We start from the raw sequence: 114798 nt of genomic DNA, 5'->3' as shown, positions 1-114798 counted from the left end.
ATACACCCTCAAAAAATAGCGTGGAACCGGGGCCAATTGTAGCCCAGGCCAGTGGCGTGCTTGAGCTTGCCCACTGCTGCGTTACCATGAGCGTTTTGTCTGCTTAGCAAAGGGGTGGGGATGAACGACAGGGGACAGGCCAGCGCCTGGTTACAGGCTTGGGCCCATTTGGTTCCGAATCCGGGCACGGTCCTGGATGTGGCCTGTGGCCGGGGGCGCAATGCCCGCTGGTTGGCCGAGCGCGGCAATACCGTGATTGGCGTGGATCGGGATCCGGAAGCCGTGGCAGCGACATCACCTTATGGGGAAATCATCCAGGCTGATATTGAAAACGGTCCCTGGCCTTTTGCCGGGCGCAAGTTCAATGCTCTGGTGGTGACCAAGTATCTGTGGCGTCCCTTGATGCCTACCTTGCTGGAAAGCCTGGAGCCGGGCGGGGTGCTGGTTTACGAAACCTTTGGGGTGGGCAACGAGCAGTACAACACGCCGCGTAACCCGGATTTTCTATTGCAAGCAGGGGAGTTGCTGCGTTGGTGTGCAGAGCTGGATATCGTGGCGTATGAGCATGGTTTCCGGGCTGATCCGGACCATATTGTTCAGCGCATTGTGGCGGTGCGCCCGCGTGAAGGTGGCTCTTTCAGCGATTACCGCCTTAACCCGCAGGACGGTGGTGGCAGTATCTGCGAATAAAGCGTGTTCAGTTTTGAGCCAAGTGCTGTGCTTGGCTCAACGAGGTATCCGATGTTGCTGGAGCGGGATTGTGCGTGCCGCATTTCGGCTTAAAACAGATAAGTGCGTGCCAGCATGGACAGGGCCACAACAACGGTCAGAATGCTGAAGCCTTGTTGCAAACGTAGGGGAGGGATATGAGGGGCCAGTTTTCGGCCTATTACCATTCCAACCATCGCTGCGGTCACAAATACCCAGCCGCTCACGGGAATCACCGCCCCGTGTGCCAGGCTCATGGCCGAGGCACTTAAGGAAATCAAGGCGATCAGCATCAGTGATGTGGCCACAATGCTGTGCATGGACAGGTCGCTGAAACGCTTTAAGGCAGGCACGATCAGAAAGCCGCCGCCCACGCCCAACATGCCTGAAAATAAACCCGCTACCGCTCCGATGGAGGCCAGGGTGGCTGTGCCCACTGGTGTCCAGCGCAGGCGGCCGGTTTCTGGATTCAGGCAACAGGGTGTATGGGTATGTACTGTGTCCGTAGGACGGCGCAGCATCTTGGTGGCAATCCACAGCATGATGACGACAAACAAGGTCACCAGTACTTTTTCCGGCAAGGCATGGCTGATGCGTACCCCCAAGGACGTCACCAAAGCGCCCGTGACGGCCATGAACATGGCCGCTCTATAGCGCACGATATGTTTGTATAAACCATCCAGTGCGCCCACCAGGGCGGCTGCACCCACCGCCAGCAAGGCCACAGGCGTGGCCGCCGTCATGGTGTAACCCATGCCCAGCACCAGAGCGGGCACGGCCAAAATGCCGCCCCCCGCGCCTGTCAGACCCAGCGACAGGCCAGTCAGAATTCCTAGAATAATTGCGAGTGCCATAAGCCAGATGGCGTGACCCCGGTGGGGATCACGCCTTTTTCAAAAAGCGTAGTAATGGCTTATTGTACTCTCCTAACTTCTTTTGGAAATTAGCTTATGTATAAAAGTAATTAACGGACAAGCTTTTTATGGTTTTGCGTTAGCCCGAGTTACGCAGGCCAGCTGCAATACCGTTGATTGTCAGGTGAATGACGTGCTGCTTGTTGACACCGCTGCGAGTCGGTTTGCTGGCTTTGTCACCTTGACGGCGATGGCGGCGCAGCAGCTCCACCTGCAAGTGGTTCAGCGGGTCAATGTAGGCAAAGCGTTCGGCTAGGGCATCTTGCAAGGCCTGATCGTGTGCCAGCAGCTCGTGGCCGGTAATTTCACGGAACAGTCGGTGTGTCAGCTCGAATTCGTTCCGGATTTGCGTGAAGATGCCTTCGCGTAGTTCCTCGTCTTCGACCAGGCCAGCGTATTTCAGGCCGATATCCAGATCGGTCTTGGCCAGTACCTGTTCCATATTGGACAGCAGGGTACGGAAGAAAGCCCAGTCACGCGCCATGGTTTGCAGTTGGGCCAAGCGTTTTTTGCGGTTCAGGCCGTCGTTGGGCAGCCCTGATTCCAGATAGCGGTTCAAGGCCGTGCCCATGCCGTACCAGCCTGGAATAGGCAGACGACATTGCGCCCAGGAAAAACTCCAGGGGATGGCACGCAGGTCTTCAATGCTTTGTGTCGCCTTGCGTGACGAGGGACGCGAGCCGATATTCAGGCCGGCAATTTCCTTGATAGGGGTGGACTGGAAGAAGTACTGGTCAAAGTTTGGCGTCCCGTAGACCAACTGGCGATAACTTTGGTGTGCCTGCTCGGACATCCAGGCCATGGCCTCACCGTAGGCTGCCAGGTGTTCGTCGTCATTGGGCGAGCCTTTGCGTGAACCCAGGCTGGCTTCCAGCGTGGCGGCGACAAATAGCTCCAGATGCCAGCGACCCACGTCCGCATCTTTGTAGCGGCCTTGAATCATCTCGCCTTGCTCGGTCAGACGAATCTGGCCGTTCACGGTGCCGGGAGGTTGCGCCAGAATGGCGTCGAAACTGGAACCACCGCCTCGGCCTACCGATCCGCCACGGCCATGGAACAGACGCAGACGTACTTTCCGGCGCGAGAACACCTGTGCAAACTCACGTTCAGCACGGTACAGCGTCCAGTTGGAGGTCAGATAGCCACCGTCCTTGTTACTGTCCGAGTAGCCCAGCATTACTTCCTGTACGCTGTTTTGGGCGTGACGCACACGCTGGCGGATTTCAGGCATGTCCAGCCATTCCTGCATGATTTGCGGGCCACGCTCCAAGTCAGGGATGGTCTCGAACAAGGGCACGACCATCAGACCTTGGTGCTCCGGCTCGTTGGAGTTGGGCACGATCAGGCCGGTTTCCTGTTGCAGCACCAGCACTTCCAGCAAGTCGCTAAGTGTTTCGGTGTGCGACACAATGGTTTGTTCCAGCGCGCGTGCACCAAAGCGGCGACGGCAGTCGGCGGCTTTGCGCAGAATAGACAGCTCTTTCTCGGTTTCTTCCGAGTAGCGATACCAGGGTGAAACCAGAGGGCGGTGGTGACGAAGCTCTGAGCGCAACAGGCTGATGCGGTCTTCTTCGGACAACTGCCGGTAATTGACGGGTTCGTCTTTGTACAGTGTGCCCGCCACACGGAACAACTCGTCCAGCACGCGCTCGTGTACGTCCGAGCTTTGGCGCAGATCCAAGGTAGCCAGATGGAAGCCAAAAACCTCTACGGCTTGAATCAATTCATTCAAGCGCAGGCCCGCAATGGCGCCACCTTTGTTCTCTGCCAGGGAATCGGCAATGATTTGCAGATCAGCCTTGAACTCTTGTGGGCTGGTGTAGGGCGGGGCGGTGTAAGTGGGGCGATCGGCCAGATCACGGCCCAGCAAGGTTTGCGCCGTGGCTGCCATACGGGCGTATAGATGAATAAAGCTGCGGCGATAAGGCTCGTCTACGCGGTGTGGCGAGGGGTCCTGGCTGCTGGCGGACAAGGCCGCCAGGTCTTTGCTGACGCGGTTCAATGCGTCCGATACGGAGATTTCCGTACCCAGCAAACGAATCTGCTCCAGGTAGTGTTGCAGCGCGCGTGTCGATTGACGCAGCACCGCTTGCTCAACCGTTTCTGGGCCTACATTGGGGTTGCCGTCGCGGTCACCGCCAATCCAACTGCCCATGCGCAAGAAGGCGGGCAAAGCGCGGGTTTTCTGATCCAGCAGGCTTTTCTTGCCGGGCTCCAGTAAACGGTCCAGGTCGTGGTAGAGCTGGGGAATTGTCGGCAGAAAAGTGGACCCGTAATAGGCCAGCGCATTGTCGATCTCGTCCATCACGGTTAGCTTGTGATCGCGCAGCATGCGGGTTTGCCACAGCAAGGACACCAGACCGGTCAGCTTTTCCTGGGTACGGGCCGATTGTGTGGCGCCGGCCTTGTGATCCAGACCGTTCAGCTCATCGGCAATGGCCATATGCACGGCCAACGTACTTTGACGCTGGACCTCGGTGGGGTGGGCCGTCAGTACCGGCATCACACATGCTTCTTGCAGATAACGACGAATTTTCTTGGCGCTCAGCCCTTGATCCATCAAGGTCTGGATGGCGTGTTGCAGGCTGCCCAGCAACTGCTCGGGGTCCTGCTCTTCGCGGCGACGGTTCTGGTCGCGGTCCTCGGCAATATTGGACAGGTGCAAAAAGTAGGCAAAGGCACGGGCCACCGAGCGGGCCTGCGCGTCGTTCAGCTTGGGAATATCTTTTTCCAGAATCCGTGCTTGCTGCGGATCGTGTTCACGTCTGAAACTGACAGCGGCCCGGCGCAGGGCTTCAATCAGCGTGAAGGTCGCCTTTCCCTCGCTATCACGAATCACCTCTCCCAGGGCCTTGCCCAAAAAGCGGATGTCCTGTCTGAGCAGGTTGGAAAGGTCAGGCACGGCCTGCGGCATAAGATATCTCCTGTGAACTAAGGGGTTTTGCAGCAAAGGATTCGGGGTGCCAGATCGGTAGCCGCCCGACGGTACGACGCCTGCCCGATCTTGACGCGCACAAAGCGCCTTGGGACGTTTATGATAGGTATCTTTACATAATTTTCCTGTTCAGAGAGTAGTCATGCCCCAATATCGCTCCCGTACCTCGACCCACGGTCGTAATATGGCCGGCGCGCGTGCCCTGTGGCGCGCCACCGGTATGAAAGACGAGGATTTCTCCAAACCGATCATTGCGGTGGTGAACTCCTTTACGCAATTCGTACCGGGTCACGTACACCTGAAAGACATGGGCCAACTGGTTGCCCGTCAAATTGAAGCGGTCGGCGGTGTGGCGAAAGAGTTCAACACCATTGCGGTGGACGACGGTATTGCGATGGGTCACGGCGGCATGCTGTATTCCCTGCCTTCGCGCGAACTGATCGCCGACTCGGTGGAATACATGGTCAATGCCCACTGTGCGGATGCCATGGTGTGTATCTCCAACTGCGACAAAATCACCCCCGGTATGTTGATGGCCGCCATGCGCCTGAACATTCCTGTGGTGTTTGTGTCGGGTGGGCCGATGGAAGCGGGCAAGGTCTACTCGCCAGACGGCAAAACCGTGGTGCAGAAGCTGGATCTGGTGGATGCCATGATTCAAGCCGCAGATCCTAACGTGACCGATGAGCAGGCTGAAGCGGTTGAGCGTAGCGCTTGCCCTACCTGTGGTTCCTGTTCGGGCATGTTTACTGCCAACTCCATGAACTGCCTGACCGAGGCGCTGGGCCTGTCCCTGCCCGGTAACGGCACCATTGTTGCCACCCACGCGCGTCGCCAAGGCTTGTTCGAGCGTGCTGGCAGCCTGATCGTGGATCTGGCCAAACGCTACTACGAGCAAGACGACGAATCCGTTCTGCCACGTAATATCGCCACCTTCCAGGCTTTTGAAAACGCCATGACCCTGGATGTGGCCATGGGCGGTTCTACCAACACCGTGCTGCACTTGCTGGCGGCAGCCCAGGAAGCCGGTGTGGAATTTACGATGGCCGATATCGACAAGATTTCGCGCCGTGTGCCTTGCCTGTGCAAAGTGGCCCCCGCTACCCCCGAATTTCACATGGAAGATGTGCACCGTGCGGGCGGTATCATGGCGATTCTGGCCGAGCTGGGCCGTGCCAATTTGCTGAACCTGGACGTGGGCAACGTACACAGTGGCACCCTGCGTGAAGCCATCAAGCGTTGGGACATCAAGGGTGACAACGTTAAAGCCATCAGTGACTTCTATCGCGCGGCCCCCGGCGGTATTCCGACTCAAGTGGCGTTCAGCCAGGATCGTTATTACCAGGATCTGGATAGCGACCGCGCCAAAGGCTGTATCCGTGACAAGGCCCATGCCTACTCGCAAGATGGCGGTCTGGCCGTGCTGTATGGCAACCTGGCCATCAACGGTTGTATCGTGAAAACTGCGGGTGTGGACGAAAGCATTCTGACCTTCACTGGCACGGCTCGCGTTTACGAAAGCCAGGATGATTCCGTGGCCGCTATTCTGGACGGCGTGGTCAAGGCGGGTGATGTGGTCATCATTCGCTACGAAGGCCCCAAAGGTGGCCCTGGTATGCAGGAAATGCTGTACCCCACCTCCTACCTGAAATCGATGGGGCTGGGCAAAAGCTCGGCGCTGTTTACCGATGGCCGTTTCTCTGGCGGTTCGTCAGGTCTGGTGATCGGCCATGCTTCGCCTGAAGCGGCTGAAGGGGGCAACATCGCCTTGGTGCAAGATGGCGACACCATCGAGATCGACATCCCCAACCGTCGTATCCACTTGGCGATCAGCGATGAAGAATTGGCGGCGCGCCGTGCGGAAATGGAATCACGTGGTTCCAAGGCCTGGAAGCCAGTGAACCGCGAGCGTGTTGTGTCCCAAGCCCTGAAAGCCTATGCCGCCTTGGCTACGTCGGCTGATCGTGGCGCCGTGCGCGACGTGTCACAGCTGGATCGCTAAGCACTAGCTCAGTTCGTCAAAACCCCATCTGCCTTTGGCAGGTGGGGTTTTTTTATGCCCGGAACAAACGTATCGGGTAAATACGAATATTCCATCCTTATCGTCCTGATAGAATCCGTTTTATTCAAAATGGGATCCCGTTTTGTTAATTTGGTTTTTTAAGGAGGACGTGATGAGTGAAATAGATCCAATTACCTTGGCTCCGATTCTTAATCCGGGAGGGATAGGTGGCCCTTTGACAGCGGCTCACCGGGAAATGATGGTCAAACATCGGGACGATCTGGACTGGGACAATCTGCGCTACGAAGGGCAGTTCACCAAGATGATGTTTCATCCCACCAAGGACGACCCCACCGTTCCCAACGCCGGGGTGGTGAAGTACCTGAAGGGGTCTGGCCACCCTTTGCACAGCCATTACTTTGCCCAGATCTGGTACATCCTAGCCGGCAAGTTCGAGATCAATGGTGTGGTGTATGGCGAAGGCACGATGGTGTTTCACCCCGATCCGCATTTTGAGCATGCGCTGACCACTTTGGAAGATGGCGAGATTCTGTACGTGCAGTACATGGGGCCAACGACCCGTCAACCGGCTATTTATGAAGGCCGCTTCAATATGAAAACCCGCCGTTCCCTAGAGGAAGAATCCAGAGCGGTGTAAGCGGTGCCGCTTGGATAGCGAGTCACAGGAAAGCTGCTCACGCCGGAATGCGTGGGCAGCATCAACAAGCAAAAAAAGCCCGATCAGGGCTGGCTTGGAAAACGAATAGAACTGAACAGAAATTCAATACCACAGGATGCAGGGGGACTAATAATGAAACGGATGACACAAGTGGGGATCGCGGTTCTGGTGATGCTGGGCGCGCTGAGCGCATGCGGCAAAGGTGGATCGGGCGACACGGCACACAATGACAGCAAGGGCCCACGAACGCTACAGCTTGCCCACGTTTCGGTAGAACAGAGCGAAGATATGTACCACTACTTGGCAACGAACTTTGCCAAGCGGGTGGAGGAGCAAACCAAGGGTGGAATCAAGGTGCAAGTGCTGGGCGGTGCCCAGTTGGGCGGCGAGCGCGATGTGGCCGAGGGGATGCAGTTGGGTACGGTTGACATGAGCCTGCTGGCCAGTTTCACACTAGGCTCCTTCGAGAAAAAAGCGATGGTGATAGACCTGCCTTATCTGTTCAAGGACTACCAGACTGCATTCAAAACCCTGGATTCCAGCTTCACGGATCCGATTGAGGCTGATCTGGAAAAATCGGGCTTGAAAATTCTGGGCTGGGGCCATGGCGGTTTCCGTAATCTGTACAACTCCAAGCAGGCCATCCGTAGCCTGTCGGATTTAAGCGGGATGAAAGTGCGTACGCCGGAAAGCCCCATTTATGTGGATACCTGGCGGGCCTTGGGTGTCAATGTCACTCCGATGGCGTATCCGGAGCTCTTTACCGGCCTACAACAAAAGACGATTGATGGCGCAGAGAACCCAACGGCGCTTTTTCATACCAGTCGCTTTTATGAGGCGGCTCCCTATTTGTCCAGAACAGAGCACGTCTATAACGCAATTCCCCTTGTGATTTCCGGACGGGTTTGGGATACCTTGTCTGCCGATGAAAAAACGATCTTTCAACAGGCGGCCACGCAAGCGGTGCAGGAGCAGCGCCAGTTCCTGATCCAGAGCGAAGCGCAGGTTGAGAAAAAACTGCTGGATGCGGGCGTGTTGATCAATGCGGATGTGGATAGGGCACAGTTTCGCAAAGCGGTTGCACCTATTTATGAAAAGTACAGAACGGTGATTGATCCCGATCTGGTTGCCCGTGCGCTGGCACTGTCTCAATAATCCTCGGCGGACATCCATCATGAAACACTCTTTGCTCGATTGGGCCGATAGAGTCAGTACCTGCCTGGATACGCTATGCAGAATTTTTGGAGCGGTGTTTTTGGGGCTGATTGTGCTGGCGGCTTCCGTGCAGGTAGCCGGGCGTTATTTTATGGGGTATTCGCCACCGTGGATTGAGGAAATCACGCGACACAGCTTTATCTGGATGATTATGCTGGGTACCGCGGTGCTGGTTAAAAGCAATGGTCATGCGGTAATTGACCTGCTGGTCATGCGCCTGAAGGGCAAAGCTCGCCGCGTTCACAACGGCATGGTGCAGATTGCTATTTTGGCGTGTGCGCTGGTCTTGCTGGTGCAGGGCGTGCAACTGATTACTATCGTTTATCAGCAACTGAGTCCTGCCCTGCGTATCTCCATGGCCTATGTGTATGCGGCCTTGCCAGTGGGCGGTGCCATCATCGCCGTGCAGTGTGTGAATGCCTTGCTGGACGGGTACCGGGACCGGCCTGCTTCCGCGTTGGAGGGCGTGTAAATGCAAGAAGCTCTCCTGCTCTTTAGCTTGATGTTCACGCTGTTCATCGCCGGTATTCCTATCGCTTTTGCTCTGCTGTTATGCAGCGTACTGTTCCTGCTCTTGACCGGCATGAGGCCGTTGATTGTTGTGCCGCAGCGCGTGATGGCGGGGCTGGATTCTTTTCCCCTGCTGGCGGTACCCCTGTTTATCCTGATGGGAAACCTGATGGAGAAAGCGGGCCTGTCCAAGCGTTTGATTGATTTGGTCGACATGCTGGTCGGGCGGGTGCATGGCGCATTGGGTTACGTGACGGTGATTGCTTGTGCCATGTTTGGTGCCTTGACCGGCTCGGCGCCGGCTACCGTGGCGGCGATTGGCGCCATCATGATGCCCGCGATGATCGCGCAGAGATATCCGGCTTCCTTGGCTGCCGGGATAACAGCCTCGTCCGGTGCCTTGGGCAATATCATTCCACCCAGCATTGCCTTGATTCTGTATGGCGCAACCGTCAATGTTTCTATTCCCAAGCTGTTTGTAGCCAATATTCTGCCTGGTTTGTTGATGGCCCTGGCTTTCATGCTGACTCATGCCCTGTTGACCAGAAAACTGAAGGTGCCCAAAACGGCTGCGCGCGTTTATACCCCACAAGAAATGGTGCTGGTTGCATTAAGGGCGATTCCGTCCTTGATGATGCCCGTGGTGATTTTGGGTGGCATTTATGGCGGTGTATTCACGCCAACCGAGGCCGCCGCCGTAGGTGTGGTGTTCAGTTTGGTGCTGGGGGTGTGTTATCGGCAGTTCACCCCTAGCACCTTGTGGCAGGCCATGAAAAGCTCGGTGGATACCGCGTCCATGGTCGGGATTATTCTGGGCGTAGCCGGCATTTTTGGCTGGATTCTGGCCTCGGCACGTATTCCCATGTTGATGGTGACGGAACTGACCCCGTTGCTGGACACGCAGTTTGTGTACTTGGCCTTGCTGGTGCTGTTCTTGCTGTTGGTCGGTTGTGTGATGGATGTGGCAGCCAGTATTGTCATTCTGGCTCCGATTCTGGTTCCTATTGGTATTGCATTGGGGGTAGATCCTATCCATTTGGGCGTGGTGTTCTGCGTCAATTTGGTGGTGGGTTTCTTTACGCCACCTTTTGGTTTGAATCTGTTCACAACGGTTTCTGTGTCGGGTCAGCCTTACGAAGTGGTGGTGCGAGGAGTCCTGCCCTTTGTGATCACGGCCATCATTGTTCTGCTCATTTTGGCGTATGTACCTGATATCTCTTTGGTGCTGGTTCGTTTGATGGAGGCTTCAGCATGATGTCTGGCTCGCAAACCTCTGAACCTATCGGCAAGCCGCAGAGCAGCGTGGATATGGCATTTTCAAGTCCTGTGGATTTGATCTACGCCAGCGTTGACGAACTGCACCGTCTGTACCAAAGCAAGCGGGTGTCTCCTGTGGACGTGGCACGGGCAACGCTGGATGCGGTTGACCGCTGGAATCCCATTGTGAATGCCTACTGTTATCTGGACCGGGCTTTGACTCTGCATGAAGCGGCCCAGTCCGAAGCGCGCTGGATGGCAGGGACGGCACGAGGCCCATTGGATGGCATACCCTACGGCGTTAAGGATTTGCTGTTGGTGCGTGGACTTCCTACAGGCTATGGCTCAAGCGCAGCACGGATCACCGATGCCGCCCAAGATGATGCACCAGCGGTGGCACGGATGCGTGAGGCCGGTGCCGTCCTGGTCGGAAAAACGACGACCTCGGAGTTTGGCTGGAAGGGGACGGCAGACAGCCCTTTAACGGGGGTCACGCGTAATATTTGGGATTTCAGTTTAACCAGTGGGGGGAGCAGCGGCGGTGCAGCCACGGCATTGGCTGCGGGTATGGGGACCTTGCAAATCGGCACTGACGGGGGGGGCTCCACCCGGATCCCCGCCAGCTTTTGTGGCGTCACCGGCATGAAAGCCACGTTTGGAGGCGTACCCGCCTGGCCTGCCGGACCGTTGCTGACTCTATCCAATGTCGGCCCTATGGCCCGATCTGTGGCGGACTTGAAAAGCCTGCTGGACGTCATGATGCAAGCCGATCCACGCGACTGGAATTCAGTGCCTTTGCCGCGTCATGTGCGGCCTTCTGCCGATACATTGCAGGGCCTGCGCATTGGCCTGCATTTGGATCAACAATGCAGTCCTGAGGTCAGGGTCATCATCCAGGCGGCGGCGGACAAGTTGCAAGAACAGGGGGCGCATATTGTTTTGACCGAGCTACCCCTGACCGGTGCGAAAGAGCTGATTACCGCACATTGGGAAGCCGGTACCGCCTGGCTGGTGAATCAGGTCGCTGCTGAGCAGCGCCCTTTGGTGGATAAAGGTTTGCGCCAGGTTGCCAGCAAGGGCGAGACGAATAGCTTGTCGGACTATTACCAGGCTTTGATAGGCAGACAGAAGCTGGGGGAGGCCATGCTTGGGCATTTTGCGCAGTTTGATCTGGTTTTGACGCCTACCGTTCCGATATTGCCTTTTGAAGCGGGCCGTGACGCTCCGGCCAACGCCGCTTCGCAAAATTGGCTGGATTGGAATCCCTATACCTATCCCTTTAATTTGACGCGGCAGCCCGCCATTTCCTTACCGGCTGGAATCAGCGCCTCTGGCCTGCCCGTGGGGCTGCAGTTGGTGGCGGGGCTGTATCAGGATGAATGGTTGGTAGACCTTGCCCAACGGGTCGAGGATTGCCTGCACGTGCGCAGGCTGCGGTTTTAACAATCGGGTGGTTTTGTCTGGGACATTGCCAAGCACCTTGATTGTGCGGTGTCACCTCTCCTTGCGGGTGACACCGTTTTTTTAGCGCTCTGGCAGCCAGTCCAGTACCAGATTCATGGTCTTGGCAACGTGTTCGGTCATCGCTTCTCGGGCGGCGGTGCCATTGCGATCGGCCAGCGCGGCGATGATAGCCTCGTGCTCCAGAATATTTTCTTCCATCAGGCGCGGCGGCATTTTGGAGGCGAAACTCAAGGCACTGGAGACGCTATCGTTTTGGAGCTCCTGAATCAGCTCGTGCAGGCGCTCGTTGTGACTGGTGATCGTAATCAGGTCATGAAAAGAGCGGTTGTGCTGCAACCATTCCGATCCTTCTTCACTGCGTACACGTGTTCGCAAGGTGCGGGCATAGTCGGATTGATGCTGCATCAAGACCTCCAGGTCCGAGTCCTTGATCCAGTCCACTGCCAGTTGCGCCGCCAAACCTTCCAGCTCGGCTCGAATCTGAAACGCTTCGCGGATTGATTTGGCAGAAGGGATAGCCACAATCGTGCGCCCGGTCTTGGTCAGTGACGTGACACGGCGCGCCTCCAGAAAGCGCAAGGCTTCCCGAACGGGGGTGCGGCTGGTCTGAAACTCCTCGGCAAGCTCGTATTGACTCAGGGAGTCGCCGGGCCGGTAGTGGCCGGACTGAATACGTCTAAGGATTTCGTCTGCGATTTCGGTTGAGGATCTCATCGGCAGGTAACAGGGCTTGTCTCAGTAAGGGCGAATTCGTTTTTCTTGATCGACGATTATATACAGAATCCATTTTTTATAAATAAGGATCCCATATCCCACAACTGTGCCCGTCCCTTACAATCGGATTATTGTTCACTTTGTGTAGAGAGCCTGCGCCATGACTGATGATCAACGCGCTTTGCAAGCCAGTATCCGTGTGGAATTGGACGTAAAGGATCATTTTGATGTTCAGCAAGAAATCGAACATCGCGTCCGCTTTTTAAGTGATTATCTGTTGCGTACTGGTTGCCGCAGCCTGGTTCTGGGGATTAGTGGTGGTGTGGACTCCCTGACAACCGGGTGTCTTGCGCAGCGAGCCGTCGAGCAGGCACGCGCGCAAGGTCATTCGGCGCAATTTATCGCGGTGCGTTTGCCTTATGGTGAACAGGCTGATGAGAAAGACGCCCAAGATGGCCTGAAGGTCATCAATCCTGACCAGATTTTGGTTGTTAACGTCAAGCCCGCCTCTGATGCCATGATGGACCAACTGCTGGCCAGCGGCCTGACGTTCCGCGACGCGGCGCAACAGGACTTCCTGATGGGCAACATCAAAGCTCGTCAGCGTATGGTGGCGCAGTATGCGATTGCAGGGGCGAATGGGGGCTTGGTGGTTGGCACCGACCACGCTGCTGAAGCCTTGATGGGTTTTTTCACCAAGTTCGGTGATGGCGCGGCTGATATTACCCCCTTGGCGGGCTTGAATAAACGACGCGTGCGCGCCCTGGCGACTGCAATGGGCGCATCCGACGCCCTGGTGTTCAAAGTTCCCACCGCTGATCTGGAAAGCCTGACTCCTTTGAAGCCTGACGAAGACGCTTTTGGTGTCAGCTACGATCAGATTGATGATTTCCTGGAGGGCAAGGTCATTGAGGATGAAGCCGCGCAGATCATCATCAAGACTTTCCGTGCTTCGGCCCATAAACGTGCGTTGCCGGTGGCGCCCTGACCATGAGCGCCAAACCTGCCGAGAGCAATGTCAAAACGGCGTTGCGCGTCATTGAGATCATCGAGCTGTTTGCACGCGAGACGCGGCCATTAGCGCTTTCTGAAATGGCTCGCTTGCTGGATGCGCCTGTGTCCAGTTGCCTGGCTTTGCTGCGTACCTTGTCTCGGCAGGGCTATATCTACGAGACGGGACGTCGGCAAGGTTATTACCCGACGGGCCGTTTGCTGGCGATGGCCCAGCGCATTTCTCAAGCAGACCCGATACTGGAAAAAGTCCGCCCCAGCCTGGAAGAATTGCGCGACACCACGCAGGAAACCGTGGTGTTCGGCAAGCTGGATTTGGATAAGAAAGTGGTCTATGTGGAGGTAATTTCTTCCCCGCACCCCATTCGCTATGTGGCGGTGGCTGGCACCCAGCGCCACGTGCATGCCAACTCCATTGGTAAAGCCTTGCTGTCCCAGATGACACCGCAAGAGCGTTCCCAGCTTTTGGGTGATGGGCCTTTGGAAGCCTTTACCAGCAAGACCTTGACCAGCCTGGACAGTTTGAATGCTGACCTGGAGACTGCCGCGCAGCGCGGCTGGTACGGCAATATGGGTGAGTCCATGTCCGATGTGGGCGGTATTGCCTGGCCGATACGGATCTCGGGCGGGGTGTATGCCATTTCGATTGCAGGTCCTGTTTATCGTATTGAACAGAACCTGCAAAGTTACGCGGAGCGCCTGCGTGTAGCCTGCCGTTTTATTGAAGAGGCCTAGCAGGCGGCTCAATAGGACTTGGGCAGTCCCAGCACTTTTTCCGCGATATAGCACATGATTAACTGCGGGCTGACGGGAGCCAGTCGTGGAATAAAGCTTTCACGCAGATAGCGTTCTACATGGTATTCCTTGGCATACCCCATGCCTCCCAGGGTTTGAATTGCAGTCTGACAGGACTGGAAACCGGCTTCGGCAGCCAGGTATTTGGCAGCGTTGGCGTACTCCCCGCAAGGCTTGCCTGCATCATACAAAGCCGCCGCCTTCAAAGTGACCAGATCGGCGGCTTCCAGTTGCATCCAGGCTTGAGCCAGCGGGTGTTGTATGCCTTGGTTCTGTCCGATTGGCCGCCCAAACACGTGCCGTTCTTTGGCATAGAGGGTGGCTTTTTCCAGAGCGGCTCTACCCAAGCCAATGGCCTCGGAGGCGATCAGAATCCGTTCAGGATTGAGCCCGTGCAACAAATAGCCAAAGCCTTTGCCTTCCTCGCCGATGCGGTCCTCGACAGGGATGCGCAGCCCGTCGATAAACAGCATGTTGGAGTCCACTGCATTGCGCCCCATCTTGTCGATATGACGCACTTCAATAGTGCTGCGATCCAGGTCTGTATAGAACAGCGATAAGCCATCCGTTGGTTTTTTGACTTCTGATAGTGGGGTCGTGCGGGCCAGTAGCAGGATTTTGTTGGCCACTTGTGCCGTGGAAATCCAGATTTTGCGCCCATGGACCTGATAGTGATCACCCTGCAAAACGGCACGGGTTTCCAGCTTGCTGGTATCCAGTCCGGAGTTGGGTTCGGTGACGCCAAAGCAAGCTTTGTCCTTGCCTTGTATTAAGGGCGGCAGAAAGCGGGCGCGTTGCTCGTCGTTACCAAACACCACGACCGGATTCAGGCCAAAGATATTCATATGCACGGCAGAGGCCCCCGAGAACCCGGCGCCTGTACGGGAGATGGTGTGCATCATCAAGGCCGCTTCCATCATGCCCAAGCCTGCCCCGCCGTATTGCTCTGGCATGGCAATGCCCAACCACCCCCCGTCTGCCAGGGCTTGATGAAAGTCATGGGGGTAGACGCCGTCCTGGTCGCGGGCCAGCCAGTATTCGTCATCAAACTGCTGGCAAACGGCCTCAATGGCCTGGACCAAGGCGCGTTGATCTTCGCTTAATTCGATATTCATACGATCTGTTCTCGGGATGAGGGGTGAACGCTGGCAAGCATGGCTTGTATGTCTTGTTCGCTGTAGCCCAGCTCTGCCAGAACCTGGGCGGTGTGTTCACCCAGACTGGGCGCATGGCGTCGAATGCTGAGCGGGGTGCGCGAATACTTGCCCAAGGGAGAGGGGGTGCAGATAGGCCCCTCGGTCGGGTGATCCATATGCTGTAGATGGTTGACCGCTTGTAGATGCTCGTCATCGATCAGTTGTTCGATGGAGTACAAGGGGGCAGCGGGGATGTCGACCTGGCGCAAGGCATGGAGCCAATACGCCGTGTCCTTTTGCTTGATCTGCGAGGCCACAAAATCATAGACCTCGCCAATATGCATGGCACGGGCCGAGTGCGAGCTGAAACGTGGGTCCTGTTGCAGTTCGGGTTGGCCGATCAGGGAAAAAAAGTTGGTCCAATGCTTGTCGTTATAGATCAACAGCACCAGAAAGCCGTCACTGGTTTGATAGGGCTTGCGCTCTTTGGCCAGCAGACGGGCATAGCCGGTGGAACCTAGTGCTGGCTTAAAAGAATGGCCGCCCAAGTGGTCACCCAATACAAAATGCGCCATTGCCTCGAACATGGGGATTTCAATGGCCTGGCCTTGGCCACTTTGGCGAGCCTCAATGACACCAGCCAGCACCGCTACGGCCACATGCAGACCCACGGTGCGGTCGCATAATGTCAAAGGCGTGTAGCGGGGGACATCACCAGATTGTTGCTGATAGAGATGGCCTAGTCCCGTCATGCCCTGGATCAAGTCATCGTAGGCGGGGCGCCCCGCGTAGGGGCCATCTTCCCCGAAGCCGTAGGCGCCGACATACACAATGGCTGGGTTGGCAGCGGCAACGCGCTCGTAATCCAGGCCCAGACGTGCCATGGCGGCCGGGCGTAGATTGTAGAGCAGCACATCCGATTCCTGGATCAGTTGCAGGCAGGCTTCTTGACCAGCTGGGGTTTTTAAATCCAGCACCACAGATCGTTTATTGCGGTTCAGGTGCAGAAACAAGGCCCCCATCGCCGCGTTGCGCATCGGGCCGACGGCCCGCATGGTGTCCCCGCTGGGGGACTCCACCTTGATCACGTCGGCCCCCAGATCCGCCAGGATCTGGGTGGCAAAGGGCCCCATCACTACCGAGCTGAGATCCAGAATGCGGATACCGCTTAATGGCCCTACATTGTCCTTCTTGTGTTCTGTCATAGCAGGTGCCTGGGCAACTATTGAGGGCCAAGTTTGGCGTCGGTAATTAATTTGCCCCACAGCGTGTATTGCTCTTGAACAAATTGTGCAAACTCTTCAGGCGGGCCACTGAAGGCATCGAACCCCAACTGAGCCAGTCGTTGGCGTACGGCGTCGTCCTGAATGACCTCATTAATGCTGCGGTTGAGCAATTGAACTCGTTCCGGGTCCATGCCTGCCGGACCGAAAAAACCATTCCAGGAGGTGATATCAAAGTCCGACAAACCAACCTCCTCCATCGCAGGCAGGTCAGGCAGCAAGGCGCTGCGCTTGGCCGTGGAGACGGCCAGGGCCTTGAGACGGCCGCTATTGATAAAAGGTAGCCCGGAGGTGACATCGGTAAACATGAAATCCACCTGACCGGCCACCAGATCGGTTAATGCTTGAGGTGTGCCTTTATAGGGAACGTGCAAGGCCTTCATGCCTGTCTGGAAATCCAAAGTGCCACCGGCCACGATACCGGTGCTATTGCCCGAGGCGTAGGTAATTTGGCCGGGGTTGTCCTTGGCATACTGCAGCATTTGTTCGACCGTGCTGTAAGGCCGATCAGGATTGGTGACCAGAATGAATGGCAGGTTGCCGCCACGAGCAATCGGGGTGAAGTCCTTTACCGGGTCGTAGGGGACGTTCTTCATTAACCACGGTGCGGCTGAATGCGAGGTATTGGTGGTGACAAACAAGGTGTAGCCATCGGGGGCGGCACGTTTGACATAGTTGGCCGCAATGGTGGCATTGGCACCGGGGCGGTTTTCCACAATGATGGTTTGCCCGACCCGTTTGCCAATCTCTTCTGCAAAAATTCGGCCTACGGCATCGGTGCCGGAGCCGGCCGGAAAGGGCACGATCAGAGTAATGGGGCGATCAGGGTATTGAGCCAAGGCATTGCCGGTTAGCAGCAGCATGGCCGCACTGCCGGCCAGAATAGTCTTGAGGCGTGCGGGTAGGGATAGCAAACGGTTTTTTTTCTTGAAAGTCATGGGTGTCTCCTTGTGGTGGATGGGCTTGGTACGGTGAGCCAAGCTGGCAAACGCGCCTGGGTCAGCGAATGACCCGGTCGGGATGCTCTTCGTAAGGGGGGGAGTAAATCACCAGCAGTCGGGCAGGCTCGTCACTGGTAACGGTAAAGACATGCTTTTTGTCGGGGGGCAGGTAGCAGCACTCGCCTGCTTTCATTTGGCCGCACTCACCATCAACTTCCACATCGGCCGTACCGCTGAGCAGATAGCAGACCTGCTCAATACCAGGGTGCGCGTGGGGTAGGGCGCCCTGATTTTTTTCAATGACACCCAACAGCACTTCTACATGCTTGGCACCTACATTGGCCTGGCTGATCAAACGACGATTCACCGTGCCCGTGTGGTTGGCCGGCGAGTAGGGCAGCACATCGTCCGGGCTAACAATCCAAGATGGTTTTTCCATGTTTTAATTTCCTGTGTGAGAAAAATATTTTACGTATGTGAAAAATTAAAAAAAACTGGGGTTTACCTGTGGGTGAGGTCAAAGCAGATCTGGACGGGGCACGCTAGCGGTATCCGCCAGCAGAAGGGCGTAAGATATAAACGCCCTGACCTGCCGAGTTCTGTTGAAATGGCAAGTAACAGGGGGCCAAACCAGAACACACGTTCAGGGTGGCCACGGTCTAGTGCCCTTCCCCGTTTTGTAGAGTGCTGGTTTTCTGGACTTAACAACTGGTCCGGCTTGCGCTTATAAACGGGTATTCCTGGGGCGATGATCATGCTATTGTCAAAAAACTTTCGGGCACCGACCCATGCCCACCCAATAGACACGAGGGTCTCCATCGTTTATGCAACCCGTCTTACCCGCATTTTTAATTGCCCGCTGGCTATTACTGCTTTTGCTGGCCGCAGGCGTTTACTTCTTGAAGGGATTTCTGGTCCCTGTTCTGGCTGCGCTGATCATAGGACTGGCCGGCTGGCCCCTTTATAAACGACTGGTCGTACGCTGCAATGGCCGCCATGCCCTGGCGGCCACACTGGCACTGCTTGTCGTGATCGTGGTGCTGGTGGTGCCTTTATCACTAGCCCTGTCCTTTGCCATTCAGGAAGCCAGCAGTTTCATCACCTGGGCGCTAGCCGCCAACCGATACGGCACACCCACCCCGGAGTGGATTAAGGCCATGCCCTTAGTGGGCGAACGCCTGACAGACTATTGGCAGCTTTATCTGGGTGAACCCCACGCGCTGGGCGAGCTGGTCGAGATGGTCAGCGGCCAGCATCTGGGCAATATCTACCGTATGGTCTTGTCTGCCACCGGCAACGTGTTTCACCTGCTGCTGACCGTGCTGTTCATGCTGATCACGCTGTTTTTCATCTTCAAGGATGGCGACCGCTTGCTGGTGCAATTGGACATTGTGGGCGAGCGAATCTTGCCAGGCCGCTGGCAGCGATTCTCCCGTGTCGTGCCGGCTACGGTTAACTCCACCGTCACCGGGATGGGCCTGATCGCCTTGGGCGAGGGCGTTGTTCTGGGGATTGCCTATTGGATTGCAGGTGTTCCATCGCCCGTCCTGCTGGGTGTGATTACCGGCTTCATGGCGCTGATCCCAGGTGGTGCCCCTCTGTCATTCACCATGGTGTCTTTGTATTTGATAGGCTCTGGTCACCTGGTTGCAGGCGTCAGCCTATTCCTGTGGGGCGCGATCGAGCTGTTCATCGTTGATAAAACCCTCCGACCACGACTGGTCGGCGGCCCGGTAAAACTGCCATTCCTTCCAACCTTCTTTGGCTTGGTGGGCGGCGTGCAAACAATGGGTATCGTAGGCTTGTTCATCGGCCCGGTCCTGATGGCCTTGCTGGTCGCCATCTGGCGCGAGTGGATTCGTAATGGACAGGCAGTAGCAGGGGACTAGCCCCTGTATACAGAGCAAGAAATGAAACAGGCCAGGGCAATGTACCTGGCCTGTTTTTTATTTGAGGTTCTGACTGGAGTAGGGTCAGTAATGAGCTGGTTTTCTGCCCACCTAAAACGGCCAGCTATTGCTTAAGCAGTTGTGACAAAACAGCCGGAAAAGGTGGTGTCAGGCAGGTTCTAGACGGTAATCTGTTCGAGCCCAGGCTAAATTTAAAAAAATTGCGGCAGCACTTGCCAAAACCCCCAGGAATCTGCGTATAATACTAATCTTTCCTTCCAAGCCTGGATTCCCAGGTTGCCATACCTAGCCCGGGTGGTGAAATTGGTAGACGCAGGGGACTCAAAATCCCCCGCCGCAAGGCGTGCCGGTTCGATTCCGGCCCCGGGCACCACTCAAAAATCCCTAGTGTTCATAAGTTCTAGCCCATAAACGGGGATAGAGATTCACTAGACGCGATTGATCACCCTGTTCCAACCGCACAGAGCTAAGACTCGCATGCGGCAATTCTCAAAATTCCAGAGTCAATACGCACGACGCGAGAGCCTTTCCATTTTGTGTGGAAGCCTTTGGTGATGCCTTAGATTTGATGAAGCTTCACATCCGTGCGATCGGCTTTAACCACGATCGGAGCGTTTCGGCCTAGGTACGAGTGGTGCTCTGGTCGAACTGTTCGATCAATGCCAGGAACTAGGCCATCCTCTTCTGGGCTCGCCTGCGCATCGGGCTCTTGAGCGCCAAGAAATTATTGAGCTGCCGCTTTGCGAAGTGCTGTATCCAAAGCACCGGCTCTTGAGCAAACTGCTGACTCAGGTTCTCTTTCTGTACCGCACTGAGCTCCTAATTAATAGCGACACATCAAGCTGAGCAGCCTACGACTCTTACGACTTCGGGAGCATAGCTCTGCGGCCCTGCCCAGACATGAGCTTTTTGGGCTTGTTTGATGGCCTAGATCACCAGTCCAGTGATCCCTAGAGTAGAGGTGATTGGGGACGTTGGCATTGCTTCCGTCAGATAAGTTCTTCGCAAAAACAAGTTTAGCGAATATCGAACGTCTCTCTTTTTATGATGAAGAGCCTATCCTTGTTGGGCTTGCCGTTACTTCAGCTTCACCATTGGCACCTCTGTTAGCCACAATTGCAATTCATATATCGAACCCGGTTCTTAGACTGCGTAGATGATCGTCCAGAGAGATTGAGTTTTTTTGGAATTGCATTAGTTTATATAAGGCCGAAATAGCTGAAAGTTGGGGCAGTTTATCGATTAGCAGAAAATTAAATAATTCTTAAGCTAAATGCTCTTGCCCGGTTCTATATAAAGCGCAAAAAAATTCCACTTATTGTAAGATGGCGTCACCTAAAGCACGGGAGACAACCATGGCTGAGATGGGTTCGCACGAAACGGAACTAACTAAAACGATATCCGGTACCGAACGCGCCCGACGTGTAGCGGCCGTGAATTACGCACGCGCATCAGTCGGCTTGGAGGGATTCTCGCTCAGTGCAGCAGATGAAGAACATGCTCAACAGTTTATCGACGGGGACATTGACCTCGAAGAATTTGTGTAACCGCGTAGTGCCTTGGCAAGCCAAAAAGCTTAGTCATGACGAAGAAAATATAGGTGGTTGAAGCTAGTGCAGGATAGGCTGTCGCCGGGTTCTGTATTACACAATCATTTAAAAACTCTCACGTGGGCGTCAACACGATCTTTAGCTAGTTTAAATAAGACCTTCAAGGACGAGAGGACCGGATGGAGCTTCATAGCGTCAAATTACGCCTTCAAGAGCACCTCAGCGATGGAATGGTTACGGTGGTTGGTTCCGGCCTCTCCTGCGCTGAGGGCCTTCCGGGGATGAGGGAACTAGCAAATTACTTGCTCACCAATATTGGTTCTAATTTAAAAGAAGATGATTCGACTGCGTGGAAAGAGATAGGGCGATTAATTTTGAGCAAAGGCTTGGAGGCGGCGCTCTTAGCGATGCCTCCAACACCTGCCCTCGAAACAGCCATTTCCTCTGCTACGGCAGAGCTAATATCTGAGCGTGAACGATCGGTTATATCTGAGGTATTTTCTGGAAAGCGGACACTGCGACTTACTCGACTGCTTTCGCACCTCGTTAAGCCGCCCTCTGGACTAACGATTGTCACTACAAATTATGACCGGTTAGTAGAAATCGCCGCAGAAGAGGCGGATCTTGGGGCTGATACGATGTTTACCGGACGCTTCGCCGGCCAGCTAAACGAAAATGAAAGCCGGATGAGCTTCTGTCGGGGAATCACTATGAAACCCCGGAGAGCGGCCTCTTTACAGTTCAGACACAGAGCTATCGTTTGCAAACCTCACGGAAGTCTTGACTGGTACGCAAGAAATGGGCGCCCGGTATTCTATGCCGGAGAATTAACTGGAGTCAGCCGCCTAATAATAACGCCAGGACACAATAAGTTTCGTAACGGCTACGAAAGCCCTTTTGATCACCATCGGTCCAAGGCAAACGAAGCAATTGACCGAGCAAGTCGATTCTTAGTCTTGGGGTACGGATTTAACGACGACCATTTAGAAACGCATTTGTCGCCCAGCATCAGGGCTGGCAAACCAACATTGATGCTGACGCATTCGTTATCTGCCGTGGCAAGAGATTTTGCATTCAAATTCCCGAGCGTTATTGCTCTTGAGCACGCCCAGAAATCTGGGGTCACCGGCACGAACGCCGTAATTGAACAGCAAGAGTTTTTCTTCCCAAATATTGCAATATGGGATGTTAATTCCTTTGTTACGGAGGTACTTGAACCATGACAGCCACACTCGCAGCACTACAATTTTCCGAAGCTGAGTTGCTTGGCCGAGTGTCTTCGGTCGATACAAGCCAAGTCGCCGTCGATGTATCTAACTCAGTGTTATTGACCAGAATAGGTATAGGTAACCTAATCGCAATTAAGGGTAGTACCGAGCGCGAATTCCTAATTGCAATTACAGAACGGGTCACACGCATCCTAAGCGATGCGCTACCTGACCAATTGCCTGCGGATGGCGAGGACTTACCACTAACCGCTGTACCTACCGATGCGGTAAGAGGCGCATTGATTGGGACTTTTCGCACCGTAGATGGGGAAAAGAAAAATACGTTCAAACGCGGCGCTGATAGTTTTCCACAGATTGATCGCGAGTGTTATGTCATAGAAGGTGCAAATCTTCAACGATTCATGGGCATACTTGGCGCCGACTACCCGCCGAACGAAAGACTAAAGCTGGGAGCTTTTGTTGCTGATAGAACCGCAGAGGCTATTGCCAGTGGCGATAAGTTTTTCCAAAGACATGCCGCGATTCTGGGAAGTACTGGTTCGGGAAAAAGTTATGCAGTGGCATTAATTCTCGAGCGGGCAGCCCAGCTCAAGTACCCTAATATCCTTGTGTTTGATATGCACGGAGAGTATGCACCGCTGTCGGATGAGAGTAAGGGCGGCTTTGCCAGCAGACTGCGCATTGCAGGCCCCGGGGACTTGGCTCAGCCAGCCGACGACGCATTGTTCCTTCCCTATTGGCTGTTGAATCGAGATGAGATGCTGTCAATGATTCTCGACCGTAGCGATCAAAATGCGCCCAATCAAGCTTCTAGATTCACGTCTCATGTACGCACTTTAAAAGAGCGAACGCTCAAAGCAGAAGGCAAAGATGACGTAGCGCAAACCTTTACTGTTGACTCTCCAGTTCCGTACGAGATAAAGGATCTACTGGATCTCTTAAACATAGACAATACCACCAAGGGCGTCGGCAAAAACGGACCTGTTAAAGGTGAATGGGAAGACAAACTGACGAGATTTATCTCTCGCATGGAAGCAAAATTGGAGGATCGACGGTATGGATTTATGTTCTCCCCGCCACCCCCTGCAATCGCCTACGATTGGCTCGCCGGACAGATTGCAAAATTGCTTGGTTCGAATGGAGGAAAGGGAATAAAAATAATCGACTTCTCAGAGGTGCCATCAGATGTCTTACCGGTAGTCACAGGAACTCTTGCTCGACTACTCTATGACGTGCAGTTCTGGATGGCCGGAAGTGATCGCACGCCGGTCACATTGCTTTGCGATGAGGCTCACCTCTACCTTCCGGTACGTGACGATGCTGATGCTGTTCAGCGTCAAGCCTTGGGGGCTTTCGAGCGTATTGCCAAAGAAGGCCGGAAGTACGGCTTTTCATTGTTAGTCGTTAGTCAGCGCCCATCAGACGTCAGTAGAACAATATTAAGTCAATGCAACAACTTTTTGTCTTTGAGATTAACCAACGATGCAGACCAGGGAGTAATTAAGCGCTTGATGCCCGATTCCTTAGCCGGCTTGACCAGCGTGCTCCCTTTACTGGATACAGGCGAAGCCTTGATGCTAGGCGACGCGGTTCTACTACCCTCTCGTATCAAACTGGACTTGCCCACCATAGTTCCTGATAGTGCAACCCGAGATTTTTGGAAGGATTGGGGAACACAAGCTCCAAATGTTGCAGCCCTGACTAAGGCTGTAGAGTCGCTACGTAGCCAAACGAGAAAATAAATTGTTTGGGTCGCAAAATTTATCCTCCTCGCCAAATGAAAGCCACATGCTATTGTGGAAGATTAGGAACTCACCGTTATCTACGTTATTCATTACTCGGGCAGCCATATGGCTATCTAATGTAGAAATCCATCCGGCACTTGAAGCATATGGAGTCGCTTAACCATGGCAATTAGTGACAACACGGTGAAGCTGCTCTGGGGCCGTGCAGCCGGAATTTGCTCAAATCCTGGCTGTCGGGAAGATCTGACCGTCCTGCTCGAGGGTACTCGTGGCTTCAACGTTGGCGAGATGGCTCATGTTATTGCCAGTAGCCCCACTGGCCCACGAGGAGTGGCCGGCGGAGGAAGTGATGAGTATGAAAACCTAATTCTTCTGTGCCCAACGTGTCATCGTAAGATCGACAAAGCTCCGTCGGGAACCTACTCGACGGAAACGCTTCATTTATGGAAAAGATCTCATGAGGCTAGCATTCGTTCCAATGGCATGGCAAAAATTTTTCAGAGCTCTGAAGAATTAAAGAAACACATAACATTCCTACTTGCTGAAAACCATGCGCTGTGGACCACTATAGGGCCGCAATCCTCAGTGGCAAAAACAGATCCCGGATCAAACATGCATGAAATTTGGACGTTGCGAAAACTTGATACGATCGTCCCCAATAATATTGAAATCGTCAATACAATCGGCGCAAACTTTAGGCTACTCAGCAAAGCAGAAATATATCTATTTTTCTTATTTAAAAATCACGCTAAGGCCTTTGAGCAACACCAATACACTAGGTTAGACAATTACCCACTCTTCCCCCAAGAGTTTGAGAAAGCGATGCAACCATGAGCCAGAACGGAAGCAATACTTGGAATGTGAGCTTTGCCCAGATTTCATGGCTCGAGCGACTTATTCGAAGCCACGGAAACTTTCTCAACCTCAGCCGACATCACGATATCGCGTTCGAATTAGATCGACGTCAACAGCAAGATCATCTTTCCATAATATGTCTCAACGAGTACGCGATGGGGCTTACCGCAGTACATCGTGTTATCCATGAATTCGGAAAGCCATCAATTATTTATATTGGTGGCGGGTGGTGCGGTTACACGGAGCAAGCAAAGGAATTTTGTCTTTCTGAGCGTATAGGACTTTATGTCACAAATGAAATGTCGGGTGCTCTTTGGGCCAGCGAATATTGGGGATATCATCAACGAGACCAGAAAGGCAATCCAAACTATTACTTTAGTCGAGAGCAGGCTTAGTTCTGTCTATGGTTTCGGATCTGCGTTTCGCGGAGAAGAATTTCAGGATATTGACATACTCGCCGTACTCGGCAAAAAAAACGGTTCCATGATAGAAACTTACTATGCTTTGCGGGAGGTGCTTGTGAGCGCAACGAGAGTGTATGGCGCTCCAATACACTTGACGGTACTCACGGAGCCTGAGTTCGAGTCAAGGCCTCTCAAGTGTATGAAAGAGCTTGTCCCTTTGTGGACTAATGAGAGCTAGGAATCTCTTCCAGCAGCTTCAAGGCAGCTTAAGTCGGAGCCAGTGACCAGCGTAATTGTTACTCGCTTCACACTGATTTTTTCAGTGAAGTACAGGTACAGTGCCCAGTTTTCACCAATTCAGAAAAAATACGCTAACCTACTGATTTTAAACTGGTTTCACCTATTTCAATCTACGTTAGAATTCGCCCCATTTCCCGGTAGAAACACTGTAAATCACCGACTCAAAATCCCCAGCCGCAAGACGCGCTGGCCCGATTTAGGCTCTGGCTCCATCCCTAAAGCTTCCTGCAGCTCAAGCAGCTAGAAGATAGGCGCAGCTTGAATCCCTGATCAGGGAATATTTCCGAGCATTTAGACAAATACAGAATAGCTACTGTGCCGTTTCCCTTTGTCTGTAGCTATCGCATTTCTTGCTCCTTTCTGCCTATCTCCATTCAGTAGACAGGCCACGTCGTTAGCCGCCTTTAGCTTTGAGTTAATGACGGCTCGGTGTTATATATCTCCATCAGATTTTCGGTATTTCAAAGCCTTTTTCTGAAAAATCATAAGCTTCTAAAACTATTAAAAATCGTGGAGGGAGTTGTGGCTGTACGTTTTCGGCGATCTATCAAGTTGGCTCCAGGCATACGCATGAATTTGAGTGGCTCGGGTATGAGCTGGACTTTGGGGCCGAGAGGCTCAACGGTGAATGTTGGGAAACGTGGGGCGCATCTCAATACCAGTTTTTTGGGTTTTTCTGCCCGTCATTCCTTATATAAAGCAGCGCCTGCCCCCAAGCCGCGCCAGTCTGTTAAGCAAGTACAGACTTTCTCTTTGGTGTGTGAGGTCACGGATCAAGGGATGTTGAGCTTCCATGATCAGGATGGTGAGCCTGTTTCTGAGTCGCTTGTGGAGTTGGCTAAGAAGCAAAATCGCCAGGCTATCCAAAGCTTGATCCAGCGTAAATGCGATGAAATAAATAGTGAATGTGAGGCGGTGGCCAGCATTCATCTAGATACTCCTGCTCCTGATATTGCGCCTAAGTACGTCCCGGATCAGTTTCATCGTTCCGAGCCTATAGCCCCTGTCTTGCCGCGAGCCAAGTGGTGGGAGAAGTTATTCCCGAGACGTGTGGAACAACTGAATCTGCGTAATCAGCAGAGGGTCATGGAGTATCAAGGTTTGTTGGCAGCGTGGAAAAGTGAGCAATCCCAACATGCTTATGAACAAGAGCAGCGGCGTAAGCTTTTAGAAGAAGACATCTATCACGATACAGCCGCGATGGAGCAGTGGCTGGAAGCCACTTTGCAGGATATTGCGTGGCCTCGGGAGACATTGATATCGCTGGAGATTACGGAGCAGGGGGCTCGTGTTTGTTTGGATGTGGATTTGCCGGAGATTGAAGATATGCCCTCGAAGATTGCTGCGGTTCCGGCAAGGGGGTTGAAGTTATCAGTGAAGGACTTGCCCATGGTTCAGGCTCGTAAGCGTTATATGGCCCATGTGCATGGGGTAGGCTTCCGAATTATTGGTGAGACCTTTGCGGCACTTCCCGTTGTTCAGCGCATTACGCTATCGGGCTTTTCTCAGCGCCATGACCCAGCTACTGGGCAGTTGCGTGATGATTATTTGTATTCTGTGAATGTGGATCGTGCTCAATGGTCTGAGCTCAATTTCCAGGCTCTTGAGATGATTGACGTGGTGGAGGCACTGGCTCAGTTTGATCTTCGGCGCAATATGAGCAAGACAGGTGTGTTCAAGGCCATTGAACCTTTTTGATGGTGGCCTTATGAGGGTGGATGCTGCTGGTCAGAGCAGCATCACGAACTCCCCCACCACCCGATAGCGATAGGCGTTATCGGCATTTAGCTCGATGACTTCATAGCTCGGGTCGCTGGAGCGGGGTTTCAAGAAAATCCTTTTATGTTCCCAGCCGTCCTCAGTATGGGTTTTGGTGCTTTCATATTCCTTGACGGTGAATTGTGTGCCTTCATCGCCGTCTTGGGGCGCCAGGCATTCCACCAGGACGATCTTGCCGTTGCGGCTGCCGCCCGAATCTTGGCGGAACAGGCAAATGGAACCATTCGGGATGATCATGTTCATGGATTCACCGACAACCTGGCAGGCGAACATGTCTTTTTTGGGTTCTACATTCTGTGGCACGCCAACCCATTGTGTTTGTTCTACGTGCTGTTGCTCGCTGAAGCTGCCTGCTGCGGCTTGCAGATCGTAGAGAGGAACTGCATTTACCCACGGCACTAGTTTGGGTGCTGGTGGCAGGTCTTGGCTTGGGGTGGGGCGGTAGCTGGGAATATGTTTTTTCAGGTATTCGCGCAGCGCCGGGTCGCAGGCATACACGTAGGTGCCTTTGATCCCACGAAGCATGATGGTGTTGTAGATATTGAGGATGTACTGCTTCAGCTCAGTTGCCGTTTTTTTAGAGTGTTTGCCATTACGATCCAGGTAGTTGTTTTCGTCGATGACAATTTCGTTGGTGGCACTGTCGTAGCTGATCTCTTTCCCAAAGATAACGCCGGTGTAATTCAGGTCGTAGCCTTGGGTTGTGTGAATGCAGCCGACCTCATTTTCTGCGCCGATTGTGTTGATCCAGTCTGTATTGGTTCGGTTCCAACGCAGTTTTACGGTGTCTATTTCGATGTCGTGAAGATTGGGGTTTTTCTTGGAGTCCCATGGCCAGGCGTAGCCGGCCACTAGTCGAGCCAAGCCATGTTGCTGGTTCTTTTGCTCAATTTCCCTGACTAAGTCAGCTGCGTTGTCAAAGAACAAAAACTCATATTTCCCAGTTCGCAGTTGCTCGTTTTCCGAGAGCTGGATATGAAGGAGCCGGTCAATAAAATCCACATAGTCTTGGCCTGCTTGGACGCGGTATTGAGAGGTCAAGGTCATGACCTTCGATTGTTCTGATTGCTTTATTTTTTGGAAGTCCGCCGCATTTGCATCCGATGGCCTGATCGATTGATTCGGGTCATAGAAGAAAATCGCTTTTTTTGCCTGTTGAGTCACCCAGTCCACTTCGCTGCAAGTGTGTTTGTCCAAACCCAAGGCGGCGCATGCCTGGTCAAAATGCTTATAGTAGGATCCAAGGTTTATACGTTGGCGTAGTCGGTGTGACTCATCGACCAAGACGATGTCGTAGTCCTTCTGGGCCAGTCTAGATGGGTTGATCACCATATCAGGATGCAAGCCTGCCACGTTCTTGAAAGCGCGTTTTAACGTAGCCCGAAATGAGGCCATGGGAACCACGAGGGCCATGCGGGGATTGGGGTAACGTTGTTTGAACTGAGTCAGCAGTGTGCGGAGCTCGTTTTCTTCTTCCGAGAAATCCTGAAGATTCAGCTCTGCTTGGTCGGTGTGAATCAGTTTGAACAAGAAGATTGCCAGAACGGACTTTCCGGTTCCAGCGCCTCCTTGTACAAGCAAGTGACGAACGTTGTCATCAAGCAAAGCGCGCAGGATTTCAATCAGGCTCTGGCGTTGATCGAATGACAAGGCTTTGTAGGGCGAGTATTTGAAAACATCAGAGTTATCAATCGACTCCAGTGAGTGTTTGGCGATTCCCTGGCCCCGTAGCTTGTCCCAGACCTCCCGGAAGATTTGGCTGTAGACCTCGTCTTTTTGATAGTAGTTGTGATCGGTCAGGCCAAGATTTCCGTTGAGCAGCTCGAAGCATCCATCAGCTGCCATATATTTAATCAGAGTGGACTCGATATCTAGCGTAGCGGATTTGTTGAAATGTGAGCTGCTGATCAAATGAGCGGTGTTGAGCAGTTTTTTATGCTCGTGTAGCAGGTGGGTGTTCAGGCGGTTTAGCGCACTGGTCGTTTCTCCGACATAGGCGCGTCGTTTGGCTTTGTGACTCAGGATGTAAACCAAGGGCCAGTTCCCAGCAGCATAAGCATTGGATCTTATCTCCGCCAAAGCAAGGTTTGAAAACAGGTATTGGTTTACTTCTACACGATGTGGCTGACTCATGGCGCTGGATGAATGATCTCTATTTTTCTTGGTAGGTTTTGCTCGGTTTCTGTCCGTTTGACATGGCTGGTAAATCATAGCCTATTGGGATGAGCTGGTTTTGAGACCTTTTCTGTTTAAGTTGGGCAGGCCGATGTGGATGCCAGGGCGTGTCATGGTTTCAGATACGTGGATCAGGATGGTGCTAACTCTAACTGCCTGAAACCTCGCATAGCTATAACAAAAGACAAGTAGACTCAGGCGCAGCGTGTAAGTGCATCTGACGACTTTCGGGGGAGTTCTAACAGCGATGAATGGTTCTAGGAATACGCCTTTAGTGCAGCAGGTGGCGATGCAGCAGGGCAAGCCTCTGGAGGTTTTTTGGGCCTTCCTGAAACTGGGCTTGAGCTCATTTGGTGGGCCGATCGCACATCTGGGCTATTTCCGTGCGGAGTTTGTGGAACGTCGTCGCTGGCTGGATGATCGCAGTTATTCGGATCTGGTCGCCTTGTGTCAGTTCTTGCCAGGGCCGGCCAGCAGTCAGGTGGGGATGGCGATTGGCTTGGGGCGTGCGGGCTGGTGGGGTTTACTGGCTGCCTGGACGGGTTTTACCTTGCCTTCGGCGATGGTGTTGATTCTGTTTGCCTTGAGTTTGGCCGGGTTCCAGGGGGTTGCCGAGTCTGCTTGGGTGCATGGTCTCAAGATCGTGGCTGTTGCGATTGTGGCGCAGGCGGTGCTGGGGATGGCTCGCTCTTTATGTCCTGATCGCGCCAGAGCGGCCTTGGCGATTCTGGCGGCTTTGTTGAGCCTTTTGCTGCCCTCTGCGTTTGGGCAGGTGGCCGCTATTGTGATCACGGGTCTGCTGGCCTGGTGGAGGCTGGATGCAATTCAGGCAGGTGCGGCGCAGGCCCATGCGTATCCGGTGTCGCGCAAGGTGGGGATAGTGGCTTTGCTGCTGTTTGCGGGCCTGCTGATTGCCTTGCCTGTTTGGGCAGCGGCGACGGGTTCGTCTACGGCGCAGTTGCTGGAAGGCGTGTATCGCTCCGGGGCCTTGGTGTTTGGGGGCGGGCATGTAGTGTTGCCTTTATTGCAGGCCTCGGTGGTGCCGAGCGGGGTGGTCAGCAATGCGGATTTGATGGTGGGTTACGGTGCAGCTCAAGCGGTACCGGGACCCTTGTTTACCTTTGCGGCGTATATCGGGGCGATGGCTCAAGGGCCCTTGCACGGATGGCTGGGTGGACTGGTTTTATTGGTGGTGATTTTTATACCGGCGGTCTTGATTCTGATTGGTGTTTTGCCTTTTTGGCAGGGTTTGCGGCATAGGGCAGGGATGCGGACGGCGATGGCCGGTGTGAATGCAGGTGTGGTCGGCATTCTGGGTGTGGCTCTGTATGACCCGGTGTGGACCAGTGCCATTCACAGTCGGGCAGATGTTGCGCTGGCTTTGCTTTTGTTCGGTTTGCTGACGGTAGGGCGGGTGCCCCCTGTCGTGGTGGTGCTTTTAGCGGGGTTGGGAGCCTGGGGGATCTCTGTCCTTTGACGATAGCGGCTCCTGGTTGCGTGCTCTTGACCTGTAGAAAGACGGTGGCTTGGCGCTTTCAGACTTCAGGCTGACAGCGCCAAGCCAAGCAAGCTTCTAGGCTTTACCACTGCCCAAAAAACACCCCTGCCTTTTTATACGCATTGGTGCCGCGTTCGACTTCTTCTTCCGTCACGGTAGTACGGCGTTTCAGGCTGGTGAACCATTGCAGCAAGCGTTCCCGGCATTCCTCCCGTATGTGCTCATGCTCGGCAGATTGGCCCAGGTCGTTGAACTGTTCTGGGTCTGCATGCAGATCGTAAAGCTGCTCGGGCTCGTCCAGCCAATACACATAACGCCAACGGTCGCTACGTAGGGACCAAGCTCTGGCATTGGACGGTGATTTGTCACGTAGCACGCGCGCCAGTCGATAGCTGTAGTCCAGTTCGGAAAACACGCAGTCGCGCCAGGGGGGCTGGGCACCGTGCAGCAGGGGCAGCAGGTCTCGTCCCTCAATGCGGTGCGGGGCCGGTGGCAGGCCCAGCCAGGAGAGCATGGTGGGCAGTACATCCACGGCTTCGACCATTCTGTCATCGACGGTTCCACGCGTGGCGTCCGCTTCCGGAGACGGGTCGTAGACGATGAAAGGCACGCGCTGCACGGTGTCGTAGAACAGCTCTTTCTCGCCCAGCCAATGATCGCCCAGGAAGTCCCCGTGATCGGCGGTGAAGATGATCAGGGTGTTGTCCATCAGGCCATTGCGGGACATGAAGTCGAACAAGCGACCCAGGTGGTCGTCCAATTGGGTGATCAGCCCCTGGTAGGCGGGTCGGACGGTCTCCACGCAGGCGTCGCTGGAGAAGCTGACGCATTCTTCTTGCTGGCGGTAGGCTTCTAGCACAGGGTGCGCGTTGCTAAGTTCGGCCTCGTTGCGGACCACGGGCAGGCATTGATCTGCGCTGTACATATCGTGGTAGGGCGCGGGGGCAATATAGGGCCAATGGGGTTTGACGTAGCTCAGGTGCAGGACCCAGGGTTCGTCTCCCATGCGCTCCATGAAGGACAGGGCCTGATCCGTCATATAGGCCGTTTCCGAGTGCTTTTCTTCCACCAGAGAGGGGTAGCGGGCATTGCGCATATGCCAGCCGCTGACGGCCTTTCCATCAGGGCCGCGTGCGGAGATGACAAAGTCTGTCCATGGGTCATCGGACTGGTAGCCATGACGTCGCAGGTAGGCCGGGTAGCCGCTTTCTTCGCCCGGTTCGTGATGGCCGTCGTAGCGGTCTATTTCCTCAAAGCCACCTGTTTTTAGCAGGCGGGCCAGCTCGCTGCCGCCGTCCAGTGCCAGTCGCTCCAGCCCTTTGTGGTCAACCATGATATGGGTTTTACCCGCCAGCACCAGCTTGTGCCCACCGGCGCGCAAGTACTCGCCCATAGTGACCTCGCCTACCGACAAGGGCACGCGGTTCCAGGTGGCACCATGAGTAGAAGGATAGCGGCCTGTGTAGTAGCTCATGCGCGATGGGCCGCAAACGCCGGAGTTAACGAAAGCGCGATCAAAGCGCACCCCTTTGGCAGCCAGTGCATCCAGATGGGGGGTACGAATATGAGGGTGCCCGTAGCAGGCCAGGTGATCAGCGCGTAGCTGATCGGCCATGATGAACAGGACGTTTTTGCGTTGTGTCATGTTGTTTGTGTTGCTGGTTTATTGCGTGACTTTGAAGCCGGAGGCTTGAATAACGGGTGCCCATTGTTGGCGGAATTGTTCGATGCGGACGCGGGTTTCTTCTGCATTGGCAGACACAGGGATCAATTCATTTTTTAGCAGTGTCTCTTGCAGGGCCGGGTCGCTGGTGACAGCCTTGATCGCTTCGCCCAGCTGGGTCACTTTGTCGGCAGGCATGGAGGCGGGGGCGAAGAAAGCATTCCAGCCCGAGGCTTCCAGCTCAACACCCGACTGCTTTAGGGTGGGGACGTCTGGCAGGGCGGTTTCACGCTCGCTGCCGGAGGTAGCCAGAATGCGGATGCGTTTGCCTTGGTGTTGGGCGGTCAGCACATCCAGCGTATCAATGGCCACGGGCAAAATGCCACCGATCAGGTCGGTAATCACAGGGGCCGAGCCACGGTAGCCAATAATCTCGCCCTTGGAGCCAATTTGCTGGGACAGCATCAGGCCAAAGAAGTGCGGCAGACTGCCAGTGGCGGGAACACCGATATTGAAAGCACCGGGATGCGCTTTGGCCCAGGTGATCAGTTGATCCATGGTTTTAATGTCGCTGTCTGCCGATACGGCCACCCCAAAGCCGTATTCGGTCACCATGGAAACCGCTTGAAAGTCGCTGTCGGGCTTGTACGGGATGTCGTTGAAAACCAGGGGGGCGACCACCATGATGGCGGGATTGGCCAGGATCAGCACATTCTTGTCTGCCGCTGTATTTTTGACATACTGGGCGGCAATTCGGCCCCCCGCGCCGGTTTTGTTCTCGACCACCACGGGAATGCCAAGTTTTTGGTGCAGGCTGTCTGACACAATGCGGGCAGCTCGATCAGAGGCGCCTCCGGGGGCATAAGGGACAACGACGGTCAGGTTTTCAATGGGGGTGGCTGCATGGGATAAGCCAGTGAACAACAGCCCTGACAGCAGACAGCTTGTTAGCGTGGCGCGAAGGCGGTTCTTGGTCATGATTTGTCTCCTTTTTTTGATTTCCATCAGTTTTTACCGCAGCTTACCAAGGGGGCTGATACTTGTTCTAATCAAGTATCTTTAAGGCTAAAGGTCCTTCTATGGTCAGCCCCTCCCCGTCTTCTTCTACCCCGGCAAGCGCCGTTCCGGCTCCTACGCTTCCGGCCATGATGATGTTCCAGTTGTATCGGGCCTGGTCAGCAGGCAACCCGATTTTTATTCGCTTGTGCGAGGGGCGCTTCAATATCACGCGCCGTGAATGGCGCATTCTGGCTATCGCCAGCATGCACCCCGCCTTGACGGGCACGGCCTTGGCTGAGGCCGTATCGCTGGATACGGCACGCTGTTCCCGGGCGGTCAGCTCTCTGTGTGAAAAGGGCTTGTTAAAGCGCACGCGCGATACCAAAGACACGCGTGTGGTGCATGTCTCGGTAACGGAGTTGGGTATGCAGCGTTACAAGGAGGTCATGCCGATTGTGGCCTCCTTGAACGAGGAGATCTTTCAGGACCTGAGTGCCGCAGAAATGACGGCCCTGAGCAGCATGCTGGACCGGATTAGCAGCCGGGCGGCTTTAGTGCTGGAAAGTAATGTGGTGCAGGAGCGGGCTCGTCGGAATCGATAAGTTGGTCCGCGCACCGGCTTATGACTTCTGATTGCTTCGCGAGCAAGAGTGCAGCACTATGGCCCGAAAGGAGCGAGGAGAGGCAAGCATGGCTGGCAAAACTATTCTTATCCAGCAGAGACAAGAGCACATTCAGGCACAGGATCATCAAACCATTTTGCAGGCTGCCCTGGAGCACGGGATCTCTTACCCTCATGGCTGCAAGACAGGGGTATGCGGGGGTTGTAAGATGCGCCTGGTCAAGGGGCGGGTGGAGATGATGGAGTACTCCCGCTTTGCGCTGACCGAGGAACAAAAGGCCAGGGGCCTGATTCTGGCCTGTAGAGCGGTTCCTCAAACCGATGTGACGGTGGGCTGGATAGGGACCGATGATGTTCGGGGCTTGATTCCGTCCCGGGAACTGACGGGCACCGTGTCCTGTATCAAGGATCTGACCCACGATATCCGGCTGGTGCGAATACGTTTGGATGGTCAGGAACCGTTGATTTTCTTTGCGGGGCAGTACGCGGATATCAAGTTTGGACAGGCTCCGGTGCGTAGTTATTCCATGGCCAATCCTCCGGGGGCGCCAGAGCTGGATTTTTACGTGCGCCGCGTGCCGCGTGGGGTGGCTTCGGCCTATGTGCATACGGTCTTGCAGCAAGGTGAGCCGGTCAGCCTGATGGTGCCACTAGGCTCATCCTATCTGCGCGATGGCTATGGCGGGCCGATGCTTTGTATTGCCGGTGGAACAGGCCTGGCACCGATCCAGTCGATTGTAGAGACGGCCTTGGGCTGGGGCATGAGCCAGCCTATTCATGTGTATTTTGGGGTGCGGGAGCGGCGGGACTTGTACTGCGAAGACGAGTTCAAAGCCTTGCAAGAACGTTACCCCAATCTGAGCTTTACGCCTGTGTTATCTGGGATGCCGGTGGCACCGTACCGAAGGGGCATGGTGACTGATGCGGTGGGTCAGGACCTGCCTGATCTGAATGGCTGGAAGGTGTATGTGGCAGGGTCACCCTCCATGGTGGATGAGGCTGTCGGTATGGTGCTCAAACGCGGAGTGATGGTGCAGAACCTGCATGTGAATGTGTTTTTTACGCCTTGAGTAGGCCACGTCTGCATAGCAGCGCCTGTGGCGATTGTTTACTATCGAGCCTTATACGTTTTAACTCTTGTTTTATCCCATCATCTGCATGGAATACTGTGCCTGACTCCTCCCTTTCTCTGCCTGACGGCTGCACGTTTCGTTCCCTTCAAGAATCTGAACTGAGCCTGCTGTGGTCCATAGATCGCAGCGAGCGGATCGACGGTTTGTACGAGCTGCGCGATGGCGTATTGCACAAGCAAGCGGCTGATATTGACCTGCGTGGCTGGCCGGAGGGCGATCCGGAAAAATATCACCCTGAACATGAGGACGCCTTTCATCGCGGCGCCTGGTTCATGGGCGTATTCAAGGGGGAGACTTTGCTGGCTGCTGTGGGTCTGGACAGCTTGCCCCTAGGGCCACAAGGCGATTGGCGTCAACTTTTCTTTCTGCATGTCAGCCAGTCCTTGCGAGGGCAGGGCATGGGCGTATGGCTGCTGGATCAGGCCAAGAAACAGGCTGTGGAATGGGGTGCGAAGGCGGTCTATGCCTCGGCCACGCCTTCAGTGAATACGGTGGATTTCTATAGGGCGCATGGTTTTGAAATCGCGCCAGAGCCTGATGCCCGTTTGTTTGAGCTGGACCCGGAAGATATCCATCTGCTGTGTTGCTTGGAATAGAAACTTGGTTTCGACCGAGTGCGGTCAGCCAACCGTTATTCCTGCTCCCGCCACAGTGACGGTTACCGTGTAGTGAGTAAGGCTTGCCCGTTGGGCAGGCCAGCGACTTGCGGGTCTCAACGAAGGGGGCATGAAAGAGACAGGCTGCAGGACAAGAAAAAGAGTGGCTGGCAGCCTGTGGGTGCCTTCAAGAAAAGGCGGTCTTTAGTCGTGCTTGCCGCCGCAGCAAACTGTCCACCACTTACGACGCGAAGTGTGGCCGATACCGGGGTTGAAGGTGTTGGTCGGGTCCAGCTCGCGGTAAAACCCGGCCAGGGCAGGTTTGGCGATATACAGGTGGCCCACATTGTGCTCGGCCGGGTACTCGGCACGGCGTTCATCCAGCAGCTTCCACATGCGGTGTTCCATATCCAGAGGAACCACGCCTTTTTTGACGATGTAGTCCTGGTGGAACACGTGGCACAGGAAGTGGCCGTAGTAGAGTTTGTGGACGATGTCTTTTTCCATATCGTCCGGCAGTTGCTCCACCCATTCCTTGTCGTTGCGGCGCAAGGCAATGTCCAGCGCCACAATATCTTCCACGCTGTCGGGGTGCGACTCACGGTAGCGGATGGCGGCACCGGCAATGGCAAAGCGGTGCAGAAAGGCTTTGCGGCCTTCTTCTGCATCGCACTCAAAATAGGCACCTTGCTGGCTGCCTTCAAATTGCTGACTTAGAAATTCGCGCGTGGCCTGGGCGGTGTCGTTGGAGACGCGCAGCAGCAGGTGGTGCTCGAAGCGATCACGCCATTCACGCATACGCGGCGGCAGGTGGCTGGGCAGGCGGTTCATGATTGCCTGGATCACGCGATCGGTGACGCCGCGCCAGCCAAAGCGTTCAAAAAAACCATCGATACGGCTTTTCATAGCGAAGGCGGACGGCACTTTGGCCGTACCAAAACGGTCGATCAGCAAGAAGGTGTCTTTGCCGTATTGTTCGCCAATATCGTAGGCGGTGCGATGGATGTACTCGCCCGCAATAGGCAGGCGGGGCAGGTCCGTCAGCAGGTGGCGACGTACGGCAGTCAGTTCGTCCGGGTCGTTGGTGCCGATGTAGAAAACGGTACTGGCCTCTTTGGGGAAGGTATCCAGACGTACGGCAAAAATGCACAGCTTGCCGGCCGAGCCGGAGGCTTCGTAAAGGCGTGAAGGGTCGGCATTGAAACGGGCTGGGGTCTGGGCATCCACATCGCGCACAGCTTCGGCGTAGCGTGGGTCGCTGGCCTTGCGTTCCGGGTCGTTGATGATGTCCGCGACACTGTACTTGCCTTGTTCTAGGCGGCTCAGAATTTCTTCCGGGGTATCCCCCAGATGGATGCCCAGGTGATTGACCAGTTGCAAGGTGCCATCGTCCAGCACTTGCGCGTACAACGTCAATTCCGTGTAGGCCGGGCCGCGTCGCACCAGTGCACCGCCGGAGTTGTTGCAAACACCGCCCAGCACAGACGCACCGATACACGAGGAGCCAATCACCGAATGGGGTTCACGCTCCAGCGGGGCCAGGGTCTGTTCCAGACGATCGAGCGTGGCACCGGGTAGGCAGACAACCTGCTCGCCATCGTTAATGACCTGTATGCCTTGTAGGCGCATGGTGTTCATCAGCACGATGTCACGGTCGTAGTCGTCACCGTCGGGGGTGGAGCCGCCCGTCAGTCCGGTATTGGCCGCTTGCATGATCACGATGCAATCGGCAGCGACAGCGGCTTGCAGGCTGCGCCATTGTTCCAGCAGCGTTCCAGGCCGCACTACGGCCAACACCTTGCCTTCACCCGTACGGTGGCCCTTGCGGTAACGACGCGTGCTGCGGTCGTCCGTCAGGACGTGGGGGTTGCCGACAATAGCGCGCAATTGCTGCAACAAATCCGCAGCGCCGGTGGAAACTGACATGGTCAAGACTCCTGTACAAGCAGGTCAGAGCTGATCTGGGAAATACTGCTGACACTGGTCAGCGTCATGGCGACCCGAATTTCTTTTTCAATCAGGCCAAGCAGGTGATCGACGCCGGATTGTCCGGCGGCGGCCAGTGCATAGATGTAGGCGCGGCCCAGCATGGCAGCATCGGCACCCAGGGCAATCATGCGCACCACGTCCAGTCCGCTGCGTACACCAGAGTCCGCCAGAATCTTGATCTGGCCTTTGACGGCATCGGCAATGGCGGGCAGGGCGCGGGCCGAGGACAGGACGCCATCCAACTGGCGGCCACCGTGGTTCGAGACGATGATGCCATCGGCACCAAAACGTACTGCATCGCGCGCGTCATCGGGGTCCAGAATGCCTTTGATGACCATGGGACCTTTCCAGAATTCGCGTATCCATTCCAGGTCTTTCCAGGAAATGGAAGGGTCGAAGTTCGCACCCAGATAGCCCATATAGTCGGCCAGGCCCGTCGGCTTGCCCAAGTAGCGCGAGATATTGCCCAGATCATGCGGACGGCCCAGTAGACCCACATCCCAGGCCCAGCGCGGGTGCATGACGGCCTGTGCGTAGCGGCGCAGGGCGGCGTTCGGGCCGCTCATGCCTGAATGGGCATCACGGTAACGTGCGCCGGGTACGGGCATGTCCACGGTAAAGACCAGAGTGCTGCAGCCAGCGGCTTGCGCCCGTTCCAGCGCATTGCGCATGAAGCCACGGTCTTTGAGCACATACAACTGAAACCACATGGGCCGTGTCAGTCGTGGGGCCACCTCCTCGATCGGGCAGACCGACACGCTGGACATGGTAAAGGGAATGCCGTGTGCATCGGCCGCCTGGGCCGCTTGTACTTCGCCTCGACGCGCATACATGCCGGTCAGACCCACCGGGGACAGGGCCACCGGCATGGACAGCTTTTCACCAAACAGTTCAATGCTGGTATCCAACTGGCTCATGTCTTTCAGCACACGCTGGCGCAGGGCGACATTGGCCAGATCATCCACATTGCGGCGCAGGGTGTGCTCGGCGTAGGCACCGCCGTCAATGTAGTGGAACAGGAAAGGAGGCAGTCGTTTTTGGGCGGCACGCCGGTAGTCGGTCGAGGAGGAAATAATCATGGCAGGGCGGAGTCCGTTAAGGTCGAGGGCAGTGTCTGCAAGCGCGCGGCTCGTTCGCGGCGAGCAAGATCTTCGTCGGCCTGAATAAGGGTGTTGCGTACGTAACCAAGGTGTTCATTGACAACGTGGCGAGCACGGGCCGCATCGCCATCAATAATGGCTTTGACCAGGGCCTCGTGCTGCGCGGTCAGATGTGTGATGGTTTCGGGCGAGTCGTGCACAAACATGATGATGTCCCGGTTCTGGGTCACACTGCTGAGCACCAGGTCGAACAGTCCTCGCATGACTTGAACCAGCACCAGGTTGTGGGAGGCTTCGGCAACGGCCAGGTGAAACTGGGCATCGGCCCGGGCAGATTGCTCGGTGTCGCCACTTTGCTGGTAGCGAATCATTTGCTCGAAGCACTGCAGGATCTTGTCTTTGTCGTCGGGGGAGGCGCGCAGGGCGGCGTGCCAGGTGGTGCTGCTTTCCAGAGCAATGCGCGCTTCCAGCACATCGTAGCGGTACTGGGGATCGGACAGCATCAAGGCGGCCAGCGGGTCTACAGAACGCTGCGTCCATTGAGACGTTTGGGAAGTCAGGTAGGTGCCTGAGCCAACCTGACTGCGCAAAATGCCTTGGGTGTTCAGTTGCTGAATGGCCTCGCGCAGCGAAGCACGCGACACGTTCAATTGGGCTGCCAGCGTACGCTCGGCGGGCAGACGTTGCCCTGCCTTGAAATCGCTGGATTGAATCAACGCCAGTAGTTGTTGGGCGACGTGATCAGAGAGGCGCATAGTTCTTGAAAGTAGCGAAAAGATAAATCAGCAAGGCGCGAGTCTGTGCACCTTGCTGATAAAGGATGAGGGCGGGCCCTTAGGGGATCATCCAAGGTAACACATAGGCTTGCAAGGTCGTCAGCAGGCCGACAAGGACAGCAAAGACCAGGCTGTGCTTGACGGTAAAACGGAACAGATCGGATTCTTTACCAGCCAGTCCCACGGCGGCGCAGGCAATGGCAATGGATTGGGGCGAGATCATCTTGCCGGTGACGCCCCCAGTGGTATTGGCGGCCACCATCAGCACTTCAGGTAGGCCCAACTGCTGCGCCGTGGTTGCCTGCAAGGCACCAAACAAGGCGTTGGCAGACGTGTCGGAACCGGTCAGGAATACACCGATCCAGCCCAGAAACGGCGAGAAGAAGGTGAAGGCTTTGCCCGTGTGGGCCAGGGCCAGTGCCAGGGTGGCAGACAGGCCCGAGTAGTTGGCGATAAAGGCGAAGGCCAGCACCATACCGATCGAATAGATAGGTACAGCCAGCTCCTTGAAGGTTTCACCCAAGGTCTCGACCGCTTTTGCGGGCTTCATGCGCAAGAAGATAATCGTGAGCAAGGCGGCAAGCAAAATGGCCGTGCCGGTCGCAGACAACCAGTTAAAGGCGTAGACCGCGCCATAGGGTGTGGCCGAGGCGACCACGGGTGGTGCTTTTTCGACCAGATTGTGCAGGAAGGGCACGGGAATGTTCACGATGGTCGAAGCCAGCGGACCGTTGGCGGCAAACAGCACTTTGAAGGGCTGCACACTCCAGATCGTGACCATGGCAGTCAGGATGATGAAGGGCGACCAGGCTTTGAGGATGCGGCCTGTGGTCAGTGCTGCAGGGGCCTGTTCGGCAGTCTTGTTCTGGGGGGCCGTGCCTTCTTGCGTCTCAAAACGGAAGATGCGTTTGGGTTGCCACACTTTCAGGAACAAGGTCAGCACGACCAGGGAAACCAGGGCCGAGGTAATGTCCGGCAGTTCGGGGCCAATGTAGTTGGCCGTCAGGAACTGCACAATCGCAAAGGAGCCACCACCGACCAGCACCGCAGGCCAGGTTTCCTTGATGCCGCGCCAGCCGTCCATGATGGCCATCAGCCAGAACAGCACGATGATAGTCATGAAAGGTAGCTGGCGACCGGCCATCTGGCCGATTTCAAAGGGATCAATACCCGATACCTGACCGGCCACAATGATAGGAATACCCATGGCACCGAAGGCAACCGGAGCGGTGTTCGCAATCAGGCACAGACCGGCAGCGTACAAGGGGCGGAAACCCAAACCTGCCAGCAAGGCTGCGGTGATGGCAACGGGTGCACCAAAACCGGCCGCCCCTTCCAGGAACGCGCCAAAGCAAAAACCGACCAGAATCAGCTGTAGACGCTGGTCAGGTGTGACGGACAGGATGGAGGCACGAATCACGTCGAATTGGCCAGTCTTGACCGAGATCTTGTACAGGAAAACGGCGGCCACAATGATCCAGGCAATGGGCCACAGACCATAGAAAAAGCCATAGACCACCGAGGCCAGCGCCGCAGAAACCGGCATGCGGTAGAAGAACAGGGCAACGCCCAGAGCCAGCAGCACCGTAATCGTGCCCGCCAGATAGCCCTTCATGCGCAACTTGGTCAGGGCCAGGAAAAAAAAGATGATTGGAATAAGGGCGATCAGTGCCGACAGCCAGATATTGCCGGTGGGATCGTATTGCTGCAGCCACGCTTGTTGCATGTTTGTTCTATCTCCGCAGGAGCAAAGGGGAGGCGCTTGTAACGCAAGCGAACCTGAAGGCCAGCGAATTGGTCTGACCATTTCTTGAGATCGTCAAGGGTAGAGCGCATTGTATCCACGGGTTTATTGGCTTGAATCTCAGTGTTTACCCTAATAATTTAAGACTAATTGGTTTTTTCTTTATTGAATGGTCTGACCAATTAATGGAAATAAGTCAGGGAAACCTGCCGAGTTAATGCCTTTGCTGGGCTTGATCGCAGAGCAATATCCTGTCCTGCGCTTGCATGGGGGCTGCATGCCGTTACCCAGAAATGGGTGTCGCCCAATTAATTGGGGCGCCAGATGGTGTTCTTCTGCCGACCTGAGGTGTCGCCTGCTTCTACAACCGCTGATTGTCCTTCGGGAAAGTGAGTGGTTTTTTGGTCTACCCAGGACGAGTGAGTGAGTACCTACGTGTTTTCCCGTCTGGCTTCACGTCAGTATTGGCATGACAATGCCTCTATTGTCATAACAATAGTCAAACACCACAGGAGACAGTAAATGAAAGATCCACATTGTCATTCCAGCAGCATCCTGGTTGAGCGGTCCGCGCCAATCGCGTTTGCCATCATGTCCGATGGCATCCAGCAAGGTCAGTGGGCCTGGGGCAGTGCCAATCGCACCGAGGTGGAGCCGGGCCTGTTCAAGGGCACATCGGTCTTTAACGGTCAGGACACGTATGTGCGTCTGAATGTAGATACCGAGCGTTTCCAGGTTGATTACGACGTCGGCACCAGCAAGGAAAGCATGCAGTTTCGGAACATGTCGCGTGTGATTCCGGGAGAGGTCCTTAAACTGGGCGCGGACAAATGTGTGGTGAGCCTGTTGACCTGGAGGCTGGCAACGCAGAGCGATGCCGCGTGGGAGCAAATCTCTTGTGTGCATGAGGCTGAAATGTTCTTGATCAAGGGGCTCTTGGAGCGGGCGTAAACGATGTTGCTTGCGGGCCGCCAAGCAACGGGCCTGATGCTTGCTGAACGCAGTGCATCGGGAGCCAAGCAGCAACGCCTTGCCATCTATAAGAACGAGATAAGACAGTGAGTACAAAGCCACTTTATGAACAGCTTGCCGACAAGCTGACCCGTTATATCCAGAACGGTCGTCTGAAACCGGGGGACCGCTTGCCGACCGAAGCGGAGTTGGGCGAAATGTTTGGCGTCAGCCGAATTACGGTTCGCCAAGGTCTGGCGATACTGACGCGCAACGGTTTGATTGAACGCTTTGCCAGCCGTGGCACTTTTGTGCTGGAGCGCAAACAGACGGGCTCCTGGGAGTTAGGCTCCATCAATGATCTGGTGCAACTGGGCAAAGACACTACCACCCGTATTGCCAACTGGTCCTTGGTGGCCCCCCCTGCCGAGATTGCCGAGTTCTTTGCGTCCGATGAACCGGTCTACAAGCTGCAGGCGGTGCGCTACAAGTCGGCTGTTCCTTTGTATTGGGCGGAAAACTACTTGCTGCGCTCGATCGGCGAACGCATCCCGGTGCAGGAACTGGAAACACGCACCATGGTGGAGATGTTGACCTGCGTGCTGGCTGTGCCCATCCAGCATGCCCAAGAGGAGATCAGTATGGCCAATGCGTCGGCGGAGATGGCCAAGCAGTTGTGGATCAAGGAAAACCAGGCCGTGATCGTGCAGCGTATCGACTTGTTCGATACCGATGGCAAGCCGGTGCAAAGTGGCAAGGGCTGGTGGCGCAGCGAGCATTTCAAACGACGCTTCAAATTGAACTACATCTGAAATCCGGTGCTGGTGCCAACCCAGACCTTGTCGGTACTGCGGTTTACACAGGCAAATGCTGCCCTTTGGCCTTGATGCAAGACAGCACAATCTGTGAATGGATTTTGGTGACGCCGCGCAGCGTGTTGAGCTTGTGGACCACAAAATTAGAGAAGGTCTCGAAGTTGCGCGTGCGGATGTGCAGCATGTAGTTCGCCTGACCGGTCACGATGTAGGCATGCAGCACTTCATCCATGTTGGCTAATGCCTTGCTCAGGTACTGATGTTCGCTCTCGTTGAGCTGCGCAATATTGACTTCCACAAAGGCCTCAATGGCAAAACCCAGCTTGCTCGCACTGAGATTGGCGCTGTAGTTCTCGATCAAGCCCTCTTGCTCCAGAATCTTTACCCGCCGGTGGCAGGAGGACGGAGAAAGGGCGATCAGGTCAGCCAGCTCCTGGTTGCTAAGCCTGCCGTTGCCCTGCAAAAGGCGCAGGATTTTCAAGTCTGTCTCGTCTAGTCTCATGTTTTAGAATTATCTATGTTTATGTGTTTTTAGAATCGAATTTTCTTCCAGATTTAAGCATAATCCTGATTGATTTGGAATAATTCGCCAGAGCCTCGATGCTAGACTAAATGACGTAAAAAGCAGAATCGAGGAGCATGAACATGATTACTTTGCCGCAATGTGAGCAGTGGGATCAAGCCGATGAGCTGGCTGCCTTTAAGGCCAAATTTGACCTGCCGCCCAATACGATTTATTTGGATGGAAACTCCCTGGGGGCCATGCCCCGGCATGCCATGGAGCGCGCCCAGGAAGTGATTGGCCAGGAATGGCGCACCGACCTGATCAATAGCTGGAACAAGGCAGGCTGGTGGACCTTGCCTGTGCGTCTGGGCGACCAGATGTCGCCCCTGATTGGTGCCGGTCAAGGCGAAACCATCGTGAGCGACAGCACCTCCGTGAACCTGTTCAAGGTGCTGGCTGCCGCCGTCAATTTGCAAAAAGAACGCCATCCGGAAAAGAAAGTGATTCTGGCCGAGCGCGACTCTTTTCCTACCGATCTGTACATCATTGAAGGGTTTAACGCCTTCTTCGGCAAAGACTATAGGCTGGAGCTGATTGATGAGCCGGCAGAGCTGCAAGCCGCGGTCAATGCTGAAACAGCCGTGGTCGTGCTGTCCCACGTGAACTACCGCACGGGTTACCTGCACGATATGCAGGCGACCAACCGGCTGGTGCACGAGCACCAGGGGCTGGTGATCTGGGACTTGTGCCACTCTGCGGGCGCCTTGCCGATCGAGCTTAAAGACAGCGGTTCGGACTTTGCCATTGGCTGCACCTACAAGTACCTGAATGCCGGTCCGGGCGCACCGGCCCTGCTGTGGGTGAACCCTGAGCTGATGAGCCAGATCAGCCAGCCTCTGTCTGGCTGGTGGGGGCATAAGCACCCCTTTGCGATGAGCCCTTCGTACGAAGCGGCCAATGGTATCGAGCGCTTTTTGTGCGGGACTCAGCCCATTGTGTCCTTGAGCCTGGTCGCTTGTGGTGTGGATGTGTTCCTGCAAACCGATTTACAAGCCGTGCGCCGTAAATCCCTGGCCCTGACAGACTTGTTCATCGCTCTGGTGGAGCAGGAATGTGCCGAGTTTGGCCTGCGTCTGGTGACCCCACGCGATCATCACTACCGTGGCAGCCATGTCAGCTTTGCGCACGAGCAAGGCTATGCCGCCATCCAGGCCCTGATCGCCCGTGGCGTGATTGGGGACTACCGCGAGCCCGAAGTCATGCGCTTTGGAATCACGCCTTTGTATTTGTCGTTTGTGGATATCTGGCAGGCCGTGCAACACATCAAGGCCGTGTTTGCGAATAAGGAATGGGACAAGCCGGCTTACAAAACACGCTCCAAGGTGACTTGATGACGACGACAGAAAAATAATCATAAGGAGGAGACATGAGTCGATTTGAGCAAATTCAATCGCGCGAAGCCGGGCTGCATAAAAAACTGAGCGCCCGTCAAATGAGCATGATTGCGATCGGGGGCGCTATTGGTACCGGCTTGTTCCTGGGCAGCAAATTTGCTATTGGTTTTGCCGGTCCCGGTGTGGTGTTGAGCTATGTGATTGGCGGCTTTATCGCGCTGGTCCTGATGGGTTGCCTGGCCGAGATGACCGTGGAACATCCCACATCGGGTTCCTTTGGGGCCTATGCGGAGTTCTACATACATCCGCTGGCCGGGTTTCTGGTGCGCTATAGCTATTGGGCCTGCATTGTTCTGGCGGTGGGCACCGAGGTAACGGCGGTGGCGGACTACATGAAGTTCTGGTTCCCGGACGTCTCGCCCTGGATCTGGATCGTCTTTTTCTCGGCTGTGCTGATTGCGGTCAATGCTTACAGCGTCAAGGCGTTTGGCTCGGTGGAGTATTGGTTTGCCCTGATCAAGGTGTTTGCGATTATTGCGTTCATCGTGCTGGCCATCGGCATGTTGACGGGTTATTACAAGCCCGCGCAGGTGCAGGAAAACCTGTTCGGCCAGGGTGGCTTCATGCCCAATGGCTGGTATGGGGTGTGGGTGGGTGTGATTATTTCTATCTTCAGTTATCTGAGTATCGAGATGATTGCCGTGGCGGCGGGTGAGGCCGAAAACCCCGAGCAAGCCGTGCGCCAGGCCTTCAAGGCCACGATCTGGCGCCTGATCATTTTCTACCTGCTGTCCTTGTCTCTGATCGTGATGCTGGTGCCTTGGCAGGTGCTGGTTGCAGAGGGCACCACCAGTCCTTTCATTACGGTGATGCAGTCCGTGGGCATCCCTTATGCCGACAGCATCTTGAACTTCATCGTGATCATTGCGGCCTTGTCGGCCATGAACAGCATGCTCTACATTTCGACCCGCATGATGTTCAGCCTGTCGCGTGCCGGTGATGCGCCTGCGGCGCTGGGTAAAGTGGCTCGCAATGGTGTGCCTTTGAATGCGCTGGCTTTGTCGGCCAGCGGTGTGGCTGTGGCTGCAGTGGTGTATGCCTACAATCCGGAAACTGCCTTTCCGGTGATGATTGCCTTGTCCATGTTTGGCGCCTTGTTCACCTGGGGCATGATTTTCCTGACCCATCTGTTCTTTCGCCGTCGTGTGGCTCAGGATGGTGTGCAACTACGCTTTCGTATGCCCGCCTATCCGATTGGCACCTTGTTGGGTCTGATCGGCATTGTGGCGATTTTGGTGACGACCTGGTTCATCGATATCTTCCATTACACCCTGTTGTTTGGAGTGCCGTTTTTGCTGATCCTGATCGGAGCTTACCTGGTGCGGACACGGATCCGAACTCCTTAATGGTTGTACTGGTTTCATACCCCCTTGCTGTTGAACTGATCTCAAGAGCTTGGGCCGTTTGAACATCAAGGTCCGAAGGCCTGAGTCCGGTATTGCACCGCGCTCAGGCCTTTTTACGTGAGTTTGATACGTTCATGATTCAGTTGTGAAGGCATGGCCGTATTGCGCTTTGAGGGAGGGAGAGGAGGCTTTCTAGGGTGACTTTGTTCAGGCTGGGTCATGGCAACAGATAGTTTATTGCGGGTGTTCGATGCCTATCGAATGTGTCGCTGCGTGAAGATAAAGCAGGACGGTATGTAGCTTTTTGTGGCAAATTAAAAGAATCGACAACTTTTGCTAAGCAAAAAAGGGGAGCGCATGTCGTTCAAACGCAGATTGAAAGTACATGTCCTAGCCGGGAGCGTCTTGCTGAGTGCACCGGTCTGGTCGGCGCAAGTCGCTGATCAAATCTGGATGGGGGGGCCGGTGCTGACGATGAACGATCGTCAGCCGACCGCAGAGGCGGTGGCGATCAAAGATGGCCGTATTCTGGATGTAGGCACACTGCAGGCGATGCAGGCTTACAAAGGCACCGGGACGAATACGATTGACTTGCAAGGCAAGGCATTGCTGCCGGGTTTTGTCGATGCGCATGGGCATGCGTTCATGATTGGCGTGCAAGCCATGTCAGCCAATTTGTTGGCGGCCCCCGACGGCCAAGTGAAAGACATCAAGAGTTTGCAGGAAACGCTGAAGCAGTGGCTTGATGAACAAAGCCAGACCCGGCAAGTCGGGCTGATTCTGGGTTTTGGCTACGACGATGCCCAATTGGCGGAGCAGCGGCATCCCACCCGTCATGATCTGGATGCGGTCTCTGAGTCATTGCCCATCGTCATCATTCACCAGTCCAGTCATATTGGGGTGTTGAACAGCAAGGCACTTGAAATGGCGGGTATTACGGCCCAGACCCCTAATCCGGAGGGTGGCGTGATCCGTCGGGAAGAGGGCAGTCAGCAACCGAATGGGGTGCTGGAGGAAATGGCGTTTTTCTCCGGGGTGGCCAGTCAGATGGGCAAGCTCACGCCAGAGCAGGCTCAGGCTTTGTTTGTGGCCGGAACCGATCTGCTCAAACGCTATGGGTATACAACCGGGCAGGAAGGGCGGGCAACCTCCAGCATCGTTCCTTTGATGCAAGCGGCAGCCAAGGCCGGCAAGATTGATATTGATGTCGCCACGTATGTGGATATCTTGCAGGATCGGGATTTTATTCTACGCAACGCATCGCGGGAGTACACCGACGGATTTCGGGTGGCCGGTGCCAAGTTGACCATTGATGGCTCGCCACAAGGCTTTACCGCCTATCGTGATCGTCCTTACTACAACCCGCCAGCCGGTTACCGTGCCGATTATCGGGGCTACGTGGCCGCAACGCCTGATCAGGTGTTTGAATCGGTGGATTGGGCGTTTAAGAATGGAATACAGATTCTGACGCACTCCAATGGCGAGGGAGCATCAGATCTGCTGCTGGCGGCAATTAAAACCGCACGCGAGAAATACGGCCCGCAGGATCGTCGTGCTGTACTGATTCATGGGCAGTTCTTGCGTCGGGATCAGGTGGCGACCATTGCCGAGCTGGATGTGTTTCCGTCCTTGTTTCCCATGCACACCTTTTACTGGGGGGACTGGCACCGTGACCGCACGGTGGGGCCGGTCAATGCCGATAATATTTCTCCCACTGGCTGGGTGCGCGAGCACGGCCTGATGTTCTCTTCGCATCATGATGCCCCGGTGGCCTTTCCGAATTCGATGCGTGTGTTGTCAGCCACGGTCACGCGTCGTTCCCGATCCGGAGACATCCTGGGCCCGGATCAGCGGGTGGATGTGCCAACGGCACTGAAAGCCATGACGATCTGGCCGGCGTACCAGCATTTTGAGGAAAAGGAGAAAGGCTCGATTGAGCCGGGTAAGTTGGCGGACTTTGTGGTTCTGTCTCAGGATCCGACAGCGGTTGATCCCGAGCAGTTGTCGACCCTGGAGGTCATTCAGACGATCAAGCGAGGCAAACTGATCTATGAGCAGGGCGCAGCCTCAGAGGGCGAACGGCTTAGCCAGTTACAGACTGGAGAGATGATTTCCCGCTTTTTGAATGAGTGGCAGCATCAGGCTCATGAGGCGGGCTCGACGGATCATGGTCATGGTCCGGAGTTGTTAATGGGCGCCTTGCTGCAGGGTATGGAGTAAGGCCGTTTGCAGGCAAGACATCCGGGCAGCCAGGCTGCCCGGTTCAGACGCCAAAATGTTCATATGAACATTTTGGCGTCATAAAACTTTCATCTGAGCGTCACCGAGTCGTAACGTCGCGTTCTTACACTGCCGGGTATTCAAACGAAACCTAGATGCCGTGTTATGAACCTATCTGTCAGGCAAAGCATTATTGTGGATTTGCTGGCCGCCCAAGGGGCCGTGTCAGTCGATGGCTTGGCCGCACATTTCGGGGTGACGCCCCAGACCATACGGCGCGACCTGAACCACTTGTATGAAGCCGATCTGGTGCGCCGCCGTCATGGTGGTGCCGAGCTGAACGTGGTCGAGCGCAATGCGCCTTTTCAGACGCGACGCATTACCCATTTGCAAGCCAAGGCCCGTATCGGGCGAGCGGTTGCCCAACTGATTCCTCCCGGTGCCAGTCTGCTGCTGGGTTTTGGCACCACTCCTGAACAAGTTGCCTTGGCGCTGGCCGATCATCGTGACTTAACCGTGGTCACCAATAACATCAGCGCGGCCTTGGCCCTGTCTCACAATATGAGCCACCGCGTGGTGCTGACAGGCGGTGAGCTGCGTCAACCCAATCCTGAAATTCTGGGCCCCGGTGCCGAGCGCCTGTTCAACAGCTTCAAGGCCGACTTTGGCGTGTCCGGGGTAGGGGGCTTTGATTCGGACGGTGCCTTGCTGGACTTTGATATGGCCGAGTCCGATTGCCACAAAGCCCTGCGCGGTAATTGCCGGGTGCGGATCCTGGTGCTGGATCACACCAAGTTTGGCCGTCGTGCGCCTGTGCGTAGCGGCTCTTTGGATGATGTCGATATTCTGGTCAGTGACCAGCCTATTCCCGAGCCTTACCGCGAGCAGATTCCGGCGCGCGTTCAGGTGGTGATTGCCGATGAGGTGCAGGCATGAGTCGCGCCGCTATCGAGTTGCAAGGGATAGGCAAAGCCTGGGGTGAGCAGGCCGTGCTCAAGCAGATGGATCTGTCCATTCAGGAAGGCAAGTTCACGGCCTTGCTGGGGCCGTCGGGCTGCGGAAAATCCACTTTGCTGCGCATCATTGCTGGGTTGGAAACACCCGATCAGGGTCGTCTCTTGATCAATGGTCAGGATGCCACCTATATGGAGCCTGCCAAGCGTGGTCTGAGCATGGTGTTCCAGTCCTACGCCTTGTTCCCGCATTTGAATGTGGCCGACAACATCTTGTTCGGTCTGCAAGTACGGCGTGCCGATCGTCAACAGCAAAAAGAGCGTCTGCGCGAAGCCTTGGCCTTGACCAATCTGGAGGGGCTGGAAGAGCGTAAGCCGGGTCAGCTCTCGGGCGGACAGCGGCAACGTGTGGCGCTGGCACGCAGCATCGTGTCGGGTCATCGCATCTGTTTGATGGACGAACCACTCTCGAACCTGGATGCCAAGCTGCGCCATACCGTACGCCATGAAATCCGTTCCTTGCAGCAGCGTCTGGGTTTGACCGTGGTCTACGTTACTCACGACCAGACCGAAGCCATGGGCATGGCTGATCACGTGGTGTTGCTCAATGCTGGAAATATCGAGCAGCAGGGCAGTGCCCAGGATTTGTACGGCCAGCCCAATAGTGTTTTTACCGCCGGTTTTATTGGCAGCCCGCCCATGATGATGATTCACAGCGACCACGTTCCCGTGGAACTGTGGCCGTCGCGTCGTCAGTACGACCAGCCACATCGTGTGCTGGTGGGCGTGCGCCCCGAAAACCTGAATTTGCACGAAGCGGGCGAACAGCATGTGGCCGCCACCGTAGTGCATCAGGAGTTTCAGGGGGCTGATGCCTATGTGTATGTGCAGCTTGATGACGGCCATACCCTGATCGTGCGCGCGCCGCACAGCCGCAGCGTCCAGGCGGGCGCTCGCTGTGGTTTGAGCTGGAATCCCGTTCACGCTTTTTACTTTAACCAGGACAGCGGGGCTCGCCTGCCGACACCGTCTGCGGATGCTCTGACTGCTGCTCCTGTTGCTGTTCTTCCCTAAACGTACTGCGAGTCTACCCATGTTGAAGAATTGTTTGCTTGCTACCTCCAGCGCCTTGTTGATGAGCCTGGGCGCCAATGCCCATAGCGCGGTGGAATTGACCATGTATTACCCCATTGCCGTGGGTGGTCCATTGACCGATGTGGTCGATGGCATGATCAAGGACTACCAGGCCCAAAATCCGGAAGTCACGGTCAAGGCCGTGTACTCCGGCAACTACGATGAAACCCGTGTGCGCGCCTTGTCGGCCCTGCGCGCAGGCGAGCCGGTGCAGTTGTCTGTATTGGGCGCACTGGACACCCATGATCTGGTGGAACAAGGTCTGGTTGAAGCCTTTAGCGATGTGGCCCAGGACGCCTCCAGCCAGGATTGGCTGAAAAGCTTTTACCCTGCCTTGATGGCCAATGGCACCTTGGAAGGCAAGGTCTGGGGCATTCCGTTCCAGCGCTCTACCATCGTCATGTTCTATAACAAGGACATGTTCCGCGCAGCGGGCCTGAATCCCGATCAAGCACCTAAAACCTGGGACGAGTTGGTGCAAACCGCCCAGAAGCTGACCAACGATCAGCACCACGGTTTGATGATCCCCTCGACCGGCTACCCCTACTGGATGTTCCAGGCCATGGCCTTGCAAAATGGCCGTCAGTTGATGAATGAAGAAGGCACCCAGGTCTATTTCAATGACCCCAAGTCGGTAGAAGCCTTGCAGTTCTTCCATGACCTGGCCTACAAGCACAAAGTCAGCCCCACCGGCACCATCGAATGGGGCACGCTGCGTCAGGCTTTTGTTCAGGGCAAGACGGCCATGATGTGGCACACCACGGGCAACCTGACAGCCGTCAAGAATGAAGCCAAGTTCGACTTTGGCGTTGCCATGCTGCCTGCCAAGGAAAAAGCCGCTTCGCCTACTGGCGGTGGCAACTTCTACCTGTTCAAGGGCGCTAACGACGAGCAGAAAAAAGCGGCTCTGGATTTTGTGCGCTGGATGACGGCCCCCGAGCGTGCTGCCAAGTGGTCCATGGCCACGGGCTATGTGGGTGTCAGCCCCGCCGCTTATGAAACGCCGGCCTTGGTCGAATATGCCAAGACCTTCCCGCAGGCACTGGTCGCCCGTGATCAACTGGCCGTGGCCTCGCCCGAGTTTGCCACTTACGAGACAGCACGTGTTCGTGAGCTGCTGTCCAATGCCGTGCAAGCCGTGTTGACCAATGCCAAAACGCCCAAGGACGCGTTGGATCAAGCCCAGACTGCCGCAGACCGTCTGCTGCGTCCTTTCAACTAAGCAGGTGCAGGAATGGCTGAACCATTACGTGTGCTGCGTAAAGAGTGGGTATTTGCTTACCTCTTGTTGACGCCGCTGTTTGTGCTGCTAAGCGTGTTTGCCTTTATCCCGGCGCTGCACACGTTCTGGTCCAGCCTGTTGAGCAAAGGTACGGCTCGTCGTCCCGCCCAGTTTGTGGGCATGGATAACTACGATGCCATGCTGGCAGACCCGACCTTTTGGTTGGTTTTGAAGAACAATCTTTGGTACGCCGCCATTGTGATCCCGGTATCCATGGCACTGGCCTTGTTGATGGCCTTGTGGGCCAACCGGGCCATGAGTATGCGGGCCTGGGTGCGCTGCGCGTATTTCACGCCCACCATGTTGCCCATGATTGCCGCTGCGAACCTATGGCTGTTTTTCTACACGCCGGATCTGGGTTTGCTGGACCAGATTGCCAAGCTGTTTGGCGGTGGGGCCACCAATTGGTTGGGCCAGCCTCAAACCGCCTTGGGGGCAGTCATGGTGGTGACGATCTGGAAAGAGGCCGGTTTTTTCATGATCTTTTATCTGGCGGCCTTGCAAACCATTCCGCCCGAACTGCGTGATGCTGCCCGCCTGGAAGGGGCGACGCGCTGGCAGTATGGCCGTCGCGTACTCCTGCCCTTGCTGGCACCGACAACCTTGTTCATTTTGATCAATGCGCTGATCAACTCGGTCAAGCTGGTTGATCACCTGTTTATCTTGACCAAAGGTGGCCCCAATAACGCCTCCAAGCTGATGCTGTACTGGATTTGGGAAACCGCCTTTGCCTATATGGATACGCCTAGCGCCGCCGTGCTGACGGTTGTGCTCTTGCTGGGGCTGGGCGCCGTCGCTATTTTTCAATTCCGCTACGCTGAACGACGCGTGCATTACCAGTGATGAACATGGACACCGTTTTGACTGCTCCTGGCCGCCCGCTGCGTTTGCCATCTTTGGACACAGTGGGGGCGCACGCTTTGGCCTTGCTGTGGATTGCTCCCTTGCTGTACGCGTGCTGGGCTGCGTTTCGTGACCCGTCCGCCGCCTTGAGTTTTGACTGGAGCGCAGGCTGGACTTTGGATAACTTTGCCGCCGCCTGGGACCGTGCGCCCTGGCTTCGCTACATCTTCAACACCACCGTACTGGTCGTGACCATTCTGGTCGGTCAATTTGTATTGTGTACCTTGGCCGCGTACGCCTTTGCCCGCTTTCGTTTCTTTGGCAGCCAGTTTCTGTTCATGCTGCTGCTTTTGCAGTTGTTCATCCTGCCCGAAGTGCTGATTGTCGAAAACTACCGCATGGTGGCCTTGCTGGGCTGGACGGACACGGTCTGGGGCATGGGTGTGCCCTATATGGCCAGTGCCTTTGGTGTGTTCTTGTTGCGTCAGGCTTTCAAACAAGTGCCGCGTGAGCTGGAGGACGCGGCACGTCTGGAAGGGTGCAGCCGTCTGGGTGTGCTCTGGCGTGTTTATGTGCCGCTGGTCAAGCCTGTGTACCTGGCTTATGCCCTGGTGTCGGTGTCCACGCACTGGAACAATTTTCTATGGCCCTTGGTGATCAGCAGCTCTGACCACACCCGGCCGTTGACAGTGGGTTTATCCCTGTTTGGCGCACCGGAAAGTGGTGTCAGCATCTCCCTGATCAGTGCCGCCACATTAATGACTATCTTGCCGCTGTTGCTGGGCTTTCTGCTGTTTCAAAAGCAGTTCATGCAGGCCTTTTTACGCGCCGGCATTCGTTAAGGAATTCTGATGAAGATCATCCAGTTTTCGGATCTGCACATTACCCCGCCCGATGGCCTGTTGTTTGGCTCGGACCCTCTGGATCGCTTGCGTCGCTGTGTGCAGCACGTGAACCGCCATCATGCTGATGCAGACTTGTGTGTGCTGACCGGTGATCTGACCCATGCCGGTCACCCACGTGCTTATGAGCGCCTGCGCGAAGGCCTGCAGGACTTGATTCCACCTGTGCGTTTGTTGATGGGCAACCACGACAGCCGCAGCGCGTTTCACAGCGTGTTTCCACAGGCCGCAACCGATTTGCCCGGCTTTGTGCAGCATGCCGACACCAGGGGGGATTGGCGTCTGATTTATCTGGATACTTTGGAAGATGGCTACACCAACGGCTATTTGTGTACACGTCGTCTGGAGTGGTTGCAGCAGGAACTGGCCGCGCATAGTGGGCCGGTGATGCTGTTTTCGCACCATCCTTTGCCGGCCCTGCAGTACCCGTCCATGGATTGGCTGCGTTTGAGCAATGCGCCGGAGCTCTTGCCTGTGTTGAAAGCGCATCCCGCACCCGTGCATTTGTTCTCCGGCCATGTGCATCGCTGCGCCAGCGGCGTGTGGAATGGGCTGCATTTTGTGACGGTCAGTGGCACCAATCACCAGCACGAGCTGGATCTGGAACGCGAAGGGGCGGCCACGTCCACGTTTGAGCCGGCCAGCTATGCGGTGATCTTACCCAATGCAGACGGCCTGACCGTGCACTTTCAGCCCTTCGCTTATGAAGAGCTGCGCTTTCCGTACACGGGCGATTTAAGCTCCTTGAAATGCCTTTGATCCCGGCTGTGCAATAACAGGGTGGCCTTGTTGAGCGCGGCTCCCGATTCCTGGAGGCAATCCAGAGATCGGGAGCCGTTTTTACGACCTGGCCCTGCGCTGCTTAGAAGGAGTAACGCAGGTTCAGCATGGCATTACGCGGTGCGCCGTAATAGCCGGTGTAGAAGGTCTGATCCAGTGTGCTCAGATATTTGCGGTTGAACAGATTGTTGACGTTCAAGGTGGCCGTCAATTGTTTGCTGAAGTCGTAGCGGCCAATCAGATCGACCAGAGCGTGAGGCGAGCGTGCAACGTCGATCCGGAACTTGCCTCGAAAAAACGCCATGTCCGGCGAAAAGCTTTGTTGTTTCACGCAAGATCGTTATACTTGCGAACTATCAGGGGGAGTAGCTTACTTTCCGGCGCATCGTCATCACGGTAATTTGTGTTTTTCACGTATTCCCGGTGCCCGGGCAATCTCAGGGTTGCAAGCAAGACCTTGCCATTAACGGGCAAGGTGCATCCTCCACAAAGAGATGGCCTGTGTCCTTAATGGATCAGGCCATTTTTGTTTTGTACAACGCCCGTCATTTTTTCGTTGTACAGTTCTGCAAGATGGTCGTCAGCGTTCAATCAAACAATATAAAAAGGCGGTCTTACCTATGATGGAGTTTTTGCAGACGATAAGTTGGGCGGCAGTATTTCAGATCATTTTGATCGATATATTGTTGGGGGGCGATAACGCCGTGGTTATTGCATTGGCTTGCCGTAATTTGCCTGCCCAACAGCGCGTGAAAGGTATTTTGTGGGGCACAGCCGGTGCAATTGGCTTGCGTGTTGTCCTGATTGCCTTTGCCCTGACTTTGCTGGCCGTACCGTATCTGAAAGTGGTCGGTGCCTTGCTGCTGGTCTGGATCGGCGTCAAGCTCTTGATTCCTGAAGAAGATGGGCACGGCAATGTTGAGGGTGGTGCCACCTTGTGGAAAGCCATCAAGACCATCATTATTGCCGACTTTGTAATGAGTCTGGACAATGTGATCGCGATTGCGGGTGCGGCTCAAACTGCAGATCCGGATCATCAGATCGGTCTGGTTGTCTTTGGTCTGGTCGTGAGTGTGCCTATTATTATCTGGGGCAGCACCTTGGTGCTGAAACTGATCGACCGTTTCCCTATGGTTGTGACATTGGGTGCCGCTTTGCTGGGTTGGATTGCAGGTGGCATGCTGGTGACAGATGTTAAATACATCGAGTACTTCGGTGAGCCTAGCTCCACGGTCAAGTTGGCTGCGGAAGTGGCGGGTGCCTTGCTGATCGTTGTTTTGGGTCATGGCATTGCTGCGGCCAAGCGCAAGAAAGCTGCCTAAGCCTGAAATTGAAACAGCAGGTGTAGAACCAGGGCCGGGGGCTTCGCTTCCGGCATGGTTCTGGGTTAAGCTCAAACGATTTTCTAAAAAAGGAGTACACCATGGCACAAGCCTCCGCACGCCACATTCTGGTCAGCACCGAAGAGAAAGCGAACGAATTGAAAACCGCTATCGAAGGTGGTTCTGACTTTGCTCAGGTGGCCAAGGAAAATTCCAGCTGCCCATCGGCCCGCATGGGCGGCGAGCTGGGAACATTTGGCCGTGGCCAAATGGTGCCCGAGTTCGATCAGGTTGTGTTCAGCGCCCCCGTTGGCGTTGTGCAAGGCCCCGTCAAGACTCAGTTCGGCTACCACCTGGTAGAAGTGACTGCACGTCAGGACTGATACGATCAGGCCAATAAAAACCCGCCTCGGCGGGTTTTTTTATGCATGCTGGGCTCTGGTAACTGGTGGCTATTGATTAGGAGCCGGACTTGTCGGTTTCTGAGGCTGACGGGCCAGGCAAGCATTGAGTAGCCCTTAAAACTGACGTGACACCCGATAAAGAGGCTGCTTTTTTGTCTCTTTCCTGGTGAAACAGGCCTGCTTATGAAAGCTAATACGTTGATTATCAGGGCGTATACATAAAAAACCTGGACATTTTCCCGCAAGCTGCGCAGTATGCCAGCCATACAGGCTAACGGTCTTGTTGCCGTATTGTTCGCTTACCTTGAGCGAATCAGCCCATTCTTTTAAAGAAAACCCATGAAACGCACCGATATGGAAAAACTCAGCGCCGTCAAACTGCTGAGCAATGTAAAAAAAGCGGGTACGCCACAACGCTTTGCAGGTGATTCTGCGGCAACTGATCGGCGCGAACAGCGTCGCCTGGATCAGGCTGCTGGTTTGGTGTCCTTTCCCGTGAAGCTGACTCAACCTGTTATTGATGCCGTGCGGGCTCGTGCTGCCGAGCAAGGCGTATCGACCCATGAAGTGATTGACCGCCTGCTGGCCCAAGCCCTGGACCTGTAATCCATGCAGATTTGGGTCGATGCCGATGCCTGTCCGGTGGTTATCAAAGAAATTCTTTACCGTGCCGGGCAACGTTGGAGCCGCCACGTGATCTTGGTGGCCAACCAGATGTTACGTACCCCGCCATCGCCCTGGCTGCGGGCGGTGCAGGTGGCACGGGGCTTTAACGTGGCAGACGATTACATCGTCCAGCATGCCAGTGTCGGAGACCTGGTGATTACTGCCGACATTCCCCTGGCCGCACAGGTATTAGAGCGCAAAGCTCTGGTCCTGACCCCCAGGGGGGAACGTCTGGATGCCAACAGCATCGGCGAGCGGCTGGCCATGCGCGACATGATGGAAGAACTGCGCAGCACCGGCGTGGATATCGGAGGCCCGGCCCCCTTTAGCCAGGCTGACCGGCGCGAGTTTGCCAATGCACTGGACCGCCTGATGATGAGCCTGAAAGCGGCGGCGAGATCGTAAACAGACTTGCTATCCCCCGGCCCTTGTGTGAGTCTGTCGCTGGATTGAGATTTTTTAAGTGACGTACCGAATGACAGACTCAAAACGCCCCCTGATGACTTTGACTGGCCTGAACGAGGCCGTTGCCCAGTTTGCGCGTGAGCGTGAGTGGGACCAATTCCATAGCCCCAAAAATCTGGCCATGGCCCTGACCAACGAAGTGGGCGAATTGATTGAAATCTTCCAATGGCTGACAGAAGACCAGTCCCGCGAGGTTGGTAACGATCCGAAAACCGCCCAAGCCGTGCGCGATGAGCTGGCTGACGTGCAGATCTACCTGAGCCGTCTGGCCTTCGTTCTGGGGGTGGATATGAATGAGGCTGTCACCAACAAGCTGGTGAAAAACGCCCAGAAATACCCCGCCGATAAGGTGCGGGGGACGAACAAGAAATATACGGAGTTGTGAAAGAAGCTAGGGCTTACAGCTCCCCCAGCATTTCCTCTACAAACCGCTCCATTCGTTCATGTCGCTCACGCGCGATTTCCTGGCCGCGCTTTGTCTGAAACCCCTCGGCCAGTTTGAGTAACTTGGCCGGGAAGTGATCCAGCGCGTAGCGCTTGTCATCTAGAGGGCGATGTTCTGCTTGTGGATCTTCCGGCTCATACAAGCTGGATCCCATTCGTCCCGCTGTGTAGAAGCAGCGAGCTATCCCTAAAGCACCAATGGCATCCAGGCGGTCTGCGTCCTGCAAGATGCGGGCTTCCAGGCTGGCTGGCGCTATGTTCGCTGAAAAACTGTGGCTTTGGATCGCTTGACCGACGGCTTCACAGTCTTGCTGGGACCAGCCCATCGCCCCCAGAATATGCTGCGCTTGTTCGGCCGACAGGGTGGATGCACGAGAGCGCAAAGGCGAGCTTTTCTCCACTGCAACGCAATCGTGCAGCACCGTTGCGGCCAGCAAAATCCGCAGATCCCCACCTTCTTTTTCCTGAATCGCACAGACGTTCTTCCAGACCCGTTGCAAGTGCGATTGGTCGTGAGAGCCGTCGTTGTGACTGGTGCTGCTGTGGGGTAAGAGTTGGGCGGCAAGCCCTTCAAAGGGGTGGAACAGGCTGGACATGGCTAGGGTTCGCTGTAGATGGTGCCACAGCATAACGCGAAGTAGGAGGGGCAGGACAGGCTCAAGAAAAAGGGCCGCCAGTGGCAGCCCTTAAGGCGAATTGACGCTTGTAGAGTTAGAAGTTGCTCAGCCCCAGATCACTGACCGAGTCGGCCCAATAGTTCAACTGCTGATCCACATACACGGTGAACTCGGCTGGGCTATTGGTGACCAGAGTTGCTCCGTTCCCCTCCCAGATTTCCTTGATCTTGTCGGTATTCAAGGCCCGGTGAATGCGGTCTGCCACGCTTTGTACGGTGGTGTCCGGCACGTCCCCTTGCATGAAAATTCCGTACCAGGTCTGGGCGCTGATTTCATCCATGCCCAGCTCCTTCAGGGTCGGCACATCCGGCAGGGCAGGGGCACGTTCGGGGCTGGAAACCGCCAAGGCGCGCAAGCGGCCATTGCGTATCTGCGCCACGGCCGACGGCATGGTCTCGAACATAAAGTCCACCTGATCGCCACTGATCAGCGCCATGACTGCCGGACCGCTGCCTTTGTAATGCACGGCGGTCATGGTGGTGCCGGATCTCTTTTCCAGCTTGCCCGCCATCAGATGCAGCATGGTGGCCACGCCGCTGGTGCCATAGTTCACGCCAGCCCCTTGTTTGGCGGCGGCCAGCAGGTCGTCTACGCTGCGATAGGGTGAATTGGCGTTCACCACCAGCACATTGGGCATGGCGGCAATCAGGGTGACGGCTTTCAGGTCTTTGCGGGTGTCGTAGGGAAAGTTTTTCAACACGGAAGGTGCAATCATGTGATGCACGGCACCAAACAAAAGCTGATTGTCTGCGGGGCTGGAGTTGGCCACCATGCTGGCACCCAGCACGCCGCCTACGCCTCCTTTATTTTCCACAACCACGGTTTGATCTATTTCAGTGCCCAGCGCTTCGGCGAGCGGCCGGGCCAGGGTATCGCCCGAACCGCCTGCGGCAGAGGGGACGATCAGCCGCACCGGGCGCTCGGCCCAGGCGGGGGGAGCTGCCCAGCTTTGGGGCGCGGCAGCAAAGATAAAACTGAGGGCAAGTACAACACGGGACCAGGGTTTCATGTTTTTTTACCTCCTCGGTAGTTGTTAGTTTCAGCCTTTGCCGGAGCCCAGGCTGCCGGGGTTGCTGCGCAGCTTGTCGATTTGATCGTGTCGTGGTGTCAGCCCCAGGCCGGGGGCGTCAGGCATGCGCAGCCAGCCTTGTTCGGGCTGGGGCAGGCCGGTGTAGATCTCGGCCATCATGGCGCTGGCGGCCAGGTGCCATTCCACATCGCCGCCATTTAACAGGCCGCAGTGCAGGTGACCGTTGTGGGAGGGGAAAGCCCCGCCATTGGCGACCGAAGCGTTGAAGCTCTCTGCCAGGGCGAAGATCTTGCGGGACTGGGTGAAGCCGCCGGAAATCAGCACGTTGGGTTGCAGAATGTCCACGGCTTGCTGCATCAGCAGATCACGGAAGCGATAGGACTGGCCTTCGTTCTGGCCAGCGGCAATGGTGATGCCTGTGCTTTGGCGCAGTTCACGCAGGCGGCCCGTGTCGTTCTGGGTAATGGGTTCCTCAAAAAAACCGACGTCCAGATCGCGGGCATGACGGGCGATGGCTTTGGCATGCACATAGTCCAGGCTGCAGTTGCCGTCGATGTATAGCGACATGTCGGCGGGAATGGCCTCGCGTACCAGGCTCATGCGGCGCATGTCCTGACGAATCAGCTCGGCCAGGGGACGCGGTTCGTCGCGACGTTGCAGACCATGATGGCCTACTACCATTTTCAAACCCTGAAAGCCTTGATCCACGCAGCCTTGAGCGACCTTGACCAACTCTTCTTCGCCCAGGAAAGCAAAACCGAAGGTTGCGTAGGCGGGGACTTTTTCACGAGCACCGCCCAGCAGTTTCCACACTGGCAAACCCAAGGCTTTGCCCTTGATGTCCCATAAAGCGATGTCCAGTGCCGAGATGGCGTGCATGGCATAACCTGTCTGGCCCCGAGGGCACACGTTCCAGTACATGCGATCCCATAGGCGCTCGGTGTGCAAGGGGTCTTGCCCGATCAGGTCGCTGGCCAGAATATCGTTGATGGTGCTGGCAACGGGGTGCTCCTCGGTAATGGCACTCAGTCCATAGCCGGTGATGCCTTCATCGGTCTCGATTTCGACATGACAGATGGCTAGATTCGTGGGTTTTTTGATGCCCGCGCTATCGAACTGAAAAGGCACGTTCAAGGGAATGGCGCGTACGGCCGTGATCTTCATTTTCCTGTCTCCTCACACTTTTTTGAATGCGTTTGCATGTAATTGTTTTAGATTTATAGCTTTTTGTCGCAAGCGCAATCAATGGTGTAAACCCTTGATTTAATTGATATATATACTCGTGATCTGATATATCAAAACGAATTTCTGGAGCGCGTGGCTAGCTTCTCGGGGGAGGGCTTGCAGGATAAGAAAATCTTTTGGAGGACGGGAAGCAGACGCTTTGTACGCTGTTTAGCAGCAGCACAGGGGCTTGTTGAGTAGGTCGGAAGATCAGCGGGGAAAAGGCAAACAGTGGTTGGTTTTACTTCCTGTCCAGATCGTTGTGAAACGTGGTTGATAGACGCGCCAAAAGAGCGGTTCACAAAAAAGCCCTGCCAAGCAGGACAGCGTGGCAGGGCTTTTTCAGTCGTGCGAAGTATGCGCAGCGAGCGGTCTATTTACCTCGCAGCAACTGCATTTGACGACGATCTTTTTTGGTCGGACGCCCGGCATCAAAATCCAGTGCAGGCTCGGGGGCCAGACGGCGTTGTTCGGCGGCCTGGGCGCGCCGTGTGCTGCTTTCTTCCGTTTCCTGATACAACTGGCGCGCAACCGGGGCTGGGCCACGCACGCCGCTCAATGCGGTGACGTGAACTTCCATGGCCGGTGTTTCTTTGCGCAGGGTAATCACATCACCAATGGAGACTTCGCGGGCAGGTTTGGTGCTTTGCTGATTCAGCAAAACCCGTCCTTTGGTGATCTCCTCAGAAGCCAGGCTGCGCGTCTTGTAAAAGCGCGCTGCCCAGAGCCATTTATCCAGTCGTAATTTGTCCATGCGTTATTGTAAATCCAGTCTGTCATAGCCGGGCTTAATGCAATTCCACCGCAGCGGCAGGCGCTGCCTGCACACGAGGCAAACGCAGACGCAGCAGCAGAACCAGACTGAAGACGGCCAGCAATCCGGCCCAGAACATGACGCGGTGGAAGCCGTCCGCCCAGGCGTGCTGGATGGCGTGCATCCAGAACACGGGATCGGCCGAGGCAGGCAGATTTACCTGACCGGAGCTAATGATGTGCTGAGCCTGCTCCAGCAGGGGATTGACCGGATCAAGGCGGCTGGACAAAGAGCTGACGGCGCCCTGGCTCATCAAGGACGCCAGCAGGGCAACGCCCAAGGTCATGCCGGTTTGGCGGATGGCGTTGGTAGTGGCCGATGCCATGCCGGAACGCTCACGCGGCACCAGATTCATGACCAAGGTACTGCATGCCGGAACAGACAAGCCCATGCCTATGCCCAGTACGGCCAAAGCGACACCCGCCATCCAGTAGGAAGTGCCAGGTTGCAACAACATCATGAACCAGGAACCGGCTGCCATCAGGCCAAAACCCGTAGTCAGGATCAGCTTCAAGCCAAAGCGTTGGCTTAAGGCACCGAAACGGGAGGCCAGCACGGCCATGCTGATGAACTGCGGGGCCAGCCCCCAGCCGGTTTGGGTTGCGCTCCAGCCTAAGGCGTTCTGGAAGAACAGAGACAGGAAAAACACATTGCTGTAGGCGGCAAAACCCAGCACAAAGGAGGCGATATTGGCGGTGCTGAAGCGGTAGTCCCGAAACAGGCTTAACGGCAGCAAGGGGCGGGCGACGCGGGTTTGGGCATAGATAAACGTCACGAAAGTGACCGCGGCCACGCCCAGGGAGCGTAGCGTCTCGGTGGCGTGCCAGCCTTGTTCACCCGCGCTGATCAGGCCGTAGGTCAGGGAACCGAGCCAGATAACGCTTAGCAACTGGCCGATCGGGTCGAAGGCCGCGTGTTCGGGGTTGGCCGATTCCTGAATGCCCCACAGGCCCAAGCCCAAGGTCAGCAGACCCAGTGGCAGGTTCAGGCTGAAGATCGCAGGCCAGTCGGCCACATCAACCAGCACACCGCCCAGAATCGGGCCCAGCACCAGGGCCAGTGCGCTGAAGGAGGACCAGCCGCCAATCACCCGGGCACGCTGGGCCGTGTCCGGAAAGGCGTGTGTCAGGATGGACAAGGCACCGGGAATAAGCAAAGCCCCCGCCATGCCTTGCACGATGCGGCCCCAAAGCAGGGCGCTCAATGAACCGGCCAAGGCGCACACCATGGAGCCGACGGTGAAGGCCAGCACGCCCAGCAGCCAGCTTTTCTTGCGTCCGTAGCGATCCCCCAGCAGGCCGGCGGACAGCATGAAGGCGGACAGACACAGCGCATACGCATCCACAATCCACTGCAGCCCGGCCATATCGGTTTGCAGGGCTTGCTGCATGCGGGGCAAGGCAAGATTGACGATGCTGATGTCCAGGGTAACCATGAAGGTCCCCAGGTAAATGGCGATGGTTAGAGCAAGTCGGCGAGTCATAAGATTTGATAAATGAGAATTATTATCGACGACTATAAAATATTGACTGACTGTCAGTCAATGAAAAATAAACAGGCTGGCTAAAATAACGCGGTAAGCTCCGACCAAGCACATTGTCGGGTTTTTTCTGATACCTTGACGCCCATGACCGCCGCTAAAACACCTCGTACCCAACCCTCTGAAGTTCGTCGCCGAGATTTATTGGAGGCGGCCGCCGCCTTGTTTCTGCAACAGGGGTTTGATGCCACGCCAGTCGATGAAATTGTGTTGCGGGCCGGCATGTCCAAGGGCTTGTTCTATCACTATTTCAGTTCCAAACAGGAGATCCTGGCCGCCTTGCGCGAGCAGTTCATCCAGCAGTTTCATGACCGGGTGCAAGGGGCGTTGGAGCAGGCCCCGGAAGATGATTGGGTGCAGCGTCTGACCTGTTGGATTCGGGCCTCGGTACAGGGGTATAGAGACACGCTGGACATGCATGATTTGGTGTTTTCAGACCATATACGCAGCAATTACCAGGGTGAGCGCAACGTGGTGACCGAGCCACTGCACCGGATCCTGAGCGAAGGGCAAAACGCCGGAGTCTGGTCTGTGGCGGATGTGGATTTGACCGCTTGGGTGATCTACCAGGGCATGCACGGCGCAGTCGATAATATGGGTCTGGAAACCGCTGAGCAGTGGGCAGCCCTGGAAGACAATCTGGTGACTCTTTTTGTGTCCATGCTTGGGGCGAAGCTCCCTCACCCGTATAAATAGCGTGGTAGAGCGGTGCTGTGTGTTTACGCGGCATTCAGAGAAGCTGAACCAGAACCGGTAGCGGTCTCAGAGCGGTGTTTCCTGGATGTAGACAGTCATCAACAGAACTGGCCCTGCTCCTTAATCGAAGCAGGGCCAGTTTTTGGATCAGCAAAGACTTAGCGGAACTGGAAGTGTTCTTTGTGCAAAGTCCAGGATTTCGCCGGTAAGGTCTGCTTGAGTTCGCGCTTCAATTGCCTGCCCATGGCCGCCGGCCCACAGAACCAGATATGCATGGGCTTGTCGGCGTGATAGTGTTGCATGACCTCTTTGGGTGACCAACGACGGCCATCGGCATAAATTTCAAGATCCACATCCGGGTGTTCCTTGGCGGCTTTGCTCAACGCTTGCGCCAGCGGATCATAGCCATGCTGACAGGCATATTGCAGATAGGCGTAGGGAGCATGACCTTCTTTGTGCTCCTGGCTTAACCAGGACAGAAAGGGCGTGGCGCCTACACCGGCACCGACCCAGATATAGATACCGTTGTCGTCACCTTCCGGCTGAGTAAAGCGGCCATAGGGGCCATCGAGCTCGATGTTTTGGCCGATATGCAAACGCTCGGGCAATTCGCGTGTCCAGTCGCCCAGTTGCTTGATATGAAAGCGCACAATCTGGTTGTCCTGATCGGCATCGGACAAGGTGAACGGATGGGCTTCAGATTCCCCCTTCAAGCGTAGAAAGGCGAACTGTCCGGCCTGGTGCCCAGGCCAGGACTGGTCCATGCGGCATTGCACCTCCAGCACATCGCCTTGTGACGTACAGGAGATGACGGTGCCTGTGTGTGGATAGGCCGAACTCAGGTTGCGTAGCAGTTGGATGCCGGCTGCTACCGTCCCGATCACCATGGTGATGGCCAGTGCCCAGCCGCCTATGCCGCTCCAGTAGGCAGGGGGTGTCAGCACCACACCATGAAAGATCAGGATCAGATAGGCCACGGGCATCAGGCGGTGCAGGCTGTACCATTTCTTATAGGAAATCGTACGGCGCGCCAGCGTGATGATCAGCATCAGAATCAGCGCGTAAAACGTCCATTCGCCCAGTGATTTGGCATAAGGTTTGAACAGGCTGACCCATTCAGGAACAGGAGTTTTGGCCAGCCGGCCGCCCGTGCCAATCGCCGCAGAAATCAGACCTTTGGATTCCTTGCTGAGCCAATGGGCCAGGCTGAACAAAATGGCGATGATGCCCAGCCACTTATGCAGTCTGTAGGCTTTGTCCATGCCCCCTAGCCAAGGCTCCAGACGACGGGGGCGCAGGGCCAGGACCATGATGGCCGTCATGGTGCCCAAGGCCAGAATGCCAGTCAGCAGCATGCCTTCTTGTCGGACTACCCACAGCGTATCGCCAGGCGGCGAAGGGGCAAGCCACAGGGCTTCAACAGCCCAGATCAAAAAGAAGGCAGAGAGCAGCAATAAGAGAGGGCGACGCATGGCCTGTTCCGAATTGTTTGAAAGAACTGGGCGCTGCGTGGTCGTGATGTGAAGAACGTACTGACGCAGCGCACTGAAAACACTTCATTCAGGGTAATACGTTGCCTAGTCGTTTGTGGAGCCTGTATTCAAGGGTCAGTTGAGAAAGCTCAAAACACCTCTAAATAGTTGTTATTTAAAATATTTGTTAATGATTCTGGTTGCTGTTTACTCTGTTTCCGCGTGTTGCAGAATAAGTGGCTCGATTGCTTTTCAGACCTGTTTGACGGGGCACAGCAGTGAGGCAAGGTCTAGCAATGCCCCATCTTGATGAGCTTGTCCGATCAGTTGCAAACCCAAAGGCAGCGGGCTGTCTTGTCCCGGTGCGGGCAGGCTCAAGGTAGGCCAGCCCAGCAAGGACCAGGGGCGGTTCAGAACTGAAGAACCGGTACTGTCCAGCCCATAGGGCGCAGGCCCAGGAGCAGCCGGGGTCAATAAGGCATCAAAATGCCCATAGCGATCCTGCCATTCCTGTTGCAGTTGACGGCGGCGCGCTTGCCAGGCGTGGTAGTCCGCCGGGGGCAGATCCAGGCCCTGCTTGATGGCTTGCACCGTAACGGGCCGCAAGGCATCCGGGCTGGCTTGCCAGACGGGCAGCAGGCTGCGGGCCATTTCATACGCCATGATCTGTCCTTGCAGGATCAGCAGTTCTTTCAGTTGCGCATCTGCAGGCAGACGTTCCAGTCGGGCGCCTTGTTGCTCCAGGTGCTGGCAGCCCTGTTCCAAGGCGGCCAGCGCAGCGGGGGTAATCGGGCCCAGGTCTTTGCCATCGAGCACGCCGATACGTGGCGCGCTGGGGACTCGACTATCCGGTAACCCTTGCAAGACCGAGGCGACACGGCGCAGCACAGACAAGTCCCGGCTGAAGTAGCCAATGGTGTCCAGGCTGTCGCACAACAAGAACAGACCGCTGCGATGGACCGCGCCAAAGCTGGGTTTGAAACCCAGGATGCCGGTAAACGCAGCGGGGCGCATCATGGAGCCTCCCGTTTGGGTGCCCAATGCAAAATCCACCATACCGGCCGCTACGGCTGCTGCTGAACCACTGGAAGAACCGCCAGGCGTATGGTCCAGGTTCAGCGGGTTACGGGTGGGGCCGGGGGCGGCGTAAGCAAATTCGGCGGTGACAGTTTTGCCCATGGCAATGGCGCCGGCCTGGCGCAACAAGGCGACGCAAGCTGCATCGCGCTCTGCGGGCAAGGCATGGGGGAAATGTGCACCATAACGTGTCGGCATGCCTTGGACATCCAACACGTCTTTTACGCCGAAAGTCAGGCCGGCCAAGGGGCCGTCGGGGGCAGTGCTGATACAGGTGGCCGGATCAGCCAGCCAGGACCAGGCCTGGATGGACTGGTCCTGCAAAGCGAGAGAGGAAGGGGGGGCAGTCATAAGGGAGAAGCAGGGTTACTGGATCGAGATGTTCTGATCCTTGATCAGTGCAGTCCAGCGTTTGGTTTCTTCTTTCACAAAAGCGGTGAATTCTTCAGGCGTGCCACCTACGACTTGAGCACCTTGGGACTCCACAATCTGACGATAGTCTGGATCTTTCAGGGCGTCATTGACAGCAGTGTTCAGTTTTTCCAGCACATCAGCGGGCAACCCTGCGGGAGCAATCACGCCAAACCAGTTCGAGGCCACCAGGTCCACCCCTTGTTCTTTGAAGGTGGGGGTGTCCGGCATGGCTTTCAGACGCTCTTGCGAGGTCACGCCCAGCACGCGCAGGCGCGGGTTGTCGATTTGCATGTGGGGCAGGAACAAGCTGGCCAGCTCCAGATAGAAGGAAATATTACCGGCCAGCAGATCGTTCGATGCGGGAGCACCACCACGGTAAGGCACGTGTACGGCATCAAAGCCGGAGGTGGCCTTGAATTGTTCAGTTAGCAAGTGCGATGCACCGCCTGCGCCGGTCGAGGCGTAGTCCAGTTTGTTGGGGTTTTGCTTGCCGTCGGCCACCAGATCGGCCAAGGACTGGTAGGGCGAGCTGCTGTTCACACCCAGCGCCATGGCGCCGCGCTCGATCAGGGCGATGGGTTGCAAATCCTGTTCAGGATCGAAGGGCAGGTTGCTGCCGTACAGTGCCTTGTTCACCGACATGGGGCCAAAGTTGCCCAGGCCGATGGTGTAGCCGTTGGGCTTGGCGCGGGCAATCATGCTGGTGCCGATATTGCCGCTGGCACCGGGCTTGTTTTCCACCACAATCGTCACCCCCAGGCTGTCGCTCATTTTTTGAGCCAGCATGCGCGAACGGGTGTCCGAGCTGCCACCTGCAGCATAAGGCACCACAAAGGTAATGGCTTGCGACGGGTAAGGCGCGTCGGCCATGGCCGAACCGGAACCCAACAACGTCAGTGTGAGCAGGCCACTCAATAAGGGGGCGCGATGCTTGAATACAGTCATGTTCATCTCCTGCGTTGGGCCAATATTCGCAGTGACGTGCAGTATGGCCCTGTTTTTGATAAGTGTCAGGATGGATGGTAGTAAGCGCTAATTATGTTGTCTAATATTAAAAATAGTCATTATTAATTCATTTTTAAACCTGATTGGCGGGCATATGCTGGACTCCAAATTAAGCGAGATGTTCTTGGTGGTGGCCGAAGAGCTGCATTTTGGCCGTGCTGCTCAGCGTTTGTTCATGACCCAACCGCCCTTGAGTCAGGCCATACGCAGGCTGGAAGAACAGATAGGGGCGACCTTGTTTATCCGCACCACGCGCACGGTGCAATTGACGGCGGCCGGACAGGAGTTGCAGCGTCGCCTGCGCCTGATCGGCAACGAGCTGGAGCAGACGCTGCAGGCGGTACAGCAAGTGCATAGAGGCGAAACCGGCATGTTGCGTATTGCACTGACGCCCAGCAGTGCCTATGCCGGCGTGTCCAAGCATCTGTATCGCTTTCGCCAGGACTTCCCCCAAGTAGATATTCAGATCTACGAGATGAATTCCAGCGAGATGCCCGCTGCCCTGTACGAGCGCCGGGTGGATGTGGCCATGATCCGGCCTTCCTTTGCTGTGCCGGACTTGAACCCGCAGTTGGTGGAGTCCGAACCCATGATGTTTGTGCTCAGGCGTGATGATCCACGTGCCCAGGAACATAGCCAGGGACTGACCTTGCATCAGGCTTTTTCTTATGAAATGGTGGCGTACTCACGCCAGCAGTCGCGTTATTTTCATCTGCTGCAGCAGCGCATGTTGCAGCGCTCGGGCTGCTTGCCGCGCTTTGCGCAGGAAAGCATGGTGCCTACGGTGCTGGTCATGGTCGAAGCGGGTATTGCTCCAGCGATTGTGCCCGCGTCCTTGGCGCGCTTGCGTACCGATACCTTGGAGTATCTGCCTTTGCTGGACGCAGACGATATTACGGCCGAGCTAATGAGTGCTTATGTCTCGGACAATACCAACCCGGCTTTGGTGAATTTTCTGGCGGTGCTGGAGCAGCATCGCTCAAGCTGATTGACGGGCAGCCAGCCATTGCCGCATGGATTGGCCCGTGCGCTGCCGAAACAGACGGGATAGGGCAGAGGGATTGGCATAGCCTAGATCCAGGGCAATGCGTTTGGCAGACTGGCCCTGGGCCAGCCGCTGACAGGCAAGCGACAGGCGCCATTGGGCCAGATAGTCGGCTGGCGTATCGCCGACCCAATGCTTGAACTGCACGGCAAATGCGCTGCGTGACATCTTGGCTTCCTGTGCCAACGATTGCACGGTCCAGTCCCGGCCCGGATCGGCCTGAATGGCCAGCAAAGCTCGCGCCACAGGCGGGTGCGACAAGCCGCGAAACAAACCTACGGGAATCTCGCAACGATCAGGATGGTCAAACAGCCAACGCAGCAATTGCAACAAGACAATCTCGAACAGACGGTCCGCCAACAGCCGATGGCCGCAGCGTACCGACTCCGTTTCCGCAAAGAGCAGGTCCAGTGCCTGCTCCAGACCAGCGGCCTCTTCCAGCGGGACAATAATCAGATCGGGCAGAGAGCGGGCCAAGGGGTGATGCTCTCCCCCGTCAAAATCCAGGGTGGCGCAGGTGAAGTCCGAGCCCTCCTCAGGTAGATCGTAAAAGGCATGCTCCAGCGGGCGAGGATAAAACAACAGGCTGGGGCGATCAATCGTCATGATTTCCGGCACCGGATCACGCGGGTCGTGGCGCACGCTTAACTGGCCGCGTCGCAGAATGTGCAAAAAGGCACGCCCTGGCTGGGCCGAGAAGCGGGTTACCCCACATAAAGAGCCGTTGTAGAACAAATGGGCGCGAACGCGGAACTGTTCCAGCAGAAGGGAGAGGCGATCCAGGTTCATGAAACCATCCTTGTCTGGATGAAAAGGTAAGTTGTCGAGACTAATCTTATCCAATGATCCTGCTCTTGGCGAGACACTATGCCTACTCGCTTCTTTTTGGCCACCTTGGCCGTCCTCACCAGGAGATCACCATGTCCCGCCTTACTTTGCCTGACGTTGCCCAAGCTCCCGCTGCCAGCCAGCCCGCTTTGCAGGAAATTCAAAAAGCATTTGGTGGCAGCGTGCCCGCCATGTTCCGTATGGTGTCCAATTCGCCCGCCGCCTTGCGCAGCATGTGGGGCTCCTTCGGCGCTTTTGCCGGTGGCCAGCTGGGTGCGAAATTAGGTGAGCAATTGGCCGTAGCCATTGCTGATCGCAATCGTTGCGAATACTGCCTGGCCGCCCACAACGTGCTCGGTGCCAATGCCGGCTTGAGTCCGGAGACGCTGGCCCAGGCCCAGCGTGGTCAGTCCGATGATCCACGTACCGCAGCGGCCTTGAAGTTTGTGCTCAAGCTGGTGGATCAGCGTGGGCAAGTGTCGGCTGCCGATGTGCAAGCCGTGCGCGATGCCGGTTTTTCTGAAGGTGAAGTGGTGGAACTGGTCGGTGTGACCGCCTTGAACCTGTTCACCAACTACATCAATAACGCGCTGGAAGTCCCGGTTGATTTCAAGGCTGTTGAACTGACTGCGTAAGCACGCTGTGTGATGGCCCGCCCGCGTATTGGCAGGCGGGCTTTTTTTGTCGCCGGGCCGCCCCAAGGCAAAACGCACCCCCTTGGGAGGCAGCAAGCCGAAGGCGCAGCGTGGGGGCTTGTTTTGCCGCCGGGCCGCCCCAAGACAAAACGCACCCCCTCGGGGGGCAGCAAGCCAAAGGCGTAGCGTGGGGGCTTGTTTTGCCGCCGGGCCGCCCCAAGACAAAACGCACCCCCTTTGGGGGCAGCAAGCCGAAGGCGTAGCGTGGGGGCTTGTTTTGCCGCCGGGCCGTCCCAAGGCAAAAAGCCCCCCTCGGTGGGCAGCAAGCCGAAGGCGTAGCGTGGGGGCTTGTTTTGCCGCCGGGCCGCCCCAAGGCAAAACGCACCCCCTTGGGAGGCAGCAAGCCGAAGGCGCAGCGTGGGGGCCTTTTCTGCGTTTGCAGGCCGTGTTTTACTTGGCCGACAAGGGGCCAGAATTAATGTCTGTCAGTGGCTGGTTCACATCGAAGAAGCGTGCATCAATGTCGGTGATGCCAAAGCTATTGAGCCGCTTGCTGTGCATGTCCAGATACGCCTGCGCGCTGGACTTGTCCTTGAACAGATAGACCCCGCCTGCTTTGGATTGTTCCTTGTTTTCTGTCCAGATTTTCCAGATCAGACCCGGCTCCAGGCTGATTGATTGCGCCAGTTCTTGCATGGCGTCGCTCATCTCTGACCCCCACGGGCCTGGGTAAGGAAAATCAACATACAGCAAGGTGCTCATGATTGGCTCCATATCAAAATACGTGCCGAACATCATACCTTGATGGTTGAATTGCCCGTTACTGTCTCTTATTTGTCATAGGACGTTGCGGGCGGCTTGATTGGCTGGCCTCGCCCATGAAGGGCGCGTATAGTTTTCTTTTGCTATTTGCTGCTGGAAGCCCTCATGTCCTGGACCGCGTTGTTGTTGGTGGTGTGTGCTGCGTTCATTCATGCGGGTTGGAATCTGCTCTCAAAACGGGCTGCGATGGCAGGAGCGCATTTCGTATTTGCCTACTCTTTTTTCGCCATCCTGTTTTACTTCCCCATCATGCTGTGGGTGGTTTTCACTCAAGGCAATATGCCTTGGACTAGCGAAACCATTACCTGTTTGCTGCTCAGCGCCTTGCTGCATATGGGCTATAGCCTAAGTCTGCAAAAAGGCTATCAGGTGGCAGACCTATCGGTGGTGTATCCCATCGCTCGGGGCACCGGGCCCATGCTCTCGTCTATTGGTGCCTTCATCTTGCTGGGCGAACCGGTACGGCCTTTGGGCGTGCTCGGTATTTTGCTGGTGGTGATGGGGATTTTGCTCATTGCCACACAAGGTCACCTACGACGTTTTTTCAGCCCCTCTGCATTGACAGGGGTGCGTTGGGGCATGCAGACCGGGGTTCTGATTGCCGCCTATACCGTGGTGGATGCTTATGGCGTTACCGTCTTGTTGATCTCGCCGTTTCTGCTGGACTGGTTCAGCAATGTGCTGCGGCTGGGCATGTTGGCCCCCTTCATCGCCAAGCGTGGGCGCGATGGTTTCGTCAAACTTAAACCTTATTGGAAATTGGCGGCGGCCGTGGGCCTGCTCTCGCCCATGTCCTACATTCTGGTTTTGCAGGCCTTGAGGCTGGGAGCACCCTTGTCCATGGTGGCCCCTGCTCGTGAAATGTCCATGATGGCAGGCACGCTGTTGGGCATGGTCGTGCTGCGCGAGAAGGCCAATATCTGGAGTTTGTTGGGCTGTGCCGTCATGATCAGCGGGGTTATTGCCCTGACCTCCGGTCCTGCTGCCTGATCGCTCTCTTGAAATATCGCAGGCTGTCCCTATCTGCTTGCAATAGGGCGTGCTTTGGCGCGCGGCAATCAACCCATTTTTTGCTTTTTCACCATGAGCCAGACTGACACTGCGAATACGTCCGAAACCCTAGGTTTTCAGGCTGAAGTCAAACAATTATTGCATTTGATGATTCACTCCTTGTACAGCAACAAGGAGATTTTCCTGCGTGAGCTGGTATCCAATGCGTCGGATGCCTGTGACAAACTGCGCTTCGAGGCCATCGACAATCCAGCTTTGCTGGAAGGCGATCCGGAAATGCGTATCCGTGTGGAGTTCGATAAAGAACAGCGCACGATCACCATTTCCGACAACGGCATTGGCATGTCGCGTGACGAGGCAATTGCCAACCTGGGCACTATTGCCCGCTCGGGCACCAAAGAGTTCTTTTCCCAACTGACGGGCGACAAGCAAAAAGATACTCAGCTTATTGGTCAGTTTGGCGTGGGCTTTTACTCTTCCTTTATCGTGGCTGACAAGGTGTCCGTGCTGACACGTCGCGCCGGTGAGGATCAGGAAGCGGTGCTGTGGGAATCCTCCGGCGAAGGCGAGTTCACCATTGCCGCCGCTGAAAAAGCCGAGCGCGGCACCACCATCACCTTGCATCTGCGTGAAGGCGAGGACGATTTCCTGGACGGCTGGCGTTTGCGCAACGTGCTGCGTCGCTACTCCGACCACATCTCCTTGCCGGTGCAAATGCGCAAGGAAGAGTGGGACGAAGAGAAGCAGCAACAAGTCACGCAGGACGAATGGGAAAGCGTGAACCAGGCCAGCGCCTTGTGGACACGCTCCAAGTCGGAAATTACCGACGAACAGTACCAGGAGTTCTACAAGCACATCGCTCACGATTACGAGAACCCTTTGGCCTGGACACATAACCGGGTCGAAGGCCGTAGCGAATACACCCAGCTCCTGTTCGTTCCCAAGCAAGCTCCTTTTGATCTGTGGGACCGCGATGCCCGCCGTGGCGTGAAGCTGTACGTCAAGCGTGTGTTCATCATGGATGACGCCGACCAACTGTTGCCCGCCTACTTGCGCTTTGTGCGTGGCGTGATCGATTCGGCTGACCTGCCGCTGAACGTCTCGCGTGAAATCCTGCAAGAAAGCCGTGATGTCCGTGCCATCCGTGAAGGCAGCGCCAAGCGCATTCTGTCCTTGCTGGAAGATCTGGCCGAGAACCAGCCCGAGCAATACGCCGAGTTCTGGGGCCAGTTTGGTCAGGTGCTGAAAGAAGGCACCGGCGAAGACATGGGCAATCAGGCTCGTATTGCAGCCTTGCTGCGCTTTGCGTCCACGCATCAGGAAGGCTCGGCCCAGACCGTGTCCCTGAACGACTATATCGGTCGCATGAAAGAAGGTCAGGACAAGATTTACTACGTCACCGCTGACACCTTTGCTGCTGCATCGAACAGCCCGCATCTGGAAGTATTCCGCAAGAAAGGCATCGAAGTGCTGCTGATGTCCGACCGCGTGGACGAGTGGATGCTGTCCTATCTGCGCGAATTTGAAGGCAAGCAACTGGTGTCCGTGGCCAAGGGCGGTCTGGACCTGGATTCGCTGGCAGACGAGCAAGAAAAGAAACACCAAGCCGAAGTGGCTGAAACCTTCAAGCCGCTGGTCGAGCGTCTGCAAGCCACGCTGGGCGAGAAGGTCAAGGAAGTGCGTATTACGGCCCGTCTGGTCGATTCCCCTGCTTGTGTGGTGGTCGATGCCAATGAACTGAGCCCGCATTTGCTGCGTATGCTGCAAGCCGCTGGCCAGGAAGCCCCTGAAGTTAAGCCAATCCTGGAAATCAACCCGGAGCATGCTTTGATCGCCAAGGTTCAGGCCGCTGACGATGAAGCCTTTGAACAGTGGGCCCAGTTGTTGCTGGAACAAGCCATGCTGGCTGAAGGAGCCGCCTTGCAAGATCCCGCCAGCTTTGTGAAACGTGTGAATCGCTTGCTGCTGAATCTGTAAATCTGAAGCTTGCTGGCTCTGCCTGAAGGTGGAGTCAGTTGCCAATACATAGGCCTCTATCCTGATGTGTACGATAGAGGCCTTTTTTGTGCGTGTTGACAGACCATTGATGGAAGAAGGGCGTAGTTAAAGGGAAAGGGGTGTTAAGCGATTTTTTGGTTTTTGTCTATCTTAATGAGAATTGATCGTAATACGATGCATGGACACGACACTGTGGGCCAAAACCCGCTAGTTTTGAGTTGAATTTAAGGAAATCGTAATATTTGGATAGACTTAAGAATGGGAATGATTAATATTACGGTTCCTATTAAAAGCACTTATCAGGCATCGAAACACCGCTAATGCGCGCGATCAACCCTGCTTTGATCGCACAGCCTTGAAAAAGTGATACCTACCATATGGAGCTGGTAATGTCGTTCGTTTCCTCTGTGCCGCCTCGTCGCTTTGCCGAGACGGTCTTGTCTGCTGCCCTGTTTGCCGCCCTGACGAGTCCTGTGATCGCTCAAACCGCCAATCCAGGCGTGACCGAGTTGCAGTCGATCAAAGTTCAAGGCTCGGAAGATGCCAATGGCATTGAGGGCTTTCAGGCCCATAAAGCGCAATCGGTGAAGTTCTCTGAGACTTTGCTTAACACACCGCGCTCTATCACCGTGATTCCAGAGGAGGTGATCAAGGATCGTGGTGCGACATCGCTGCAAGACGTGTTGCGCACCACTCCCGGCATTACTTTGGGTTCGGGCGAAGGCGGCACTCCCGTGGGAGATCGTCCTTTTATCCGTGGTTATGAGGCCAGTACCGATATTTTTATTGACGGTGTGCGTGATTACTCCCGTGGCTCGCACGAGACCTTCAACCTGGAATCGGTTGAAGTCTTGAAGGGCCCCAGCTCGGCGTATACAGGCCGTGGCGGCACTGGCGGTAGCCTGAATCTGGTGACCAAGTCTCCCAAGCTGAAAGACTTTTTCCAGGTGGAAGCAGGTTACGGGACGTCGGACCAATATCGTCTGACGGCAGACGGCAATTATGCTTTTTCGGACACAGGTGCAATCCGCTTGAACCTGATGCGCATGGGGGGTGACGTCGCAGGTCGTGATGGCGTGACAATCGACCGTTGGGGGATCGCTCCTTCCATTGCTTTTGGTTTGGGTACCCCCACACGTGTGACCTTGTCGTATTCGCATCTTGAAAACAAAGATATGCCGGACCTGGGCTTTCCCTTCCGGAACGCGGCCAATCCGGATCGTGTGACCCCCTTGGAAGCAGACCGAGACAATTTCTACGGTCGTCATCAGGTCGATTTTCGTGAATATACGGCAGATACCGCCACGGCACAGATTGAGCATGACCTTAATGAGCGTTTCACAGTTCGCAACGTGACGCGCTATGGCAAGACCTTGAATCATTACTTGATGACCAGACCGTCGTTTGACAATTGCAAGGCCAATTCGGGTGGTGCGTGCGCCAGTGAGGGGGAGGGCTTGCTGTTCACAAGATCGGATCGGGCGCGCTGGCGCAGTTCGGAGTCCCTGCTGAACCAAACCGACGTATACGGTACGTTTACAACGGGTACCTTGAAACATGATGTGGTAGCCGGGCTTGAGTTCAGCAAGGAGGATATCTACAACCGAAGCATCACGGGCACGCCTGGCTCGGATACGGACTCTTTTTATAATCCGAATCCCAATCGCAGCTACAGCTATTCCTTGAACTATGGCTCCAAAACCAAAGCAGGCGATATCAAGACACGCTCGGCGTATATCTTTGACACCATTGCGTTTAATGAGCAATGGTCGGTCAATGGTGGCGTGCGATTTGATCGTTTTGAGGTCGACAATACCCAGGAGTCCCGCAAAGATGATATGTGGAACTATCAGTTGGGTGTGGTCTATAAGCCAGCGCGCAATGGTTCTATCTACCTGAGCTATGGCACCTCTTCCAACCCGACAGGGGAGAACCTGGGTCAGGCCGGTGGTGCAGATGGCCCGGCAGGTGGCGCCGCTATTCGTGACCTGAAGCCCGAGCGCAGCTACAGCTGGGAGTTGGGGACAAAGTGGGACGTGGCCGACGAGAAGTTGTCTTTGACAGCGGCCATTTTCCAGACCGACAAGAAAGATGCTCGTTCTACCGATCCTTTGACTGGCGATGTGTCCTTGAGCGGCAGCAACCGTGTACGTGGCCTGGAGTTGGGTGCGGCCGGTGCAATTACCCCGAACTGGAATGTATGGGCGGGTTACACCTATCTGGACCCCAAGATCAAGAAATACCGCAGCGGCAATAATGTCTTTGACGGTAAGCAGATGAAGTTCATCTCCAAGCAGAGCTTCAACGTCTGGACGACCTACAAAGTCATGCCCGAGCTGACCTTGGGCGCAGGTGCCACGTTTGTGGGCAAACGCTTTGTGGATGACGCCAATCAATTGAAGCTGCCTTCCTACTGGCGCTACGATGCAATGGCGCGCTACGACCTGAACAAGAACGTATCTTTCCAGTTCAACGTCAACAACATCAGCAATGTGCGCATGTATGATGCTTCCCACGTCGGCCTTTTTGCCAACGTTGGCCCAGGCCGCTCTTACATGTTCAATGCCTCTTACCGCTTCGAGTAAGTTGCGTTTTGTCGTGTAAATTCAGATGGGCCGCCTTTTGGGGCGGCCTGTCTGTTTCTTGCTTTACCTTGTATTCCTTTTGTTTTGGCAGGTGCCCCATGCTGATTACGATCCCCGATGTGCTCAATGCTGAACAGTTGCATGAGTGTCGCCAGGCCCTGGAGCAGGCACAGTGGGAAGATGGGCGCACGACGGCGGGTTATCTGGCCCAGCACAGCAAACGCAATCTGCAATTGCCTCTTGATACAGCCGTCGCCAGGCAGATGGGGGAGTTTTTAATGCATGTATTGGGTCAGCACAGCGGCTTTATTGCCGCTGCCTTGCCCCTGCGTATGTTGCCACCACGTTTTAACCGTTACGAGGGCGGCGGGGAGTACGGCAACCACATCGATAACGCGATTTTTACGGTTCCTGGCACGGGACAGCGTCTGCGTACTGATGTCTCCACAACCTTGTTTTTTAGCGACCCCGACGAATACGAGGGCGGGGAACTGATCATCGAAGATGTATACGGAACACAGTCCATCAAACTGCCTGCAGGGCATATGGTGGTGTATCCGGGGACCAGTTTGCATCGTGTACAGCCGGTGACTAAAGGAACACGCTATGCCTCGTTTTTCTGGACGCAAAGCATGGTGCGTCATGCGCATCAACGCAAACTGCTGTGGGAGCTGGATCAGAGCATTCAGCAACTGGCCAAGCAGAACGCAGATGCCCAGGAGCTGTCGCGCCTGACGGGGATTTATCATAATTTGCTGCGCGAATGGAGCGATGTCTGATCGCCAGGAGTTTGATTGATCATGTCCCAAGAACGGCTGCCCCCGCTCAGTAATATTCCGGCCCAGATTGCCTGCCTGAGGGATTACGAACCCTATGCCCGTGTGCGTATGCGCGCACAGGACTGGGCGTATTTCAGTGCAGGGGCGGCCGATGAGTTTACTGTGCAAGACAACCTGGCCAGCTTCGGGCGCTGGGGTTTATGGCCTGCTGCTCTAGGTGAGTTTGATCAGCCTTCCACCCGTTTGACACTGCAAGGGCAGTCTATGGACTACCCGATTCTTCTGGCGCCCGTGGCTTATCAGTGCTTGGCTCATCCTGAAGGTGAATTGGCCAGTGTGCTGGGCGCGGGTGCGATGGGCGCGACCAGCGTAATCAGCATGCAGGCCAGTCATTCCTTTGAAGAGATTGCCGCACAGGCGCATGCCCCGTTGTGGGCACAGTGGTATTGGCAAACGGATCGCGCATTTACGTCGGATTTATTGGGACGGCTCAAGGCAGCGGGTTATGCCGCTTTGATGTTGACGGTGGATGCTGCTGTCAATGGCTCGCGTAATCAGGAGCAGCGTGCGGGGTTTGCTTTGCCCGAGGGTGTGGACGCCGTGAATCTGCGGGGCGCTCCCAGGCAGCAGGCGGTTTTAGGTGCAGCAGGCACCAGCCCTTTATTTGGCAGTGGCCTATTAAATAGTGCCCCCACCTGGGATGACCTTGCCTGGCTGGTGCAGCACAGTCCTTTGCCTGTTTGGGTCAAGGGAATCATGCGCCCCCGTGACGCTCAGCGAGCGCTTGATGTAGGGGTCGCCGGAATGGTTGTGTCCAATCATGGTGGGCGCACTTTGGATGGTGCTCCCGCCTCTGTGGACGTTTTGTCGCAGGTTTGTCAGGTCGTGGGGGAGAGGGTGCCGGTATTGATGGATGGCGGTATTCGACGCGGTACCGATGTACTCAAGGCTCTGGCTTTGGGGGCGACGGCGGTGATGATTGGCCGTCCCTATATTTATGGTTTGGCGACTGCCGGAGCCGCTGGCGTGGCCCATGTATTGCATATTCTGCGGGCGGAGCTGGAAGTGGCCATGGCACTGACCGGCTGTAATACTTTGGCCGATATCGGCCCCGACGTACTTTATCGGCCCTGATCCAATTCTTGTTCCGGCAAGGTTTCTTTGGGCCAGCCGTGCTCGCGTTTTACCCGTTCCCAGTCAAAGAACGGCCCCGGATCTGTCTTGCGTCCTGGGGCGATATGTTCGTGGCCTCGTACTGCGTTCAGGTTATGGCGCATGCGCAAGGCGCGGCTCAAACGGGACAGTTCCCGGTACTGCGCTTCAGTAAAGGGCTCGAAATCGCTGCCTTCCAGCTCGATACCAATAGAGAAGTCGTTGCAGCGTTCGCGGTCTTCAAAACGCGACACACCTGCGTGCCAGGCGCGGCGGGTAGTAGGGACAAACTGGATGATGTGGCCGGTACGCTGGATCAGAAAGTGGGCTGAAACCTTCAGGTCCCGGATGTTCTCGAACCAGGGGTGTGCACTGATATCCAGCTTGTTCTGGAAGAAATCCCGGATATACGGCCCGCCAAATTCTTGCGGTGGCAGGCTGATATTGTGCAGCACCAGCAGGGTTGGGGTGTCGCCCTCGGGGCGGTCATCCTGATTGGGTGACAAGGCACGCAGGACATTGGCATGGGGTTTAAGCCAGCCCTGGCGGTCCAGGTCATAGGCGTGGTGCATGCGGGCCATGAGCTTAACTGCGCGGGCCGCGCTTGGCGTGTTCCAGGCTGCACCAAGTGTGATGATTGCTCATCAGGGCTTCGGAACGAGGTAGAAAAATGCCACAGTGCGCGCAACGAACCATCTCTTCTGCCTTGCCTGGTTTGCGTGGCGGGCGCATGGTCGGGTTGGGTGGGTTGCGTTTGCGGGCCTTGTTTTGTGACACGATGCGGGCAATGATCATGGCCACCAGGATAGCGACAACCCAGAATAAGACTTTACCCAATTTTCCCTCGTTGCAAGATGACGTCCAGTACAAAGTGGCTGCCTGTATAGGCCAGCAGCAGGAAGGCAAAACCGGCCAAGGTCCAGCGCAAAGCAACGCGACCCCGCCATCCATACTGTTTTCGGCCCCATAGTAAGCCACCAAATGTAACCCAGGATAGCAAGGTAAAGACAGTTTTATGGTCAGCGGGTAAAAATTTACCGTCTATTGCCATGGAGACGGCGGCACCGCTCAGGATCGTGAAAGTCAAAATGACAAAAGAGACGCGGATCAGGCGAAACAGCAGTTCTTCCTGCACCAGCAGGGGCGGCATGGTGTCCAGCACCCGGCTGAATAAACCACGTTGTTCCTGATGCAAAATAGGGCGGTGCAACTGGCGGTCCAGCGCTGTCATCAAGACGGCGTGCAGGGCGGCCACGGTGCTCAGCCCGTAGGCGACCAGTGCAATCAGCAAGTGGATGCGTAGCCATTCATTGCCTGCATGGTGGACGATATGGCCATTGGGAAAGGCCATGGCCAGCAGGCTGACGATTGTGGCCGCAGGCAGTAGAATGAGCAACAGGCCGTCCAGACGCAGATACAGGCTTTGGAACCAGAACACCACCATGCCCAGCCAGATTGCCGCCGACAGGGCCAGTGCCCAGCTCAGATGCAGCCCTTGGGGCAGTACAATCGTCAGCAATAGGCCCGCTCCGTGCACAATAATGGCGCAGAGCAAAGCCACCCGGCTAGGGCCGTTCAGTACGGTTCGGGTGCTGCCGCGAGTCAACGGACGCCATAGCGAGATCGACAGCACGATGTACGCCAGTGCGGCGAGCAAGTGAAATACAATACTTGCAGACATAAGTCCCGGATTTCCTGAAAAACGGTACGGGGCGTACCTCAAGTGGCCATTTTATTCTTATTCGTAGACCACACGATAACCTAGTTTAAGCGAACCCAGTCCTATGTTTGAAAATCTGACCCAGCGTATGTCGCGTGTGGTGAAAACCATGCGCGGACAGGCTCGTCTGACCGAATCCAATACTCAGGAGATGTTGAGGGAAGTGCGTCTGGCGCTGTTGGAGGCGGACGTGGCCTTGCCTGTCGTGCGCGATTTTGTTGCACGGGTCAAAGAAAAGGCACTTGGCGTTGAAGTGGCCGACAGTTTGAATCCTGGTCAGGCGCTGGTGGGGGTTGTCCACCAGGAACTGACCAATCTGATGGGGGCAGACCTGGGCGATGACGCCAGCGAGTTGTCCCTGGCGGCGCAGCCACCGGCCATTATTCTGATGGCGGGTTTGCAAGGGGCGGGTAAAACCACCACCACCGGTAAGCTGGCCAAGTGGTTAAGTGAAGGCGGTCATGTTCAGCATGGTCGTAAAACGGGCAAGAAAAAAGTGCTGGTGGTCAGTGCTGACGTTTACCGTCCCGCCGCTATCGAGCAGTTGAAAACCGTTGCCGCCCAAGTGGGCGTCGAGTTCCTGCCTTCCGATCCCAGCCAGAAACCGGCCGACATTGCCCGCAATGCCCTGGACCACGCCAAGCGTCACCACTTTGATGTGCTGATTGTCGACACGGCCGGTCGCCTGGGTATTGATGAAGAAATGATGCGCGAGATTCGCGCTCTGTACGACCTGCTGAACCCCATCGAGACTTTGTTTGTGGTCGATGCCATGCAGGGTCAGGACGCGGTGAACGTCGCCAAAGCCTTTGCAGACGCCTTGCCGCTGACCGGTGTGGTGTTGACCAAGCTGGACGGTGACGCCCGTGGTGGTGCCGCCTTGTCGGTGCGCCATGTCACCGGCAAACCGCTGAAGTTTGTGGGTGTGTCGGAGAAACTGGACGGTCTTGAGCCATTCCACCCCGAGCGTATGGCTCAGCGCGTGCTGGGTATGGGCGACATTGTTTCTCTGGTGGAACAAGCCCAGCGCAATATCGACATTGCTGATGCGCAAAAGATTACCGACAAGATCAAGGCGGGCGACAAGTTCGATTTGAACGACTTCCGCGACCAGTTGCAGCAGGTTAAGAAGCTGGGTGATATGGGTTCACTGCTGGAAAAACTGCCCGCGCAGTTCTCCCAGGCGGCGTCTCAGTTGCAAGGCGGCCAAGCCGAGCAGCAATTGCGTCGTACCGAAGGCATCTTGAACTCCATGACGCCAGCCGAGCGCGCCAAGCCTGAATTGTTGAAGGCCTCGCGCAAGCGCCGTATTGCGGCGGGTTCGGGTGTGCCTGTGCAAGAGGTTAACCGCCTGCTGAATCAGTTCGAGCAAATGCAAGGCATGATGAAGCAGATGAAAAAAGGCGGCATGGCCAAAATGATGCGCGGCCTGGGCGGTATGGGCGCCTTGAAAGGTCTGGCTGGTAAAGGCTTCAAGGGCTTTCGCTAAGCAGCAAGTTGATTCTGGACCCGGATGAACGGAGTCTGGCTGTAGCATTACACGCTGACCAGATGACAAACGTGCTTCATGGACAGTCCCCCGAAAGTTGGATTCAGATCCAACCTTCGGGGGACTGTTTATTTGGGCTGGATTTTTTGTTTGCCTATGATGCTGATCGCTTTAGGTGCCCAGTGCAGGCAAGGAAAGATTCCAACCTAACTCTGCATTCAGGAACCATAGCTCCTGACGGGTCTGGAAGCTTGCACCCGCATTAATACGGGCCAGTAGTTGATCTTCATAGGCGGCTGGAATCTGTACTGCTCTTTCTATACTGGGTAGAGATTGGTAGTGCTTGTAGACGTCCAGCAAGGTATTGGCGACCTTTCCCGTGCGGTTGTACTCATCCTCCATTTTTTTGCAGAGTATCCGTCGTTGGACTTGGTCTTGGGCATTGGATTCGATCCAGGCTGCACGCCGTTCATTCACGGTAAAGGTGCTGCTTTCATCGTAGGCAATCAGGGCTAGTTGTTCCTGGCTCAAGCCCTTGAAAGGGTTGGGTTTGTTGGGGGCATTGAGAAAGGCAGTGGCTTGTCGTGCCCGGGCTAGATGTGCAGGGTCCTCTGTATCAGGGACCTGCGCATCATGGACTTTTTTGTTGTCATAGTAGCTGTCACTCGTAAAAACCTTTAAAAGCGCCTGGCCTTTTTGGGCCAGCTCCTGACTAGTCAGATTGGCTTCCCGTTCAGCAGATCGCTGTGCTGCTTCACTGAGCTGTTGGGCAAGCGAGGAAACGCTGACGCTGTTCGTTTTACTTACCCCGGCTTCAGGCGGAGCGTCCGGTGTAGGGGATGATTGTTTCAACGAGGTATTCGCAGGCCAATTAGCGATCACTTCAGGCACTGGGTTCAGTTGATTCAGAGTATTCATAGTGGCGTGCTGTGGAGAAGGGGGGCTACGCCACTGGGGATGAAGCGTAGCAAGGGTCAATCAACGCATCGTGAATTCGACGCTCCAGGCTTTGGTGACGGCATTAATGGATGTGATGTTGGCGGTGCAAATTGCGCCTCCAGAGGGAGTGGCGTCTACTGTATGAGGTTTAAGCCCGGAGGAAGGGGGGACATCTCTATAGACGGTGTAAAACTTGCAGGTTTTATTGCCAATGATGTAGTGGGCTGAAGCGAAGTTGGAATTGCTTAGGCCGGTTTGAACTTGAAAGGTATCGGATGTACCTGGAGTCACCACTGCTTTAGGTTTAGGAGATGCATAGAGGTAAGTGTTGGAGTCATTGACAGAGATGATGGTGTGATGAGCATCTTTATCGCTCAGATTCTTGAAGGTAACCGTCACTAAGGGGCCGGCATAAGCCGTCATGCTGCTAAGCATGACTACGGTTGCAACAACAGCGCGTGACGATGTTTTGACAAGCATGAATCGATCTCCTGGCCTGATTAAGGCGGTTGCTGATAGAAGTAGACCGATAAATCTTGATTAAGGCAGCGAGACTGTATTGAGCAATATATGTGCTTTTATTCTGGGTATGGCTGAGCTTGCTACGTTCTTGTTCTTTTATTCGTACCGGTATCTCAAAGTTCAAGTCGATCTATTGGTTACTAAATGGAATAAAAGTAACTTTACTATACAAATGTCGTGGTTTGTCTGAAATTTATTATTTATCAAATACTTAGCTTGCTAATCGTATTTTGTAGGAAAAGTAGCCAAGGCAAAAAAAAGTGAAATGGGATGTTTTGGAATAGTGGGCGAGACAAGTTGGAGAGTCTGTTGCCTTGCGATGGCACGCTGCACTTTTACGGAACCCGTTGCGAGTAAGTTTGCCATGTAGTCTTAATGCAGCTTTGTCAGCAGATCTTTGTGTAAATAAAAAACGCCCGATGCATTGCATCGGGCGTTTCATTTTGGCTGGGCCGTAATCCCACAGGTTTGGCACCTAGGGATCATGGCCGGCAGAGGCGAGAATTACAGCGCCGGAATACGTAGTACCTGACCAGGGTAGATTTTGTCAGGATGGCTAAGCATGGGTTGGTTAGCTTCGAAGATAACGGTGTATTTTGCACCGTTTGCCTTGCCGTAATTGGTTTCAGCAATTTTCCACAGTGTGTCGCCTTTCTGTACGGTGTACATGGTGGCTTCGGCGGAAGGCTGAGCAACGCTGAGCTGGTTGTCGACTTGAGACACCCCCAGGGTGTTACCCAGAGCCAGCACAATTTTTTCGGCTTGTTCAGTGGAGGCAGCTTGGCCGCTAACCGTGACTTTGTCGCCATCAACCGCCAGATTCAGACCGTCGGCGGAAAGTTGGTGTTTGGCCAGTTCTTTCTGGAGTTCGTCTGCTGTGGCTGCGTTGGCTTCGTTGGCACCAAAGAGTTTTTCGCCGACATCTTTAAGAAAACTGAATACGCCCATCGCTTTGCTCCTGAAGTTAGGGTTCTATGGCTGCTACCTGCGTGATGGCAGGCGAGACGGTTCATTATGACCTTATTTTTAGCCGTAAAGCCGTACTTGAATGTCAGCAATTGTGCATTTTAAAGGGTGAGTCTCAGCCTCCACCGACGGCAACCACGATCTCGATGGTGTCGCCTTCTTGAATAGGGGTACTGGCGTGCTGGCTTTTGGGCACGATGTCGCCGTTCAGCTCTACGGCAATGCGCTTGTTCTCATAGCCCAGCTCGATAATCAGTGTGCCAACCGTGTCGGAGTTTGCCAGAGCCTTGCTCTGGCCGTTCAGGGTAATGTTCATTCTTGTCTCTGGATATGGTCCGGATAGTGCCGGACGAGTGATTCAGATGGCAAATTTCTGGGTGGCGGCCAGCAGCCGAGCCAGAATGCCGGGTTCGTCGTAGGCGTGGCCTGCGTCTGCAACCATGTGAAACTCTGCTTGTGGCCAGGCGCGATGCAGTTGCCAGGCTGTATGCGCTGGAGTGCACACATCATAGCGTCCCTGCACAATCACGCCTGGAATGCCATGCAAGCGGTGGGCGTTTTTAAGTAACTGATCCGGCTCCAAAAAGCCCTGATTCATGAAGTAGTGGTTTTCAATACGCGCAAAGGCCAGGGCGGCTTTATCACTGGATTTGGCATCCAGGTGATGCTGGCTGGGCAAGAGCGTGATCGTATTGCTTTCCCACTGCGACCAGGCATGTGCGGCGCGTAGCTGTACAGCGGGGTCATCGCCCGTCAAACGCTTGTGATAGGCGGTAATCAGGTCACCATGCTCTTCTTTGGGGATGGGGGCCAAATATTGTTCCCAGATGTCCGGGAACAAGCGCGAGGCACCTTCCTGATAAAACCAGCGTAACTCTTCAGGGCGGGCCATGAAGATACCGCGCACAATCAATTCACTGACGTGTTCGGGGTGGGTCTGGGCATAGGCCAGCGCCAGGGTCGAACCCCAGGAGCCGCCAAAGACCAGCATCTTGTCGGCTTTGAGCTTTTCCTGGCGCAGCCGCTCCATGTCCTGAACCAGATGCCAGGTGGTGTTGTTCTCCAGGCTGGCATGAGGGTAGGAACGCCCGCAACCGCGCTGATCAAACAGCAGCACATTATATTTTTGCGGGTCGAACAAGCGGCGGTGATCGGTAGAACATCCTGATCCCGGCCCACCATGCAAGAAAATAGCCGGTTTACCTGCCGGGTTGCCGCAGCATTCCCAGTAGATATGATGCCCATCCTCGGTGTGCAAGGTGCCTTGGGCGTAAGGCTCTATAGGCGGGAACAGGGTAGCGCTCATTGTTCTTTCTTGGGCCAGTTCAGTTCAGGGGTCGGGGTGTCATTGCGGGTGAAGATCAGATCCCACACGCCATGACCCAGACGCAGCCCACGGTTTTCAAACTTGGTCAGTGGGCGGAAGTCAGGGCGGGGTGCATAGCCTTCGTTCGTGTTGCTAAGCATAGGCTCGGCCGACAGCACTTCCAGCATTTGTTCGGCGTAATTTTCCCAGTCCGTTGCGCAATGAATGTAGCCGCCGGGTTTTAGACGGCTGGTCAGCAACTGGATAAAGGGCGATTGCACCAGACGACGCTTGTGATGGCGCTTCTTGGGCCAAGGGTCCGGGAAGTAAATATGAATGCCAGCCAGGGAGGCAGGGGCGATCATGTCACGCACGACTTCAACGGCATCGTGTTGAATGATGCGGATATTGCTGATCTGGTTGTCATCAATACGCTTGAGCAAGGCGCCGACACCGGCGTTAAACACTTCCACACCTAGGAAGTTGTCGTTGGGGCGGGCCTGAGCAATTTTCTGGGTGGTTTCACCCATGCCAAAACCGATTTCCAAAATCAGGGGATGGTCGTTGCCAAACACGGTTTCCGGTTTCAGAATGCTGTCGCGGTAGCTGATCGACCACAGAGGCAAGAGGCGCGCCAAGGCTTGTTCCTGGCTGGGCGTAATGTGCGCGCGCCGATGAACAAAGCTACGGATATGGGTCTCGCCGGAGTTGCTGTTCGCGACATTGGGCGAGAGCAGGGATGGTTTTTCGTTGCTGGTGGTCATGGTTGGGGCGCGGGCATCAGGAATGGCTCGCGTATTAGCTAAAAGCGGGAAAGCTCTATTGTAGTGAGTCTTGCCGCTGAATTCATGGGGAAGTGCGTGAAAAAGATAGGGTGGGGGCAACGCATGAGCCGGAGATCGCGCTATAATTTTCGCTTCCCCATTCGCGGGATCGTCTGCTTTTGACGCAGACTTCTCCATCAGGGCGGGTGTAGTTTAATGGTAAAACTGATGCTTCCCAAGCATCCGTCGTGGGTTCGATTCCCATCACCCGCTCCAGTTCTGCTTTGTTTCCAACTCCCCCGTTTTTCTGCAACGATTTCCCAAGTCAGGCTTTGCTGCTCTCGGGAGCTGGGTGTGTTGGCCTGCAACACGACTGCATTTCTACTTCTTAGACGGTGGTAGCCGCTGATCCTTCAAGCGAAACTTGATACATGTCGCTATTTATCGAAATTGGGTACACGTTTTATTGACGTGTCGACGAAATCGGAATGTTGAATCATGGCTCTTGCTACGGCTTGGAATCCGGGTCAGCTTGCTGCGTGAGCAGTTACCCCAGCGCGTCAGGCGCCCACGGCGTATTAAAGCGGGTCAAACCGCGGGGGCCAAGTCGCAAGATGATTCGGACTCTGTGGATCCTGACAAGTTGGAAGGTTTCTGATGACGACACGATCTGCCAAGCGCTCAGACCTGGAGGTGCACCTGGGTTCGAGTGCGCATATTGTGGGGCACCATACTTCAGGTTAACGGTGGGGGAAGCAGAAGCAATCTGGGCGGAGCTTGTTCAGGCTGTCAGTCGTTGGCGCAGCGTCGCCAAAGGGTTAGGCATGCAAAGTACGGATCTGGTGGATTTTGAGCCGGCATTTGCTTAACTTCATTCCCATGGCACTATACCCAGCATGCAAGAAGATCTTTTCGGCGATGCCATTGCTCAGCCACCCGCTTCAAAGCCCGCCGCTCCCTCCCGACGCAAAATCACCAAAGTCAGCCTTGCTGCTTCCGCGCTGGAGCTAAGCGATCTGGCGGCCCAGCTTCCTGAAACCCTGCGTTTCGGTGTCTCCACCTGGTCTTACCCCGGTTGGGAGGGCTTGATCTGGGATGGCGAGTACGAGTCGAATATCCTCTCTAAGCACGGCCTGCAGGCCTATCACCAGCATCCTTTGATGCGTACAGTCTGTGTCGATCGCACCTTCTGGCGTCCTTTGACGGTCACGCAGTATTCCGCCTACGCCGCGCAGGTGGATGACGATTTCCGCTTCGTTGTGAAATGCCCGTCCATGATTACGGATGCTCAAGTTCGTGATGAGCAGGGCAAGGTGCGCAAGTCCAATCCTGACTTTCTGGATATCCGTTTGGCTGTAGAGCAGTTTGTGCAGCCTGCGCTCGAGGGTTTGCGTGAAAAGCTGGGCGTGCTGGTCTTCCAGTTAAGCCCACTGTCCTGGGGCTGGTTGAATCGCCCGGCAGAGATGTTCGACAAGTTGGGGCAGATGCTGGCGGCGGCGCGTGAGGCTTTGCCTCAGGGGTCACAAGTGGTGCTTGCTGTAGAAGTCCGAGATCCGGAGCTGCTGACCCAAAGTCTTATCGATACGCTCAAGGTCAATGGTGCGACGTTTTGTCTGGGTTTGCACGGCAAGATGCCGCCGATTGAGGAGCAGTTGCCTGTATTGCGTGCCTTGTGGCCGGGGCCCTTGGTGTGTCGCTGGAACTTGAACCGGGAGTTTGGTGCTTACGGCTATGCCGATGCTCAAAAAAAGCATACCCCCTTCGATGCCATCGTCAGCGAGGACCTGCATACCCGCACGGTGCTGGCGCGCACGATTCGTGGAATTACGGGGGCGGGGCAGGCGGCTTATGTGACGATCAGCAATGATGCGGAAGGCTGTGCGCCGCTTTCCATTCAGCGGCTGACGCAACTTGTTGTGGCACAAGAAAAGTAAAAACGGGTCTTGTGAATGGTGGACCGTTCACAGCGTCTGTGTTGTGGCTTGTGCTGGGCTGGGGACTGAATTGAAAGAAATGTGCGGCATGCAGACCTTGTCTTTGCTGTCAGATTTACTCAATATATGTAAGGTTTGCTTTACTTATTGACAGGTATTTTTGACTTCTATAAAGTCAGGTTTACTTTACATTCAGGTGCTCAAACATGCTCACCAACAGCAATTCCTCTTCTGCGCCATCAGCAGGCCGCCGCTATCTGATTCGCACTTTGCTCTTTATGGGCGTGTATATCCTGGTCAATGCCTTGACCATTGTGGGGCTGTTCGACAGCCTGCTTGGTCGACCTGTTGGCTGGCTGATTGCCATTGCCGTCGCCCTGCCAGTTGCCGGACAAGTGTGGGCCACCTTGCGCTTGATGGCGCAAAGCGATGAGTTCGTGCGAGTGATTGTGGCCAAGTGCTTTGTGCTGGCTTCAGGAGCGACACTGACCTTGTGGACTGCCTGGGGCTTTGGGGAAACCTACGCCGCTGCGCCCCATATTCCCGCCTGGTTGATTTACCCCTTCTTTTGGGCTGTGTTTGCCCTGGTTTCACCCTTTGTCCGGACTAGCGATTAAATGAAAAACCGATTGCGTGTATTGCGGGCTGAAGCGAATTGGACGCAGGCCGATTTGGCAGAGCGCTTGGGCGTGTCCCGGCAGGCGGTCAATGCGCTGGAAACGGGTAAACATGCACCGTCCCTGGATCTGGCCTTCAAGATCAGTGCTGTGTTCGGGCAGACCGTAGAAGAGATTTTCGAGAATCCGTATCGGGGACCTCGGGCCTAATCGGGGATGACGGCCTGGAAGGCACACTTGCCTGCTAATTCCTTTTTGGAGTCAGCAGGCAAGTGTCGAAAGAGCGCCATTATTCCAATCCGAAGCAGTGATCTTGCGGACTTGATGCAAGCATTGCCTTGTCTGCTTCTTATTGGCTTATTTGGTGGTGTAGCCACCGTTGATCAGAATAGTCTGGCCGGTAATCCACCAGCCGTCGCTGACCAGATGACGAATAAAGGGCACGACATCTTCAATGTCTGTCAGTCCGGTCTTGGAGTAGGGGGACAGCGCGGCAGCCGTCTTGTGATAGGCCACAGCGTCCTCGCCCTCGGCGGGGTAGAAAAAGGGCGTATCCATAGGGCCAGGGCCCACTGCCGTGACGGAAATGCCGCGTGCGCCATATTCTTTGGCGGCGGCGCGAGTGTAGTGTTCTACCGGCGCTTTGGTGCCCGCATACGCGGCGTAGAACGGGGTGAAGGCCCCCAACAGGGACGTCACCAGGGTGCAGACTTTGCCATTGTCCTGCACGTGCTTGCCGGCTTCTTTCAGGAAGAAAAAGGCAGTTTTGGAGTTGATGTCGCTCATCTCCTCGTACTCGGCTTCGCTGACCTCGGTCAGTGGTTTTTTCAGTACCTTGCCGACCGTATTGATGGCGATATCGGGGCGGCCAATGGCGGCGACGGTATCGCTAAACAGTTTTTCCATGGCACTGGCCGAGCGCAAGTCAGCCTGGAAGGCGACGGCTTGTGCGCCAGTTGCCTGGATGGCTTTGACGGTGGCGTCGGCCTCTGCTTTGGAACTGTCGCTGTTGTAGTGAATGGCAATGGCGCGTGCGCCTTGTTCTGCCAGGTCGCGGGCGATCAGGCCACCCAGATTCTTTGCTCCGCCTGCAATCAGAACGGTTTTACCTTTGATGCTGTGCTTTGCCATGATGACTCCTTGCTAGTGTGGGCTGCGACGTGCAAGCCGTTTCGTTTTTTCATGATATAAGTCGCTGAAATTGTTTAAATCACCTATTTATGACATCATTTGTCAAAAAAAACGAACAATAATCGTTGCTGCTTGAGCAGACTCGGGTTGGCAGTTCAAGCTGCGAGTTGCGGCTGCTTATCTGGAGAACGCCATGGATCGCATTGACCTGTTTCGCATCTTTACGCGGGTCGTGGAGTGTGCCAATTTCACCCGCGCGGCCGATACCTTAGGTATGCCGCGCTCTTCGGTGTCGATGGCCATTCAGGAGCTGGAGGGCCGAGTTGGTGCTCGCTTGCTCAATCGCACCACGCGCAAAGTGACTGTCACGCAAGATGGCGCGGCGTTTTATGAACGTTGCCTGCGCGTGATTGCCGATGTGCAGGAAACCGAGAACCTGTTTCGCCAAGCCAGTGTCGGGCCAATAGGCACGATCAAGGTGGATGTGCCCGCGCGGGTAGGCCGCTTGATTGTGGCACCTGCCTTGCCGCAGTTTCTGGAGCGCTATCCGCATGTCCATGTGCATTTGGGCGTGACTGACCGCGAGGTGAATTTGATCGAGGAGCAGGTGGATTGCGTGCTGCGGGTGGGCGCCTTAGGCGATTCGGGCTTGATCGCCAGAAAAATGGGCAGCCTGCCTTTGATCAATGTAGCCAGTCCCGCTTATCTTGCCCGTTATGGTATGCCTCAGGCGCCTGCGGATCTGGAGAACCATCAAATGGTGCGTTACGCCTCGCCCACCAGTGAGCGCGTCGCCCCTTGGGAATGGATGGAGCAGGACAAGCGGCAGGTGTTGGACTTACCAGGCCGCGTGACCGTGAATAATGCCGAAGCGTATATCGCTTGTTGTTTGTCCGGCTTGGGGTTGATCCAGATTCCTGCCTATGACGTGCAGGCGCACTTGCAGGCAGGTGAATTGGTGGAGGTGCTGCCGGATCACCGTGCCGCGCCTATGCCCATGTCCTTGCTGTATTTGCATCGCCAGCACTTGTCGCGCCGTTTTCAGGTGTTTGCGGATTGGTTGGAAACCTTGCTGCGCGACTGTGCGTTGTAGCGCAGAGTCACGCAGCAAGGCAAAGCAGTTAGGGGTAAAACAGCAGCAGCCCAAACACCACGAAAACCATCAGGTGCAGATAACCCTGAATGGGGGAGGTTCGCTTGCCGCTAAAGCTCAAGATGCTGAGCAGGGCAGTGATCAGAAACAGAACGGTTTCTGTATTGCTGATGCCCATGATCACCTGTTTGCCGGTAATCAGGCCAATCATCAACACCACTGGCACCGTTAGTCCTACGGTAGAGACAAAGGCGCCCAGGCACAGGTTGATGGCCCGTTGCATCTCATTGTTCATCGCCGCCTTGATGGCGGTAATGGACTCGGGGGTGAACACGATAATCGCGATCAGTACACCGCCGACGGCGATGGGGGCGCCCGAGGCAGCGATACCGTAGTCCGTCACGATAGCCAGATCGTGGGCCAGCAAGACGATGGGCAGGATCAGGGCGATCAGCACTAGGCTGCGTATCAGCATGGCGCGGGTCGCCTGAGGATTGCGTGGTGTGGGTGCCTTATCTTTAGCGCTCTGCACCACCTGATTGGGTTGTACATAGTCATGGCGGCGACTGCCCATTTGCAGATACAGAAAGATGGCATAAATCAGCCCCGTCAGCACTGAAATGCCGATGGCTTGGGTTGTGCTGAACTCGCCTGCATTGCGGGTGTAGTTGGGCAGAATCAGGCCCACACTGGTCAGCAGCACAATCATGGACAAGTAGGTGTGGGTGCCTTGGCGGTTGAACTCCTGATCGCCATTGCGCGCGGCGCCGGCAATCAGACAAAGGCCCATAATCAGGTTCAGGATGATCATCATCACGGCATAGATCGAGTCCCGACCAATGCTGGGGAAGTCCCCCGGTCCCAGCAGTACCGAAGCAATCAGGATGACTTCGATCAGCACAATGGACAGAGTCAGAATCAGGGTGCCGTAAGGCTCGCCTAGTTGATGGGCCAGGTGGTCTGCTTCACGCACCACCCCAAAGGAGGCGGCCAGAATGGTCACAAACAGGGCCAGAAAGACGATGGCCGCGGTGGTGCCGTTCAAAGAATCTCCCAGCCATTGCCCGCCAAAAATCATGAACAGGACAACCATAGACCAGGAACCGAGCAGACGCAGCCAGGTGACAGGGGTAATGAGTTCAGGAGAGGGAGATGCAGGGTAGGCCATTGTGAATGCTCCGCTAAAAGCTAGGGCCGTCCCTGTGCTGAAAAAGCAGATCCAGGTCGTCCCGGATCTGTTTTGAATTGAACAATTCAAGTAGCCACGATTTTATCACCTGGGCTTCAAGTGGCAACTACGGTTCGTTCGTAAGCGGCCCTTTGTGGTTTGGAGCCGTCTTCCTGCTCGTCAGGCCACGATGAAGGTGTGAAGGGCAAAGGCCTTTATCCTCTTTCAGGCGTTGTCAGCCAGCGGTTTTATTTTTCTGATGGAGTTTTGGGGCAAGCCTGCTGTGGGAATGATTCTTTTCCTGTTGCTCGCTACGGTGGACACCAGCCCGATGAAAAAACAGGTGGCCCCATGGAGCGCATACACGGTTTGTTATCCGTATAGGGTTTGTTTCTTTCAATAGCTTGTCGAAACTTTCCAGGGGCTACACCCGCATAGGTTTTGAATGCGGTAGAGAAATTGGCCGGGCTGGAGAATCCTAAGTCAGTCGCAATGACGTCAATTTTCAAGGCTGTGGTTCTTAGCAAGTACTCGGCCCGATACATACGTTGCAATCGGATGTAGCTACTGACGCTCAAGCCAAAATTACGTTGAAATATATTCATGATTTTGCGCCGTGAAATCTTGAACATATCGCACAGTTCTTTTTGGCTGGGTGGAGAGCCCAGATTGGCCTCTATCGTTTTCTGAATGGCATGGATCAGCATGCTGGTTTCAGCGGTCGTGCTGGGCTGCGGGCTTTGCACCTTGCCTGAAACCATGGCTGGCCATATTTTTTTTGGGCAACGCAAAGGCACGTTGATACGCTCTTTGACCTCGTCGACGGCGTATGGATTGCCAATGTAGTCCACCGCCCCTGCTTTTAAAAAAGTGACGCATTCCTCACTGCTGCCGTCCATGCGCGAATCCAGAATGATGAGGGGGATTTGGGCTGTGGCTTTTAATCCTTGGAGCATATGGGTTAAGGACAAAGCATCTATCCCTGTCAATTGCTTATCCACCAGGATAAGTTCCGGCAGGGTTAATTGGGCCTTGGTATATCCTTGCACTCCGTCAGCAGCAACAGAAACTCGAAACGCACCAGCCAGCAGCGCCTGAAGAAGTTGTTCGTGCTGTCGAGTGTTATTGGAGATCAGCAGAATCCTGATTTTTTGATCTGGCTGATACTTTATAGTGGCGTATTTGTTCAATATAAAGCCCCGCGCCCTTCTTCTGATGAAGACGGCTACCTTTACTGACATTGCTCAAGTAGCCAATTTCCTCAGAATACAGACTCAATGAATAGATAAAATCTATCGATATGATTCGTACGGCAGACATAACATTCTGTATTAGTGGGAAAAGTAAATTTTCAAAATTGCTCATTGCATTTCATTTTTGGCAGGCGGCATGCCGAAAGCCCGAAACCCGTGCCGTAAGCAGGACCTAAAAAGTCCAATATCCGGAATGCTACGCTGGCGTATCGGTGAATTTTCCTGATAGGAAAAGGCGTGATTCTACGGCTTTTACCTCTGAACAAAAGACCATGTCCAGATAGGTTTGCCGTGGTTTTGCCCGCATTAGTGTGCATCTGGACAGATGTTGTCGGGGAAGTGTGTGAAGCTCTTTTTATGATGACTCGCAGGTGCAGGAAGCACGGCCCGAGGCAAGGCGCTTATTTGCCGTTTTTTTGTTGGATTTTGATCTAGTTTGGGCGTTCAGTTTTTACAGATTGTTATGCTTGTTAGAGCGAGTTTGGTATAGGGCGGTTAAATCATTTTGGTGGGCCCCGGGGCAGGGCCTGAGCCGGTTGACGAAGCAAAAAACAAGAAGGGCGGGACAAGGTTTATTTCCCTTGTCCCGCCCTTGCTTTCACCATACCCAGGCTTGGTGTGGAGCCTGGCTCAAGCTGGTGCAGGGTGTCCGGTGATGGCCTGGTCCAGCATGTCCAGCCTGTCCTGACCCCAGAACAGCTCACCCTGGTACACATAGGAGGGTGAACCGAAGACACCGGCTGCAATGGCCTCTTCGGTGTGGGCTTGATACTGCGCTTGCATCAGCGGTGCTTGTTCAAGCCAGTAGTCTGCATCTAATTGGTGAGCTTGCAAGATCCCGGCCAGTAGCACGGGATCGGCAATATTCTGGTCCTCGCACCATTGCGCTCGCAAAATGGCTTTGTGCAAATCCCGCACCGGCAAGCCAGCCTGGTTGATGGCGATCACCAGGAGGGAGGCCAGCGTGGCGTCTGGGCACATGAAGCGTGGTGTGGGATTGACGTGTAGGTCCAGCTTGCGACACCAGCGCTGCAACTCTGTAATGCGATAAGCCTGCCGTTCGGGCGAGCGCTGTCCTAGTAGAACACCGCCCGTACGGGCATAGACCTGAGGCAGGTCCACAGGTTTGTAGTGGATCGGCACGCCCTGTTGGCGGGCAATCGCCTCCAGCCGGTCGGCCCCCAGGTAAGCCCAGTCTGAATTCATCCAGAAGTAGTAGTGAATGCCGGGCCTGTTCATGTGCGTACCTTTGGGCTGGATAAGGCGGGAAGGGAGAAATGCGTCGGCCCGTGCATGAACCAGGTACTGGCAAAGGCGATCAGACCCAGCACGCTGAGATACCAGACGATGTAGTCGGGTTGGCCATCGCCATAGGCCAGCAAGGAGGTGGCCACCAAGGGAGCCAGGCCGCCACCGATGGCACCGGATACCTGCACGGCAATGGAGATGCCGCTGTAGCGCACTTCAGGTGGAAATTGCGTGGAGAACAGGCCCCCTTGCGGGCCATACAGTGCGGCGTAGACCAGGCCAATCGCAATCACCAAAGCCAGGGTAATGGTGTTGGAGTCCAGGCTTCCCAACATGGAAAAGAAGGTGGATGAGAACGCCAGCATGCAGACCGTGCCGGCCATGAATACCCATTTGAAGCCGATCCTGTCTCCCAGTACGCCAAATAAAGGCATGGTGAACAGGGCGGCAAATGCTCCCCAGACGGTGGCATCGAGCATCACGCCGCGATCAACTCCCAAGGTGGTGGTGGCATAGGCCAGGGCAAAGGTCACTACGGTGTAGAACCAGGTCACTTCAGCTAGACGGCCCCCCACGACCAGCAGGACTTCACGCGGGTAATGACGCAGGACTTCCAGGGCGGGAATCGCCACTTGTTTGCCTTTCTTGCTCATCTGCTCGAAGTCAGGTGACTCGGCCACTTTGGCGCGTATCCACCAGCCCACCAGCAGCAAGACAACACTGGCCAGAAAGGGGAGACGCCAGCCCCAGGAGAGCATGTCTTCTTCAGGCAAGCTGGCGACCGCTCCCATGGCCAGAGAAGACAGGATCAGACCGGGGGCAACGCCTGTTTGTGGCAAGCTGCCGAAAAAGCCTTTCTTGCCTTCCGGGGCATGTTCAACCGCCATGAGCACGGCGCCGCCCCATTCGCCGCCTACCGCAATGCCTTGCAGAAAACGCATCAGGACCAGCAGGACGGCGGCCCAATAGCCAATGCTTTCATAAGAGGGGATCAGGCCGATCAGGATAGTGGGAATCCCCATTAGAAAGAGCGTGATCAACAACATGGATTTTCGGCCCAGCTTGTCACCGAAATGGCCGAAAACAAATCCTCCCAAGGGACGGGCAAAAAAGCCCACGGAGTAGGTGGCAAAGGCCGCCAGTGTGCCCGTAATCGGGTCAAAGGCGGGGAAAAAGATCTTGTTGAAAATTAGTGCGGCAGCGGTGCCGTACAGGAAAAAGTCATACCACTCTATGGTGGTTCCCATCATGCTGGCCAGGCCAGCGGTAACGTACTGGCGCGACGAACGCGCCTGTCCATGATTAGGCATCGTCATAGCGACCTCCTGGTGGAAGCGGGGTGTTGAGTGTGGGCGTCAGCGAGTTTTAGTTAAGGGCGCAATGCCTTGGGTCTGACGGGACCAGTAATCAAAGGTCGCGTTCACAATGGAGGGCTTGAGCAGGTAGTCGTGCGCTTCGGCCGCCAGGGTGTCGTCCACGGGGGTAAGCGGGCCAAAGGCCGCCTGTGCGCGCACTTGCAGGCGTGCAGCACGCTCCAGATACACGGACAGATACGTGGCTTCCTGACAGCTTTGGCCTGCGGTCAGATAACCGTGGTGGGCCAGGATAATGGCGCGCTTGTCGCCCAGAGCTTTGGAAATGATGACGCCTTCCTGGTCGGCAATGGGGACACCTGGCCATTCGCCCAAAAAGGCACAGTCATTGTGCAGGGGCGTCATGTCCATTTGCGAAATCACCAAAGGCTGACGGGCGGTGGCCAGCACGGTAGCCCAGGGCGAGTGCGTGTGGATGATGGAGTTGACGTCCGGGCGAGCCTCATAGACCCACAAATGAAAGCGGGTGGCCGGGTTGGCCATGCCTTGGCCGCTCAGGGTATTTAAGTCGCGGTCAACTTCAATGAAGTCTTCAGGGGTGGCTTCGTCAAAACCCAGACCAAAGCGCAAGGTCCAGTAGGCACCAGGGCGTTCGGAACGGACACTGATCTGGCCTGCCAGACCGGCCTCCTGCTCGGTCATGGCCAGGATGCGACAGGCAAATGCCATGGTTTCGCGGGTGTCGCGTTGTACGTGCTGCAGATGAGAGGCCATCTCTTTGGTGGCACGTTCATCAAAATAGGATTTGTCTCTGAGTGGGGTATCCATGTGATTTGTCTCCTTTGGTATGCCTCGTCGATCCTTGTGCCGACGATGGGATTCATTGTCTTGATTTAAATCAATAGGAGCTATGTTCGGTGGCTCATAGCTCCTATTCCATTTGCTTGCAAGACGGTGTCACCCATGCAAACCCGGCTCGAGTGCCGGGCTAGGAGACAATCGGGGCCGGGTTCAGCTTTGGCGCCAGCGAGAGCGTTCGCGGCGTCGAGAGCGGGACCAGGGATGTTGCACCTTATGCGGTTGTGGCCGGGGATCAGGTGGATGACGTGTGTCATGGTTTTCCACGGGATTGGAGTCCGGCTTGGGCGAGTCTAGAAAGACACTAGTGGCACAATCGCAGTCGATGTACATGGACAGTCCTTTGTCAACGTAAAGAAAGGGGAGGTGGTAGCGAGGCACTGTTCTGGGCCTGGGTGCCTCCCGAGAAAAACGAGTTGTAGCTGTCTTGCAGGGCATGCAGGATCAGTTCGGGGTAGTTGTCTTGCTCGGCGGGCAGTTGCGATTGCAGCCGTGCCAGATGCTCGTTGTCCTGTTGGTCACCCCACTGTTTGTGATAGTGACCATGCTGATAGCCGCGTAGCTGACGCAAGCGGTTCAAGGCGTTTTTGCCCGCGTAGGAGTGGTAGAGCGTGTCCAGCGTCAGACCACTGAGGCGGGCCAGTTGAACAAAGCCGCTGAAGTCGAACTGACGCGTCTGCAGCACCCGCAAAGCAAAGTGTTCCAGCGCCGTCATGAGGGTTGCAGAGTCGCTGGCGCTTGCAGGGGCCTGCTCAAGCTGATCCAGTGCGGTGGCGGCCTCTTGCTCGCGCAGCAGGTCGTTGGCGCGCAATACATCGCACAGACCAAAATGCAGGATGTCGATAAGCTCCAGCTGTAGTTGCGGCAGATTGCGTTCGCGGTGTTGCCACCACTTCCAATCCAGGTAGTTGGCTAGCTCTGCACACTCCAGCCAGATCGCCCGGTAGTAGTCCTGTTTTGCCACTCGCCAGTTGGGGTCGATCAGGTGATTCAGCTCGGTTTGCAGGGTCAGCATCTGCTTCAGGCGGCGGGCCCCAGGGCCGGCTGGGATAATCGTCCCTTGTTGCCCGAGGCGGTGCTTTTGACGGCCTTGTTCATCAAAGTTCTCGGGTGCCAGCCAGGCCTGGAAATTTGCTTTCAGGGCAGGCCATTCTGTGTCGGTAATCGAGAACCAGGCTGTATCGCGTGAGCGCCCTTTGTAGACAATCGCTTGGCGGAAAATGCCTTCATAACGAAAGCCCAGTCGTCGTGCAGCCGCTTGTGAAGGAGCATTGTGCGTATCGCACTTCCATTCGTAGCGGCGGTAGCCCAAGCCGTCAATGGCATAGGCCATCAATAGATAGTGGGCTTCGGTGGCCATGCGGGTTTGCTTCAGAGCGGGTGACCAGGCTACAAAACCCACTTCAATGCAGCCGTTTTGCGGGTCAATCCGCATCAGGGACAAGGTGCCCAATGCCCGCCCTGTGGCTTGTTCTACGACGGCGTAATGCACGGCGTTGTCGGCCTGACTGATGGTATGCAGATGCTGATCGAATTGCCCACGGCTGGTAAAGGGCCCTACGGACAAGTAGGTCCAGTCACGGCCATCGTTGGCGCTGCTGTAGGCCTCGTACAGGCTCTCGCCGTGTTGCTCCGGGTTCACTGCTTCCAGTCGGCAGTACTTACCGTGCAAAACACAGCGGGTGGGTCGCGGGCGGGCTTGCCAATGAGTGAGCGAGGGGCCAATAGGCTGGTGATAATCGTTCAACTGAACCATGAGATGTCTTCAATAGAAAACGCTCCTGAAATGCCAGTTCGTGGCACATCGGGAGGCGGGAAAGGGGAGGGCGGGGCTGGGGGACAACAGGTGTTGTGCTAGGCCACTAATTGATTCTATTGAGCAAGTGGCCGGTTACAGCAATCCGCTTTTTTGCTTGCTCCCAGACCACATTGAGAAGATGGCCGTGAAACGTGACGGAGCCGGCCCTGGCGGGTCTTGGCGTTGGATTTGAGCGGCAGACACAACTATCCTGAGCGCTAAGCACAGATGCCGTAGCGTCGGTTGGGCAGACCAAAGTGGCAGGCATCAAAAAAGCCGAGCTACCTGGTGGGTAGTCTCGGCTTGGGTCCAGGCTTGACGCCAGAGGCTTAGAGCTGGTTGAGGTTCAGACGCAGAACGCTGTCTTTGGCACCTTTCAGGTAGTGCGGGCTCTTGTCACCGTGAGGAATCTTGATGGTGACAAAAGCGGTCTGGCCGTCAGCGCTCAGCGTCACGCTGTTGGGGTGTACAGGAGCGCTAATGCGGTGTTTCACAGCCAGGGTGTTGGCATCCAGAATGGTTACCGAACCGGTACCGGCAGGCGTTTGACGATCCACGCCACGGTTGGTGGCGATCAGTTCTTTACGAGCGTCGTTGTACACGATATCCAGCAGCCCCAGACCGACTTTAACCGTGTTTTCCACTTTGCCGGAGGTGGTGTCGAATACGTAAATCTTGCCGGTGTTGGCGTCAGCTCCAAACAGTTTCTTGCCATCTGCGCTCAGGGCGATGTTCACGAAGAAGTGACGGGAATCTTCCCGCTTGTCGCTTTTCGCATCGCCTGTCGTGAAGCGCTGTTCGATAGTGCCTGTAGCCGGGTTGATGACCGCAATTTCATCCTTGCCGCCGTGGCCCACGAACAGGCGTTTGGTGTTGGCATCGTAGGCAGCGCCGGCAGGCCACAGGCCAACGTTGTCGATATTGTGCAGGATGCGGCCTTGGGCACCGTCCACAATCCATACGCGGCCACCTTCAGAGGGGTTGGTCACGAAGATGCGGTTGTCCTGTTCGTCAATCACGACTTTACGGGTGTGTTCCCAGCCGTCCTTGCCTTCTTTCTGGCCCAGTTGAATCAGTTGCTTGACGGTGCCGTTCAGGCTGTTGATCGCCAGCAGCGAGCCGTCCAGAGTGTTACCCACGTACAGAGTGTGAGTTTTCTGGTTCAGGCCCAGTGCGAAAGCACGGCGTGGCAATTGGATGCGCTGCGACTCACGCAGAGTGTCCTGGTCCAGAACATGCAGAAAGCCGGCCGCACGGTCTTCAAACAAGGGGGTGGCGGCAACGAATAATTGCTTGCTGTCTTTGGCGGCCAGAATTTCGTAGGCACCCTCAATGGTGTCCTGACGGAAAGTGACTTGTGCTTGAGGGGCAGTTGCATTGAAAGACGATGTTTGGCCCACTTGTTGCGATTGCGGTGCGGTCTGGCATGCGCTGAGCAGCAAGGCCCCCATTACGGAGGCAACAATCATTTTTAAAGAGGCAGGGCGGGACGCAATCATGTATTTCCTTTGGGATTCAATAAATGAGAATCGTTACTATAACTGCTCTGTTTTATAAACTTTTCTGATCTGCCTGTCTATGTAAATACGTAGAACCCTGCTTGATCGCAGGGTTTTGAATGACGTTTTCAGTCTTGCTGGGAGCCTTGTCCAAAACGGGCTTGCCAGGCTTCATACACTTGGCGTTTTTCAGGCAAAGGCAGGTGTTCCATTTTCACGCCCTGCTTGCCAAAATCCTGCTGCATTTTTTTGTAGAAGGATTCGGTGGACCAGCCAAAGGGTTCGCCTTGTTCGTCGTCGGCGCAATAGACCACACGCTCTACGCCTGAGGCGATCATGGCGGCCATACACATGGGGCAGGGGATGCCACTGGCATACATGGTGCTGCCTGCATGGTGACTGCTTTTTACCGCCTGGCTGGCGTGGCGCAGTGCCTGGATCTCGGCATGGGCGGTCGGGTCGTGGGCGAGGTAGGTCTCATTGACCCCTTCGGCCAGAACCTGGCCGTCACGCACCAGCACGGCACCAAAAGGCTGGCCGCCACGGGCGACATTCTCTGCTGCAATCTGGATCGAGCGCAGCAGATAGTGTTTATCGTTCATGTTTTTCTCCTGTAGAGAAGCAGGGTTGGAATGAGCCTTGAAACCAGAGTCTGTGTTTGTGCCTTGTGGCAGGCCTGCGGGTGCAGGTGGCATAAGGGGGGGGTTCTGGTTGGGCGTGTTGGTAATGCAAAACAGCCGCTGACGGGCAGCGGCTGTTTTGTTTCGGATCCTATTAGCGATGGCCGCCAATAGTCAGGTTGGCATGACGGTTCACATCTTTATACAGCAAGTAGCGGAAACGGCTTGGGCCGCCCGCGTAGCACGCTTGTGGGCAGAAGGCGCGCAGCCACATGAAGTCACCAGCTTCCACTTCAACCCAGTCCTGGTTCAGACGGTAAACGGCCTTACCTTCCAGAACGTACAGACCGTGTTCCATGACGTGCGTTTCAGCAAAGGGGATGACGCCACCGGGTTCAAAGTTCACGATGTTCACGTGCATGTCGTGACGCAGATCGGACATATCGGTAAAGCGCGTGGTGCTCCAGCGGCCTTCGGTGTCGGGCATCACCATGGGGGTGACGTCTTTCTCGTTAGTCACGAAGGCTTCAGGTGCTTCCAGGCCTTCCACACGCTGATAACGCTTGCGGATCCAGTGGAAGTTGGCCAACTCGCCCGTGCGGTTGTGCAAGGTCCAGTTGGTGGAAGGAGGAATAAAGGCATAGCCGCCTTCTTCCAGGATGTGCTTGGTGCCTTCCAGAACCAGTTCCAATTGGCCCTTGACGACAAAAATCACGCCTTCGGCTTCGGGATCGGACTCAGGGTTGTTGCTGCCGCCTTGAGGACCCACTTCCATGATGTATTGAGAGAAGGTTTCGGCAAAGCCGGACAGAGGACGAGCCAATACCCATAAGCGGGTATTTTCCCAACCGGGCAGGAAGCTGGTCACGATGTCTTGCAGCACGCCTTTGGGCAGCACGGCATAGGCCTCGGTGAACATGGCGCGATCTGTCAGCAACTGAGTCTGAGGAGGATGGCCACCGGGAGGGGCGTAGTAATTGACTTTGGACATGTTGATTCCCATTGACATTCAGTAAGGAAAAATCTGTCGAACGGCATGGCGCAATCCCGGCGGTTGGCAAAAGGCACAGGCGGGATGTCGTTGTAATGCGCGGGACCAATACACAGTAACGATTGCTGGTGATATTTACAAATTAAATGTATAAATCTCTAGTATTTGTTTTTTGAATGTATTGAGCTGTGGAGCCTGTTGGCAGCAACAGCAACAGCAACAGCAACAACTGCTGCAAGTGCTTTAATACCAATGCCGAAGCAGGCAGCAGTGTTACTACCTATATTGAGGCTCATTGATGTCGCGTCCGTCTTGGAACAGCGGTTGATCTACGCTCCGTGCCCACATCCAGTAGCTTGGGGCCTCACGAGCCATCTTTGATGCACAGCTAGTATCCACAGGCGATAGCCAGCACTTTGCTTGGGCCAAAGGCGTGATGTCAGAAGGATTTTGAAGATATGGATCATCAACTATCGAGCAGTCCCAGCCTGAATCGGCCCTTGTACGACCTGGACCTGTTGCTGGCCTTGTTGACGGTGGTCGATTGCGGCAGCTTTACGGCAGCAGCGACGCGTTTGCATTCCACCCAGTCCACGATCAGCCAGAAGGTACGACGTCTGGAAGAGCTGGCCGGGCTGCGTCTGCTGGATCGGGCCAGCCGGGGAGTCAGCACGACCGAAGCGGGGCAGACCTTGCTGGGTTACGCCCGCCAGATGCTGGCCCTGAATCATCAGTTGTCAGAAGCCTTGTCGGGTTCGTTGGTGACTATCTCGGTACGGCTGGGTGTGCCAGAGGATTTTACCAACGGCCAGACCATGCGGGCCCTGGCTGGTTTCAATCGGCGGTTTCCGCAGGTGCGGCTGGAAGTCAGCAGCGGTTTAAGTAGCGATTTGCTGGCCGCCTACGATCAGGGTGAGCTGGATCTGGTGCTGGTCAAGCAGCGTCATAATGCCCGCGAAGCGGTGGTCTGTTTACCCGAGCAGACGGCCTGGGTCGATAGCGCGACCGATCCGGTCTTTCATCTGGACCCTATCCCCCTGGTTACTTTCCCACGCCGTGGTGTTTACCGTGAGGAGATTATCAGTGCAGTGGAGTCCTTGGGGCGGCGTTGGCGCATCAGTTTTACCAGTTCCAGCTTGAGCGGCATTCAAGGAGCGGTGGCAGACGGGATGGGCATCAGCCTGTTGCCACGGCGTGCTGTGCGGGACGACCATATTGAGCTGGGGCAAGCACAAGGCCTGCCCCGGATTGATGCTTTTGAGCTGGCGATTTTGCATAGGCCCCACGCCAATGAGATGGTGACGGCCTTATCCCGTGTGCTGGTAGAAATGTTGGCTCCCGAGAGTGAGCACCGCGTTTGATACCTGGGTGTTCGGCCTGCGAGAGTGGCAAAGACGCGTCAGGCTTTAGTGCTTGGGCGTGACTGGATCAAAGTGCGTCATTACATCCAGCACGGGTTCTTCGGCCATCACACGCGCCCGTGCAGCCACGGCAATCTCGTGTCCCTGACTGATGGTCAGCTTGCCATCCATTTCCAGGTCTACCTCTACCCAGATCATGTCGCCCAGCTTGCGGGTGCGTAACTGGTGTATCCCTTCTACGCCGGGCGTCTCGCGCAAGAGCTTGGCAATGCGCTCTTCCGTTTCCTGATCGACCGCTTTATCTGTCAGATCGTGGAAGGCGCCTATCGCAAACTTCCAGCCCGTGCGCAGAATCATCAAGCCCACAATGCTGGCAGCCAAGGGGTCACCCAAGGGCAGGCCTGCCAAGTTCGCCATGACTCCGACACTGACAACCAAGGAGGATGCGGCATCCGAGCGTGCATGCCAGGCATTGGCAGCCAGCATGGTCGAGCGTAACCGTTTTGCTACACGCAACATGTAGCGAAACAGGAGTTCTTTGCTACAGAGCGCAGTCAAGGCAATGGCCAAGGCAATGGGGTGTACAGCCTCGATGCTGCTGGGGTCGCGCAAGGCAGAGACGGCATTCCACAACATCCCGGCGCCCACAGCCAGCAAAAGGCCTCCAATGGCCAAGGTAGCGACCGTTTCGTAGCGCAAATGGCCGTAGGGGTGGTCTGCATCTGGGCCTTGGCGGCTATGGCGGTTGGCAATCAGCACTACAAAGTCCGACAGCAGGTCAGATAAAGAGTGAATGGCGTCGGCAATCAGGGCTTGAGAATGGGCAAACAGGCCCACCACAAGTTGCAGCACGCTCAAACCAATATTGACAAGGACGCTGACCCAGGTGGAGCGTTGAGCGCCGCGGTGCCGGTCCAGATCAGAAGGGGGGGTATTTTTCATGCCAAACGGTCCTTGCAAGCAAAGCGGCAGGCTGTGTATCAATACAGCAGTTTCAAGATAAAGAGTGTATCGACTTTCCCGGCCTGTAGGGTGCTGAAAGGGGCTTGGCAGGCTGTTTTGAGCCTATTCTTTGATATATGGATACAAAAAAGCCTCGCTTTTGAGCGAGGCTTTTGGGCGTATCAGGAATGCGTCTTAATTGATGCGCATGCCGGGCTGGGCGCCAGGGAAGGGCTCTAGAATATAGATACCTTGGTCCACGGCGTCATCAGCATGGCTGGCAGCCAGAACCATCCCTTCGGACACACCAAAACGCATCTTGCGAGGAGCCAGGTTAGCTACCAGAACCGTCAGCTTGCCGATCAGGTCGTCGGGTTGGTAAGCCGACTTGATGCCAGAGAACACTTGGCGCAAACGACCTTCGCCAGCATCCAGGCTCAGGCGCAGCAGCTTGTCCGACCCTTCTACGGCTTCACAGCTGACGATCTTGGCAATGCGCAGATCAACCTTGATGAAGTCCTTGATGTCGATGGTGTCGGCAATCGCTTCGCCACCGGGCAGGACGACTGGGGCTGGCGGGGGGGCCAGCAGTTCGTCCACCATGGCGCTGTCTACCCGCTGCATCAGGTGTTTGAATGGAGCGATGTGATCAGGCAAGGCAGCTACGTCATCCCAGACAAAGCTGCGATCCAGACCGAATAGCTCGCGGGCAACGCGATCGGTCAGGGTAGGCAAAATGGCGGTCAGCATGACAGACAGGCCCTTGAAGCCAGCCAGGGTGCGCGAGCAAATGTCTTGCAACGCATCTTTCTGGGCTTGCTCGGCAGTTGCAATGCCTTTGGCCATGACCCAGGGCTGGGCTGTATCGAAAGCCTGGTTGATGATGTCGGCTTGAGCCATGATCTGGCGCACAGCACGGCCGTACTCGCGGCTTTCCAGATCGGAGCGGACTTTCTCGGCAACTTCTTTGAGCTGGTTTTGCAGCTCGGAGGTGTCGCCCTGGTAGGCCAGCTTGCCATCAAAGTGCTTGCTAATGAAGTTGGCGGCACGGCTGGCGATGTTGACGTATTTGCCAATCAGGTCGCTGTTGACGCGGGCAATGAAGTCGTCAGGGTTGAAGTCCATGTCCTCAACGTGCGAGTTGAGCTTGGCGGCCATGTAGTAGCGCATCCATTCGGCATCCATACCCAGTTCCAGGTAGCGCAGGGGTGAAATGCCTGTGCCACGGCTCTTGGACATTTTTTCGCCGCTAACCGTGATGAAACCGTGTACGTTCAGCGCATCAGGCACTTTACGGCCGGAGAATTTCAGCATGGCAGGCCAGAATAGGGCGTGAAAGTACACGATGTCCTTGCCGATAAAGTGCACCTGCTCGGTGCTGCCTTCCGGATCCAGCAAGGCATCAAAGTCCAGACCGGCCTTGGTGCAGTAGGCTTTCAAGGAAGCCAGGTAACCAACAGGCGCGTCCAGCCAGACGTAGAAGTACTTGCCGGGCGCATCGGGAATCGGAATGCCGTAGTAAGGCTCGTCGCGGGAAATATCCCAGTCGTTCAGGGACGCTTCGGCCCCTTCGCCTGTACCCAGCCATTCGCGGGTTTTGCCCAGCACTTCCGATTGCAGACGTGGCTTGCCCTGGGCGTTCTTGCCTGTGGTCCACTCTTGCAGGAAGGCCACGCAGCGCGGGTCGGACAGACGGAAGAAGAAGTGTTCCGAGGTTTTTAACACCGGACGCGCATTGGTCAGGGTGGAGTAGGGTTCGATCAGCTCGGTCGGGGCGTAAACCGCGCTACAGACCTCGCAGCTGTCGCCGTACTGGTCCTTGGCATGACACTTGGGGCACTCGCCCTTGATGTAACGATCGGGCAGGAACATGCCTTTGACCGGATCATAGAACTGTTCGATGGTGCGGGTATCAATGAAGCCGGCGCTTTTTAGCGTGCGGTAGATATCCTGGGCCAGCTCGACGTTGTCAGGCGAGTCCGTACGGTGCCAGTGGTCGAACTTGATGTTAAAGCCGTTCAGGTAGGTGGGGCGTTCGGCCGCGATCTTGTCTACCAACTGGGCGGGGGTAATGCCCGCGCTTTCTGCCTTGAGCATGATGGGGGCGCCATGGGCGTCGTCCGCACACACAAAATGTACCGTATGTCCCGACATTCGCATGGACCGAACCCAGATGTCGGCCTGGATATATTCCATGATGTGGCCGATGTGAAACGAGCCATTGGCATACGGCAGGGCGGTCGTAACAAATATCGTTCGTGACATGACTTAACAAAATAAAAGAGAAAGGGAACAAGGATTCTACGGTCTATTGGACACTTGTGCAGCGCCAGACCGAGGAATGTCCACGGACAAGTTGCTGATGGGTAATTGCGAATGATACAAATGCACACACCCTGAGCCGTTGACGACTCAGGGTGTTCGGGGGGCAATGCCTATTCAGCGTTGCTGTGAACCAACTGCTTGGCGCACAGTCAAGAACTGTTAAGGAATCTCGCGCATCTCGATGTCGGTGACATCACGCGAACGTGGTGCTGTCGACTGTTTGCTGGCAGCGGTGGGGCGGCGGCGCTGGTCCCAATAGGCTTTAACGCCGAAAGGACGGCCACTAATACGCGCCACAATGTATAAAATGCCGATCGCAATCGCGGTGGAAACCATGAAGATAAACGCCATGATTGCACCGAAAATTGTCAGCAAGACAAAGAGGGCTGTGCGGATAATCTGGTTAAATGTGCTCATAGGTTTAGTATGACACCATAAGTGTAAAAAAATTCCTCTTGAACCGCTAAATTTCTGGTTTAAAGGTATGGTGATGTTTCTTTATATCAAGGTTTTGTATAAATGACAGTGAGTTCCGAGCGCGTGTTGCAAGCCCTGGCGAGTGTGACCGATCCCAACACGTTAAAGAAGTTATCGGTCGATGCGGGTCGATGCGAACTGGGCATTGACCAGAACCAGGTTGAGCTGACTTTGCATCTGCCCTATACGGCTTATGACATTCAGGGGCAACTGCGCGAACGTATCGAGCAAGCTTTGGCGGGCGTGGGTGCCACCCTGTCCAAGCTGCATTTGAGCCCTCGCATTGGTATACATGCCGTGCAGGAAGGCTTGCGCCCCATGCCCAATATCCGCAACATTATTGCGGTGTCCTCGGGCAAGGGCGGGGTCGGTAAAAGTACGACGTCGGTGAACCTGGCCTTGGCTTTGCATATGCAAGGTGCGCGTGTCGGTTTGCTGGACGCGGATATTTACGGCCCTAGCGTGCCCACCATGCTGGGCCTGCACGAGCGTCCGCGCAGTGCAGACGGCAAGATGATGGAGCCGCTGATTGGCCACGGTCTGCAAGCGAACTCGATTGGTTTCTTGTTGGATGAGGACGCTCCGGCGATCTGGCGCGGCCCGATGGCAACCCAGGCGCTGACACAGCTGCTTACACAAACGCGTTGGGACAATCTGGATTACCTGATCATCGACATGCCTCCGGGCACGGGCGACATTGCCTTGACCCTGTCGCAGAAAGTCCCGCTGACGGGCGCTGTGATTGTGACCACTCCGCAGGATCTGGCGCTGATCGATGCCAAGCGTGGCTTGAACATGTTCCAGAAGGTCAATGTGCCGGTCTTGGGTATCGTGGAGAACATGTCGGTTCACATTTGCTCGAACTGTGGTCACGCTGACCCGGTCTTTGGCCAACACGGTGGCCGCGATATGGCCAGTCAATTCAACGTGCCTTGGCTGGGTGCCTTGCCGCTGGCAATGAGCATTCGGGCTCAGACCGACTCCGGTACCCCTACCGTGATTGCCAGCGCAGACAGCCCCGAGGCTCGGCTCTATCATGAGATTGCCAATCGCGTTTCGGCTAACTTGTCGCAACTACCTCCAGACACGTCGGGGCAGCGCCCCAAGGTTGTTCCTCGTCCTCTTTGAGTACGTATGCGCAAATCCGGCTTTTGCCTGTTGTTCTCGATAGTCCTGAGCCCTGCCGTGTGGGCTCAGTCTTCCGTTCCTGATGTCATTATTGATCCGGGGGGCGTGCCCCCCCAGGCGTTGAAAGAAATTCAGCGTGCGGTCAGTGCCATTACGCGTTTGGCGGAAGATCAGGACTTGGGAGAGGTCTCGCGTCTGCGGCGCCGGGCCCATGATGCGACCGTTTCCGCCTTGCAGACTCAGGGTTATTTTGACTCTGTGGTTACGCTGGAGGTGGGTGAAGATTCCAGCGGGGAATATTGGGACATTATTATTCAGCCAGGTGAAATCACGCGTGTGCGCGACATTGCCTTGGACTTCAAAGGCAAGATCCAGGAGCCGGAATACCAAGTGCGTCTGGAAGGGATCAAGGCCAGTTTTCCCCTGAAAGTGGACGATCCTTTTTTAAATTCAGTCTGGTCGTCGGCCAAGGCGGATTTGTTGGAAAGCGTACAGCGCCAGGACTTTTACTACGCTCGTTATATAGACACGCGGGCGACGGTACTGGCTGACGAAGGGGTGGCCGACCTGTCCCTGAACGTCGATAGCGGGCCACGGGTTCGCATGGGGCCTCTGGAGACCACCGGCTTGAAGCGAGTCCCCCAGTCACTGGTGGACCGCTACGTGCGCTATACCCCCGGTGACCCCTACGATCAGGACAAGCTGGACGAGTGGCAGCAATCTTTGGCGGCCACCACTTTTTTTCGGGGTGCCTTTGTCACTCTGGATGAGCAGGCCAGCAAAAAGAAAGAGCTTCCTGATGGTGATGTAGAGCTGCCTGTAAGGGTGCGAGTGACCGAAGCACCATCCAAGCAGTTCACCGGCTCTTTGGGTTTTGACAGCGACCACGGAGCGCGTGCCGAAGCCCTGTACCGAAAGAATATTGTGTTTGGCCTGCCCATTTGGTCCGAGGCCGGTCTTGGGGTGGATAAAAACCGCCAGAGGGCTTTTTATGACATCCATTTGCCGCCCACGATTCGTGGCTACAAGAACAGTTTCGGTGTTTTGTATGATCGCTCTGACGTTGAAGGCCTGGACACTGAGCGTTTGGCCTTGGGCTGGAAGCTGCGCCAAGAACGAAAGGCGGCGGGTAATAGCCGCGTTGAGTACGAAACTGAGTGGGGTGTGCTGGGGGCCTGGGACAAGACCAAGATTTCTGGACTGCCCACTCGTGAAACCCCTTCTGCCATTGCAACTTGGCAGTGGCTGCGCCGCGATGTGGACAAGAAATACGATCCGCGCGAAGGCAATTTGATTGACTTTGGTGTCGGTGCTGGTGTCACGCTGGATCGGGGCGAAAGGTTCTACCGCAGCAATTTGCGACTCCAACAATGGTGGCCGGTTGGGGATCGGGACGTCTTGTCCGTACGCGGGGAAGTCGGCAAAGTGTGGGGGATGACGGATCGGACGCCGCCTGATTTCGGTTATCGCACTGGGGGCGCGCGCAGCATCCGGGGCTATAAATATCAAAGTATTGGTCTTGAACGCAGCGACGCCGTGGTGGGCGCGCCGGCCATGGCGGTTGCTAGTGTGGAGTACACGCATTTTTTCACCAGCATGTACGGCATGCGTGCTTTTGTGGACGTGGGCGATGCGGCGTCCAGCTTTGGTGATATGGACTTGGCCTGGGGTTACGGTTTGGGAGCGGTGGTCCGAACCCCTGCCGGGCCCTTCAATCTTGATCTGGCCTATGGTCAGCGGGACAAACGTTTACGTTTGAGCTTTTCTTTGGGAATCGCATTTTAATGGCTTGGGTTCGGCGCTGGTTCCGATATTTTGCATTGTGGGGCATCCCCTTTGTGGTGGTGGCCCTGCTGCTTGTGTGTGGTTTTGTGTATTGGGTGCTGGCCAGTCAGGTTGGTACCCGTTGGGCGCTGCGCACGGCCTTGCCTTATGCACAGGGCAGTGCACAAGGCGTACGCGGAACGATCTGGGACGGTCTGAGTATCGACCACCTGGTGCTGGCCCTGCCCGATACCCATGTCGATATCGAACGTTTGCGCCTGCAGGCCAACTGGAAAGAGCTCTGGGAGCGACGCTTGCATGTGGTGGAGCTCAGTGCCCATAAAGTGGATGTGGCCTTGACATCCTCGGACGAGCCCAAGTCCGACGCCCCCTTCAAAATGCCTGAGTTGCCTGTCAGTATTGCCGTGGACAAACTGGCCTTGGGTCAGTTCCTGTTGACGCAAGATGGTACGCCCTTGCCGGTAGCCATTGCGGATTTGTCCTCGGCTCTGGCTGTGGATTCCGACAGCGCACAGTTGCGTCTGTACGATTTGATGGTGGCCAATGAGTCCATTCGCGCTGGTTTTCAGGGTGAAGTAGAGCTGGCGGGCCTGGAAGCGCCATATCCGGCACGAGCCGATATCCAAATCATTGCTCGTGGTTTGACGGCGGATTCTCCGATTTGCGCCAAGCAGTATTTGCCCGCTTATGCGGAGCAATCGAAGTCCGACCGGCCTGCTGCAAAAGTCGCCGTTGCTCAGTCCACAACGACAGCCGCTGCACAAACGCTGAAAGCCAATGCCAATGCCAAGGCTGCGGCGGCCTCTGTTGCGGCACAAACTCCTCAGCAAAGCCAAACCAAGGCCAACACGCAGGGCCAACTCGCCCCTGATAGCCAATCGGTCGGTCAGCCTGTAGATACCCCTAGTGCCGCCGGAGTCATCAGCTCCGAGCCCGGGGGCAGTGCAGGTCTTGTTGATGAAGAACGTATCCAGGAGCCGGTTGCTGTTCCTGAGCCCGAGCCTTTGCCCGATTGTGTGGTCAATGCGCAAATCACTTTGAATGGCTCTTTGGAACAAGCCACCTTGCTACTTAAGGGGCATGGTCAGGGTTATAGCCTGGACGCCAGTGCAGAATTGAGCCCGTTGGATTCCGTACCCGTGCGTCAGGCCAAGCTGGCGGTGAAATTGCCAGACGAGTCCTTGCTGGATGCAGACTTTGCCTGGGATGCCACACAGGAAGGTGTGCACATTCAGGATCATTTCAAAGGTCAGTTCAGCAGCAACAAGCTGGACTTGCATGCATTATTAGGCGATGTCTTGCCTGACGCTCTGCTCAATAGTCAGGGCAAGTTTGATGTGGTGCTGGCGGATAAAGAACAAATACTTTCTGCGGATGTCGATATTCAACTGCTGCAAGGCAGCCGCTGGAACAAACAACCGGCGATTGGGCAGATCAAGGCGAAAGCGGCCGCACCAGCGCAGCCGGGTGAGCCGACCTGGTGGCGTCAACTGCACTTGAGCGATGTGCTGACTGATTTGAAAGTGGGCGATAACCAGGTGCTCTTAAAGGGCGATTTGGGTATAAGCGGCACGGCGGCACTGGATTTGCAAGTCAAGATGCCCAAAGCAGAACAATTGTGGCCCGGCCTGGAGTTGGGTGTGGCATCGGCACAAGGCCAACTGCGTGGCGACGTGTCGCGCCACACCTTACAGCTACAAGGCCAATACGATCTGGGTGGCAAAGACAGTACTCAGCTGGGCCAGGGCATCGCGCAAGCGGATCTGGCCTTGGAAGGTGGCTGGCATTTCGCCGATCAAGGCAAGGCAGCCTACTGGGATGGCCAGCTAAGCCGTTTGCAGGCTGACCATGCAGGTCTGGCTGTGCGTTTGCAGTCGGCTATGCCACTGCGTTTTACGGATGCACTGCGTGCACCCGAGCCAGCGCGAAAAGAATCCCTTGCCAAGACAGATGCGACGTCTGCAGAACAGCCGGCGGTAGAGCCTGGCGTGGCTCCGGCCCCGGCTTTGGCGAATGAAGGTGCCAAGCCGGTCGACGAAGTACAACAGGGTGCGGGTACTGGCTCGGTAGTCAATGCGGCAGATGGTAGCGGAGCGGCACAAACTGACAAAGCGGCATCGATGGAGGGTGGTGCAGCCGCAGCGCGCGCTGCCCGGCCACCTTTGGAGCCCTGGTCGGTTCGCGTGGGTGCGGCTACCTTGAGCACCTCCGTCGACGGCGAGCCTTGGATCAATCTGCGTCATCAGGAATCCACGTATCAGCCGGGACAGTGGGCCAGCCGGGGTGAATTGCTGGATCTGGTCTTGTCCGAACCCCGCATTGCGCGTTTGTTGCGCAAGGTGGGGGTGCGGGAAGATCCGGAGAAAGCCAAAGGGGGCGGGGTCAAGATTGCCAGGAACAAGAAAACCCAGCCGCCTGAAATTGATATCAAAGCCCGTTGGGACCTGAAGTTCAATGGCGCCTTGGCTGGGCAAGTGCGTGTGGATCGTGTCGCGGGTGATGTCCAGGTTTTTGCCGAACCTCCCATGTCTCTGGGCCTGGAGGATCTGAGCATCGTCATTGATGCGAAACCTACCTCGGGTACTACCAGCCGTCTGGATGCTCAGATGGATGTGCGTACCAAGGACATGGGCTACGTCACTGCCAAGGCTCAAACCCCCATTCACGGGCTGACCCTGGACGAGAACGATCGCAAAACGGTCAGCATTCAAGCCAATATTGATGACCTGAGCTGGACGCGCCTATTCCTGGGTGATGCCATGGAATTGGGCGGCCGTCTGAATGCGGACGTGAATATTGATGTGGGCGCGAAATGGGCCTGGACCAGCCGAGGCACGGTAACGGGCCGCGAGTTGCGCTTTACTCGTCTCGATGACGGTATCCGTTTGATTGACGGGCAGTTGGATGCCAGTTTTGATGGCGATATTTTCCGCTTGGATTCGCTGACTTTCCCGGCCCGTCTGCGGGTAGAGCCGCAAGAGTGGCGTACGGCTACGTGGCTGAAAGAGAGTCCGGATGCCAAGGATGGCAAGCTGACAGTGTCCGGGCAGTGGAACTTGAGTACTCAGCAAGGGGCATTTGGCGTCGATATTTTCCGTTTCCCCATTTTGCAACGCTCTGACCGTTACGCCATGATGTCCGGCAATATCAATCTGGACATGGAGCTGCCTCGTATTGCGATTACCGGCAAGGTAGTGGCTGATGCAGGATGGTTCAATCTGGATATGTTGGGCGGCATTCCCACGGTAGATAGCGACGTGGTGATTGTGCGGGCTGGCGATGAGCCTGCTGCCGAGCCATCTCAGGCCGCCACTGATATGAGTATGGACATTGATGTGGATTTGGGCCGACGCTTTTATCTGACCGGTTATGGTGTGAACTCGGGCTTGGTCGGCAATCTGCGGATCACCATGGCCGGTGGCAAGTTAACCGGCATTGGTGCCTTGCGTACTCGTGGTGGTCGTATCGAACTGTATGGGCAGAAGCTCTTGCTCAAGCGCGGTACGGTGACGTTTCAGGGCGACATCACCTCGCCCATCCTGGATATTGAAGCCGTGCGTACCGGGCTGGCGGTAGAAGCAGGTGTTAAGGTGGTTGGCACGGCGCGTAGACCCCGAATCGATTTGGTGTCCTATCCGGAAGTCAGTGAAGTTGAAAAGCTGTCCTGGCTTTTGTTGGGCCATGGCCCGGATGACTCCGGTGGCGACATGGCCTTGTTGCTCAGTGTGGGCACTTCTTTTCTAGGGGACGGCGAACCCTTTTACCGCAAGTTCGGTATTGATGAGGTGGCCATGCGCTCAGGCGACCTGGGTAGTGCTGGTAGCATCTTGCCAGTCGAAAGTGTGGTCAAATCCCTGAACAGTGGCACCAGCAATGAAGAGCGTAAGTTCATTGCAATTACCAAGGCGTTAACGGCCGATTTTTCGGTCAGCCTGGAGCAGGCCATGGCCGATACCGGCACGGTAGGTCGGGCCAGCTACCGCTTGGCGCGGGGCCTGACCGCTGAAGTCAGCGCGGGTACGGTAAACGGTCTGGCCCTGATTTACCGCTGGTTCTCGAAAGATTGATGCAGGCTGCCCGGCTTCAAACGGGCAGCCAATTGTGGTGCAAATGATATATTTGCGCCGCAATTGGCTTGTGTGTGTATCTAAACGATAAAATAACCGGTTACTGATTTAAGGCGGCTAATTTCTTATGAGTATCAAAAGCGACCGTTGGATTCGGCGGGCTGCTGCCCAAGGCATGATCGAACCTTTCGAGCCAGGCCAAGTGCGCAATGTAGACGGACAACGTATCGTCAGCTACGGCACCAGCAGCTATGGTTACGATGTGCGTTGTGCCAGCGAATTCAAGATTTTTACCAACATCAATTCGACCATCGTGGACCCCAAGGCCTTCGATGAAAAGTCCTTTGTGGATTTCGTCGGTGATGTGTGCATTATTCCGCCCAACTCTTTTGCACTGGCCCGCACGGTTGAGTACTTCCGTATTCCTCGCAGTGTGCTGACCATGTGTCTGGGCAAAAGCACCTATGCCCGTTGCGGCATTATCGTGAACGTGACTCCGCTGGAACCCGAGTGGGAAGGCCATGTCACCTTGGAGTTTTCCAACACCACCCCGCTGCCAGCCA

Annotated in this window: 103 protein-coding genes and 2 tRNA genes (2 of these 105 cut by a window edge); 56 read left to right on the top strand and 49 right to left on the bottom strand. The window is 55.6% G+C overall.

Annotated features, from left to right (window positions below):
• Positions 1-2: a 2-nt sliver of a hypothetical protein gene (locus CA948_RS12885; RefSeq protein WP_108728206.1), read on the bottom strand. It extends 220 nt beyond the left edge of the window; only 2 of the gene's 222 nt are visible here; its start codon straddles the left edge of the window (only 2 of its three bases are visible, at positions 1-2); the stop codon falls past the left edge of the window.
• 118 nt (positions 3-120) lie between these two features.
• Between CA948_RS12885 and CA948_RS12880 the strand changes: the two genes are divergently transcribed.
• Positions 121-690, top strand: coding sequence for a class I SAM-dependent methyltransferase (locus CA948_RS12880; RefSeq protein WP_108728205.1), 570 nt, complete (start codon positions 121-123; stop codon positions 688-690).
• Between the two features lie 89 nt (positions 691-779).
• Here CA948_RS12880 and CA948_RS12875 read toward each other — a convergent pair whose 3' ends face one another.
• Together CA948_RS12875 and ppc are read right to left on the bottom strand one after the other, a co-directional pair.
• The gene (locus CA948_RS12875) at positions 780-1562 is read right to left on the bottom strand and encodes a sulfite exporter TauE/SafE family protein (protein WP_108728204.1); all 783 of its coding nucleotides are present in this window, start codon (positions 1560-1562) and stop codon (positions 780-782) included.
• Positions 1563-1701: 139 nt separating this feature from the next.
• A complete protein-coding gene (gene ppc / locus CA948_RS12870) occupies positions 1702-4536 on the bottom strand; it encodes a phosphoenolpyruvate carboxylase (RefSeq protein ID WP_108728203.1) in 2835 nt (944 codons plus the stop codon).
• Positions 4537-4699: 163 nt separating this feature from the next.
• Here ppc and ilvD point away from each other — a divergent pair, with 163 nt between their 5' ends.
• The 6 genes from ilvD (at position 4700) to CA948_RS12840 (ending at position 11663) form a co-directional block, all read left to right on the top strand.
• On the top strand, positions 4700-6559 hold the full coding sequence (gene ilvD / locus CA948_RS12865; protein WP_108728202.1) for a dihydroxy-acid dehydratase: 1860 nt from the start codon (positions 4700-4702) through the stop codon (positions 6557-6559).
• A gap of 172 nt (positions 6560-6731) precedes the next feature.
• Positions 6732-7217 carry a cupin domain-containing protein gene (locus CA948_RS12860; protein ID WP_108728201.1) on the top strand — a complete coding sequence of 162 codons (486 nt, stop codon included), beginning with the start codon at positions 6732-6734 and terminating at the stop codon, positions 7215-7217.
• 153 nt (positions 7218-7370) lie between these two features.
• A complete protein-coding gene (locus CA948_RS12855; protein ID WP_108728200.1) occupies positions 7371-8393 on the top strand; it encodes a TRAP transporter substrate-binding protein in 1023 nt (340 codons plus the stop codon).
• A 19-nt stretch (positions 8394-8412) separates the two neighbouring features.
• Entirely contained in the window at positions 8413-8925 is a 513-nt protein-coding gene (locus CA948_RS12850; protein ID WP_108728199.1) for a TRAP transporter small permease, read from the top strand.
• A complete protein-coding gene (locus CA948_RS12845; protein WP_108728198.1) occupies positions 8926-10218 on the top strand; it encodes a TRAP transporter large permease in 1293 nt (430 codons plus the stop codon).
• The gene (locus CA948_RS12840) at positions 10215-11663 is read left to right on the top strand and encodes an amidase (RefSeq protein ID WP_238988591.1); all 1449 of its coding nucleotides are present in this window, start codon (positions 10215-10217) and stop codon (positions 11661-11663) included. The genes CA948_RS12845 and CA948_RS12840 overlap by 4 nt, the downstream gene beginning before the upstream one ends.
• Before the next feature lie 81 nt (positions 11664-11744).
• Here CA948_RS12840 and CA948_RS12835 read toward each other — a convergent pair whose 3' ends face one another.
• Positions 11745-12398 (bottom strand): GntR family transcriptional regulator, encoded by a 654-nt coding sequence (locus tag CA948_RS12835; RefSeq protein ID WP_086059780.1) that lies wholly within the window; start codon positions 12396-12398, stop codon positions 11745-11747.
• Positions 12399-12558: 160 nt separating this feature from the next.
• On the opposite strand from CA948_RS12835, the gene nadE reads away from it, so the two are divergent.
• Positions 12559-13386: an ammonia-dependent NAD(+) synthetase gene (nadE, locus tag CA948_RS12830; protein WP_108728197.1), complete on the top strand. Its 828-nt coding sequence runs from the start codon at positions 12559-12561 to the stop codon at positions 13384-13386.
• 2 nt (positions 13387-13388) lie between these two features.
• The gene (locus CA948_RS12825) at positions 13389-14144 is read left to right on the top strand and encodes an IclR family transcriptional regulator (protein ID WP_094195490.1); all 756 of its coding nucleotides are present in this window, start codon (positions 13389-13391) and stop codon (positions 14142-14144) included.
• 8 nt (positions 14145-14152) lie between these two features.
• On the opposite strand, the gene CA948_RS12820 is transcribed toward CA948_RS12825, so the two are convergent.
• The 4 genes from CA948_RS12820 to CA948_RS12805 all read right to left on the bottom strand — a co-directional run bounded on the left by CA948_RS12820 (position 14153) and on the right by CA948_RS12805 (position 18003).
• Positions 14153-15319 carry an acyl-CoA dehydrogenase family protein gene (locus tag CA948_RS12820; protein WP_108728196.1) on the bottom strand — a complete coding sequence of 389 codons (1167 nt, stop codon included), beginning with the start codon at positions 15317-15319 and terminating at the stop codon, positions 14153-14155.
• The gene (locus CA948_RS12815; RefSeq protein ID WP_108728195.1) at positions 15316-16545 is read right to left on the bottom strand and encodes a CaiB/BaiF CoA transferase family protein; all 1230 of its coding nucleotides are present in this window, start codon (positions 16543-16545) and stop codon (positions 15316-15318) included. Before CA948_RS12815 ends, CA948_RS12820 begins: the two co-directional genes overlap by 4 nt.
• Before the next feature lie 17 nt (positions 16546-16562).
• Positions 16563-17561, bottom strand: a complete 999-nt coding sequence (locus tag CA948_RS12810; protein WP_395013702.1) for a Bug family tripartite tricarboxylate transporter substrate binding protein — start codon at positions 17559-17561, stop codon at positions 16563-16565.
• A 61-nt stretch (positions 17562-17622) separates the two neighbouring features.
• A complete protein-coding gene (locus tag CA948_RS12805) occupies positions 17623-18003 on the bottom strand; it encodes a cupin domain-containing protein (RefSeq protein WP_108728194.1) in 381 nt (126 codons plus the stop codon).
• Positions 18004-18388: 385 nt separating this feature from the next.
• On the opposite strand from CA948_RS12805, the gene CA948_RS12800 reads away from it, so the two are divergent.
• From CA948_RS12800 to CA948_RS12765, 8 genes are all read left to right on the top strand, one after another.
• Positions 18389-19453 carry an AI-2E family transporter gene (locus CA948_RS12800; RefSeq protein WP_094195494.1) on the top strand — a complete coding sequence of 355 codons (1065 nt, stop codon included), beginning with the start codon at positions 18389-18391 and terminating at the stop codon, positions 19451-19453.
• A gap of 309 nt (positions 19454-19762) precedes the next feature.
• Positions 19763-19847, top strand: a tRNA-Leu gene (locus tag CA948_RS12795).
• A gap of 982 nt (positions 19848-20829) precedes the next feature.
• The gene (locus CA948_RS12790) at positions 20830-21021 is read left to right on the top strand and encodes an antitoxin VbhA family protein (protein WP_108728193.1); all 192 of its coding nucleotides are present in this window, start codon (positions 20830-20832) and stop codon (positions 21019-21021) included.
• 182 nt (positions 21022-21203) lie between these two features.
• Positions 21204-22247 carry an SIR2 family protein gene (locus CA948_RS12785; RefSeq protein WP_108728192.1) on the top strand — a complete coding sequence of 348 codons (1044 nt, stop codon included), beginning with the start codon at positions 21204-21206 and terminating at the stop codon, positions 22245-22247.
• Complete coding sequence (locus tag CA948_RS12780) at positions 22244-23995, top strand: ATP-binding protein (protein WP_108728191.1); 1752 nt, start codon at positions 22244-22246, stop codon at positions 23993-23995. Before CA948_RS12785 ends, CA948_RS12780 begins: the two co-directional genes overlap by 4 nt.
• A gap of 165 nt (positions 23996-24160) precedes the next feature.
• Complete coding sequence (locus CA948_RS12775) at positions 24161-24832, top strand: HNH endonuclease signature motif containing protein (RefSeq protein ID WP_108728190.1); 672 nt, start codon at positions 24161-24163, stop codon at positions 24830-24832.
• Entirely contained in the window at positions 24829-25248 is a 420-nt protein-coding gene (locus tag CA948_RS17635) for a hypothetical protein (protein ID WP_155848064.1), read from the top strand. Before CA948_RS12775 ends, CA948_RS17635 begins: the two co-directional genes overlap by 4 nt.
• 900 nt (positions 25249-26148) lie before the next feature.
• Positions 26149-27255: a DUF4236 domain-containing protein gene (locus tag CA948_RS12765; protein ID WP_238988590.1), complete on the top strand. Its 1107-nt coding sequence runs from the start codon at positions 26149-26151 to the stop codon at positions 27253-27255.
• A gap of 30 nt (positions 27256-27285) precedes the next feature.
• Here CA948_RS12765 and CA948_RS12760 read toward each other — a convergent pair whose 3' ends face one another.
• A complete protein-coding gene (locus tag CA948_RS12760) occupies positions 27286-29469 on the bottom strand; it encodes a DNA/RNA helicase domain-containing protein (protein WP_108728187.1) in 2184 nt (727 codons plus the stop codon).
• A 289-nt stretch (positions 29470-29758) separates the two neighbouring features.
• On the opposite strand from CA948_RS12760, the gene chrA reads away from it, so the two are divergent.
• On the top strand, positions 29759-30988 hold the full coding sequence (gene chrA / locus CA948_RS12755; protein WP_420866715.1) for a chromate efflux transporter: 1230 nt from the start codon (positions 29759-29761) through the stop codon (positions 30986-30988).
• A gap of 103 nt (positions 30989-31091) precedes the next feature.
• On the opposite strand, the gene CA948_RS12750 is transcribed toward chrA, so the two are convergent.
• Both CA948_RS12750 and CA948_RS12745 read right to left on the bottom strand, forming a co-directional pair.
• On the bottom strand, positions 31092-32654 hold the full coding sequence (locus CA948_RS12750) for a sulfatase-like hydrolase/transferase (protein ID WP_108728185.1): 1563 nt from the start codon (positions 32652-32654) through the stop codon (positions 31092-31094).
• 18 nt (positions 32655-32672) lie between these two features.
• Positions 32673-33650 (bottom strand): Bug family tripartite tricarboxylate transporter substrate binding protein, encoded by a 978-nt coding sequence (locus CA948_RS12745; protein WP_108728184.1) that lies wholly within the window; start codon positions 33648-33650, stop codon positions 32673-32675.
• A 101-nt stretch (positions 33651-33751) separates the two neighbouring features.
• Between CA948_RS12745 and CA948_RS12740 the strand changes: the two genes are divergently transcribed.
• The 3 genes from CA948_RS12740 (at position 33752) to CA948_RS12730 (ending at position 36022) form a co-directional block, all read left to right on the top strand.
• The gene (locus CA948_RS12740) at positions 33752-34273 is read left to right on the top strand and encodes a MarR family winged helix-turn-helix transcriptional regulator (protein WP_108728183.1); all 522 of its coding nucleotides are present in this window, start codon (positions 33752-33754) and stop codon (positions 34271-34273) included.
• 88 nt (positions 34274-34361) lie between these two features.
• Positions 34362-35363: a 2Fe-2S iron-sulfur cluster-binding protein gene (locus tag CA948_RS12735; RefSeq protein WP_108728182.1), complete on the top strand. Its 1002-nt coding sequence runs from the start codon at positions 34362-34364 to the stop codon at positions 35361-35363.
• 98 nt (positions 35364-35461) lie between these two features.
• On the top strand, positions 35462-36022 hold the full coding sequence (locus tag CA948_RS12730) for a GNAT family N-acetyltransferase (protein ID WP_159086136.1): 561 nt from the start codon (positions 35462-35464) through the stop codon (positions 36020-36022).
• Between the two features lie 204 nt (positions 36023-36226).
• Here CA948_RS12730 and dld read toward each other — a convergent pair whose 3' ends face one another.
• The 4 genes from dld to lldP all read right to left on the bottom strand — a co-directional run bounded on the left by dld (position 36227) and on the right by lldP (position 41613).
• Complete coding sequence (dld, locus tag CA948_RS12725; protein ID WP_094195505.1) at positions 36227-37948, bottom strand: D-lactate dehydrogenase; 1722 nt, start codon at positions 37946-37948, stop codon at positions 36227-36229.
• Between the two features lie 2 nt (positions 37949-37950).
• Entirely contained in the window at positions 37951-39090 is a 1140-nt protein-coding gene (gene lldD / locus CA948_RS12720) for an FMN-dependent L-lactate dehydrogenase LldD (RefSeq protein WP_108728180.1), read from the bottom strand.
• Positions 39087-39866: a transcriptional regulator LldR gene (gene lldR / locus CA948_RS12715; protein ID WP_108728179.1), complete on the bottom strand. Its 780-nt coding sequence runs from the start codon at positions 39864-39866 to the stop codon at positions 39087-39089. The genes lldD and lldR overlap by 4 nt, the downstream gene beginning before the upstream one ends.
• Before the next feature lie 79 nt (positions 39867-39945).
• The gene (gene lldP / locus CA948_RS12710) at positions 39946-41613 is read right to left on the bottom strand and encodes an L-lactate permease (RefSeq protein WP_094195508.1); all 1668 of its coding nucleotides are present in this window, start codon (positions 41611-41613) and stop codon (positions 39946-39948) included.
• 540 nt (positions 41614-42153) lie between these two features.
• Between lldP and CA948_RS12705 the strand changes: the two genes are divergently transcribed.
• Together CA948_RS12705 and CA948_RS12700 are read left to right on the top strand one after the other, a co-directional pair.
• Positions 42154-42582 carry a hypothetical protein gene (locus tag CA948_RS12705; protein WP_108728178.1) on the top strand — a complete coding sequence of 143 codons (429 nt, stop codon included), beginning with the start codon at positions 42154-42156 and terminating at the stop codon, positions 42580-42582.
• Between the two features lie 107 nt (positions 42583-42689).
• A complete protein-coding gene (locus CA948_RS12700; protein WP_094195510.1) occupies positions 42690-43394 on the top strand; it encodes a GntR family transcriptional regulator in 705 nt (234 codons plus the stop codon).
• A gap of 43 nt (positions 43395-43437) precedes the next feature.
• Here CA948_RS12700 and CA948_RS12695 read toward each other — a convergent pair whose 3' ends face one another.
• Positions 43438-43899 carry an Lrp/AsnC family transcriptional regulator gene (locus CA948_RS12695; protein WP_108728177.1) on the bottom strand — a complete coding sequence of 154 codons (462 nt, stop codon included), beginning with the start codon at positions 43897-43899 and terminating at the stop codon, positions 43438-43440.
• Positions 43900-44042: 143 nt separating this feature from the next.
• Here CA948_RS12695 and kynU point away from each other — a divergent pair, with 143 nt between their 5' ends.
• The 9 genes from kynU (at position 44043) to CA948_RS12650 (ending at position 54795) form a co-directional block, all read left to right on the top strand.
• Positions 44043-45293 (top strand): kynureninase, encoded by a 1251-nt coding sequence (gene kynU, locus CA948_RS12690; RefSeq protein WP_108728763.1) that lies wholly within the window; start codon positions 44043-44045, stop codon positions 45291-45293.
• 35 nt (positions 45294-45328) lie between these two features.
• Positions 45329-46702 (top strand): amino acid permease, encoded by a 1374-nt coding sequence (locus tag CA948_RS12685; RefSeq protein ID WP_094195513.1) that lies wholly within the window; start codon positions 45329-45331, stop codon positions 46700-46702.
• 357 nt (positions 46703-47059) lie between these two features.
• Positions 47060-48922: an amidohydrolase gene (locus CA948_RS12680; RefSeq protein WP_108728176.1), complete on the top strand. Its 1863-nt coding sequence runs from the start codon at positions 47060-47062 to the stop codon at positions 48920-48922.
• A gap of 165 nt (positions 48923-49087) precedes the next feature.
• Positions 49088-49858 (top strand): DeoR/GlpR family DNA-binding transcription regulator, encoded by a 771-nt coding sequence (locus CA948_RS12675; RefSeq protein ID WP_094195515.1) that lies wholly within the window; start codon positions 49088-49090, stop codon positions 49856-49858.
• Entirely contained in the window at positions 49855-50949 is a 1095-nt protein-coding gene (locus tag CA948_RS12670; protein ID WP_094195516.1) for an ABC transporter ATP-binding protein, read from the top strand. Before CA948_RS12675 ends, CA948_RS12670 begins: the two co-directional genes overlap by 4 nt.
• 19 nt (positions 50950-50968) lie before the next feature.
• Positions 50969-52231, top strand: a complete 1263-nt coding sequence (locus CA948_RS12665; RefSeq protein ID WP_094195517.1) for an ABC transporter substrate-binding protein — start codon at positions 50969-50971, stop codon at positions 52229-52231.
• Positions 52232-52243: 12 nt separating this feature from the next.
• Positions 52244-53134 (top strand): carbohydrate ABC transporter permease, encoded by an 891-nt coding sequence (locus CA948_RS12660; RefSeq protein ID WP_094195518.1) that lies wholly within the window; start codon positions 52244-52246, stop codon positions 53132-53134.
• The gene (locus tag CA948_RS12655; protein ID WP_094195519.1) at positions 53134-53976 is read left to right on the top strand and encodes a carbohydrate ABC transporter permease; all 843 of its coding nucleotides are present in this window, start codon (positions 53134-53136) and stop codon (positions 53974-53976) included. Before CA948_RS12660 ends, CA948_RS12655 begins: the two co-directional genes overlap by 1 nt.
• A 9-nt stretch (positions 53977-53985) precedes the next feature.
• A complete protein-coding gene (locus CA948_RS12650) occupies positions 53986-54795 on the top strand; it encodes a phosphodiesterase (RefSeq protein WP_108728175.1) in 810 nt (269 codons plus the stop codon).
• 103 nt (positions 54796-54898) lie between these two features.
• On the opposite strand, the gene CA948_RS12645 is transcribed toward CA948_RS12650, so the two are convergent.
• The gene (locus CA948_RS12645) at positions 54899-55147 is read right to left on the bottom strand and encodes a TonB-dependent receptor (RefSeq protein WP_203226720.1); all 249 of its coding nucleotides are present in this window, start codon (positions 55145-55147) and stop codon (positions 54899-54901) included.
• Between the two features lie 289 nt (positions 55148-55436).
• Between CA948_RS12645 and CA948_RS12640 the strand changes: the two genes are divergently transcribed.
• The 5 genes from CA948_RS12640 to CA948_RS12620 all read left to right on the top strand — a co-directional run bounded on the left by CA948_RS12640 (position 55437) and on the right by CA948_RS12620 (position 58058).
• Complete coding sequence (locus CA948_RS12640) at positions 55437-56138, top strand: TerC family protein (RefSeq protein ID WP_108728174.1); 702 nt, start codon at positions 55437-55439, stop codon at positions 56136-56138.
• A gap of 101 nt (positions 56139-56239) precedes the next feature.
• Positions 56240-56521 (top strand): peptidylprolyl isomerase, encoded by a 282-nt coding sequence (locus CA948_RS12635; protein WP_094195522.1) that lies wholly within the window; start codon positions 56240-56242, stop codon positions 56519-56521.
• Between the two features lie 360 nt (positions 56522-56881).
• Complete coding sequence (locus tag CA948_RS12630) at positions 56882-57148, top strand: hypothetical protein (RefSeq protein ID WP_094195523.1); 267 nt, start codon at positions 56882-56884, stop codon at positions 57146-57148.
• A 3-nt stretch (positions 57149-57151) separates the two neighbouring features.
• Positions 57152-57613: a YaiI/YqxD family protein gene (locus CA948_RS12625; protein WP_108728173.1), complete on the top strand. Its 462-nt coding sequence runs from the start codon at positions 57152-57154 to the stop codon at positions 57611-57613.
• 70 nt (positions 57614-57683) lie between these two features.
• Entirely contained in the window at positions 57684-58058 is a 375-nt protein-coding gene (locus CA948_RS12620; RefSeq protein ID WP_108728172.1) for a nucleotide pyrophosphohydrolase, read from the top strand.
• Between the two features lie 13 nt (positions 58059-58071).
• Here the strand turns inward: CA948_RS12620 and CA948_RS12615 are convergent, their stop codons facing one another.
• From CA948_RS12615 to CA948_RS12595, 5 genes are all read right to left on the bottom strand, one after another.
• On the bottom strand, positions 58072-58713 hold the full coding sequence (locus CA948_RS12615) for an HD domain-containing protein (RefSeq protein WP_108728762.1): 642 nt from the start codon (positions 58711-58713) through the stop codon (positions 58072-58074).
• 115 nt (positions 58714-58828) lie between these two features.
• Positions 58829-59803 (bottom strand): Bug family tripartite tricarboxylate transporter substrate binding protein, encoded by a 975-nt coding sequence (locus CA948_RS12610; protein WP_108728171.1) that lies wholly within the window; start codon positions 59801-59803, stop codon positions 58829-58831.
• Positions 59804-59833: 30 nt separating this feature from the next.
• The gene (locus CA948_RS12605; protein WP_108728170.1) at positions 59834-60988 is read right to left on the bottom strand and encodes a mandelate racemase/muconate lactonizing enzyme family protein; all 1155 of its coding nucleotides are present in this window, start codon (positions 60986-60988) and stop codon (positions 59834-59836) included.
• Between the two features lie 433 nt (positions 60989-61421).
• Entirely contained in the window at positions 61422-61802 is a 381-nt protein-coding gene (locus tag CA948_RS12600; RefSeq protein ID WP_026484973.1) for an RNA-binding S4 domain-containing protein, read from the bottom strand.
• A gap of 34 nt (positions 61803-61836) precedes the next feature.
• Positions 61837-63345: a DHA2 family efflux MFS transporter permease subunit gene (locus CA948_RS12595; RefSeq protein WP_108728169.1), complete on the bottom strand. Its 1509-nt coding sequence runs from the start codon at positions 63343-63345 to the stop codon at positions 61837-61839.
• 144 nt (positions 63346-63489) lie between these two features.
• Here CA948_RS12595 and CA948_RS12590 point away from each other — a divergent pair, with 144 nt between their 5' ends.
• Positions 63490-64098, top strand: a complete 609-nt coding sequence (locus CA948_RS12590; protein WP_094195530.1) for a TetR/AcrR family transcriptional regulator — start codon at positions 63490-63492, stop codon at positions 64096-64098.
• A gap of 158 nt (positions 64099-64256) precedes the next feature.
• On the opposite strand, the gene CA948_RS12585 is transcribed toward CA948_RS12590, so the two are convergent.
• The 3 genes from CA948_RS12585 to CA948_RS12575 all read right to left on the bottom strand — a co-directional run bounded on the left by CA948_RS12585 (position 64257) and on the right by CA948_RS12575 (position 68006).
• Entirely contained in the window at positions 64257-65570 is a 1314-nt protein-coding gene (locus CA948_RS12585) for a ferredoxin reductase family protein (RefSeq protein ID WP_108728168.1), read from the bottom strand.
• A gap of 252 nt (positions 65571-65822) precedes the next feature.
• Positions 65823-66998: an amidase gene (locus tag CA948_RS12580; protein WP_108728167.1), complete on the bottom strand. Its 1176-nt coding sequence runs from the start codon at positions 66996-66998 to the stop codon at positions 65823-65825.
• A 15-nt stretch (positions 66999-67013) separates the two neighbouring features.
• On the bottom strand, positions 67014-68006 hold the full coding sequence (locus tag CA948_RS12575; protein WP_094195533.1) for a Bug family tripartite tricarboxylate transporter substrate binding protein: 993 nt from the start codon (positions 68004-68006) through the stop codon (positions 67014-67016).
• A gap of 154 nt (positions 68007-68160) precedes the next feature.
• Here CA948_RS12575 and CA948_RS12570 point away from each other — a divergent pair, with 154 nt between their 5' ends.
• Positions 68161-69054 carry a LysR substrate-binding domain-containing protein gene (locus tag CA948_RS12570; RefSeq protein WP_108728166.1) on the top strand — a complete coding sequence of 298 codons (894 nt, stop codon included), beginning with the start codon at positions 68161-68163 and terminating at the stop codon, positions 69052-69054.
• Here the strand turns inward: CA948_RS12570 and CA948_RS12565 are convergent.
• The gene (locus CA948_RS12565) at positions 69046-69900 is read right to left on the bottom strand and encodes an AraC family transcriptional regulator (RefSeq protein WP_094195535.1); all 855 of its coding nucleotides are present in this window, start codon (positions 69898-69900) and stop codon (positions 69046-69048) included. The two genes, CA948_RS12570 and CA948_RS12565, sit on opposite strands and share 9 nt — an antisense overlap.
• 131 nt (positions 69901-70031) lie before the next feature.
• On the opposite strand from CA948_RS12565, the gene CA948_RS12560 reads away from it, so the two are divergent.
• The gene (locus CA948_RS12560; protein WP_094195536.1) at positions 70032-70574 is read left to right on the top strand and encodes a carboxymuconolactone decarboxylase family protein; all 543 of its coding nucleotides are present in this window, start codon (positions 70032-70034) and stop codon (positions 70572-70574) included.
• 450 nt (positions 70575-71024) lie between these two features.
• Here the strand turns inward: CA948_RS12560 and CA948_RS12555 are convergent, their stop codons facing one another.
• Positions 71025-71336, bottom strand: a complete 312-nt coding sequence (locus CA948_RS12555) for a monooxygenase (protein ID WP_108728165.1) — start codon at positions 71334-71336, stop codon at positions 71025-71027.
• Positions 71337-71501: 165 nt separating this feature from the next.
• Between CA948_RS12555 and CA948_RS12550 the strand changes: the two genes are divergently transcribed.
• From CA948_RS12550 to CA948_RS12530, 5 genes are all read left to right on the top strand, one after another.
• Positions 71502-72386, top strand: a complete 885-nt coding sequence (locus tag CA948_RS12550; protein WP_094195538.1) for an EamA family transporter — start codon at positions 71502-71504, stop codon at positions 72384-72386.
• Positions 72387-72479: 93 nt separating this feature from the next.
• Positions 72480-74384 carry a molecular chaperone HtpG gene (htpG, locus tag CA948_RS12545; protein ID WP_094198249.1) on the top strand — a complete coding sequence of 635 codons (1905 nt, stop codon included), beginning with the start codon at positions 72480-72482 and terminating at the stop codon, positions 74382-74384.
• A gap of 410 nt (positions 74385-74794) precedes the next feature.
• Positions 74795-76990, top strand: a complete 2196-nt coding sequence (locus tag CA948_RS12540) for a TonB-dependent receptor (RefSeq protein ID WP_230018973.1) — start codon at positions 74795-74797, stop codon at positions 76988-76990.
• A 98-nt stretch (positions 76991-77088) separates the two neighbouring features.
• Complete coding sequence (locus CA948_RS12535) at positions 77089-77769, top strand: Fe2+-dependent dioxygenase (protein WP_108728164.1); 681 nt, start codon at positions 77089-77091, stop codon at positions 77767-77769.
• Positions 77770-77790: 21 nt separating this feature from the next.
• Positions 77791-78903, top strand: a complete 1113-nt coding sequence (locus tag CA948_RS12530) for an alpha-hydroxy acid oxidase (RefSeq protein WP_108728163.1) — start codon at positions 77791-77793, stop codon at positions 78901-78903.
• Here CA948_RS12530 and ampD read toward each other — a convergent pair.
• From ampD to CA948_RS12515, 3 genes are read right to left on the bottom strand one after another with little or no spacing between them, the layout of a single operon-like run.
• The gene (gene ampD, locus CA948_RS12525) at positions 78891-79502 is read right to left on the bottom strand and encodes a 1,6-anhydro-N-acetylmuramyl-L-alanine amidase AmpD (RefSeq protein WP_108728162.1); all 612 of its coding nucleotides are present in this window, start codon (positions 79500-79502) and stop codon (positions 78891-78893) included. The two genes, CA948_RS12530 and ampD, sit on opposite strands and share 13 nt — an antisense overlap.
• A gap of 4 nt (positions 79503-79506) precedes the next feature.
• Positions 79507-79758, bottom strand: coding sequence for a PP0621 family protein (locus CA948_RS12520; RefSeq protein WP_094195543.1), 252 nt, complete (start codon positions 79756-79758; stop codon positions 79507-79509).
• Positions 79751-80602 carry a cytochrome C assembly family protein gene (locus CA948_RS12515; protein WP_108728161.1) on the bottom strand — a complete coding sequence of 284 codons (852 nt, stop codon included), beginning with the start codon at positions 80600-80602 and terminating at the stop codon, positions 79751-79753. The genes CA948_RS12520 and CA948_RS12515 overlap by 8 nt, the downstream gene beginning before the upstream one ends.
• A gap of 103 nt (positions 80603-80705) precedes the next feature.
• Between CA948_RS12515 and ffh the strand changes: the two genes are divergently transcribed.
• Positions 80706-82130: a signal recognition particle protein gene (gene ffh, locus CA948_RS12510; RefSeq protein WP_094195545.1), complete on the top strand. Its 1425-nt coding sequence runs from the start codon at positions 80706-80708 to the stop codon at positions 82128-82130.
• A 171-nt stretch (positions 82131-82301) separates the two neighbouring features.
• Here ffh and CA948_RS12505 read toward each other — a convergent pair whose 3' ends face one another.
• From CA948_RS12505 to trmB, 6 genes are all read right to left on the bottom strand, one after another.
• Positions 82302-83048 (bottom strand): hypothetical protein, encoded by a 747-nt coding sequence (locus CA948_RS12505; RefSeq protein WP_108728160.1) that lies wholly within the window; start codon positions 83046-83048, stop codon positions 82302-82304.
• Positions 83049-83108: 60 nt separating this feature from the next.
• Positions 83109-83549, bottom strand: coding sequence for a cupin domain-containing protein (locus CA948_RS12500; protein WP_108728159.1), 441 nt, complete (start codon positions 83547-83549; stop codon positions 83109-83111).
• A gap of 546 nt (positions 83550-84095) precedes the next feature.
• Positions 84096-84539 (bottom strand): peptidoglycan-binding protein LysM, encoded by a 444-nt coding sequence (gene lysM, locus CA948_RS12495; RefSeq protein ID WP_094195547.1) that lies wholly within the window; start codon positions 84537-84539, stop codon positions 84096-84098.
• Between the two features lie 133 nt (positions 84540-84672).
• Positions 84673-84873 (bottom strand): sulfur carrier protein ThiS, encoded by a 201-nt coding sequence (thiS, locus tag CA948_RS12490; protein ID WP_108728158.1) that lies wholly within the window; start codon positions 84871-84873, stop codon positions 84673-84675.
• 42 nt (positions 84874-84915) lie between these two features.
• Positions 84916-85863, bottom strand: coding sequence for a prolyl aminopeptidase (pip, locus tag CA948_RS12485; protein ID WP_094195549.1), 948 nt, complete (start codon positions 85861-85863; stop codon positions 84916-84918).
• Positions 85860-86627 (bottom strand): tRNA (guanosine(46)-N7)-methyltransferase TrmB, encoded by a 768-nt coding sequence (gene trmB / locus CA948_RS12480; protein ID WP_108728157.1) that lies wholly within the window; start codon positions 86625-86627, stop codon positions 85860-85862. The genes pip and trmB overlap by 4 nt, the downstream gene beginning before the upstream one ends.
• Positions 86628-86829: 202 nt before the next feature.
• Here trmB and CA948_RS12475 point away from each other — a divergent pair.
• From CA948_RS12475 to CA948_RS12450, 4 genes are all read left to right on the top strand, one after another.
• Positions 86830-86903: transfer RNA gene (locus CA948_RS12475), tRNA-Gly, on the top strand.
• 620 nt (positions 86904-87523) lie between these two features.
• Complete coding sequence (locus CA948_RS12460; RefSeq protein ID WP_108728156.1) at positions 87524-88561, top strand: DUF72 domain-containing protein; 1038 nt, start codon at positions 87524-87526, stop codon at positions 88559-88561.
• A 206-nt stretch (positions 88562-88767) separates the two neighbouring features.
• Positions 88768-89178 (top strand): hypothetical protein, encoded by a 411-nt coding sequence (locus tag CA948_RS12455; RefSeq protein WP_063688876.1) that lies wholly within the window; start codon positions 88768-88770, stop codon positions 89176-89178.
• A complete protein-coding gene (locus CA948_RS12450) occupies positions 89179-89388 on the top strand; it encodes a helix-turn-helix transcriptional regulator (RefSeq protein ID WP_094195553.1) in 210 nt (69 codons plus the stop codon).
• Between the two features lie 147 nt (positions 89389-89535).
• Here the strand turns inward: CA948_RS12450 and CA948_RS12445 are convergent, their stop codons facing one another.
• A complete protein-coding gene (locus CA948_RS12445) occupies positions 89536-90309 on the bottom strand; it encodes an SDR family oxidoreductase (protein WP_108728155.1) in 774 nt (257 codons plus the stop codon).
• Between the two features lie 193 nt (positions 90310-90502).
• On the opposite strand from CA948_RS12445, the gene CA948_RS12440 reads away from it, so the two are divergent.
• Positions 90503-91402, top strand: coding sequence for a LysR family transcriptional regulator (locus tag CA948_RS12440; protein WP_108728154.1), 900 nt, complete (start codon positions 90503-90505; stop codon positions 91400-91402).
• Between the two features lie 28 nt (positions 91403-91430).
• Here the strand turns inward: CA948_RS12440 and CA948_RS12435 are convergent, their stop codons facing one another.
• The 9 genes from CA948_RS12435 to CA948_RS12395 all read right to left on the bottom strand — a co-directional run bounded on the left by CA948_RS12435 (position 91431) and on the right by CA948_RS12395 (position 102150).
• A complete protein-coding gene (locus CA948_RS12435) occupies positions 91431-92570 on the bottom strand; it encodes a calcium:cation antiporter (RefSeq protein ID WP_108728153.1) in 1140 nt (379 codons plus the stop codon).
• 311 nt (positions 92571-92881) lie between these two features.
• Positions 92882-93760 carry a response regulator transcription factor gene (locus tag CA948_RS12430; RefSeq protein ID WP_094198250.1) on the bottom strand — a complete coding sequence of 293 codons (879 nt, stop codon included), beginning with the start codon at positions 93758-93760 and terminating at the stop codon, positions 92882-92884.
• Between the two features lie 693 nt (positions 93761-94453).
• Entirely contained in the window at positions 94454-95062 is a 609-nt protein-coding gene (locus CA948_RS12425; RefSeq protein WP_108728152.1) for a 2-hydroxychromene-2-carboxylate isomerase, read from the bottom strand.
• Positions 95059-96387, bottom strand: coding sequence for an MFS transporter (locus CA948_RS12420; protein WP_094195558.1), 1329 nt, complete (start codon positions 96385-96387; stop codon positions 95059-95061). Before CA948_RS12420 ends, CA948_RS12425 begins: the two co-directional genes overlap by 4 nt.
• Before the next feature lie 39 nt (positions 96388-96426).
• Positions 96427-97212, bottom strand: a complete 786-nt coding sequence (locus tag CA948_RS12415) for an aldolase (protein WP_094195559.1) — start codon at positions 97210-97212, stop codon at positions 96427-96429.
• Positions 97213-97588: 376 nt separating this feature from the next.
• The gene (locus tag CA948_RS12410; protein WP_108728151.1) at positions 97589-98998 is read right to left on the bottom strand and encodes a GNAT family N-acetyltransferase; all 1410 of its coding nucleotides are present in this window, start codon (positions 98996-98998) and stop codon (positions 97589-97591) included.
• 371 nt (positions 98999-99369) lie between these two features.
• A complete protein-coding gene (locus tag CA948_RS12405) occupies positions 99370-100539 on the bottom strand; it encodes a YncE family protein (RefSeq protein ID WP_108728150.1) in 1170 nt (389 codons plus the stop codon).
• 128 nt (positions 100540-100667) lie between these two features.
• The gene (locus CA948_RS12400) at positions 100668-101141 is read right to left on the bottom strand and encodes a nucleoside deaminase (protein WP_094195562.1); all 474 of its coding nucleotides are present in this window, start codon (positions 101139-101141) and stop codon (positions 100668-100670) included.
• Between the two features lie 172 nt (positions 101142-101313).
• Positions 101314-102150, bottom strand: a complete 837-nt coding sequence (locus CA948_RS12395) for a bifunctional allantoicase/(S)-ureidoglycine aminohydrolase (protein WP_094198251.1) — start codon at positions 102148-102150, stop codon at positions 101314-101316.
• Positions 102151-102608: 458 nt separating this feature from the next.
• Here CA948_RS12395 and CA948_RS12390 point away from each other — a divergent pair, with 458 nt between their 5' ends.
• Positions 102609-103511 carry a LysR family transcriptional regulator gene (locus CA948_RS12390; protein WP_108728149.1) on the top strand — a complete coding sequence of 301 codons (903 nt, stop codon included), beginning with the start codon at positions 102609-102611 and terminating at the stop codon, positions 103509-103511.
• A 45-nt stretch (positions 103512-103556) separates the two neighbouring features.
• On the opposite strand, the gene CA948_RS12385 is transcribed toward CA948_RS12390, so the two are convergent.
• From CA948_RS12385 to CA948_RS12375, 3 genes are all read right to left on the bottom strand, one after another.
• A complete protein-coding gene (locus tag CA948_RS12385) occupies positions 103557-104453 on the bottom strand; it encodes a cation diffusion facilitator family transporter (RefSeq protein ID WP_094195564.1) in 897 nt (298 codons plus the stop codon).
• Between the two features lie 195 nt (positions 104454-104648).
• Positions 104649-106718, bottom strand: coding sequence for a methionine--tRNA ligase (gene metG / locus CA948_RS12380; protein ID WP_108728148.1), 2070 nt, complete (start codon positions 106716-106718; stop codon positions 104649-104651).
• Between the two features lie 219 nt (positions 106719-106937).
• Complete coding sequence (locus CA948_RS12375; protein ID WP_108728147.1) at positions 106938-107195, bottom strand: hypothetical protein; 258 nt, start codon at positions 107193-107195, stop codon at positions 106938-106940.
• Between the two features lie 102 nt (positions 107196-107297).
• Here CA948_RS12375 and apbC point away from each other — a divergent pair, with 102 nt between their 5' ends.
• The 4 genes from apbC to dcd form a co-directional block, all read left to right on the top strand.
• Entirely contained in the window at positions 107298-108383 is a 1086-nt protein-coding gene (gene apbC, locus CA948_RS12370; protein WP_094195567.1) for an iron-sulfur cluster carrier protein ApbC, read from the top strand.
• Between the two features lie 6 nt (positions 108384-108389).
• On the top strand, positions 108390-110168 hold the full coding sequence (locus CA948_RS12365; RefSeq protein WP_108728146.1) for an autotransporter assembly complex protein TamA: 1779 nt from the start codon (positions 108390-108392) through the stop codon (positions 110166-110168).
• Positions 110168-114235, top strand: coding sequence for a translocation/assembly module TamB domain-containing protein (locus CA948_RS12360; protein WP_108728145.1), 4068 nt, complete (start codon positions 110168-110170; stop codon positions 114233-114235). The genes CA948_RS12365 and CA948_RS12360 overlap by 1 nt, the downstream gene beginning before the upstream one ends.
• A 127-nt stretch (positions 114236-114362) precedes the next feature.
• Positions 114363-114798: the 5' portion of a dCTP deaminase gene (gene dcd, locus CA948_RS12355; protein WP_094195570.1), read on the top strand. The gene runs 128 nt beyond the window's last position; 436 of the gene's 564 nt are visible here — the first part of the coding sequence; it begins with the start codon at positions 114363-114365; its stop codon lies beyond the right edge, outside the window.

Origin of the sequence: Alcaligenes aquatilis (assembly GCF_003076515.1) — a bacterium.
Lineage (GTDB): Bacteria > Pseudomonadota > Gammaproteobacteria > Burkholderiales > Burkholderiaceae_B > Alcaligenes > Alcaligenes aquatilis.
The sequence above is the reverse complement of the archived record's forward strand: the minus strand, read 5'-3'. Positions and strand labels throughout refer to the sequence as shown.

Coding starts and splice junctions, on each gene's coding strand:
- CA948_RS12400 (WP_094195562.1), bottom strand. CDS start 101,141: ATGAACGATAAACACTATCTGCTGCGCTCGATCCAGATTGCAGCAGAG.
- CA948_RS12535 (WP_108728164.1), top strand. CDS start 77,089: ATGCTGATTACGATCCCCGATGTGCTCAATGCTGAACAGTTGCATGAG.
- CA948_RS12850 (WP_108728199.1), top strand. CDS start 8,413: ATGAAACACTCTTTGCTCGATTGGGCCGATAGAGTCAGTACCTGCCTG.
- CA948_RS12785 (WP_108728192.1), top strand. CDS start 21,204: ATGGAGCTTCATAGCGTCAAATTACGCCTTCAAGAGCACCTCAGCGAT.
- apbC (WP_094195567.1), top strand. CDS start 107,298: ATGACAGTGAGTTCCGAGCGCGTGTTGCAAGCCCTGGCGAGTGTGACC.
- kynU (WP_108728763.1), top strand. CDS start 44,043: ATGATTACTTTGCCGCAATGTGAGCAGTGGGATCAAGCCGATGAGCTG.
- CA948_RS12540 (WP_230018973.1), top strand. CDS start 74,795: ATGTCGTTCGTTTCCTCTGTGCCGCCTCGTCGCTTTGCCGAGACGGTC.
- CA948_RS12410 (WP_108728151.1), bottom strand. CDS start 98,998: ATGGTTCAGTTGAACGATTATCACCAGCCTATTGGCCCCTCGCTCACT.
- ppc (WP_108728203.1), bottom strand. CDS start 4,536: ATGCCGCAGGCCGTGCCTGACCTTTCCAACCTGCTCAGACAGGACATC.
- CA948_RS12635 (WP_094195522.1), top strand. CDS start 56,240: ATGGCACAAGCCTCCGCACGCCACATTCTGGTCAGCACCGAAGAGAAA.
- CA948_RS12615 (WP_108728762.1), bottom strand. CDS start 58,713: ATGTCCAGCCTGTTCCACCCCTTTGAAGGGCTTGCCGCCCAACTCTTA.
- CA948_RS12675 (WP_094195515.1), top strand. CDS start 49,088: ATGAACCTATCTGTCAGGCAAAGCATTATTGTGGATTTGCTGGCCGCC.
- CA948_RS12415 (WP_094195559.1), bottom strand. CDS start 97,212: ATGGATACCCCACTCAGAGACAAATCCTATTTTGATGAACGTGCCACC.
- CA948_RS12665 (WP_094195517.1), top strand. CDS start 50,969: ATGTTGAAGAATTGTTTGCTTGCTACCTCCAGCGCCTTGTTGATGAGC.
- CA948_RS12425 (WP_108728152.1), bottom strand. CDS start 95,062: ATGAACAGGCCCGGCATTCACTACTACTTCTGGATGAATTCAGACTGG.
- CA948_RS12685 (WP_094195513.1), top strand. CDS start 45,329: ATGAGTCGATTTGAGCAAATTCAATCGCGCGAAGCCGGGCTGCATAAA.
- CA948_RS12775 (WP_108728190.1), top strand. CDS start 24,161: ATGGCAATTAGTGACAACACGGTGAAGCTGCTCTGGGGCCGTGCAGCC.
- CA948_RS12595 (WP_108728169.1), bottom strand. CDS start 63,345: ATGACTCGCCGACTTGCTCTAACCATCGCCATTTACCTGGGGACCTTC.
- CA948_RS12590 (WP_094195530.1), top strand. CDS start 63,490: ATGACCGCCGCTAAAACACCTCGTACCCAACCCTCTGAAGTTCGTCGC.
- ampD (WP_108728162.1), bottom strand. CDS start 79,502: ATGGCCCGCATGCACCACGCCTATGACCTGGACCGCCAGGGCTGGCTT.
- CA948_RS12445 (WP_108728155.1), bottom strand. CDS start 90,309: ATGGCAAAGCACAGCATCAAAGGTAAAACCGTTCTGATTGCAGGCGGA.
- CA948_RS12625 (WP_108728173.1), top strand. CDS start 57,152: ATGCAGATTTGGGTCGATGCCGATGCCTGTCCGGTGGTTATCAAAGAA.
- CA948_RS12390 (WP_108728149.1), top strand. CDS start 102,609: ATGGATCATCAACTATCGAGCAGTCCCAGCCTGAATCGGCCCTTGTAC.
- CA948_RS12780 (WP_108728191.1), top strand. CDS start 22,244: ATGACAGCCACACTCGCAGCACTACAATTTTCCGAAGCTGAGTTGCTT.
- CA948_RS12655 (WP_094195519.1), top strand. CDS start 53,134: ATGAACATGGACACCGTTTTGACTGCTCCTGGCCGCCCGCTGCGTTTG.
- CA948_RS12855 (WP_108728200.1), top strand. CDS start 7,371: ATGAAACGGATGACACAAGTGGGGATCGCGGTTCTGGTGATGCTGGGC.
- CA948_RS12450 (WP_094195553.1), top strand. CDS start 89,179: ATGAAAAACCGATTGCGTGTATTGCGGGCTGAAGCGAATTGGACGCAG.
- CA948_RS12680 (WP_108728176.1), top strand. CDS start 47,060: ATGTCGTTCAAACGCAGATTGAAAGTACATGTCCTAGCCGGGAGCGTC.
- htpG (WP_094198249.1), top strand. CDS start 72,480: ATGAGCCAGACTGACACTGCGAATACGTCCGAAACCCTAGGTTTTCAG.
- CA948_RS12395 (WP_094198251.1), bottom strand. CDS start 102,150: ATGTCCAAAGTCAATTACTACGCCCCTCCCGGTGGCCATCCTCCTCAG.
- CA948_RS12580 (WP_108728167.1), bottom strand. CDS start 66,998: ATGACTGCCCCCCCTTCCTCTCTCGCTTTGCAGGACCAGTCCATCCAG.
- lysM (WP_094195547.1), bottom strand. CDS start 84,539: ATGGGCGTATTCAGTTTTCTTAAAGATGTCGGCGAAAAACTCTTTGGT.
- CA948_RS12365 (WP_108728146.1), top strand. CDS start 108,390: ATGCGCAAATCCGGCTTTTGCCTGTTGTTCTCGATAGTCCTGAGCCCT.
- CA948_RS12550 (WP_094195538.1), top strand. CDS start 71,502: ATGTCCTGGACCGCGTTGTTGTTGGTGGTGTGTGCTGCGTTCATTCAT.
- CA948_RS12375 (WP_108728147.1), bottom strand. CDS start 107,195: ATGAGCACATTTAACCAGATTATCCGCACAGCCCTCTTTGTCTTGCTG.
- CA948_RS12630 (WP_094195523.1), top strand. CDS start 56,882: ATGAAACGCACCGATATGGAAAAACTCAGCGCCGTCAAACTGCTGAGC.
- CA948_RS12455 (WP_063688876.1), top strand. CDS start 88,768: ATGCTCACCAACAGCAATTCCTCTTCTGCGCCATCAGCAGGCCGCCGC.
- pip (WP_094195549.1), bottom strand. CDS start 85,863: ATGAGCGCTACCCTGTTCCCGCCTATAGAGCCTTACGCCCAAGGCACC.
- CA948_RS12500 (WP_108728159.1), bottom strand. CDS start 83,549: ATGCTTGTCAAAACATCGTCACGCGCTGTTGTTGCAACCGTAGTCATG.
- CA948_RS12790 (WP_108728193.1), top strand. CDS start 20,830: ATGGCTGAGATGGGTTCGCACGAAACGGAACTAACTAAAACGATATCC.
- CA948_RS12570 (WP_108728166.1), top strand. CDS start 68,161: ATGCTGGACTCCAAATTAAGCGAGATGTTCTTGGTGGTGGCCGAAGAG.
- CA948_RS12640 (WP_108728174.1), top strand. CDS start 55,437: ATGATGGAGTTTTTGCAGACGATAAGTTGGGCGGCAGTATTTCAGATC.
- CA948_RS12880 (WP_108728205.1), top strand. CDS start 121: ATGAACGACAGGGGACAGGCCAGCGCCTGGTTACAGGCTTGGGCCCAT.
- trmB (WP_108728157.1), bottom strand. CDS start 86,627: ATGACCACCAGCAACGAAAAACCATCCCTGCTCTCGCCCAATGTCGCG.
- CA948_RS12515 (WP_108728161.1), bottom strand. CDS start 80,602: ATGTCTGCAAGTATTGTATTTCACTTGCTCGCCGCACTGGCGTACATC.
- CA948_RS12605 (WP_108728170.1), bottom strand. CDS start 60,988: ATGAAGATCACGGCCGTACGCGCCATTCCCTTGAACGTGCCTTTTCAG.
- CA948_RS12815 (WP_108728195.1), bottom strand. CDS start 16,545: ATGACAGAACACAAGAAGGACAATGTAGGGCCATTAAGCGGTATCCGC.
- CA948_RS12505 (WP_108728160.1), bottom strand. CDS start 83,048: ATGAATACTCTGAATCAACTGAACCCAGTGCCTGAAGTGATCGCTAAT.
- CA948_RS12660 (WP_094195518.1), top strand. CDS start 52,244: ATGGCTGAACCATTACGTGTGCTGCGTAAAGAGTGGGTATTTGCTTAC.
- CA948_RS12835 (WP_086059780.1), bottom strand. CDS start 12,398: ATGAGATCCTCAACCGAAATCGCAGACGAAATCCTTAGACGTATTCAG.
- CA948_RS12435 (WP_108728153.1), bottom strand. CDS start 92,570: ATGGCCTACCCTGCATCTCCCTCTCCTGAACTCATTACCCCTGTCACC.
- CA948_RS12740 (WP_108728183.1), top strand. CDS start 33,752: ATGGTCAGCCCCTCCCCGTCTTCTTCTACCCCGGCAAGCGCCGTTCCG.
- CA948_RS12845 (WP_108728198.1), top strand. CDS start 8,926: ATGCAAGAAGCTCTCCTGCTCTTTAGCTTGATGTTCACGCTGTTCATC.
- CA948_RS12405 (WP_108728150.1), bottom strand. CDS start 100,539: ATGATTGCGTCCCGCCCTGCCTCTTTAAAAATGATTGTTGCCTCCGTA.
- CA948_RS12585 (WP_108728168.1), bottom strand. CDS start 65,570: ATGCGTCGCCCTCTCTTATTGCTGCTCTCTGCCTTCTTTTTGATCTGG.
- lldP (WP_094195508.1), bottom strand. CDS start 41,613: ATGCAACAAGCGTGGCTGCAGCAATACGATCCCACCGGCAATATCTGG.
- lldR (WP_108728179.1), bottom strand. CDS start 39,866: ATGCGCCTCTCTGATCACGTCGCCCAACAACTACTGGCGTTGATTCAA.
- CA948_RS12385 (WP_094195564.1), bottom strand. CDS start 104,453: ATGAAAAATACCCCCCCTTCTGATCTGGACCGGCACCGCGGCGCTCAA.
- CA948_RS12750 (WP_108728185.1), bottom strand. CDS start 32,654: ATGACACAACGCAAAAACGTCCTGTTCATCATGGCCGATCAGCTACGC.
- thiS (WP_108728158.1), bottom strand. CDS start 84,873: ATGAACATTACCCTGAACGGCCAGAGCAAGGCTCTGGCAAACTCCGAC.
- CA948_RS12860 (WP_108728201.1), top strand. CDS start 6,732: ATGAGTGAAATAGATCCAATTACCTTGGCTCCGATTCTTAATCCGGGA.
- CA948_RS12565 (WP_094195535.1), bottom strand. CDS start 69,900: ATGAACCTGGATCGCCTCTCCCTTCTGCTGGAACAGTTCCGCGTTCGC.
- CA948_RS12555 (WP_108728165.1), bottom strand. CDS start 71,336: ATGAGCACCTTGCTGTATGTTGATTTTCCTTACCCAGGCCCGTGGGGG.
- lldD (WP_108728180.1), bottom strand. CDS start 39,090: ATGATTATTTCCTCCTCGACCGACTACCGGCGTGCCGCCCAAAAACGA.
- CA948_RS12735 (WP_108728182.1), top strand. CDS start 34,362: ATGGCTGGCAAAACTATTCTTATCCAGCAGAGACAAGAGCACATTCAG.
- metG (WP_108728148.1), bottom strand. CDS start 106,718: ATGTCACGAACGATATTTGTTACGACCGCCCTGCCGTATGCCAATGGC.
- CA948_RS12840 (WP_238988591.1), top strand. CDS start 10,215: ATGATGTCTGGCTCGCAAACCTCTGAACCTATCGGCAAGCCGCAGAGC.
- CA948_RS12650 (WP_108728175.1), top strand. CDS start 53,986: ATGAAGATCATCCAGTTTTCGGATCTGCACATTACCCCGCCCGATGGC.
- CA948_RS12560 (WP_094195536.1), top strand. CDS start 70,032: ATGTCCCGCCTTACTTTGCCTGACGTTGCCCAAGCTCCCGCTGCCAGC.
- CA948_RS12810 (WP_395013702.1), bottom strand. CDS start 17,561: ATGACTTTCAAGAAAAAAAACCGTTTGCTATCCCTACCCGCACGCCTC.
- CA948_RS12610 (WP_108728171.1), bottom strand. CDS start 59,803: ATGAAACCCTGGTCCCGTGTTGTACTTGCCCTCAGTTTTATCTTTGCT.
- CA948_RS12765 (WP_238988590.1), top strand. CDS start 26,149: ATGAGCTGGACTTTGGGGCCGAGAGGCTCAACGGTGAATGTTGGGAAA.
- CA948_RS12800 (WP_094195494.1), top strand. CDS start 18,389: ATGCAACCCGTCTTACCCGCATTTTTAATTGCCCGCTGGCTATTACTG.
- CA948_RS12875 (WP_108728204.1), bottom strand. CDS start 1,562: ATGGCACTCGCAATTATTCTAGGAATTCTGACTGGCCTGTCGCTGGGT.
- chrA (WP_420866715.1), top strand. CDS start 29,759: ATGAATGGTTCTAGGAATACGCCTTTAGTGCAGCAGGTGGCGATGCAG.
- CA948_RS17635 (WP_155848064.1), top strand. CDS start 24,829: ATGAGCCAGAACGGAAGCAATACTTGGAATGTGAGCTTTGCCCAGATT.
- CA948_RS12575 (WP_094195533.1), bottom strand. CDS start 68,006: ATGACTGTATTCAAGCATCGCGCCCCCTTATTGAGTGGCCTGCTCACA.
- CA948_RS12420 (WP_094195558.1), bottom strand. CDS start 96,387: ATGACGATGCCTAATCATGGACAGGCGCGTTCGTCGCGCCAGTACGTT.
- CA948_RS12620 (WP_108728172.1), top strand. CDS start 57,684: ATGACAGACTCAAAACGCCCCCTGATGACTTTGACTGGCCTGAACGAG.
- dld (WP_094195505.1), bottom strand. CDS start 37,948: ATGTCAGTTTCCACCGGCGCTGCGGATTTGTTGCAGCAATTGCGCGCT.
- CA948_RS12460 (WP_108728156.1), top strand. CDS start 87,524: ATGCAAGAAGATCTTTTCGGCGATGCCATTGCTCAGCCACCCGCTTCA.
- CA948_RS12530 (WP_108728163.1), top strand. CDS start 77,791: ATGTCCCAAGAACGGCTGCCCCCGCTCAGTAATATTCCGGCCCAGATT.
- CA948_RS12670 (WP_094195516.1), top strand. CDS start 49,855: ATGAGTCGCGCCGCTATCGAGTTGCAAGGGATAGGCAAAGCCTGGGGT.
- CA948_RS12745 (WP_108728184.1), bottom strand. CDS start 33,650: ATGACCAAGAACCGCCTTCGCGCCACGCTAACAAGCTGTCTGCTGTCA.
- CA948_RS12360 (WP_108728145.1), top strand. CDS start 110,168: ATGGCTTGGGTTCGGCGCTGGTTCCGATATTTTGCATTGTGGGGCATC.
- CA948_RS12705 (WP_108728178.1), top strand. CDS start 42,154: ATGAAAGATCCACATTGTCATTCCAGCAGCATCCTGGTTGAGCGGTCC.
- CA948_RS12820 (WP_108728196.1), bottom strand. CDS start 15,319: ATGAATATCGAATTAAGCGAAGATCAACGCGCCTTGGTCCAGGCCATT.
- CA948_RS12825 (WP_094195490.1), top strand. CDS start 13,389: ATGAGCGCCAAACCTGCCGAGAGCAATGTCAAAACGGCGTTGCGCGTC.
- CA948_RS12600 (WP_026484973.1), bottom strand. CDS start 61,802: ATGGACAAATTACGACTGGATAAATGGCTCTGGGCAGCGCGCTTTTAC.
- nadE (WP_108728197.1), top strand. CDS start 12,559: ATGACTGATGATCAACGCGCTTTGCAAGCCAGTATCCGTGTGGAATTG.
- ffh (WP_094195545.1), top strand. CDS start 80,706: ATGTTTGAAAATCTGACCCAGCGTATGTCGCGTGTGGTGAAAACCATG.
- CA948_RS12805 (WP_108728194.1), bottom strand. CDS start 18,003: ATGGAAAAACCATCTTGGATTGTTAGCCCGGACGATGTGCTGCCCTAC.
- CA948_RS12695 (WP_108728177.1), bottom strand. CDS start 43,899: ATGAGACTAGACGAGACAGACTTGAAAATCCTGCGCCTTTTGCAGGGC.
- CA948_RS12760 (WP_108728187.1), bottom strand. CDS start 29,469: ATGAGTCAGCCACATCGTGTAGAAGTAAACCAATACCTGTTTTCAAAC.
- ilvD (WP_108728202.1), top strand. CDS start 4,700: ATGCCCCAATATCGCTCCCGTACCTCGACCCACGGTCGTAATATGGCC.
- CA948_RS12440 (WP_108728154.1), top strand. CDS start 90,503: ATGGATCGCATTGACCTGTTTCGCATCTTTACGCGGGTCGTGGAGTGT.